Annotated in this window: 114 protein-coding genes and 1 pseudogene (2 of these 115 only partly in view); 72 read left to right on the top strand and 43 right to left on the bottom strand. The window is 62.9% G+C overall.

Annotation, left to right across the window (positions count from 1 at the left end; all coding sequences use genetic code 11):
* The 4 genes from aceK to ACPWR9_RS02940 form a co-directional block, all read right to left on the bottom strand.
* Positions 1–185, bottom strand: the start of a protein-coding gene (aceK, locus tag ACPWR9_RS02955) for a bifunctional isocitrate dehydrogenase kinase/phosphatase (protein ID WP_426296543.1). It extends 1,633 nt beyond the left edge of the window; only the first 185 of its 1,818 coding nucleotides appear in the window; the start codon lies at positions 183–185; the stop codon falls past the left edge of the window.
* 26 nt (positions 186–211) lie between these two features.
* Positions 212–1,393, bottom strand: coding sequence for an isovaleryl-CoA dehydrogenase (locus ACPWR9_RS02950; RefSeq protein ID WP_426296544.1), 1,182 nt, complete (start codon positions 1,391–1,393; stop codon positions 212–214).
* Positions 1,394–1,508: 115 nt separating this feature from the next.
* Positions 1,509–1,964 (bottom strand): PaaI family thioesterase, encoded by a 456-nt coding sequence (locus tag ACPWR9_RS02945; RefSeq protein ID WP_426296545.1) that lies wholly within the window; start codon positions 1,962–1,964, stop codon positions 1,509–1,511.
* A gap of 133 nt (positions 1,965–2,097) precedes the next feature.
* The gene (locus tag ACPWR9_RS02940) at positions 2,098–2,550 is read right to left on the bottom strand and encodes a MerR family transcriptional regulator (RefSeq protein ID WP_370865868.1); all 453 of its coding nucleotides are present in this window, start codon (positions 2,548–2,550) and stop codon (positions 2,098–2,100) included.
* Between the two features lie 161 nt (positions 2,551–2,711).
* Here ACPWR9_RS02940 and ACPWR9_RS02935 point away from each other — a divergent pair, with 161 nt between their 5' ends.
* Complete coding sequence (locus ACPWR9_RS02935) at positions 2,712–3,794, top strand: MBL fold metallo-hydrolase (protein WP_426296546.1); 1,083 nt, start codon at positions 2,712–2,714, stop codon at positions 3,792–3,794.
* A gap of 55 nt (positions 3,795–3,849) precedes the next feature.
* Here the strand turns inward: ACPWR9_RS02935 and ACPWR9_RS02930 are convergent, their stop codons facing one another.
* The 6 genes from ACPWR9_RS02930 to argS form a co-directional block, all read right to left on the bottom strand.
* On the bottom strand, positions 3,850–4,686 hold the full coding sequence (locus ACPWR9_RS02930) for a hypothetical protein (protein ID WP_426296547.1): 837 nt from the start codon (positions 4,684–4,686) through the stop codon (positions 3,850–3,852).
* Between the two features lie 17 nt (positions 4,687–4,703).
* Entirely contained in the window at positions 4,704–6,023 is a 1,320-nt protein-coding gene (locus ACPWR9_RS02925) for an MFS transporter (RefSeq protein ID WP_426296548.1), read from the bottom strand.
* A gap of 266 nt (positions 6,024–6,289) precedes the next feature.
* Entirely contained in the window at positions 6,290–7,108 is an 819-nt protein-coding gene (locus tag ACPWR9_RS02920; protein ID WP_426296549.1) for an SDR family oxidoreductase, read from the bottom strand.
* A 45-nt stretch (positions 7,109–7,153) separates the two neighbouring features.
* Positions 7,154–7,834: a thiol:disulfide interchange protein DsbA/DsbL gene (locus tag ACPWR9_RS02915; RefSeq protein WP_426296550.1), complete on the bottom strand. Its 681-nt coding sequence runs from the start codon at positions 7,832–7,834 to the stop codon at positions 7,154–7,156.
* Positions 7,835–8,076: 242 nt separating this feature from the next.
* Complete coding sequence (locus tag ACPWR9_RS02910; RefSeq protein WP_426296551.1) at positions 8,077–8,769, bottom strand: SPOR domain-containing protein; 693 nt, start codon at positions 8,767–8,769, stop codon at positions 8,077–8,079.
* Positions 8,770–8,832: 63 nt separating this feature from the next.
* On the bottom strand, positions 8,833–10,596 hold the full coding sequence (argS, locus tag ACPWR9_RS02905) for an arginine--tRNA ligase (RefSeq protein WP_426296552.1): 1,764 nt from the start codon (positions 10,594–10,596) through the stop codon (positions 8,833–8,835).
* Between the two features lie 163 nt (positions 10,597–10,759).
* Between argS and ACPWR9_RS02900 the strand changes: the two genes are divergently transcribed.
* The gene (locus ACPWR9_RS02900) at positions 10,760–11,086 is read left to right on the top strand and encodes a DUF1840 domain-containing protein (protein ID WP_426296553.1); all 327 of its coding nucleotides are present in this window, start codon (positions 10,760–10,762) and stop codon (positions 11,084–11,086) included.
* Positions 11,087–11,244: 158 nt separating this feature from the next.
* Here the strand turns inward: ACPWR9_RS02900 and ACPWR9_RS02895 are convergent, their stop codons facing one another.
* From ACPWR9_RS02895 to ACPWR9_RS02880, 4 genes are all read right to left on the bottom strand, one after another.
* Positions 11,245–11,568 (bottom strand): hypothetical protein, encoded by a 324-nt coding sequence (locus ACPWR9_RS02895; protein ID WP_426296554.1) that lies wholly within the window; start codon positions 11,566–11,568, stop codon positions 11,245–11,247.
* 193 nt (positions 11,569–11,761) lie between these two features.
* Positions 11,762–12,472, bottom strand: coding sequence for an MgtC/SapB family protein (locus tag ACPWR9_RS02890; RefSeq protein WP_150680399.1), 711 nt, complete (start codon positions 12,470–12,472; stop codon positions 11,762–11,764).
* 232 nt (positions 12,473–12,704) lie between these two features.
* Positions 12,705–15,410: a methionine synthase gene (gene metH, locus ACPWR9_RS02885; RefSeq protein ID WP_426296642.1), complete on the bottom strand. Its 2,706-nt coding sequence runs from the start codon at positions 15,408–15,410 to the stop codon at positions 12,705–12,707.
* A gap of 23 nt (positions 15,411–15,433) precedes the next feature.
* On the bottom strand, positions 15,434–16,540 hold the full coding sequence (locus tag ACPWR9_RS02880) for a homocysteine S-methyltransferase family protein (RefSeq protein ID WP_426296555.1): 1,107 nt from the start codon (positions 16,538–16,540) through the stop codon (positions 15,434–15,436).
* A 172-nt stretch (positions 16,541–16,712) separates the two neighbouring features.
* Here ACPWR9_RS02880 and ACPWR9_RS02875 point away from each other — a divergent pair, with 172 nt between their 5' ends.
* Positions 16,713–17,105, top strand: coding sequence for a rhodanese-like domain-containing protein (locus ACPWR9_RS02875; protein ID WP_426296556.1), 393 nt, complete (start codon positions 16,713–16,715; stop codon positions 17,103–17,105).
* A gap of 127 nt (positions 17,106–17,232) precedes the next feature.
* Here ACPWR9_RS02875 and ACPWR9_RS02870 read toward each other — a convergent pair whose 3' ends face one another.
* From ACPWR9_RS02870 to ACPWR9_RS02855, 4 genes are all read right to left on the bottom strand, one after another.
* The gene (locus tag ACPWR9_RS02870) at positions 17,233–17,490 is read right to left on the bottom strand and encodes a BTH_I0359 family protein (protein WP_150679837.1); all 258 of its coding nucleotides are present in this window, start codon (positions 17,488–17,490) and stop codon (positions 17,233–17,235) included.
* Positions 17,491–17,669: 179 nt separating this feature from the next.
* A complete protein-coding gene (gene pcaD, locus ACPWR9_RS02865; RefSeq protein ID WP_426296557.1) occupies positions 17,670–18,464 on the bottom strand; it encodes a 3-oxoadipate enol-lactonase in 795 nt (264 codons plus the stop codon).
* Positions 18,465–18,660: 196 nt separating this feature from the next.
* Positions 18,661–19,692 (bottom strand): DUF3108 domain-containing protein, encoded by a 1,032-nt coding sequence (locus ACPWR9_RS02860; protein ID WP_426296558.1) that lies wholly within the window; start codon positions 19,690–19,692, stop codon positions 18,661–18,663.
* A 206-nt stretch (positions 19,693–19,898) separates the two neighbouring features.
* A complete protein-coding gene (locus ACPWR9_RS02855) occupies positions 19,899–20,849 on the bottom strand; it encodes an IclR family transcriptional regulator (protein WP_426296559.1) in 951 nt (316 codons plus the stop codon).
* Between the two features lie 162 nt (positions 20,850–21,011).
* Between ACPWR9_RS02855 and ACPWR9_RS02850 the strand changes: the two genes are divergently transcribed.
* The 6 genes from ACPWR9_RS02850 (at position 21,012) to ACPWR9_RS02825 (ending at position 27,809) form a co-directional block, all read left to right on the top strand.
* Complete coding sequence (locus ACPWR9_RS02850) at positions 21,012–21,998, top strand: fumarylacetoacetate hydrolase family protein (protein WP_426296560.1); 987 nt, start codon at positions 21,012–21,014, stop codon at positions 21,996–21,998.
* Between the two features lie 230 nt (positions 21,999–22,228).
* A complete protein-coding gene (locus tag ACPWR9_RS02845) occupies positions 22,229–23,380 on the top strand; it encodes an ABC transporter substrate-binding protein (protein ID WP_426296561.1) in 1,152 nt (383 codons plus the stop codon).
* 122 nt (positions 23,381–23,502) lie between these two features.
* Complete coding sequence (locus ACPWR9_RS02840) at positions 23,503–24,324, top strand: enoyl-CoA hydratase/isomerase family protein (RefSeq protein WP_426296562.1); 822 nt, start codon at positions 23,503–23,505, stop codon at positions 24,322–24,324.
* 92 nt (positions 24,325–24,416) lie between these two features.
* Entirely contained in the window at positions 24,417–25,529 is a 1,113-nt protein-coding gene (locus ACPWR9_RS02835; protein ID WP_426296563.1) for a PhaM family polyhydroxyalkanoate granule multifunctional regulatory protein, read from the top strand.
* 110 nt (positions 25,530–25,639) lie between these two features.
* The gene (locus ACPWR9_RS02830; RefSeq protein WP_426296564.1) at positions 25,640–26,932 is read left to right on the top strand and encodes a patatin-like phospholipase family protein; all 1,293 of its coding nucleotides are present in this window, start codon (positions 25,640–25,642) and stop codon (positions 26,930–26,932) included.
* Positions 26,933–26,957: 25 nt separating this feature from the next.
* Positions 26,958–27,809, top strand: a complete 852-nt coding sequence (locus ACPWR9_RS02825) for an AraC family transcriptional regulator (RefSeq protein WP_426296565.1) — start codon at positions 26,958–26,960, stop codon at positions 27,807–27,809.
* An 89-nt stretch (positions 27,810–27,898) separates the two neighbouring features.
* Here the strand turns inward: ACPWR9_RS02825 and ACPWR9_RS02820 are convergent, their stop codons facing one another.
* From ACPWR9_RS02820 to ACPWR9_RS02810, 3 genes are all read right to left on the bottom strand, one after another.
* Positions 27,899–28,483, bottom strand: a complete 585-nt coding sequence (locus ACPWR9_RS02820) for a LysE family translocator (RefSeq protein WP_426296566.1) — start codon at positions 28,481–28,483, stop codon at positions 27,899–27,901.
* Positions 28,484–28,647: 164 nt separating this feature from the next.
* A complete protein-coding gene (locus ACPWR9_RS02815) occupies positions 28,648–29,085 on the bottom strand; it encodes a nuclear transport factor 2 family protein (RefSeq protein ID WP_426296567.1) in 438 nt (145 codons plus the stop codon).
* Between the two features lie 222 nt (positions 29,086–29,307).
* Complete coding sequence (locus ACPWR9_RS02810; RefSeq protein WP_426296568.1) at positions 29,308–29,880, bottom strand: chalcone isomerase family protein; 573 nt, start codon at positions 29,878–29,880, stop codon at positions 29,308–29,310.
* A gap of 711 nt (positions 29,881–30,591) precedes the next feature.
* Between ACPWR9_RS02810 and ACPWR9_RS02805 the strand changes: the two genes are divergently transcribed.
* From ACPWR9_RS02805 to ACPWR9_RS02795, 3 genes are all read left to right on the top strand, one after another.
* Entirely contained in the window at positions 30,592–31,467 is an 876-nt protein-coding gene (locus ACPWR9_RS02805; protein ID WP_426296643.1) for a ferritin-like domain-containing protein, read from the top strand.
* 158 nt (positions 31,468–31,625) lie between these two features.
* Positions 31,626–32,120 carry a D-glycero-beta-D-manno-heptose 1-phosphate adenylyltransferase gene (gene rfaE2, locus ACPWR9_RS02800; protein ID WP_426296569.1) on the top strand — a complete coding sequence of 165 codons (495 nt, stop codon included), beginning with the start codon at positions 31,626–31,628 and terminating at the stop codon, positions 32,118–32,120.
* The gene (locus tag ACPWR9_RS02795) at positions 32,117–33,124 is read left to right on the top strand and encodes an asparaginase (RefSeq protein ID WP_426296570.1); all 1,008 of its coding nucleotides are present in this window, start codon (positions 32,117–32,119) and stop codon (positions 33,122–33,124) included. The genes rfaE2 and ACPWR9_RS02795 overlap by 4 nt, the downstream gene beginning before the upstream one ends.
* Positions 33,125–33,257: 133 nt before the next feature.
* On the opposite strand, the gene ACPWR9_RS02790 is transcribed toward ACPWR9_RS02795, so the two are convergent.
* Genes ACPWR9_RS02790 through ACPWR9_RS02780 form a run of 3 tightly spaced genes read right to left on the bottom strand, consistent with a single transcriptional unit; the run spans position 33,258 to position 36,284 of the window.
* Entirely contained in the window at positions 33,258–34,211 is a 954-nt protein-coding gene (locus ACPWR9_RS02790; RefSeq protein ID WP_426296571.1) for an SPOR domain-containing protein, read from the bottom strand.
* A 1-nt stretch (position 34,212) separates the two neighbouring features.
* Positions 34,213–35,301 carry a type III pantothenate kinase gene (locus ACPWR9_RS02785; RefSeq protein WP_426296572.1) on the bottom strand — a complete coding sequence of 363 codons (1,089 nt, stop codon included), beginning with the start codon at positions 35,299–35,301 and terminating at the stop codon, positions 34,213–34,215.
* On the bottom strand, positions 35,298–36,284 hold the full coding sequence (locus ACPWR9_RS02780) for a biotin--[acetyl-CoA-carboxylase] ligase (protein ID WP_426296573.1): 987 nt from the start codon (positions 36,282–36,284) through the stop codon (positions 35,298–35,300). The genes ACPWR9_RS02785 and ACPWR9_RS02780 overlap by 4 nt, the downstream gene beginning before the upstream one ends.
* Before the next feature lie 206 nt (positions 36,285–36,490).
* Between ACPWR9_RS02780 and ACPWR9_RS02775 the strand changes: the two genes are divergently transcribed.
* From ACPWR9_RS02775 to ACPWR9_RS02730, 10 genes are all read left to right on the top strand, one after another.
* Entirely contained in the window at positions 36,491–37,612 is a 1,122-nt protein-coding gene (locus ACPWR9_RS02775) for an MlaE family ABC transporter permease (protein WP_426296574.1), read from the top strand.
* A complete protein-coding gene (locus ACPWR9_RS02770) occupies positions 37,612–38,502 on the top strand; it encodes an ABC transporter ATP-binding protein (RefSeq protein ID WP_426296575.1) in 891 nt (296 codons plus the stop codon). The genes ACPWR9_RS02775 and ACPWR9_RS02770 overlap by 1 nt, the downstream gene beginning before the upstream one ends.
* Complete coding sequence (locus tag ACPWR9_RS02765) at positions 38,492–39,451, top strand: MlaD family protein (RefSeq protein ID WP_426296576.1); 960 nt, start codon at positions 38,492–38,494, stop codon at positions 39,449–39,451. Before ACPWR9_RS02770 ends, ACPWR9_RS02765 begins: the two co-directional genes overlap by 11 nt.
* A 32-nt stretch (positions 39,452–39,483) precedes the next feature.
* Complete coding sequence (locus tag ACPWR9_RS02760; RefSeq protein ID WP_426296577.1) at positions 39,484–40,146, top strand: ABC-type transport auxiliary lipoprotein family protein; 663 nt, start codon at positions 39,484–39,486, stop codon at positions 40,144–40,146.
* A gap of 13 nt (positions 40,147–40,159) precedes the next feature.
* A complete protein-coding gene (locus tag ACPWR9_RS02755) occupies positions 40,160–41,332 on the top strand; it encodes a VanZ family protein (RefSeq protein WP_426296578.1) in 1,173 nt (390 codons plus the stop codon).
* 42 nt (positions 41,333–41,374) lie between these two features.
* On the top strand, positions 41,375–41,704 hold the full coding sequence (locus tag ACPWR9_RS02750; RefSeq protein WP_426296579.1) for a (2Fe-2S) ferredoxin domain-containing protein: 330 nt from the start codon (positions 41,375–41,377) through the stop codon (positions 41,702–41,704).
* 82 nt (positions 41,705–41,786) lie between these two features.
* Positions 41,787–42,416, top strand: a complete 630-nt coding sequence (locus tag ACPWR9_RS02745; protein ID WP_426296580.1) for an alpha/beta hydrolase — start codon at positions 41,787–41,789, stop codon at positions 42,414–42,416.
* Positions 42,417–42,629: 213 nt separating this feature from the next.
* Positions 42,630–43,853, top strand: a complete 1,224-nt coding sequence (locus tag ACPWR9_RS02740; RefSeq protein WP_426296581.1) for a D-alanyl-D-alanine carboxypeptidase family protein — start codon at positions 42,630–42,632, stop codon at positions 43,851–43,853.
* Between the two features lie 164 nt (positions 43,854–44,017).
* On the top strand, positions 44,018–44,866 hold the full coding sequence (locus ACPWR9_RS02735; RefSeq protein WP_426296582.1) for a D-amino acid aminotransferase: 849 nt from the start codon (positions 44,018–44,020) through the stop codon (positions 44,864–44,866).
* Positions 44,863–45,135, top strand: a complete 273-nt coding sequence (locus ACPWR9_RS02730; protein ID WP_426296583.1) for a DUF493 family protein — start codon at positions 44,863–44,865, stop codon at positions 45,133–45,135. The genes ACPWR9_RS02735 and ACPWR9_RS02730 overlap by 4 nt, the downstream gene beginning before the upstream one ends.
* 8 nt (positions 45,136–45,143) lie before the next feature.
* On the opposite strand, the gene ACPWR9_RS02725 is transcribed toward ACPWR9_RS02730, so the two are convergent.
* The gene (locus ACPWR9_RS02725) at positions 45,144–46,184 is read right to left on the bottom strand and encodes a transcriptional regulator GcvA (protein ID WP_426296584.1); all 1,041 of its coding nucleotides are present in this window, start codon (positions 46,182–46,184) and stop codon (positions 45,144–45,146) included.
* Between the two features lie 121 nt (positions 46,185–46,305).
* Here ACPWR9_RS02725 and ACPWR9_RS02720 point away from each other — a divergent pair, with 121 nt between their 5' ends.
* The 12 genes from ACPWR9_RS02720 (at position 46,306) to ACPWR9_RS02665 (ending at position 59,595) form a co-directional block, all read left to right on the top strand.
* Positions 46,306–46,617 (top strand): DUF2917 domain-containing protein, encoded by a 312-nt coding sequence (locus ACPWR9_RS02720; protein ID WP_426296644.1) that lies wholly within the window; start codon positions 46,306–46,308, stop codon positions 46,615–46,617.
* 210 nt (positions 46,618–46,827) lie between these two features.
* Complete coding sequence (locus tag ACPWR9_RS02715) at positions 46,828–47,808, top strand: DMT family transporter (RefSeq protein WP_426296585.1); 981 nt, start codon at positions 46,828–46,830, stop codon at positions 47,806–47,808.
* A 90-nt stretch (positions 47,809–47,898) separates the two neighbouring features.
* Positions 47,899–48,624: a lipoyl(octanoyl) transferase LipB gene (lipB, locus tag ACPWR9_RS02710; RefSeq protein WP_426296586.1), complete on the top strand. Its 726-nt coding sequence runs from the start codon at positions 47,899–47,901 to the stop codon at positions 48,622–48,624.
* Positions 48,625–48,647: 23 nt separating this feature from the next.
* Positions 48,648–49,652: a lipoyl synthase gene (gene lipA, locus ACPWR9_RS02705; RefSeq protein WP_150679868.1), complete on the top strand. Its 1,005-nt coding sequence runs from the start codon at positions 48,648–48,650 to the stop codon at positions 49,650–49,652.
* A 398-nt stretch (positions 49,653–50,050) separates the two neighbouring features.
* Complete coding sequence (locus ACPWR9_RS02700; RefSeq protein WP_426296587.1) at positions 50,051–50,935, top strand: N-formylglutamate amidohydrolase; 885 nt, start codon at positions 50,051–50,053, stop codon at positions 50,933–50,935.
* Entirely contained in the window at positions 50,935–51,714 is a 780-nt protein-coding gene (locus tag ACPWR9_RS02695; RefSeq protein WP_150679870.1) for an IclR family transcriptional regulator, read from the top strand. Before ACPWR9_RS02700 ends, ACPWR9_RS02695 begins: the two co-directional genes overlap by 1 nt.
* A gap of 380 nt (positions 51,715–52,094) precedes the next feature.
* Positions 52,095–53,066 carry an ABC transporter substrate-binding protein gene (locus ACPWR9_RS02690; RefSeq protein ID WP_058377055.1) on the top strand — a complete coding sequence of 324 codons (972 nt, stop codon included), beginning with the start codon at positions 52,095–52,097 and terminating at the stop codon, positions 53,064–53,066.
* Positions 53,067–53,079: 13 nt separating this feature from the next.
* On the top strand, positions 53,080–53,913 hold the full coding sequence (locus ACPWR9_RS02685) for an ABC transporter permease (RefSeq protein WP_426296588.1): 834 nt from the start codon (positions 53,080–53,082) through the stop codon (positions 53,911–53,913).
* A gap of 10 nt (positions 53,914–53,923) precedes the next feature.
* Positions 53,924–54,718 carry an ABC transporter ATP-binding protein gene (locus ACPWR9_RS02680; RefSeq protein WP_150679873.1) on the top strand — a complete coding sequence of 265 codons (795 nt, stop codon included), beginning with the start codon at positions 53,924–53,926 and terminating at the stop codon, positions 54,716–54,718.
* Between the two features lie 44 nt (positions 54,719–54,762).
* A complete protein-coding gene (locus ACPWR9_RS02675) occupies positions 54,763–56,049 on the top strand; it encodes a dicarboxylate/amino acid:cation symporter (protein WP_150679874.1) in 1,287 nt (428 codons plus the stop codon).
* 208 nt (positions 56,050–56,257) lie between these two features.
* Positions 56,258–58,252, top strand: coding sequence for a sensor histidine kinase (locus ACPWR9_RS02670; RefSeq protein ID WP_426296589.1), 1,995 nt, complete (start codon positions 56,258–56,260; stop codon positions 58,250–58,252).
* Positions 58,252–59,595, top strand: coding sequence for a sigma-54-dependent transcriptional regulator (locus ACPWR9_RS02665; RefSeq protein WP_426296645.1), 1,344 nt, complete (start codon positions 58,252–58,254; stop codon positions 59,593–59,595). The genes ACPWR9_RS02670 and ACPWR9_RS02665 overlap by 1 nt, the downstream gene beginning before the upstream one ends.
* Positions 59,596–59,677: 82 nt before the next feature.
* On the opposite strand, the gene ACPWR9_RS02660 is transcribed toward ACPWR9_RS02665, so the two are convergent.
* Both ACPWR9_RS02660 and ACPWR9_RS02655 read right to left on the bottom strand, forming a co-directional pair.
* Positions 59,678–60,202 (bottom strand): TlpA disulfide reductase family protein, encoded by a 525-nt coding sequence (locus ACPWR9_RS02660; RefSeq protein WP_426296590.1) that lies wholly within the window; start codon positions 60,200–60,202, stop codon positions 59,678–59,680.
* Between the two features lie 85 nt (positions 60,203–60,287).
* Positions 60,288–60,926, bottom strand: coding sequence for a thioredoxin (locus tag ACPWR9_RS02655; RefSeq protein WP_426296591.1), 639 nt, complete (start codon positions 60,924–60,926; stop codon positions 60,288–60,290).
* Positions 60,927–61,020: 94 nt separating this feature from the next.
* Here ACPWR9_RS02655 and ACPWR9_RS02650 point away from each other — a divergent pair, with 94 nt between their 5' ends.
* Positions 61,021–61,560: a hypothetical protein gene (locus ACPWR9_RS02650; protein ID WP_426296592.1), complete on the top strand. Its 540-nt coding sequence runs from the start codon at positions 61,021–61,023 to the stop codon at positions 61,558–61,560.
* A gap of 21 nt (positions 61,561–61,581) precedes the next feature.
* On the opposite strand, the gene ACPWR9_RS02645 is transcribed toward ACPWR9_RS02650, so the two are convergent.
* Entirely contained in the window at positions 61,582–63,114 is a 1,533-nt protein-coding gene (locus ACPWR9_RS02645; protein WP_426296593.1) for a YifB family Mg chelatase-like AAA ATPase, read from the bottom strand.
* A 218-nt stretch (positions 63,115–63,332) separates the two neighbouring features.
* The gene (locus ACPWR9_RS02640; protein WP_150679879.1) at positions 63,333–63,581 is read right to left on the bottom strand and encodes an accessory factor UbiK family protein; all 249 of its coding nucleotides are present in this window, start codon (positions 63,579–63,581) and stop codon (positions 63,333–63,335) included.
* Between the two features lie 385 nt (positions 63,582–63,966).
* Between ACPWR9_RS02640 and ACPWR9_RS02635 the strand changes: the two genes are divergently transcribed.
* The 9 genes from ACPWR9_RS02635 to ptsP all read left to right on the top strand — a co-directional run bounded on the left by ACPWR9_RS02635 (position 63,967) and on the right by ptsP (position 73,714).
* Positions 63,967–64,809, top strand: coding sequence for a TorF family putative porin (locus tag ACPWR9_RS02635; protein WP_426296594.1), 843 nt, complete (start codon positions 63,967–63,969; stop codon positions 64,807–64,809).
* A 13-nt stretch (positions 64,810–64,822) separates the two neighbouring features.
* A complete protein-coding gene (locus ACPWR9_RS02630) occupies positions 64,823–65,161 on the top strand; it encodes a P-II family nitrogen regulator (protein ID WP_150679881.1) in 339 nt (112 codons plus the stop codon).
* Positions 65,162–65,185: 24 nt separating this feature from the next.
* A complete protein-coding gene (gene amt / locus ACPWR9_RS02625; protein WP_426296595.1) occupies positions 65,186–66,730 on the top strand; it encodes an ammonium transporter in 1,545 nt (514 codons plus the stop codon).
* A gap of 242 nt (positions 66,731–66,972) precedes the next feature.
* On the top strand, positions 66,973–68,262 hold the full coding sequence (gene gshA, locus ACPWR9_RS02620) for a glutamate--cysteine ligase (RefSeq protein ID WP_426296596.1): 1,290 nt from the start codon (positions 66,973–66,975) through the stop codon (positions 68,260–68,262).
* A 414-nt stretch (positions 68,263–68,676) separates the two neighbouring features.
* A complete protein-coding gene (locus ACPWR9_RS02615; RefSeq protein WP_426296597.1) occupies positions 68,677–69,891 on the top strand; it encodes a helix-turn-helix transcriptional regulator in 1,215 nt (404 codons plus the stop codon).
* Positions 69,827–70,963: a glutathione synthase gene (gene gshB, locus ACPWR9_RS02610; protein ID WP_426330714.1), complete on the top strand. Its 1,137-nt coding sequence runs from the start codon at positions 69,827–69,829 to the stop codon at positions 70,961–70,963. Before ACPWR9_RS02615 ends, gshB begins: the two co-directional genes overlap by 65 nt.
* 181 nt (positions 70,964–71,144) lie before the next feature.
* Positions 71,145–71,558 (top strand): PTS sugar transporter subunit IIA, encoded by a 414-nt coding sequence (locus ACPWR9_RS02605; protein ID WP_150679886.1) that lies wholly within the window; start codon positions 71,145–71,147, stop codon positions 71,556–71,558.
* Positions 71,559–71,561: 3 nt separating this feature from the next.
* Positions 71,562–71,831 carry an HPr family phosphocarrier protein gene (locus tag ACPWR9_RS02600; protein ID WP_150679887.1) on the top strand — a complete coding sequence of 90 codons (270 nt, stop codon included), beginning with the start codon at positions 71,562–71,564 and terminating at the stop codon, positions 71,829–71,831.
* A gap of 146 nt (positions 71,832–71,977) precedes the next feature.
* The gene (ptsP, locus tag ACPWR9_RS02595; RefSeq protein ID WP_426296599.1) at positions 71,978–73,714 is read left to right on the top strand and encodes a phosphoenolpyruvate--protein phosphotransferase; all 1,737 of its coding nucleotides are present in this window, start codon (positions 71,978–71,980) and stop codon (positions 73,712–73,714) included.
* Between the two features lie 167 nt (positions 73,715–73,881).
* Here the strand turns inward: ptsP and ACPWR9_RS02590 are convergent, their stop codons facing one another.
* The 3 genes from ACPWR9_RS02590 to gpmA all read right to left on the bottom strand — a co-directional run bounded on the left by ACPWR9_RS02590 (position 73,882) and on the right by gpmA (position 77,526).
* Positions 73,882–74,634 carry a HesA/MoeB/ThiF family protein gene (locus ACPWR9_RS02590; protein WP_426296600.1) on the bottom strand — a complete coding sequence of 251 codons (753 nt, stop codon included), beginning with the start codon at positions 74,632–74,634 and terminating at the stop codon, positions 73,882–73,884.
* Between the two features lie 140 nt (positions 74,635–74,774).
* A complete protein-coding gene (locus ACPWR9_RS02585) occupies positions 74,775–76,343 on the bottom strand; it encodes a S41 family peptidase (RefSeq protein ID WP_426296601.1) in 1,569 nt (522 codons plus the stop codon).
* A 436-nt stretch (positions 76,344–76,779) separates the two neighbouring features.
* Positions 76,780–77,526: a 2,3-diphosphoglycerate-dependent phosphoglycerate mutase gene (gpmA, locus tag ACPWR9_RS02580; protein ID WP_058377095.1), complete on the bottom strand. Its 747-nt coding sequence runs from the start codon at positions 77,524–77,526 to the stop codon at positions 76,780–76,782.
* Between the two features lie 233 nt (positions 77,527–77,759).
* Here gpmA and ACPWR9_RS02575 point away from each other — a divergent pair, with 233 nt between their 5' ends.
* The 5 genes from ACPWR9_RS02575 to ACPWR9_RS02555 all read left to right on the top strand — a co-directional run bounded on the left by ACPWR9_RS02575 (position 77,760) and on the right by ACPWR9_RS02555 (position 80,724).
* Positions 77,760–78,167 carry a rhodanese-like domain-containing protein gene (locus ACPWR9_RS02575; protein ID WP_426312842.1) on the top strand — a complete coding sequence of 136 codons (408 nt, stop codon included), beginning with the start codon at positions 77,760–77,762 and terminating at the stop codon, positions 78,165–78,167.
* A gap of 16 nt (positions 78,168–78,183) precedes the next feature.
* Positions 78,184–78,444 carry a glutaredoxin 3 gene (gene grxC, locus ACPWR9_RS02570; protein ID WP_150679893.1) on the top strand — a complete coding sequence of 87 codons (261 nt, stop codon included), beginning with the start codon at positions 78,184–78,186 and terminating at the stop codon, positions 78,442–78,444.
* 65 nt (positions 78,445–78,509) lie between these two features.
* Positions 78,510–79,016, top strand: a complete 507-nt coding sequence (gene secB / locus ACPWR9_RS02565; RefSeq protein ID WP_150679894.1) for a protein-export chaperone SecB — start codon at positions 78,510–78,512, stop codon at positions 79,014–79,016.
* An 80-nt stretch (positions 79,017–79,096) separates the two neighbouring features.
* Positions 79,097–80,107: an NAD(P)H-dependent glycerol-3-phosphate dehydrogenase gene (locus ACPWR9_RS02560; protein WP_426312840.1), complete on the top strand. Its 1,011-nt coding sequence runs from the start codon at positions 79,097–79,099 to the stop codon at positions 80,105–80,107.
* Between the two features lie 77 nt (positions 80,108–80,184).
* Positions 80,185–80,724: an O-acetyl-ADP-ribose deacetylase gene (locus ACPWR9_RS02555; RefSeq protein ID WP_426312837.1), complete on the top strand. Its 540-nt coding sequence runs from the start codon at positions 80,185–80,187 to the stop codon at positions 80,722–80,724.
* On the opposite strand, the gene trmL is transcribed toward ACPWR9_RS02555, so the two are convergent.
* Positions 80,706–81,176 carry a tRNA (uridine(34)/cytosine(34)/5-carboxymethylaminomethyluridine(34)-2'-O)-methyltransferase TrmL gene (gene trmL / locus ACPWR9_RS02550; protein ID WP_426312835.1) on the bottom strand — a complete coding sequence of 157 codons (471 nt, stop codon included), beginning with the start codon at positions 81,174–81,176 and terminating at the stop codon, positions 80,706–80,708. The genes ACPWR9_RS02555 and trmL overlap by 19 nt on opposite strands.
* Positions 81,177–81,202: 26 nt before the next feature.
* Positions 81,203–81,694 (bottom strand): ComF family protein, encoded by a 492-nt coding sequence (locus ACPWR9_RS02545; RefSeq protein WP_426312833.1) that lies wholly within the window; start codon positions 81,692–81,694, stop codon positions 81,203–81,205.
* Positions 81,695–82,129: 435 nt separating this feature from the next.
* Between ACPWR9_RS02545 and ACPWR9_RS02540 the strand changes: the two genes are divergently transcribed.
* From ACPWR9_RS02540 to ACPWR9_RS02495, 10 genes are all read left to right on the top strand, one after another.
* On the top strand, positions 82,130–83,041 hold the full coding sequence (locus tag ACPWR9_RS02540; protein ID WP_426312832.1) for a methyltransferase domain-containing protein: 912 nt from the start codon (positions 82,130–82,132) through the stop codon (positions 83,039–83,041).
* A gap of 257 nt (positions 83,042–83,298) precedes the next feature.
* Complete coding sequence (gene sbnA, locus ACPWR9_RS02535; RefSeq protein WP_426312829.1) at positions 83,299–84,288, top strand: 2,3-diaminopropionate biosynthesis protein SbnA; 990 nt, start codon at positions 83,299–83,301, stop codon at positions 84,286–84,288.
* Positions 84,285–85,319 (top strand): 2,3-diaminopropionate biosynthesis protein SbnB, encoded by a 1,035-nt coding sequence (gene sbnB / locus ACPWR9_RS02530; protein ID WP_426312827.1) that lies wholly within the window; start codon positions 84,285–84,287, stop codon positions 85,317–85,319. Before sbnA ends, sbnB begins: the two co-directional genes overlap by 4 nt.
* Positions 85,316–86,800 (top strand): adenylosuccinate synthetase, encoded by a 1,485-nt coding sequence (locus ACPWR9_RS02525; protein WP_426312826.1) that lies wholly within the window; start codon positions 85,316–85,318, stop codon positions 86,798–86,800. Before sbnB ends, ACPWR9_RS02525 begins: the two co-directional genes overlap by 4 nt.
* Positions 86,793–87,689, top strand: a complete 897-nt coding sequence (locus tag ACPWR9_RS02520; protein WP_426312823.1) for a diiron oxygenase — start codon at positions 86,793–86,795, stop codon at positions 87,687–87,689. Before ACPWR9_RS02525 ends, ACPWR9_RS02520 begins: the two co-directional genes overlap by 8 nt.
* 76 nt (positions 87,690–87,765) lie before the next feature.
* A complete protein-coding gene (locus ACPWR9_RS02515) occupies positions 87,766–88,812 on the top strand; it encodes an ornithine carbamoyltransferase (protein ID WP_426312821.1) in 1,047 nt (348 codons plus the stop codon).
* 173 nt (positions 88,813–88,985) lie between these two features.
* On the top strand, positions 88,986–90,083 hold the full coding sequence (locus tag ACPWR9_RS02510) for a threonine synthase (RefSeq protein WP_426312819.1): 1,098 nt from the start codon (positions 88,986–88,988) through the stop codon (positions 90,081–90,083).
* Positions 90,080–91,033, top strand: coding sequence for an FAD-dependent oxidoreductase (locus ACPWR9_RS02505; RefSeq protein ID WP_426312817.1), 954 nt, complete (start codon positions 90,080–90,082; stop codon positions 91,031–91,033). Before ACPWR9_RS02510 ends, ACPWR9_RS02505 begins: the two co-directional genes overlap by 4 nt.
* A gap of 55 nt (positions 91,034–91,088) precedes the next feature.
* Positions 91,089–91,769: a flavin reductase family protein gene (locus ACPWR9_RS02500; RefSeq protein ID WP_426312815.1), complete on the top strand. Its 681-nt coding sequence runs from the start codon at positions 91,089–91,091 to the stop codon at positions 91,767–91,769.
* Positions 91,766–92,617 (top strand): peptidylglycine monooxygenase, encoded by an 852-nt coding sequence (locus tag ACPWR9_RS02495; RefSeq protein ID WP_426312813.1) that lies wholly within the window; start codon positions 91,766–91,768, stop codon positions 92,615–92,617. Before ACPWR9_RS02500 ends, ACPWR9_RS02495 begins: the two co-directional genes overlap by 4 nt.
* On the opposite strand, the gene ACPWR9_RS02490 is transcribed toward ACPWR9_RS02495, so the two are convergent.
* Positions 92,592–93,362 carry an autoinducer binding domain-containing protein gene (locus ACPWR9_RS02490; RefSeq protein ID WP_426312812.1) on the bottom strand — a complete coding sequence of 257 codons (771 nt, stop codon included), beginning with the start codon at positions 93,360–93,362 and terminating at the stop codon, positions 92,592–92,594. The two genes, ACPWR9_RS02495 and ACPWR9_RS02490, sit on opposite strands and share 26 nt — an antisense overlap.
* A 588-nt stretch (positions 93,363–93,950) precedes the next feature.
* Between ACPWR9_RS02490 and ACPWR9_RS02485 the strand changes: the two genes are divergently transcribed.
* From ACPWR9_RS02485 to ACPWR9_RS02455, 7 genes and pseudogenes are all read left to right on the top strand, one after another.
* Positions 93,951–94,424: a DUF2244 domain-containing protein gene (locus ACPWR9_RS02485; protein WP_150679909.1), complete on the top strand. Its 474-nt coding sequence runs from the start codon at positions 93,951–93,953 to the stop codon at positions 94,422–94,424.
* 43 nt (positions 94,425–94,467) lie between these two features.
* Positions 94,468–95,703 (top strand): annotated as a pseudogene (gene coxB / locus ACPWR9_RS02480) (cytochrome c oxidase subunit II); the annotation flags it as partial.
* 38 nt (positions 95,704–95,741) lie between these two features.
* Entirely contained in the window at positions 95,742–97,334 is a 1,593-nt protein-coding gene (gene ctaD, locus ACPWR9_RS02475) for a cytochrome c oxidase subunit I (RefSeq protein WP_426312810.1), read from the top strand.
* A gap of 2 nt (positions 97,335–97,336) precedes the next feature.
* On the top strand, positions 97,337–97,456 hold the full coding sequence (locus ACPWR9_RS02470; protein ID WP_426312807.1) for a cytochrome oxidase small assembly protein: 120 nt from the start codon (positions 97,337–97,339) through the stop codon (positions 97,454–97,456).
* A gap of 85 nt (positions 97,457–97,541) precedes the next feature.
* A complete protein-coding gene (locus ACPWR9_RS02465; protein ID WP_426312806.1) occupies positions 97,542–98,159 on the top strand; it encodes a cytochrome c oxidase assembly protein in 618 nt (205 codons plus the stop codon).
* On the top strand, positions 98,152–98,373 hold the full coding sequence (locus ACPWR9_RS02460) for a DUF2970 domain-containing protein (RefSeq protein WP_150679912.1): 222 nt from the start codon (positions 98,152–98,154) through the stop codon (positions 98,371–98,373). The genes ACPWR9_RS02465 and ACPWR9_RS02460 overlap by 8 nt, the downstream gene beginning before the upstream one ends.
* 35 nt (positions 98,374–98,408) lie before the next feature.
* Positions 98,409–99,269 (top strand): cytochrome c oxidase subunit 3, encoded by an 861-nt coding sequence (locus tag ACPWR9_RS02455; protein ID WP_426312802.1) that lies wholly within the window; start codon positions 98,409–98,411, stop codon positions 99,267–99,269.
* Positions 99,270–99,531: 262 nt separating this feature from the next.
* Here the strand turns inward: ACPWR9_RS02455 and ACPWR9_RS02450 are convergent, their stop codons facing one another.
* Positions 99,532–99,735: a twin transmembrane helix small protein gene (locus ACPWR9_RS02450; protein WP_058377116.1), complete on the bottom strand. Its 204-nt coding sequence runs from the start codon at positions 99,733–99,735 to the stop codon at positions 99,532–99,534.
* Positions 99,736–99,876: 141 nt separating this feature from the next.
* Between ACPWR9_RS02450 and ACPWR9_RS02445 the strand changes: the two genes are divergently transcribed.
* The 5 genes from ACPWR9_RS02445 (at position 99,877) to ACPWR9_RS02425 (ending at position 104,228) form a co-directional block, all read left to right on the top strand.
* Positions 99,877–100,614, top strand: coding sequence for an SURF1 family protein (locus tag ACPWR9_RS02445; RefSeq protein WP_426312881.1), 738 nt, complete (start codon positions 99,877–99,879; stop codon positions 100,612–100,614).
* Complete coding sequence (locus ACPWR9_RS02440; protein ID WP_426312800.1) at positions 100,611–101,255, top strand: SCO family protein; 645 nt, start codon at positions 100,611–100,613, stop codon at positions 101,253–101,255. The genes ACPWR9_RS02445 and ACPWR9_RS02440 overlap by 4 nt, the downstream gene beginning before the upstream one ends.
* Positions 101,256–101,330: 75 nt before the next feature.
* A complete protein-coding gene (locus ACPWR9_RS02435) occupies positions 101,331–102,578 on the top strand; it encodes a COX15/CtaA family protein (protein ID WP_426312798.1) in 1,248 nt (415 codons plus the stop codon).
* Positions 102,579–102,596: 18 nt separating this feature from the next.
* A complete protein-coding gene (gene cyoE / locus ACPWR9_RS02430; protein ID WP_426312796.1) occupies positions 102,597–103,502 on the top strand; it encodes a heme o synthase in 906 nt (301 codons plus the stop codon).
* Positions 103,503–103,625: 123 nt separating this feature from the next.
* Entirely contained in the window at positions 103,626–104,228 is a 603-nt protein-coding gene (locus tag ACPWR9_RS02425; protein ID WP_426312793.1) for an SCO family protein, read from the top strand.
* On the opposite strand, the gene ACPWR9_RS02420 is transcribed toward ACPWR9_RS02425, so the two are convergent.
* From ACPWR9_RS02420 to rpoH, 7 genes are all read right to left on the bottom strand, one after another.
* Positions 104,225–105,067: a hypothetical protein gene (locus tag ACPWR9_RS02420; protein ID WP_426312792.1), complete on the bottom strand. Its 843-nt coding sequence runs from the start codon at positions 105,065–105,067 to the stop codon at positions 104,225–104,227. The genes ACPWR9_RS02425 and ACPWR9_RS02420 overlap by 4 nt on opposite strands.
* A gap of 48 nt (positions 105,068–105,115) precedes the next feature.
* Positions 105,116–105,949 carry a hypothetical protein gene (locus ACPWR9_RS02415; RefSeq protein WP_426312789.1) on the bottom strand — a complete coding sequence of 278 codons (834 nt, stop codon included), beginning with the start codon at positions 105,947–105,949 and terminating at the stop codon, positions 105,116–105,118.
* Positions 105,950–106,112: 163 nt separating this feature from the next.
* Positions 106,113–106,229, bottom strand: a complete 117-nt coding sequence (gene cydX, locus ACPWR9_RS02410) for a cytochrome bd-I oxidase subunit CydX (RefSeq protein WP_064675025.1) — start codon at positions 106,227–106,229, stop codon at positions 106,113–106,115.
* A 15-nt stretch (positions 106,230–106,244) separates the two neighbouring features.
* Entirely contained in the window at positions 106,245–107,381 is a 1,137-nt protein-coding gene (gene cydB, locus ACPWR9_RS02405; RefSeq protein WP_150680407.1) for a cytochrome d ubiquinol oxidase subunit II, read from the bottom strand.
* A 27-nt stretch (positions 107,382–107,408) separates the two neighbouring features.
* Complete coding sequence (locus ACPWR9_RS02400) at positions 107,409–109,010, bottom strand: cytochrome ubiquinol oxidase subunit I (RefSeq protein ID WP_426312787.1); 1,602 nt, start codon at positions 109,008–109,010, stop codon at positions 107,409–107,411.
* The gene (gene cydP, locus ACPWR9_RS02395) at positions 109,000–109,191 is read right to left on the bottom strand and encodes a cytochrome oxidase putative small subunit CydP (RefSeq protein WP_426312879.1); all 192 of its coding nucleotides are present in this window, start codon (positions 109,189–109,191) and stop codon (positions 109,000–109,002) included. Before cydP ends, ACPWR9_RS02400 begins: the two co-directional genes overlap by 11 nt.
* Positions 109,192–109,611: 420 nt before the next feature.
* The gene (rpoH, locus tag ACPWR9_RS02390; RefSeq protein ID WP_426312785.1) at positions 109,612–110,550 is read right to left on the bottom strand and encodes an RNA polymerase sigma factor RpoH; all 939 of its coding nucleotides are present in this window, start codon (positions 110,548–110,550) and stop codon (positions 109,612–109,614) included.
* Positions 110,551–110,772: 222 nt separating this feature from the next.
* On the opposite strand from rpoH, the gene ACPWR9_RS02385 reads away from it, so the two are divergent.
* Positions 110,773–110,808, top strand: the start of a protein-coding gene (locus ACPWR9_RS02385) for a nuclear transport factor 2 family protein (protein WP_426312783.1). 348 nt of this gene lie beyond the right edge of the window; only the first 36 of its 384 coding nucleotides appear in the window; its start codon is at positions 110,773–110,775; its stop codon lies off the right edge, out of view.

Here is a 110,808-nt window from a genome sequence, read left to right as displayed (position 1 = left end):
TCGTAATACGCGATGCGGTCGCGCTGGAGCTTCTGGATGCCCATGAAATCACCGGCTTCGAAACACGCCTGCGCCGCTACGCACACCTCGCGAAAGATGCGGTAGTGCTTATCGAAGCCGTCCAGCATTGTGCGGGCGACATCGTAAGCAATCTGCGACGACAGGAGTTTCGGAAAGTGATTCATACCGGTCGGGACGGGCGCAGAGGCGATTACATCGTTTCTGCGAACAACTCGCGGCCGATCAGCATGCGGCGGATTTCCGACGTGCCGGCGCCAATCTCGTAGAGCTTGGCGTCGCGCCACAGGCGGCCGACCGGATATTCATTGATGTAGCCGTTGCCACCGAGAATCTGGATGGCTTCACCGGCCATCCACGTGGCCTTTTCCGCGGTGTAGAGAATCACGCCCGCGCAGTCTTTACGGACTTGGCGCACGTGATCGCTGCCCAGCGAGTCGAGCTGGCGGCCCACCGCGTACAGATACGCGCGGCTGGCTTGCAGAATCGTGTACATGTCGGCGACTTTGCCCTGAATGAGCTGGAATTCACCGATCGACTGGCCGAATTGCTTGCGGTCGTGGATGTAGGGCACCACCACGTCCATGGCGGCTTGCATGATGCCCAGCGGGCCACCGGCGAGCACGGCGCGCTCGTAGTCCAGACCGCTCATAAGCACCTTCACGCCGCCGCCAACCTGGCCCAGCACGTTCTCTTCCGGCACTTCCACGTTCTCGAAGACCAGTTCACCCGTGTGCGAGCCGCGCATGCCGAGCTTGTCGAGCTTTTGCGCGACCGAGAAGCCCTTCATGCCCTTCTCCACGATGAACGCGGTCATGCCGCGCGCACCGGCTTCCGGATCGGTCTTGCCGTACACCACCAGCGTGTCGCAGTCCGGGCCGTTGGTGATCCACATTTTCGTGCCGTTGAGCACGTAGCGGTCGCCGCGTTTTTCAGCGCGCAGCTTCATGCTCACGACATCCGAACCGGCGTTCGGCTCGCTCATGGCCAGCGCGCCCACGTGTTCGCCCGAGACCAGCTTCGGCAGGTATTTCGCCTTCTGGGCGGCTGTGCCGTTGCGGTGGATCTGGTTGACGCAGAGATTCGAGTGCGCGCCGTACGACAGGCCGACCGAGGCCGAGGCGCGCGAGATTTCTTCCATCGCGATCATGTGCGCGACGTAGCCCATGTTGGCGCCGCCGTACTCTTCCGAGACCGTCATGCCGAGCACGCCCAGATTGCCCATCTTTCGCCAGAGATCCATCGGGAATTGGTCGGTGCGGTCGACTTCGGCGGCACGCGGGGCGATTTCCTTCGCCGCGAAGTTCGCGACCGAATCGCGCAGCATGTCCAGGTCTTCGCCGAGCATGAAGTTGAGGCCGGGCAGCGTAGTCATGAGGCAGTCTCCAGAAGATGGCGCGTGGCTTATGGCCCGCGCGTATGTTCGATGGTGTTGTGTGCGTTCGAATGCGGAGTGCGGCGAATATGGCGAGGCGGCAGCGTCGTGCGGATCAACGCGAGGGCGGGAGCACGAACAGCGTTTGCTGCATGAGTGCGCACAGCGTCCATTTGCCGTCGTCGATGATGAAAAGTTCGGCGGTGGTGACGATGAGCGAGCGTCCGGCTTTGACGACCTGACCGCGTCCGACCAGTGTATCGCCCTTGCCCGGCGCCAGAATGTTCAGTTTGTATTCGGCTGTGACCAGCTCGTGCTCGGGCGAAATGCGCGTGTAGCCCGCGTAGCCACCGGCAGAGTCGGCAATGGCACCGATGACGCCGCCGTGGAAGAAGCCGTGCTGCTGGTTGACCTTGTCCGAGAAGGGCAGTGTGATCTCGCAATGACCGTCGGCCAGATGCGTGATGTGCGCGCCCCAGTGCGTCATGACGCCTTGGGCGTCGAAGCTGGCGCGAATTTTCGCGGCGATGGCGTCGTCGAGCGGCGCGGCTTGAGAGACGGAAACGTTCATGGCAATGGGCGGCGTTGAGACCACAAGTGCGGAAATACTACTTTACGTTTACGTAAACGTAAAGTAGGGACTTTCCAGAAATAGCATGTGGTTCGCAGGCCCCGGACAGTGCCGGGCATCGCTCAATGCAGCGTCAGTGCGACGGCGCGGGCACCTTTGCTCGGCGCGACAACGCGGGCGGCGCCGATTCCCCGGCCGCTTCGAGCAGGGCCAGGCATTGCGCTTCGTGCTGCGACACCTCGTCGAGCGTGGCGTGAAGGTCTTCGAGCTGTTGTTCGAGAACTTGGCGGTGCTGCGAAAGCGTTTCCAGAAACACCTTGAGCTGCGGCACGGTGTCTTTGGGCGATTCGTAGAGATCGAGAATCGTCTTGATTTCGGAGAGCGTCAGCCCGAGGCGCTTGCCGCGCAGGGTGAGTTTCAGGCGTGTGCGGTCTTGGCCGGTGTAGACGCGATGACGTCCGCCCGGGCCTTCGCGCGCGGGCGTGAGCAGCCCTTGGTCTTCGTAGAAGCGGATCGCGCGGGGCGTAATGTCGAATTCGCGCGCGAGATCGGTAATCGTGTAAGTCAGCATCGTGTTGGCAGGCATGGTGGGCGCGTGGCTGAGGTATGCCCCGGTCACGTTTAAGCGGGCGCTTACCATTGCAGATAGAATTGCCGTTTACGTTAGCGTCAAGTCGCACCGTATGCAATCGGTGCCAGCGTCAACCCACAGAACAACAGAACAAGCCCATCTGGAGCGTGGCCCCCGTGAATGCCCTCGAACAACAACTGAACTACCCCTTTGGCGATCTCCTGCCCGACGGCGGCTCCGTGCACGAAGTCGTGCCGGGCGTCTTCTGGGTGCGCATGCCCCTGCCGTTCGTGCTCGATCACATCAACCTATGGCTGCTGCGCGACGAAATCGACGGCGTCAAAGGCTGGACGGTGGTGGATTGCGGCATCACGCATCCGCAAATCAAAGCGTATTGGGAACAGGTGTTCGAGACGGCGCTCGGCGGCGATCCGGTGCTGCGCGTGGTTGTCACGCATTGCCATCCCGATCACCTCGGGCTTGCGCACTGGATCTGCAAGGGCGGCGACAAGCCACGCTGGGATGCGCGTTTGGCGATGTCGCTGGGCGACTACGCCTGGGGCCGGTTGATGTCGTCGGGCGATAACAACAACAGCTCGAACGCCGGTGGCGAATTTGCCGTCGCGCACTTCATCGCGCATGGCTTGACCGACGAAGCGATGATCGACCAGATTCGCCATCGCAAGACCTATTTCAGCGATCTCGTGCCGGAAGTGCCGTCACGCTTTTATCGCCTGCGCGATGGCGAGACGTTGCGCATCGGTGGCAGCGACTGGCGCCTGATCGCAGGCTATGGTCACTCGCCCGAACATATGGCGTTGTACAGCGAGCAGCACAATTTGCTTATCTCGGGCGACATGGTGCTGCCGCGCATTTCCACGAACGTCAGCGTGTTCGATATCGAGCCAGAAGCGAACTCGCTGCAACTGTTCCTCGACTCGCTCGGCGTTTATCTCGAATTGCCTGCCGACTGCCTCGTGCTGCCCTCGCACGGTCGGCCATTCACCGGCTTGCACACGCGTATTCGACAACTGCGCGATCACCATGCCGCGCGCTTGCAGGAAGTGCGCGAGGCATGCGCCCGTTCGCCGCAAAGCGCCGGCGATATCGTGCCGATCATGTTCCACCGCAAGCTCGACGCGCACCAGACGACGTTCGCCATGGGCGAAGCACTGGCGCATTTGCACATGCTGTGGCGTGCGGGGGAACTCAAGCGTGCGCGCGATGAGAAGGGTGTGTGGCGGTTTTCGCCGGTTTGATGAGGAAATCGCGCAGTCGCTGCATGGCGGCGTGATGGTGCGCTGTCGCTCGGTATCAATCTCGCGGCAGCACCCCGAAGCGCTTGCCCACGGTATCGACGACCACGATGCGATCGAAGAACGGCGCGTTGCCGATCGTCGGGGCCATGCGGTCGTCGTCGCGCAAGGTGTAGGCCAATGTCACTCGCATTGGCTGTCCACCGACCTTCAATGCGAGGTCCGTGCGCTTGGGCAACATCACCAACGGGTTGCCCCAGGCGGGGACCGTAATCGGCGCAGGACGGTCTTCAGCCGTCGCCGTGTCGGGAATCAATGCCCATTGATCGGGCGGCACCACCAACTCGAACATGCTGCTGCCGGTGTCGAAGATCGCCAGCCCGCTGAACGCCGGGGCGCTGTAATCCACCAAAATCTTGTCGCGTAAGTTGCCCGCACTTTCCCGGTATCGAGAAAAGTGCGTTGGCCAGCGTGCACTCAACGCATCCGTCTGATCCGCATTCAGCCAGTAGATGCGCTGCTCGCGGTAGTCGATAGCGATGGCCATGCCGCGTGTGAAGGCGTAGCCGAGCGTGCCGATGAGGGGGATCTCGTCAGGCGAGCGCGGTGCGCTTCCCAGCGCGGCGCGTGTTTCGAAGCCTACCTGCATGCGCAAGCCGCTATCGAAAACGAGGCTCATCTCCGTGGGCAGTGCGTCGTCGTTCACCCCTAACGCCGGCGCGGCGGCACGTCCGTAAAGCAGATTCGACGGTGCCCCCGTATCCCACTGGAAACAGACGCGTTGACCGGTCGTGGCCAATGTTGCGTCGACAAAGATCGCCGTACGCTCGTACAGCTTGCCCTCCAGACGTGCCGAGGCAAATCTGAAGGGCAGCCAATCCCGATACGCAAACATGCGGGGCGGCGCTGATGTCAGGCGTGCTGCGCCGCCGACGGAAGATGACGACCGTCACGGCCGAGCAGGCCGTACGTCACGAGACTGATCGCAACGGTCAGCAGGATGTAATACGCCGGGGCCAGTTCGTTTTGCGTCACCTTGATCAGGTACGTGATCCAGAACGGCGCGAGGCCGCCAAAGAGCATCACCGACACGTTGTACAGAATCGACACGCCCGTCGAGCGCACGCCCACCGGGAACACTTCCGTCACAGCCGTCGGGAACGCACCCCACACGAAGCCCATGCAAATCGCCGGGAGAATTTGGGCGAGCAGCAAGTTGGCCATCGACGGTGTGCCATGCAGACGCGTGAACATCCAGAACGACACCAGACCGTAGAGCAGCACGAACAGCAGAATCAGCGGCTTGCGGCCGACACGGTCGGAAATCCAGCCCGTGAGCGGGCACAGCACGGCGATCAGCATGGCCGCGACAAACGTCGACAGACTCGCCGCACCTTGCGTCAGACCCAGTTGCTTGACCGCGTAAATGGGCGTGTAAATCAGCGTGACATAGAACGACGTGGTCGCCGCTACCGTCAGGCCAAAACCGGCGATGAGCGAGCGATAGTGATTCGCGAACACTTCCGCGAGCGGCGTGCGGCGCGTCGGTTCGCGCACGGCAGCATAGGCCAGAAATTCCGGTGATTCCGTCATGCGGCGGCGAATGTAGAAACCCACCGGGCCGATCAAAATCCCGAACAGGAACGGCAGACGCCAGCCCCACGATTCAAGCGCTTCTTTCGACAGACCTGTGGTGAGCAAATAGGCGCACAGCCCGGCCAGTGCCACGGCCAGCGCCTGCGAGCACATCTGGAAACTGCCGTAGAAACCGCGCAGGTGTGGCGGCGAAAACTCGATAAGCATGGCCGTCGAGCCACCGAATTCACCACCGGCGGAGAAGCCCTGAATCACGCGCGCCAGCAGAATCAGCAGCGGCGCGGCGAAACCGATGGTTGCGTAGGTCGGGGCGATACCGATCAAGCCGGTGCCCAACGCCATGAGCAACACCATGACCGAGAGGGCCGACTTGCGGCCCGCGCGATCCGCGTACAGACCGAACGCCAGCCCGCCGATCGGTCGGAAGAAGAACGCGACGCCGAGCGACGCCACACTCGCGAGCATCGAGTTGGTGTCGTCTACGGCGGGGAAGAACAGCTTGGCGATGACCACGGCAAAAAGGCCGTAGACGGTGAAATCGAACCACTCGAATGCGTTGCCCAGCGTAGACCCGATCACAGCCTTGCGTCGCAGCGCCGGATCGATGACCGGCGTGCCGGTGGGGGTTGCCTGCATGTGCCTCTCCTGCTCTTGGTTGGGAGCGCCGCACTCGGAAGCCTCACGCCGCTGTACTCCACTCGGCATGGGTCTTCTCTCTGGTGGCGGCAAAACCGGTCGAATGACGTGTGTGCGTCGTGTGTGTGACCTCTACTCGAGTTACTTATCCACTCTAGCGCAGGTACGCAATGCACCACAACGGGTCAATATTCCGCTGGCGGTGGATTGTTTCAGGGGTGGGACGGGGGAAGGAGAGGCAAGGGGCCGGTCGGCCCCTTCGAGACTTACGACGGATCGGTGGGCGGTGTCGAATTCTGCCGATCCGCTATACGCGGTTTGCGTGGTGCCTTGGCAAAAGCCATGTCATATAGCCAGCGCGGCAGGCGTCGCAGCAGGCAAGCGACTACGCCCATCTGCCACGGCAGCACCACGAAGCGTTTGCGTCGGGCGATCGCCCTCGCGGCTTTGCGCGCGAACTTGTCCGCATCCATCAGGAACGGCATGGGGAACGGATTGCCGTGCGTCATCGGCGTGCGGATATAGCCCGGCGCAATCGTGACAACGGCGACTTTGTCGGCGCGCAGTTCCACCCGCAGGCTTTCGAGATACGTCATTGCTGCCGCTTTCGACGCGCTGTATGCGCCGTGCCCGGGCAAACCACGCACGCCTGCCACGCTGCCGATACCGACGAGCGTGCCGCGTTTGCGTGCGCGCATGGGGCCGACGAACGGGCTGAAGGTCGCGACCATGGCCATCCAGTTGGTATCCATGACGGACGCGAAATGCGGCAGATCGGCCGCGTCTTCGGTGTTTACGCCGTGGCTGATACCCGCGTTGGCGATGACGATGTCCGGCGTGCCGTGGCGCGCGATGAAGTCTTCGGCGGCAGCACGCAACGCGATGCTGTCGCGTACGTCGAGCGCATAGCAATGCACCGCGTGCGGATGCGGCAGCGTGGCGGCCAGATCGGCGAGCTTGTCACCGCGTCGGCCGACCAAGCCGAGAATGGCGCCCTCGGCGGCGTAATGCCGTGTGAGCGCCTCGCCCAGCCCGCTGGAGGCGCCCGTGATGAAGACCTTCGGTGATGCAGTATGTGTCGCCATGAACGCAAAAGCCCGGCCGGAGCCGGGCTTTGAGAGGCGCGAAGCTTAGAGCTTCTTCGCGCGGATCTGATTGATGATCGAATCGGCCGTCTTGAGCGCCGCGTCGAACGTCTGCTGCTCGGTCGTGGCCGGTTTGCCAGCCTTTTGCAGCGCGTCGCCCGAGGTGGCCGGCGAGACGAGGTACTTGCCCTGGATCGCGATCGTCGGCACGCCGTCGATCTTGTAGTCCTGCCACGTCTTGTTGGCCGTCTTCACGTTGGCTTGCGTCGAGAAGCCGTTATACGCGTCGAGGTACTTCTGCTTGTCGATGCCGAACTGCGCAAGGAAGTCCGCTTGCGTCTGGGCCGTCAGCAGGTAGTTGTGCTTCACGTGAATTTCGTTGAACACCTTCGGCGTGAGTTCGCCTTCTTTGCCCAGCGCGGTCAGCGCGTAGAACATGCGCGTGTGCGGCTCGAAACGGTCTTGGAAAGCGACCGGCACGCGCTTGAACACCACGTCCTTACCCTGTGCCTTCACCCACTTCTCGAGCGACGGCTCGAGCGCGTTGCAGTGCGGGCAGCCATACCAGAAGAATTCAGTGACTTCGATCTTGCCAGCGCCCGCCGAGAGGGGCTGCTGCGAAATCGTCAGATAGTCGGTCCCCGCGACCGGGGCTTCCGGCGAGGCAACCGCCGCACCCGAGAGGAACCCGAAAGAAATCAGAACGGCACCAAGAAGTTTTTTCATGATCGTTGTTTAGGAGTGAAGCAGACGCGCGAGCGCTAGTGTTGCCGCGCCTCTGCGAAACCATATCCCGGAATAAGGCACATTCGCCAGTGCGTATGACCGGGCAGCGTTCGCCGGGTTCAACGTACCGTCAGTGCCGATACTGCCGATTGCCCCCGCATGATGGGGCATTTCCCGAACGCTTGCCTTGCTGCCACAAGCGCGAGCCAAAGGCGTTGCACCAGGTGCAACGCCTTTTACGTTCACTGCTTGGTGAAACGGATCACTGCCGTGTCGTATCCGCCGTCTTGCAGGCGTTGACGCACGTGGTTCATTTCGTCGAGCTTGCCGTACGGGCCAAGACGCACGCGGAACAGCGTGAGTCCGTTCGCGTCGCGCTGCGTCACCTTCGCCTCGAAGCCCGAGAGGGCCAGCTTGGCGCGCAGTTGCTCGGCGTCGTTTTGGGACTTGAACGCGCCCACTTGCAGGTAATAACCCGTGCTGGCGTTATCTGTCGCGCTCGCCGGAGGCGTGGTCGGCGGGGCCACCGGCACCGTCGACTTGCCGTTCAGAATGTCCGAAGGCGAGGGCTTGGCCGGCGGGGTCGTCGGCGGGGTTGCAGGCGGCGTGGCCGGGGCCGTCGCTTCCGGCGTGACGGGCGTGCCCGGCACCAACGGCGACGTGACGGCCGGTTGCGACGCGGTGTCCGGCGTGACTGCCCCCGGGACAGCGCCCGGCAGCGGCGTGCGCGGCTGGAGCGACTTGTTCGGATCGGGCGGCTGGGCGGCCGGCGAGTTATCGGCGGGGCGCGGCGGCGTCTTTTCGACGAACGGGGTCGGCGTCTTCGTGATGTAGAGCGCGACGACGACAGCAACGGCCAGCCCAACGATCAGGCCGAGCACGATGCCCAGAAATGTGCCGCCCCGCTGGCGGGGCTGCCGACGTTTGTTTGCCATCGAGTCGATTCCGTCCTTACAGAGTTCCGTTACGTATTACGGTTCGGAAAGTGGGTGGAAGAGTTACATCTTGGCCGGTGCAGACACACCCAGCACAGCCAGACCGTTGCGCAGCACCTGACGCGTGGCCGCGAGCAACGCGAGACGCGCATGCTTGACGGTCTCGTCGTCGACCAGCACGCGATCGGCGTTGTAGAACGAGTGGAAGGCACCCGCGAGGTCGCGCAGATAGAACGCCACCGCGTGCGGTGCCAGTTCCTCGGCGGCACGCGTGAGCATGTCCGGATACTCGGCGAGCAATTGCAGCAGCGCGAGGGCCCGTTCGCTGTCCAGCGGCGAGAGGTCCACGTTCGCGAGTTGTGCTTCGTCACCGCCCCATTGCGTGAGGATCGAGCAGATACGTGCATGCGCGTACTGCACGTAGTACACCGGGTTCTCGTCGTTTTGCTTGAGGGCGAGATCGACGTCGAACACGAATTCGGTGTCGGCCTTGCGCGAGATCAGGAAGAAACGCACGGCGTCGCGGCCACGGCGCAGGGCGTCTTCACGCGCGGCGGGGTCGGTGACCGGCGTCTCGGCCGTGATGCCGCCCGACCATTCGATCAGGTCGCGCACGGTCACGTAGCTGCCTGCACGCTTGGAGATCTTCACCTCTTCGCCGTTGCGCATGACGGTGACCATCTTGTGCAGCACGTAGTCGGGGTAACCCTTCGGAATGCCGATACCCAGCGCTTGCAGACCGGCACGCACGCGAGCGATGGTGCCGTGGTGGTCCGAGCCCTGCACGTTGATGACCTGATGGAAGCCGCGATCCCACTTGCGCGTGTGATAGGCCACGTCCGGCACGAAGTACGTGAACGTGCCGTCGGACTTGCGCATCACGCGGTCCTTGTCGTCGCCGTAGTCGGTCGTGCGCAGCCAGAGCGCGCCGTCCTGTTCGTACGTCACACCGGCGTCGATGAGCGCCTGCACGGTGCGCACGACGCTGCCGTCGGCATACAGCGACGATTCGAGATAGTACTGATCGAAGATCACGCCGAACGTTTGCAGGTCGATGTCCTGCTCGCGGCGCAGATACGCCACGGCAAATGCGCGAATCGAGTCGATGTCTTCGACGTCGCCGCTGCCGGTCACCGGCTCGCCGTCTGAGGCTTGCACGGTCTTCTTGGCGAGGAAGTCTTGCGCGATATCGCCGATGTAGTCGCCGTTGTAGGCCGACTCGGGCCACTCGGCGTCACCCGGCTTGAAGCCGCGAGCACGCGCTTGCACCGACGTCGCCAGCGTTTGGATCTGCACGCCCGCGTCGTTGTAGTAGAACTCGCGGTGCACCGGGCGGCCTTGCGTGCCCAGCAGTGCCGAGATCGTGTCGCCCAGCGCAGCCTGACGGCCGTGGCCGACGTGCAGCGGGCCAGTCGGGTTGGCCGAGACGAACTCGACGAGCACCGGGGCCGCCTCGTTGCTGGCGGCGCGGCGGCCGAAAGCGGCGCCTTCGGTCAGGATGGCGGCGGCGACCGACTGCTTGGTGGCGTTGGCCAATCGCAAGTTGATGAAGCCCGGCCCGGCGATTTCCACGGCGTCGACCAGACCCTTGGCGCGGGCGTCGGCGAGGATCGCATCGGCGATCTTCTGCGCCAGCTCGCGCGGGTTGGCGCGCAGCGGCTTGGCGAGTTGCATCGCCACGTTACAGGCCAGATCGCCGTGAGCGGCGACTTTCGGGCGTTCGAGCAGGATCGTCGGCGCGGCCGGTGCGGTGCCGTCCGTCGGCATCAAGCCGGTGACGACGTCGCCGATCAGCGCGACGAGAGCATTCTTTTGTGCGGGTAGCATGGCGGGTGTTTCAGGTGCGTCCGGACGGCGTCCAGACAGGCAGTTGAATCGTTAGCAACGGATTTTAACAGGTGTATGATGATCTCACGGTGCCCGCGGCACCCCTCATTGCGTGACATGGTGGGGTAGCGGCGGTGGGGATAAGTCGAATAAGGAGGCAACCATGCTGGTAACGTTCAAGTCGAAAGCGTCACCCGATATCACCATGCTGGAAAATCTCGCGCAGTATTTGCTCGGCATCGTCGGTAAGAAAGTCGGCGAGCGCGGTGCGATCGGCGACGACGAAACGGGGGCGGCGATCGCCAAGTTGGAAGCGGCCATCGCAGAAGACAACGAATCTGCCAAGAAAGAGAGCGAAGGCAAGAAGTCCGACGAGCGGGACGACGACAATCGTCTGCGGCTCGCACAACGCGCCTACCCGCTGCTCGACATGCTGCGCGAATCGAACAAGCTCAATGTCGCGGTGATGTGGGACGTGTCGACACGCTGAGACATCTGGCTGCCCGATGAGGGCAGTCGAAAAAAAGCAGGCCACGAATCGTGAGCCTGCTTTTTTTATGCCCGGCGGTAAGGCGTCGCCCCCGGGCGAGGGGCAACGTGTTGCAGTGGCGACGCCTAACGGCCGGTCATCCGGGGCACCGCGAGCGCTTACTGGGCCTTGCCCGGTGCGTTATCCGGTGCGTTGGTGGCACCGTTGCCGGTGTTGCCGTTGTTCGGCGTCTTCTTGGTGCTATGACGCGGCTGCTGCGCATGCGAGTTCGGATGCGGGTTCGACGGCGTCATGGTTTGAGCACCCGGCGTCGGAGCCGCCGGCGAAGTCGGGTCCGCCTGGGTCGGCATCGGTGTCGTCGGTGCGGTCGTGCTGCCGCCACCCGGGCCCGCTGCGCCGCCGCCAGCGGCACCTTGGGCAAAGCTCAGTGCCGAAGCGCCGGCGAGGGTCAGGGCAGCAACCGAAATGATCAGCTTCTTCATCAGATGGACTCCTTTGCATTGCACTGCACCTCAAAGGAAAAACTGGTGCAGGCCTCACTTGCGTTAGTGAGATTCCAGTCTAAGAGTCCGCAAACTACGGTGCTGTAAGGCTTTGTAATCGATTGTAATTCGGCTTTTTCCCACGTGGAAACTGCGGCACGTGGGTGTCGCGTACGCGTGTGATGCTAAATCGTCAGTCGTCCGAACGACTCGACCAGAAGACTTGATTGACGCCCGGCAGTGTTTCGAGATGATCGGTCAGCGCATCGAGCTCACCGGCCTTCACCGCCGTGGGCAGCAGCAACGCTTCGATTTCGACTTCCGCTTCGCCGAACGGGTGGATGTCGAGCGCGCGCACCGGATAGTTCGACGCTTCGAGCCACGCTTCGACCTTATCGAGCACTTCACGCTGCGTCGTGCGCGCGCAGATGACGGACAGCGCGTAGGTCGCTTCGGACGTCGCCTCATTGATAGGCGCACGGTTGATGCGGTTCACGACAGGGCGCAGCAGCGTGTTGGCCGCCAGCACGAACGCGGCCACGATGACGGCTTCGAACAACATGCTCGCGCCTGCTGCCGCACCGACCGCAGCCGACCCCCAGAGCGTGGCAGCAGTGTTCAGGCCGCGCACGGAGGCACCGTCTTTCATGATCGCGCCCGCGCCGAGGAAGCCCACGCCCGACACGACGTACGAAATCACCCGCGTATCGCCCGGCATCAATCGCATCGATAAGTCGACGAAAGCGGCGGCACCCACGGCCACGAGCACGTTGGTGCGCAGGCCTGCCGTACGTTGGCGGACTTGCCGTTCCACACCGATGATGCAGCCGAGTACGAACGCCACGGCGAGCGAGAGCAGCGTGTTGAGCAGCGGGTAGAGCTGGAAATTCTGAATGTTTTGCAGTGCGTGCATGGGACGTCTCGAATTGACGGTCACGGTGCAAGCCCGGCGCCGCGCGAGGCGGGCGGGCCGTTGGGCGGCAACCTGATCGGGCGGGACACTACGCTCAAGTTGCGACAACGGCGTGACACGCAGGTCGAAGACCCGGGTCACGCCGCCGCGATTATGTCATGTGAATGCGACACGGCATAACGTTGCGCTATGCCGTGTCGCATCACGTCATGCCGACATGGCGTTAAGACAGTTGCGGTGCCAGCAGACGTCGCGCCGTCGCCTCGTCCACGCCCATGCGTTCCATGAAGTCTTCGACCTGATCGGGGCCGATCTTGCCCACGCTGAAGTACGTGCTGTCCGGATGCGACAGGTAGAAGCCCGACACGCTCGCTGCGGGCAACATGGCGAGCGACTCGGTCACGCTCATGTTGATTTCATGCGCTTGCAGGTAGTGGAACATCGGCCCCTTGACCGAGTGCTCCGGGCACGCCGGGTAGCCCGGCGCCGGGCGAATGCCCACGTACTCTTCCTTGATGAGCGCATCGTTGTCGAGCGTCTCGGCGCTGGCGTAGCCCCAGAAATCACGGCGCACGCGCGCGTGCATGCATTCGGCGAAGGCTTCCGCGAGGCGGTCGGCCAGTGCCTTGAGCATGATCGCGCTGTAGTCGTCGTGATCGGCGAGGAAGGTGGCTTCCTTGGCATCCACACCCAGCCCGGCCGTCACGGCGAATACGCCGATGTAATCGGCCACGCCGCTCGACTTCGGGGCGACGAAGTCGGCCAGCGAGCGGTTCGGGCGGCGCACGCCGTCCACCACCGGACGCTCGCTTTGCTGGCGCAAGTTGTGCCACGTGAAAGCGACTTCGGTGCGCGACTCGTCGGTGTAGATTTCGATGTCGTCGTCGTTCACCACGTTGGCGGGCAGCATCGCAATCACGCCGTTCGCGGTGATCCAGCGGCCCAGAATCAGGCGGTTGAGCATCGCCTTGCCGTCGGAGAACACGCGTCGTGCCGATTCTCCGACGATCTCGTCGTTGAGAATGGCCGGGTACGGGCCCGCGAGATCCCACGTTTGGAAGAACGGACCCCAGTCGATGTATTGCGCCAACTCGGCCAGATCGTAATTCTTGAATACGCGGCGGCCGATGAACTTCGGCTTGGGCGGCACATAGGTCGACCAATCGACCTTGTACTTGTTTTCGCGCGCGGTCGAGAGCGACACCATCGGCGTGGCCTTACGGCTGGCGTGCTGGGCGCGCACGCGCTCGTAGTCGGCCTTCACGTCTGCGAGGTACTTGGTCGCGGCGTCGTCCGAGAGCAGGTTCGACGCGACCGAGACCGAACGTGACGCGTCCGGCACATAGATCACCGGGCCGTCGTAGTGCGGCGCGATCTTCACCGCCGTGTGCACGCGCGAGGTCGTCGCGCCGCCGATGAGCAGCGGGATGTTGCGCAGGCGGAAGTACTCGTCGCGCTGCATTTCCGAGGCGACGTAAGCCATCTCTTCAAGGCTCGGCGTGATAAGGCCCGACAATCCGATGATGTCCGCGCCTTCTTCCTTCGCCTTGGCGAGGATTTCGGCGCACGGCACCATCACGCCCATATTCACGACTTCGAAGTTATTGCACTGGAGCACCACGGTCACGATGTTCTTGCCGATGTCGTGCACGTCGCCCTTGACCGTGGCGATCACGATCTTGCCCTTCGAGCGCACGTCTTCACCGGCGGCGGCCATGCGGGCCTTTTCCTCTTCGATGAACGGCACCAGATGCGCCACGGCCTGCTTCATCACGCGCGCGCTCTTGACCACCTGCGGCAGGAACATCTTGCCTGCGCCGAACAGGTCGCCGACGACGTTCATGCCGTCCATGAGCGGGCCTTCGATCACTTGAATCGGGCGCCCGCCTGCGGTTTCGATCTTCTGGCGAACTTCTTCGGTGTCTTCGACGATGAAGGTCGTGATGCCGTGCACCAACGCATGCGCGAGACGCGCTTCCACGGGCTGATTACGCCACTCGAGGTTTTCTTCGCGCTTTGCCGCGCCGCCCTTGAAGCGGTCGGCAATTTCCAGCAGACGCTCGGTGCTGTCGTCGCGGCGGTTGAGCACCACGTCTTCGACGCGCTCGCGCAATTCGGGATCGAGGTTTTCGTACACGCCGAGCTGACCGGCATTGACGATGCCCATGTCCATTCCGGCCTGAATCGCGTGATACAGGAACACGGTGTGGATCGCTTCGCGCACGAGGTCGTTACCGCGGAACGAGAACGACACGTTCGACACGCCGCCGCTGATCTTCGCGCCCGGCAGGTGTTCCTTGATCCAGCGCGTGGCGTTGATGAAGTCGACCGCGTAGTTGTTGTGCTCTTCGATGCCGGTGGCGACCGCGAAGATGTTCGGGTCGAAGATGATGTCTTCCGGCGGGAAGCCCACTTCATCGACCAGCACACGGTAGCTGCGCTCGCAGATTTCGGTCTTGCGTTTGTAGGTGTCGGCCTGGCCTTGCTCGTCGAAGGCCATCACGACAGCGGCCGCACCGTAACGGCGAATGCGCTTGGCGTGGTGCACGAAGGCTTCGTGGCCTTCCTTGAGCGAGATCGAGTTGACGATCGCCTTGCCCTGCACGCACTTCAGACCCGCTTCGATGACTTCCCACTTCGACGAGTCGATCATGATCGGCACGCGCGCGATATCCGGCTCGGACGCGATCAGATTCATGAAGCGCACCATGGCGGCCTTCGAATCGAGCATGGCTTCGTCCATGTTGATGTCGATGACCTGCGCGCCGTTCTCGACCTGCTGACGCGCGACTGCGAGCGCCTCGTCGAACTGGCCGTTCAGGATCATGCGTGCGAACGCTTTGGAGCCGGTCACGTTGGTCCGCTCGCCGACGTTCACGAAGAGCGTGCCTTCGCCGATGTTGAAGGGCTCGAGGCCGGACAGGCGCATCGGTGGCACGTTGTGCGTTTGGCTCATGCTGCTTGATCCTCATCATTACGGTACTGCGACGGCCAGCGGCGCGGCTTCACGTCGGCGAGCACCTTGGCAATCTCGGCGATGTGATCGGGCGTGGTGCCGCAGCAGCCACCGGCCAGATTCACGAGGCCGGCTTGTGCGAATTCTTTGAGCAGGCCCGAGGTCACGTCAGGCGTCTCGTCGAAGCCGGTATCGCTCATCGGGTTGGGCAGACCGGCATTCGGATACACCGACACGTAGGTGTTGCACAGCTTGGCCAGCTCGGCGATGTACGGGCGCATCAGCGTGGCACCCAGCGCGCAGTTCAGGCCGAACGTGAGCGGGCGGGCGTGGCGCAGCGAGTTCCAGAACGCTTCGACCGTCTGGCCCGACAGGATGCGGCCCGAGGCGTCGGTCACGGTGCCCGAAATCATGATCGGCAGCACTTCGCCGGTATCTTCGAACAACTCGTCGATGGCGAAGAGCGCGGCTTTGGCGTTGAGCGTGTCGAAGATCGTCTCGACCAGGAACAGGTCGACGCCGCCTTCCATCAGCGATTTGGCTTGCGCGTAGTACGCCTCGCGCAATTGGTCGAAGTCGACGTTGCGTGCGCCCGGATCGTTCACGTCAGGGCTGATGCTTGCCGTCTTGGGCGTCGGGCCGATCGCGCCTGCGGCAAAGCGCGGCTTGTCCTGCGTGCTGAAGGCGGCGCAAGCTTCCTTGGCCAGACGTGCCGACTCGCGGTTCATCTCGTCGGCCAGGGCTTCCATGTGATAGTCGCCCTGCGCGATGGTCGTCGCCCCGAACGTGTTCGTCTCGAGGATGTCGGCGCCAGCGGCCAGGTACTTGCGGTGAATCTCGCTGATGACTTCGGGGCGCGTGAGCGAGAGCAACTCGTTGTTGCCCTTCACGTCGTGCGCGAAGTCGGCAAATCGCTCGCCGCGATATTGCGCTTCGTCCAGTTTGTACTGCTGGATCATCGTCCCCATCGCGCCGTCGAGAATCAGAATGCGTGATTCGAGCAGCGCCGGCAGGGCCTGCCCACGGGTGTAGCGCGGCTGCGCGGGCCGGGTCGGCGCGGTGCCAACGCCCGCGGTGGCGGTGGTGGGGGAAGCGGTGGTCATGACGAGCGTCGCCTTGGAGTGGCCGGAAAACCTATAATTGTAATGGTTTTGGCGCGCCCCGCTCGGCCGGCGGCCGCGCCGGGCGGGCGCCGGATACCCCGCACCTACCCTTGCGGCGAATGACATCTCGTTAGCAAGACACGTTCAAAGATCGACCACTGACACCCAAGACATGGAATTCCTGCTCCCGAGTGCTGCCAACAAGTTTCTACAAGCCAACGCCAACGCGTTGTTCGTCGACTGCCGCAGCGAGATGGAATACCTGTTCGTCGGGCACCCGGCGGGGGCCATTCACGTGGCTTGGAACGACGGCCCGGACTGGGAGGTCAACCCGCACTTCGTGCAGAGCGTGCGCAAGCTGGCGGGCGCGGGCGGTGACCGGCCGGTGGTGCTGATCTGCCGCAGCGGCAACCGGAGCTCGGCCGCGGGTGAAGCGCTCGAAGCGGCAGGCTTCCTGAACGTCTATGGGGTGCTGCACGGCTTCGAGGGCGATTTGAATGCCACCCATCACCGCAACGCCGTGAACGGCTGGCGCTTCGATGGGCTGCCTTGGGAGCAGTGCTGAAGCGAGGCGGAATCTCCGGGAATCTTCGAAGGGGTAAGCCTGACACACTGGCAAGCTTTGCAGCCATGAAAAAACCCTCGCCGTGGCGAGGGTTTTTCGTGTGGCGGCACCGCGTACGGTGTTTGCGTCAGTGGAGCACAACCGGGTTCGTCATGAAGGTGTCGAACTGACCGAGGAATTCATCGACTTCGTCCTCGGACGGCTCGCTGGCAATCAACTTCTGCACTTCTTCACGGAATTGCCGGGCAAGCGAGCCGTCGAGAAAAATCTCACGGCCAGCGGTTTTGTCCACGATTTCATAGCCACCCGCAGACAGCGAGTGATTGCCGTTATCCGCGGCAAACTCGACGACACAGTAATTCGGGCTGTTGTAAATCATGAGCATGGCAACTCTCCTGGTGTTCCTGCATGGTCCTTGGTAACCCACATAGGGGCGACGCGGCGCGATTTCAAGAGGCATGACCCCATGATTCGCTTATCGGCACACCGGCTGACGAATTCAATGGTTTGGGTCCTCCTTATCGACAAGTTCCAGCAATTCAGGAAGGCCTGCTTTGTGCAGGTTCAAACGTTAGATGCGGCTCCCTGCAAAAACGTTGCAAGCGCATTAGTTACTAACTGTTTCTGCTCGACGATCGATAGGTGGGCCGCGTCGGGCACGATCTCCAGCCGCGCACCGGCAATGCCCTCGGCAATGCGGCGGGCGACGGCAGGCGGCGTACTCGGGTCGTTTTCGCCCACCAGCACCAGCGTCGGCAGCTCGATTTCCGAGAGGCGCGAGCGCACGTCGAAGGCGGCCAGCGCCTCGCACGACGCCGCAAAGCCTTCCGGATCGGTGTGAGCGACCCGGTGGCGAATGCGCTCGGTGAGCTCCGGCTCGTGCTTGCGGAATCGCTTGCCGAGCCAGCGCTCCATGGTGCCGTCGGCCAGCGCCTTCATGCCGCCGTGGCGGGCTTTGGCCGCACGTTCCCGGAAAGTTGCTGCGTCGGCGGCGTCGTAGCCGGACGTCGTATCGATCAACGTGAGGCTTTCGATGCGTTCGGGCGCGTCGAGCGCAAGCTGTTGCGCCACGGCACCCCCCATCGAAATGCCTACGAAGTGCGTACTTGGAATTTCCAGCGAGTTGAGCAGCGCGGCTGCGTCGGCGGCCAGTTGCCCGATGGTGTACGGGCCGTGCGGTACATCGCTTTGCCCGTGGCCACGGCTGTCGTAGCGCAGTATCCGGAAGTGAGCGGCCAAGGCCGGCACCAGGTCGTCCCAGACGGTGAGGTCTGCACCCAACGGATGCGCTAGCGTCAGCCACGGTCCGTGGCCGTCCACCGCGTAATGAATCGATACGCCGTTAGCACTTACTTTCATCGTGTTCGGCCCTTTATCGTCAATCCCGTGGGATGTTTCTGATTATGTCAGGAACAATGAACTTCTGCTCATCGAATCGTCGCAGTGGGGCAACAGCTTCCCTGCGAAGCCGCATCAATCCTAGATCACTCACTGATCTAAGCAATGTTGAGTCGCTAGTTTGGGACGATCCGTCCTGATTGGTGCGGGGGGAAGCCTAGGGCTGGGCCTTCTGCGTGAAGATCAATTCGAACTCGTTGCCTGACGGCTCGATTTGCTTCACCCGCACCGGCAGCCAGTCGAGCGACGGGGCGAGCCAGATGTCGACGCGCCGCTCGTCGCCGTTACGGCGCGGCAGTCGCGTGAAGTGGCGCGTTTCGAGATACCCCTGCGGCGTTTGCAGCGTTTCGCTACCGACGTATTGCACCGGCCAGACTTCGCTGCTGTCGGTATCCACTACGGTGAATTCGTGGGTGACGCCGACCTGCGTGTAGCGCTCGGGGTTGCCGCGTGCGTAGCCAGCGAGTTGCATCATCACGCTGAACCGATCCTGCGCCCCGGGCGCCAGCGGCACCGTTTGGCCCGAGCGCGAGAACGACAGCGTGGGCGTTGCGCCGTCGCGATGGAAGTCGGTGGTGTATTCGGCGCGGCGGCCGCGCTTTTCCACGTAGCGGGCCGGGGCGATGCCGTTGGCGTCGTAGCCGCCCTCGCTGATGAATTCGAATGTGCCGAAGAAGATGATCGGCACCGCCACCCGCAACTGATAGTGGCCGTTCTGATTGACCCATTGCAGTTCGCCGGTCTGATTGCGCACGCCGTTCATCAGCGCGTCGTAGGTGAGCGTGACCGAGGGGGGCGGGTCGAACTTGTCGCCGTTGGCGGCCGCCGCCGTCAGCGCCGGGCCGGGCGGCAGGGCTGCGGTGGCGCCGCTGGCCGGGGCACCCGGGGTGTCGCCTTCGCCTGCCGCGGTGGCCGAGGCTGCCAGCGGACCGGGTTCGTCGGTTGTCTGGGGGGCGGCGAGGGTGTCGGGGCTGGCGGGTGGCGCAATGGGCTTCGGACGTGGCTTGGCCACCGGCTTCGGCGCCGGTGGCGCAGGCGGCGCCGGCGGCACGACGGGCTTGAGCGGAATCAGCGTGATGGGGATGTCGTGAACTGGCGGCGTGTCATCGAGCGTCGTGCGGTGCACGGCCACCCACAGGGCGATGAGCACGTGTACGAGGAACACCGCCAGCACCACGCCTGCCCACATGAGCCAGCGCCGTCCGGACCGTGCGGGCGGCGTCGGACCGGCGGGCGCCCGGAAGGCGGGGTCGGCGGGTGCATCGGGCGCAGCTTGGCGAGGCGGGCGGTTGGCAGGCAATGGCACGTATCAGTGGGCCGGAACGTCAGGACGTCAGCATCTCATATTGCGTTGAATCTGGTTCGACCTGCGCATTCCCGCCCAGTTCGGGACGTTTACCGCGCGTTAGTGACTGGCGCGGCCGGGTGCCTCGGTGCCTGCGCCTGTCCAAGATCGGCCGACAATTGTTGCGCGAGCGTGCGCAGCGCGGTGTCGATCGGGCCGCCCCAACTGGCGTCGAAGCGGCTTTCGGGGCCCAGCGCCATCAAGCCCATCACCAGTTGTCCGGTCGCATCGAACACGGGCATGCAGAAGGCATTGACCGACGGCAGCACCGTGCCTTCGACGCGCGCGGCCCGGTGCTCGCGCACGTCGTCGAGCACGGCATCGTACTGCGCGCGTGTGGCAGGCAGATGATGGCGCGACGCGTGTTGCAGGGTGGCCAGTGCGGCGTCGATGAGCGGCGCGGTTTGGCGCGTCGGCAGATACGCTGCAAACAGACGTCCGGCAGCCGATTCGAGCATCGGCATGACGTCGCCCAGACGCAACGGCACGCGCATCGGGAACGTCGAGTCGAGCCAGTGCACGACGGTCGGGCCCGAATTGCCCCAGACGGCGATGCCCACGGTCTGGTCGATGGCATCGCGCAATTCACCGAGCGCAAAGCGGGCGGCCTTGAACGCGTCGATGCGTGCCAGATGGGCGAGCCCCATGCGCAGCGTGAACGGCCCAAGGTCGTAGCGGCCACTCACGGGGTCTTGCACGATGAGCCCAAGCCGCTGGAAGCTTACGAGATAGCGGTGCGCTTTCGCGGGGTTCATATCGGCGGCGTGAGCGAGATCGCGCAGCATCATCGCGTTCGATGCCTCGGTCAGTACCTCGATGAGCCGGAAGCCCACTTCGATCGACTGAATGCCTGAGCGAAGCTTCTCCTCTTCGGGGGCGGCGCTGGCGCTCGACTCGGTGTCGTCGGCGTCGACGATATCGAGCGCATCCTCGGCGCGCTCAGCGCTTGCCTTGCGAGTTGTGCGTTGATGGCTACGTGTGCCCGCAGTCTTACTTGTCATGTGTCTCTCGTCCTCGTCGCGGTGGCCGACCCTTGAAACAAGCGCGGCCACCGGTGCTGCCCGCGCTTTATTCGAAGGGCTGCGCGGGCGTTGCCCTCGGGTAGAATCGTTGGCTTCACGCGTCATTCTATCGGGCCTGAGACCGCCCGCAGACTCCATCACATGAAACTTGCTACCCGTAAGGACGGCACGCGCGACGGTCAACTGATCGTCGTGTCGCGCGATTTGACGAGCGCCTGCATTGCCGACGCCATCGCCCCCACGCTCCAACGTGTGCTCGACGACTGGACCTTCTACGCGCCGCAACTGCAAACGCTGTACACCGAGCTCAATCATCAACGCGCGCGCAACACCTTCAAGTTCGACCCCGAAGAGTGCATGGCACCGCTGCCGCGCGCGTACCAGTGGGCCGACGGCTCCGCGTACGTGAACCATGTGGAACTGGTGCGCAAGGCCCGTGGCGCGGAAATGCCCCCCGAGTTCTGGACCGACCCGCTCATGTATCAAGGCGGCAGCGACGACTTCATCGGACCGACCGACGACATCGTCTGCGCTTCCGAAGACTTCGGCATCGACTTCGAAGCGGAAGTCGCCGTGGTGACCACCGACGTGCTCATGGGCGCGAGCCCGGCCCGCGCTCTCGAAGGCGTGCGCCTGCTGATGCTGGTCAACGATGTGAGCCTGCGCAACCTGATTCCGGCGGAATTGGCGAAGGGGTTCGGCTTCTTCCAGAGCAAACCGGCGACGGCGTTCTCGCCAGTGGCGGTCACGCCCGACGAACTGGGCGACGCGTGGCGCGATGGCCGTGTGCATCGGCCTTTGACGGTGAAGTGGAACGACAAGAAATACGGCGCGCCCGAGTGCGGCGAAGACATGGTGTTCGACTTCGGCCAACTGGTGGCGCATGTGTGCAAGACGCGTAATGCACGCGCAGGCACCATCGTCGGTTCGGGCACGATCTCGAACAAGGATCGCAGCCGTGGCAGCGCCTGCATTGCCGAGAAGCGCATGCTCGAGACCATCGAAAAGGGTTCGCCCGAGACGCAATTCATGCGCTACGGCGACCGGGTGCGCATCGAGATGTTCGACGCGCAGGGCAAGTCGATTTTCGGGGCAATCGATCAGGCGGTTTCGCCGTTGGACGAGTAAATCCGGCCATGTGCCGCACGGCGAAAGTTACCGGCATAGGGTGAACCCGGATATGGCGGGCAATTCTGGCTCCGCTATTCTTTGTCTCCTTGAGTCGGTTCGTACCCCTACCGGGATCGCGGGCCGTCCCGAACTTTCGCCGGCGCGGCGCGAGGTGTCCGTCCCGGGCCTTCGCGCACGAAAAGAACCAGCGCGGGCCAGACCAGATCAGGATTGGACAGGAGACTTTCATGCGAAACCCCGTGCGCACCGCACTGCTGGGCGCGATGTTGCTGGCGTTGGCCGGTGGTGCCGCCGCTCAGGTGAAGATCGGCGTGAGCATTTCGCTCACCGGCCCGGCCGCCTCGTTGGGCATTCCCGCGCGCAACACCATCACCATGCTGCCGACCGAGATCGGCGGTCAGAAGGTCGACTACATCATTCTGGACGACGCCTCGGACACCACGACCGCCGTTCAGAACACCAAGAAGCTCATCTCCGAGAACCACGTCGACGCCATCATCGGCTCGTCGATCACGCCGAACACGCTGGCCATGCTCGACGTGATCGCCAGCGGCACCACGCCGACGATCTCGCTCGCCTCCTCCGCACGCATCATCGAGCCGGTCGACGCCAAGCGTTACTGGATGTTCAAGACGCCGCAAACCGACGCGCAAATGGCCTCGGCGATTGCCGAGCATGCGAGCCGTCATGGCGTGAAGACGATGGCGTTCATCGGTCAGGGCGACGCGCTGGGCGAAGCGTTTTATGACGAAGTGGCCAAGTTCGCGGCGCTGCAAAAGATCAAGATGGTCGCCAACGAGCGCTTTGCGCGCACCGACCCGAGCGTGACCGGCCAGATTCTGAAGATCATGGCGACCAACCCGGATGCGGTGGTCGTGGGCGCAGCAGGCACGCCGGCGGCGCTCCCGCCGAAGGCACTGGCCGAGCGCGGCTATAAGGGCCTCGTGTATCACAACCACGGCGTGGGCAATAACGACTTCCTGCGCGTGTGCGGCAAGGACTGCAACAACACGTACCTGCCGGCAAGCCCCGTGCTGGTCGCTTCGCAACTTCCGGCCGATCATCCGGCCAAGGCGGTCGCGCTCGACTACATCAAGAAGTACGAGGCGAAGTACGGTGCGGGCACTGTCGCAGCGTTCGGTTCCTACGCATGGGACGCCGGCATCCTGCTGCAACGTGCGATTCCGATCGCCGCGCAGAAGGCCAAGCCGGGTACGCCTGAATTCCGCAAGGCACTGCGCGATGCGCTCGAACAGAGCAAGGAAGTGCACGTGACGAACGGCGTGATCAACATGAGCACGACCGATCACCTGGGGCTCGATCAGCGCGCCCGCGTGATGGTCAAGATCGAAAACGGCAAGTGGCTGTTGGCACAGTAAGCCGCGGCCCGGCGTGAGCCGGGATGAATGAATTGATGACCGTCGGCGGTGCCGGGTTCGCCCGATGCCGTCGTTTTTCCAATCCCCGCATCTGCGGGGATGTTTTTTTGGAGCGGTAGACCATGTCGCAAGATCCGTATCAACACTACACGTCGCTTCAGTTCAAGCGGCATCCGAATGGCGTGCTCGAAGTCATCATGGGCGCGGGGGCGAACAAGAGCGGCTTGTCGACGGCCGACCATCACATGCACCGTGAATTGGCCGACGTGTGGCGCGATATCGACCGCGACCCCGAGACGCGCGCGGTAGTAATTCGCGGCGAAGGCAAGGGCTTTTCCGGCGGTGGCGATTTGTCGCTCGTCGAAGACATGGCCGATAACTTCGACGTGCGTGCGCGTGTGTGGCGCGAAGCGCGCGACCTTGTCTACAACGTGATCAATTGCAGCAAGCCGATCGTCTCGGCGATGCACGGCCCGGCAGTGGGCGCGGGGTTGGTTGCAGGGCTGCTGGCCGACATTTCGATTGCTGCGAAGAACGCGCGCATTATCGACGGCCATACGCGTTTGGGCGTGGCGGCGGGCGACCACGCGGCGATCGTCTGGCCGTTGCTGTGTGGCATGGCGAAGGCGAAGTATTACTTGCTGCTGTGCGAGCCGGTGTCGGGCGAAGAGGCCGAGCGTATCGGTCTCGTGTCATTGACGGTGGACGAAGCCGACTTGCTGCCGAAGGCGTTCGAAGTGGCCGACAAACTCGCGCGGGGATCGACGACGGCGATTCGCTGGACCAAGTACGCGCTCAATAACTGGCTGCGCAGCGCGGGGCCGTCGTTCGATGCGTCGCTGGCGCTGGAATTCATGGGATTTGCCGGGCCTGACGTGCGCGAAGGTATCGCCTCGCTGCGTGAGCGTCGCGCGCCCGATTACAGCGGCGATGCGCCGTTCTGAAGGCGATGCGTGGGCCGAGCTGGCCTGACACACGATTCACGTAGGCTCGGCGTATGATCCATAAACAACGCCGACCGTGACCGGAGACCAAGATGAGCGATTCGACGAGTGCCATGCCCAACGGCTTCGACATTCTCAAGAAGATGTGGGAGGCGTTCAGCCCGCCCGCGACCTTTACGTCTCCGCTGACGCAGCTGATGCAGAGCGCCGCGCCGCTGCTCGATCCGAACGAGATCGAGAACCGGATTGCCGAGATGCGCGCGGTCGAGCAATGGCTGACGCTCAACCTGAATGTGCTGCGCTCGACGATTCAGGCCTTTGAAGTGCAGCGCGCCACGTACGCCACGCTGCGCGCGTTTGGCAGCGGTGGTTTTGGTGCTGCCGCGTCGGGTGAGCCGGCCGGGTTCGGGCAGGCCGCGGCGGGGGCAGATCCGTCCGCGTCGCCGTTCTCTCCGCAGTTCGCGCAATTCGCTCAGGCGGGTAGCAACTTCTGGCGTTCCCCGTTTGCTGCATCGGAACCGGCGCAAGACGTCGAGTCGCAGGCGCGTGCGCCGGAACCTGAGCCGGAACCGGAACCTGAACCGCAAGCGAGCGACGCGCCGGACGCTGCGTCGGGCGAGCAAACCGCAGCCGGTACCGAATCGCCTTTCGCACAAGCGAGCAATGCCTACGGCGCGCTCGATCCGTCGATGTGGTTCAACGCCATGCGCGCGCAATTCGATCAAATTGCGGCGGCAGCACAAGCCGCAGGCGTGTCGGCAACGCACATGACCGAAGCCGCCGCGGCGCAGATGTCGGAAGCGGCAGCGAGCGCCACGAAGGCGACGCAAGCTGCCACCGAAGCGGCGATGGCGGCGGCGGGCAAGCGTGGAGCGACGGCAGCGAAGTCGACCGGCAAGACGGCGGCGAGCAAGACGGCTGCTGGAAAGTCCGCCGCAAGCAAGACAGCAACGGGCAAGGCGTCGAAGTCGACGGCTTCGTCGAGCAGCAAGACAACGGCCGCTAAGTCACCGGCGAAGGGGCCCGCGAAAGCCCCGGCGAAATCGGCGGCAGTATCGCAGAAGTCGGCCAAGTCGGCGAAAGCCAGCGCGACACCGGGCAAGGCTCCCCCGGCGGTGAAGTCCGCCGACGCGACGACTTCCGCCAATAGCGCGGTCAAGGCACCGGCCAAGCGCGGCGGCAAGACGACGCCGTGGGCTTGGTAAGGATCGAGTAGGGGCAGCGTAGGACGCAACAGCATCGCGCAGCGGCCGTTCGTCTCGTAGCGTCACAGAGGCAACGGCCGCGCGGGATAACAACAACAGGGAGGCACCCCATGATTTCAGGCGAACGTACCGGACTCGTCTTGATGGGGGGCGGCGCGCGTGCCGCCTACCAAGTGGGTGTCCTCGCGGCGATTGCCGCCATTCAGCGCGAAGTGTTGCCCTCACGGCGCGCGATTCCATTTCCGATCGTCTGCGGCACTTCGGCAGGTGCGATCAATGCGGCGGCGCTCGCCTCGCATGCCGACGATTTCCAGCACGGCGTGATGAAGCTCGATGCCGTTTGGCGTCAATTCCATGCCGGGCAGGTTTTCCGTGCGGATTCGCTGGGCATGGCGGGCACGGGGGCGCGCTGGCTGGCCGCCATCTCGCTCGGCTGGGCACTGCGTCGCTCGCCGCGCTCGCTGTTCGACTGGTCGCCGCTCGCGGAGATGTTGCGCAACGCCATTCGGCTTGAGCGCTTGCCGGAGGTGTTTGCCTCGGGCGCGTTGTCGGCCTTGTCGGTGACGGCGCTGTCGTATTCCTCGGGCAAACACGTCACGTTCTACCAAAGCGGCGAGCCGATCCAGCCGTGGAAGCGCTCGCTGCGGCTCGCCCGCGCCGTGCCGCTCACCGTCGAACATCTGCTGGCATCGAGCGCGATTCCGTTTCTCTTTCCCGCCATCGAACTCGATCTCGACGGTCAGCCCGAGTATTTCGGGGATGGTTCGATGCGTCAGATCGCACCGCTTAGCCCGCCGATTCATCTCGGGGCGACGCGTATCTTGATCATCGGGGCGGCGCACGGCCAGTATGGGCTGGATAGCAGCGGCGAGCGCATCGCCGGGTATCCGAGTCTCGCGCAGATTGGCGGTCAGGCGCTCGCCAGCGTGTTCATCGACGGGTTGTCGGCCGACCTTGAGCGTCTGCAACACATCAACAACGTGCTGCGGCACGTGCCCGCCGCGCAGCGTGAATCGAGTGGATGGCGGCCGATTGAGACGCTGGTAATTTCACCGAGTCAGCGCCTTGAGCCGATTGCCGCGCGGCATCTGCAACAATTGCCGCGTGCGGTGCGCACGATGCTGGGGGCGATCGGCGCGGACGAGGCGCGTGGTGCCGCGTTCGCGAGTTACCTTTTGTTCGAGTCGTCGTACACGCAGGAGCTGATCGCGTTGGGCGAAGCGGATGCGTATGCGCAACGCGACGCCATCGCGGCGTGGCTGGTGGCCGAAGCCGATGGCACGAGCTCGCTCGACAGCGTGGAGGCGGGGGCTGTGGGCAGTGTCGATATGCCTGCCAACTCGCCGATGTCGTCGACCCCGGCCGACGCCGATGAATCTGCCGTTGGCGGCGACGCTGCGTGAATGTCTGACTGACTCTATCGTTGCCATGTCCCGAACTCACGTTCCTTGCCCTTATCCCTCGACGTTCTGGCGCGACCCGGCGTTGCCGTTTCTCGAAGCCCGCGAAGTGCTCGATGGGCGGCAGGTCTGCTATGCGTTGCACAGCCACGAGACGTTTTCGATTGGTGTGGTGACGGGTGGGCGCAGCACTTATCTGAACGGGCACGCCCGGGAAACGGTGGGCAAGGGCAGTGTCGTTGTCATGAACCCCGATGCAGTGCACGCGTGCAATCCGATTGGCGATGACGCATGGGCGTATCGCATGTTGTTCGTCGATGTCGCGTGGCTCGGCGCTTTGCAGCGCGAGTTGGGCTTTGGCGACGGACAGGATTTGCATCTGTTCGATGCGCCGTCGTCGACGGACGCCACGTTGTACGACGGCCTGAATCGGCTATACGACGTGTGTACCGATCCGGCCGGCGATCAGCTTGAGCGAGAGAGCGTGGTGCAGCAGTTTTTCGTCGACGTGCATGAGCGGTTGAATCCGGCACCGCGCGCGATGCGTGACGATCCGCGCAAGTTACGCGAGGCGGCGGACTTCATCCGGGCGCATTGTCGCGAGGCGCTGACGTTGGCGCAGATTTGCGCGGCAGCGGGGTTGTCGGCGTCATATCTGACGCGCGCGTTTCGGGCGCAGTACGGGCTGACGCCGCATGCGTTTGTGATGAATCAACGCATTCAGTACGCTCGCGCTCGGTTGCGTCGTGGGCATGCGATTGCGGAGGTCGCGCTCGACGCCGGGTTTGCGGATCAGGCGCATTTCCAGCGGACGTTCAAACAGTTGCTCGCGGCAACGCCCGGGCACTATCGGGCGTCGGATACGCGACGCGCGGCTTGAGTGTCGCTTTGGCGGCTTGGCGCTGTACCGCCCGGCGCATTCGGTTTTAACGCATGCCACAGCGCAGAGCGATGGGTATGCCGCACCTATTACCCTGCGACCAAATACACCGCGCTCAACGCCAGTAGCGCGGCCATGACGCGATTGAGGCGTCGCACACGCTGCGCATTGCGCATGTGTTGCCGAAGCATCGCGCCGGCGACGACCCAGCATCCGACAGATATCCAGCACACGACGAAATAGATCGCAGCGAATTGCCAGATTCGCGCGGGGTCGCCTGCGGTGTAGGCACCTGTGCCGGCCAACGCGGCGAGCCACGCTTTCGGATTCAGCCATTGCATGACGGCGCCGTGCAGCATCGTCGGGCCGCGTTGCGGGTTGGCGTCCCCCAGTTCCCCGTTATCGACGGCGAGCTTATAGGCCATGTAGAGCAGAAACCCGACGCCAAACCACTGGATGGCGTGCATCAACGCGGGCACGCGTTGGAGGAGTTCGTACACGCCAAAACCCACGCCTACGAGAAGTACGACAAAGCCTACGGTTGCACCGGTGACGTGGCGCAGGCCGGGCCAAAGCCCATAGCGCGCACCCGAGCCGAGTGCCACGACGTTGACGGGGCCGGGAGTGATCGAGGCGGCCAGCGCGAAGGCGGCCATGGAGTAGAAGAGCGTCATCGGGAACCCTTGTGCGGAGAGTGCAGGGTTCCGAATTTAGATGGGTTGTCGCGGGGCGTATTGAAGAAAACTGCCTAAGCAGGCAAAAGCGCGGGCAAAGGCGCAGGCAAAAGCGCGGGCGAAAGCGGCGAACGGCGGAAGGGCTTTGCCGCTGGTTTTCGGCGTCAAGGCAGCAGACGCTGTCGTAGCCAACCGAGCATGCGGCCCAGGATGGGCAGCTTTGCGTAGATGTCTTCGGTGGCATCCCAGTAGTCGCGTTGGTAAGCAATGCGACCGTCCACGGCTAAACGCAGATGCGATGCGCCGTGAATCACTTGTTCGTCGTCGAGCCAGCGTTTGGCGTGGAAATGAAAATTCCAGACGAGCAGCGCTTGATTGTGTTGCAACAGGGCGGCGGTGATCTCGAAGCGAGGGACGTCGACACGTTCGAACAAACGGTCGAGTAGCGCGGCGAGCTCGGCGGCGCTGCGCACTTCGTGCAACGGGCTTCTGAAGTAGACGGTCGGCGCATAGAACTCGCCGAGATTGGCGACGCTTTGCCGCGTGAGGGTTTCGACGTAGCGCGTCAGACGGGTGAGCGCGGCAGCATGATCGATGTCCATGGCACGGTCTCGCATGGGGCGCGCAGGCGGCGCGCGTGGCGCAGGGGAACCTTGCCGTAACTTACCAGCCGACGCTCGGGCGCGCACCGCGTCGGTGCATTTGGCGTGGCGCGGATGAGACAGCGCGCCGCGGTGCGCGTTGGGCATCCGTGGCGACCCGGGCTAACCGATACCGACCGACGGTGTCCGACGCCGACCAGCGCCAACCAACGCCGACGTGACTCAGCGCACGTCGCTGATCAGTTCCGCCCGTAGATCCGGTGCGCTCGTGCGAGGGTCGAGCCAGATGGCGAAGAAGGCGCGACCGAAGGCGTCGCCAGCGATCTGCCCAATCAATTTGCCGTCCGAGAAGAACCGCGTGCCGTCGCCCGGGCGGTACACGCCGGTCAGGTGTTGTCCTTCCGAGACATCCGGCAAGATGCGGGCAAGCTCGTCCGCCCAGCGCAAGCGCTCGGCATCGGTCGCCACTTGCAGCTTCGTCATTTCGATGAGACTACGCTGCACGAGCGTGCGCGACTTGAAGCTGCGGGCGTAACGCAGGTCGAGGACGAGAGGGTGCGAGCCCCAATTGGCACTGAGGCGATCGACGACCGAGAAGAGTTCGGCGTCGTAGAGATGAAACCCCATGCGGGTGAACGAGCCGTGACCGACGAGATGCGCCGCCGGCACTTCCTGCGAGGCCAGTTGCACGGCATCGAACGCGTTCGCGCTCGGGGCTGCCGTTGCCGCCGCGCTCACGGTGGCACAGACACAGGCGGCGCGCAGCCACGCTGCCAAAGCAAGACGAGTTGCCATGCTCGGCTCCTTTCCGGTCCAAGGATCCAGTCGAGTAAGGGGGCCCGTCGGCAGCGCGCGAGTCGTTCGGTCGGCGCGCTGGCCGGTACAGCTTGTTGCGTGGATGCGACTGAGTGTCTTTTCGACGATCGGGCACGGCGAGTTCGGCGGCCGCGATCACCGCGAACCGAACCGGATCACAAGCACGGAACGACTGCTTTTAGCCTAGACCATGCAAGGTGGGTTGCTGAGCCCCGTCGCACAAGGACAAACCCTGACGCATCGCGGTGGGCATCGACCTCTTTTGCCCACCGTCGGGCGGCATCTGCGCGGCGTTGCCGATGGGGTGGCAATCGCTGGCGCCGGATCTCCGCTGCCCCTTGATCTTAGGAGCTTTGCGTGACATTTTGACCGTCGTCAAAATTACGCCGCATTACTGTCACGTGAGGCCTGGCGCGTAGGGTTTTGAAAGGCTTTTATGTTATGATTCAAGAGTTTGCCCATATTTTAGTAGGGTCGCTCTAGCCATATCGCCAGGACGCGGCCAAGTTACAGGCGCTTCATCGCCGTCCTTCAGCGACGGCAGGGGTTCAAGACGTGAAGCCGGACGGCGGGGGCCGTTCGTATCGCGGTCACCGTTTTGTCTGTCGAAATTCGGCGTAAACTTTCACAATACTATCTTGAGTCCTGGTGTAAGGTCTCGCGACCTTGGGGGTAATTGAAATGACCGAAATGCTGTATCCCGAACTGTACAAGTCGCTGGAGGCAGTGCGTTGGAACATGGAGAAGGACATTCCGTGGGACAAGTTCGACGCGAGCCAACTCACCGACGATCAGGCGCGCACCATCAAGATGAATGCCATCACCGAGTGGGCGGCGCTGCCGGCCACCGAGATGTTCCTGCGCGACAATCGTGACGACAGCGACTTCTCCGCTTTCATGAGCGTGTGGTTCTTCGAAGAGCAGAAGCACTCGCTGGTGCTCATGGAATATCTGCGCCGTTTCCGCCCGGACCTCGTGCCGAGCGAAGCCGAACTCCACGCTGTGCGCTTCCCGTTCGACCCGGCGCCGCCGCTCGAAACGCTGATGCTGCACTTCTGCGGCGAAATCCGCCTGAACCACTGGTATCGCCGCGCTGCCGAATGGCACACCGAGCCGGTGATCAAGGCCATCTACGAAATCATTTCGCGTGACGAAGCCCGCCATGGTGGCGCGTACCTGCGCTACATGAAGAAGGCATTGACGAGCTTCGGCGATAACGCGCGTGCCGCGTTCGCGAAGATCGGCGTACTGATGGCGTCGGCGCGTCGCACCGAAAAGCCGCTGCACCCGACCAACCTGCACGTGAACAAGGACCTGTTCCCGAACGACACGGTGCAATCGCGCCTGCCGGAACCGGAGTGGCTCGAGCACTGGCTCGACGAGCAGATCAAGTTCGACGACAGCTGGGAAAAGAAGGTCGTCGAGCGCATTCTGCACAACATGTCGCTGCTGTTCGAGCGCACGTTTGCGACCGCGACCGACCTGAACCGCTATCGCAAGGAAATTACCGCGCGTCTGGCGGCAGTGGCTACGCCGGCAGCACCGGCCGTCGCGACACCGTCGTAATTGACGGATATCGCCGTCGACCCCGGTCGACGCGCGATGACAAGCAATTTGCGGTAGCCGTTGTACCGGCGGTATCGCGCAACAAAGGGGCTTCGGCCCCTTTTTTGTTGCCTGCGCGCTGCCGTGGGACAATACCGCGTTCCCTTCGACAGACCGTCATGCAACTCGCCCAAGCTCCCGATTTCGAGGCCAAAGTCCTCACGCGCGACGCCCTTGTGGCCCTCGCCCCGCAACTGCCGCGCCCGCTGGTATTCACCAACGGCGTGTTCGATATCCTGCATCGCGGTCACGTGACCTATCTTGCGCAAGCTCGCGCGCTCGGTGCCTGTCTGATCGTTGCCGTGAATACCGACGCGTCGGTGCGCACGCTGGGTAAAGGCGACGATCGCCCGATCAACAACGAGAACGATCGTGCGGCGCTGCTCGCCGCGTTGCAGAGCGTCGACTACGTGGTGACGTTTGGCGAATCGACGCCTGAAGCGCTGATCGCTGCCGTGCGTCCGGACATCCTCGTCAAGGGCGGCGACTACGACATGGACAAGCTGCCGGAATCGGCGCTGGTGCGCGGCTGGGGCGGAAAAGCTGTGGCGATTCCGTTCGAACATCAACGCTCGACAACGTCGTTGCTCAAGAAGGTGCGGGCGCAATCATGAATCTGGCACCGCTGGTAGAACTCACGCGCGGCGCGAATGGCGTCGATACGGTGGAATGCGTTCACTACGGCGCGGTCGCCGTGGTCGATGCAACGGGCCGTCTGCGCTATGCGGCGGGCGATCCGTCGTTTCTCACCTTTTCCCGCTCGACACTCAAGCCCTTTCAGGCGCTGCCGTTCGTGGAGGGTGACGGCGTTGCGCATTTCGGGCTGACTCAGGCCGAACTGGCGCTGCTTTGCGCAAGCCATTCGGGCGAGGCGTTTCACGTCGAAGGCGTCAAAAGTCTGCTGAGCAAGGCCGGTTGCGATGAGCATCATCTGCAATGCGGCTGCCATACGCCGACGTTTTATTCGGCGACGGGCAAGCGTGCGCCCGCCGACCTCAAGCCGACGGCCCTGCATCACAACTGCTCGGGCAAGCACGCCGGGTTCCTGGCCTATTGCGCGCAGCACGAGTTGCCGTTGGAGACGTATCTCGATCCCGCACACCCGTTGCAGCAGGCGATTCGCGCCCGCGTGGGCGATGTCGTGGGTGTTTCGGGCGACGCGCTGCCGTTGGGCATCGATGGCTGTTCCGCGCCGAACTACGCGTTGCCGCTCGAGAAGCTGGCCGCGGCTTACGCGAAGTTGTCTGCAAGCGACGATGCTGCGCTGTCGACGTTGTTCGCGGCGATGACGCAGCAACCGGAGATGGTGTCCGGCACGGCACGCAACGATCTGGCGTTCATGCGCATGGCCCCGGGTGACTGGGTTGCGAAGATCGGTGCCGACGGTGTGCAGACCATTGGTGTGCGCTCTGCCGGATTGGGCATCGCGATCAAAGTCGTCGACGGCAATATGCGGGCGCTTTATGCCGCTGCGGTTGCCGTGCTGAAAGCCCTTGGATTGGTCGATGCACCGGAGACCACCGGTCTCGCACCGTGGGTCGAACCGACCATCAAGAATGCACGTGGTATCCGCACGGGCGTTGTGCGTCCGGTGGTGGAACTCAAGCGCGTGGGGTGAAGGCGCGGTCGGCAGCGAAACAACTAAGTGCGCGCTGCACCGTGGCTCGCGGCCCGGCCGGTTATCCGCTTAGCGAGTCGGCGTCCCCGCCCGCAACAATGCCGGTGAGGCTCAGACGAAGGCGTTGCCAGCGTCAGTGAACGACCACCGGCGGGCTGCCCGCCGGTGCCGGACATGCCTTCACCAACTGTGCGGACCACTGTTGCGTCACCACACCGCGAAGTTGGGACGCGGCATTCGCGTTGATGCCGGCAATGCGATAAACAATGCGGCTCTTTGCATTCGGCCGCTCGCTCAACTGCGGCGTAATGCCTTTCTTCTGCGCGGTCGCCATCAATCGAACCGCTCGCTCACGGTCGTTGAACAAGCCAAGCGAGACCACGAGATTGGATCCGTCGCCATTGAGCACAAAGTATTCGGTGACCCCCGCTGAGCGAAGCAACGCGATTTGCTTGTCCGCTGCGGCCTTGTTCGGCACCGGATCGAGGTGTACCCAGTAGCGTTTGTCGATGGCAAGTGACTGCATATCTCCTTGACCCGAGGGCATAGCGGCCAGCAACAAGCCACGTGCCTGCTGCGCGTCGTTCGCAGCGAACGGGCCGACATCCAGACACGTCGACGCTGCTGCGGCCTGCGCGGCGGCCGTCGCTGCCGAAGCCGTAGCTGCGTCGCTCGACACGGCGGCGGGTGCGGTGGCAGCCAGTGCCTGACTTGCCGTCGCTTCGGCTGCCGACGCTGGCGCCGCGCCGCTGGAGCCTAGTCCCGAGTCGCCTACGCCATCGCTAGCCTTGCTGGTGCCGTTTGCCCCGTCTGCCCCATTGGCTCCATTTGCACCGTTCGCCCCATCCGTGGTTGAAGCATCCGGACCGCCAGCGTTACGCCCCGGTTTTGCCGCCGCAACGACAGTCTCTCCGCTGATCTGCGCGCCATCGAGGCGGATGCGTCCCGGTTCCAGTTGTTGACTGACGCGCGTAGGTTCACGACCCGTCGTTGGCAGAATGTCGCGCCACTTCAGCCAGCCGAATTGCACGGCCGCCAATGCCGCGTTCGCGGCCAGAAAGAGGATCAACAACAAGGCACGCAACATGTCAGACACCCCTTGGCGCGCGTCGGGCATTACGCGGCGCTTGTGTTGCCGTATTGGCCTGTGCGGAAGGCGCATCGCCTTCACCGAATTCCGCGTCAGCCACCGAACTCAGTGCCACTTCGTATAAGCCTGCGGGCACGAGCTGGTCGTGTTCGGTGAAGGGCAGTGTGAGCGTTTGCGCCAACGCTTGACGTGCGCCACCCGACAATACGCACCGTACCGGTGCCCCAAGCCGCGTTTGAAGTTGTGCGTGATTGCGCTCGACGAGCCCCGCTTGTGCGGCGAGGCATCCGCGCAAAATGGCGTCGGTCGTATTGCGGGCAAAGTCTTGTCCGCCACTGGGCATCGTCGCGTCGAGCGTGGGCAATTGCGCGGTGCCTTGCGCAAGCGAGCGGAGCATTAGCGCGGGGCCCGGCGCAATCAGCCCGCCGAGGTATTGACCGTCGGCGCGCAAGGCTTCAACGGTCGTCGCTGTTCCGAGTGTGACGATCAGGAGATGTTCGCCGGGCCAAGCGGCGTGGGCGCCGATCAGGCTGGCCCAGCGGTCGCTGCCCAACTGCGACGGCACGTCGTAACTGTTGCGCACGCCGGCGCGCATGTCGCTCGCCCGCAAGACTTGCAGCCAATCTGCCGATGCCATGCCCCACAGCGTTTGCAGGGTCATGCGCACGGCTTGTTCGGCGGCGTCGCCTGCAACGTTGGTTAGCCAAACCCCCGCGGGCTCGGGGCAGATGAAACCATCGTCCTGCCCGCCCTGACCGATGGCGAGCGGCGCGGTGTTGGGCGCGAAGTGCGAGTCGCCGGTGGCGCCGTTCGTCATCGCCGACCAGCCTGCGCGAATCTGCGTGGCAAGCGTGCGCCATTCGGTGTGATCGACAGCCCCGCTGGCCAGAAACGCGGGTTCGGCGGCACGCCAATTGGCCGGACGTTTCGCAGGGGCGAGGGCCCACTTAATTCTGCTGTTGCCGGCATCGACGAGCAGCCACGGCGCGTTCGCTGCTTTCGTCGTCGTCGCTGTCGTCGCTGTCGTCGCAATCTCATCGGCAGCCACAGCCTTCGATGCCGTATTCGCCGTCTTCGATGCACTCATCGGCGAGTTCCTTGGGAGGCTAAGGGGGCATCCGTGTCCACGAGCCGCACCGAGACTTCGCCGCTCGCGATGGCGCGCTCCCCGCCATCGGTCGCGACGCGCAGGCACCCTTGCGAATCGACACCCAATGCGACACCGTGCAACACATCGCGGCCATGTTCGATCATACGAATCGACGCGCCGCGATAGGCGTGCATGGCTTCCCAATCTTCGCGAAACGCGTCGAACCCGCGCTCCCCGAAGCGGGCCAGCATCTCTGCCAGCCGTCGAATCAGCGAAGCGAGCACCGATGTCATATCCGGTTCGGGAAGGATCGATTCGAGTGCGGCGGGCGGCGTGGCACTGATGACCGCGGGTGCGGCGGGCGCCGTCGCGCTGTCGATGCGCGCGGCGACATCACCTGCCTGACGCAGATTGACGCCAATGCCGATGACGACACCGATACGGCCGGGGCCAGCGGGGACCGTTTCAATCAAAATGCCAGCAAGCTTGCCGCCGCGAAGCAGCACGTCGTTGGGCCACTTCAGTCCCAACGCTTGGGGGGCCGACAGCGGTAAGTCCGACAACCCTTCGACCACAGCGACACCCGTCGCCAGCGACAAGCCGGCCAATTCGGCGGGACCGCCCGGCAACACATACGCCAAGGAAAACGTCAGGCTGTCGCCCGGCAGACTTTGCCACGCGCGTCCGCGCTGGCCACGCCCAGCGGTCTGGGTCATGGCGGCGCGCACGACCGGTGCACATGTGGCGTCTTCGCGCAGACGGGCGAGCAGGTCGATGTTCGTGGAGCCGGTGGTGTCGACGATTTCGATTTGCCAGTCGCGGCAGGCGGCGCCAAGACGTGCCCGCACGCCGTCCCGATCGAGACGGCGGCCGGGGGCGCCGGGGGACGCGTCGAGCGCCATGCCGGACGCGCCGGAAGGCGAGGCGAGAGGTGAGGTGTTGGGCGTCACGATGGGCGACGCATCGGCGGCTTTATTCATGGCTGCTATTGTAACGGCGGGGCCTGCGCTGCGCCGCAGTGCGCTGCAACCACGGGCATCTTTCGGCATCATCCGAGTCAAAACCCGGCCGATTCCGGCACGTTTTCGGCCGGCGTCGGGTTGCCATCGCCTGGTAGCACCTGTACCGTACAATGACCGCGTTTCGCCGGATTCCGCCCCGTGCTGCGCTCTGGAGACCCCCTGTTTTGAACCTCGATGCCGTGCCCACCCTGGAGCTGACTACCTCGCCGCAAGGCCCGGTAGTGATGCTGCGCGGCCTGTGGACAGCGCTTGCGCTCTCGCAGCGTAAGAAGATGCTGCTGCAACTCGTGCATGCGCTGCCCAGCGGCGAACTCGCGTGGGATCTTTCGTGCGTCGAGCGTCTCGATCACGTCGGTGCGCAGGCGCTCTGGCGGTATTGGAACCGTCGCTTCCCCAAGCAAATTTCGCTCACGCCCACACAGCGGGCGCTCTTCGAACACCTTGCTGAATTCGATCGCACACGACAAAGCCCGGTGCCGACGCGCCGTGTCGATCCTGTCAGCCGGCTGGGCTATTCGCTGTTTTCTCTCGCCGATCATTTGCGCGGCGGCATTTCGATGTTTGGCCGATTCGTGATCGATCTCGGCCGCGTCGTGCGCCACCCCGTGCGGGCGCCGTGGCTCGAAATGTCCGCCAATATTTACAGTGCTGGGGCCAAGGCGCTGGGCATCACAGCACTCGTGGCGTTTCTGATCGGCATCGTGCTGTCGTATCTGTCGGCGCAGCAACTCAAGCTATATGGTGCGAGCACGTTCATCGTGAACATCCTCGGCCTGTCGGTGATTCGCGAGTTAGGCCCGGTGCTATCCGCCATTCTGGTGGCGGGGCGCTCGGGTTCCGCCATCACGGCGCAACTCGGCGTGATGCGCGTGACCGAGGAGCTCGATGCCATGCGCGTGATGGATATCTCGCACAGCTTGCGCCTCATTCTGCCCAAGGTCATTGCGTTGGCCATCGCGATGCCGCTGCTCGTCATGTGGACGAACATCGTCGCCCTGCTGGGCGGCGCGCTGGCGGCGAAGTACGAGCTTGGAATTGGCTTGCATTACTTCTTCACAACCCTGCCTAACGCGGTGCGCATCGCCAACCTTTGGATCGGCTTGGGCAAGGGCGTGGTCTTCGGCATGCTGATCGCACTGGTCGCTTGCCACTTCGGCATGCGGGTCAAACCGAACACCCAGAGTCTGGGCGAGGGCACGACGCAGTCGGTGGTGACATCGATCACGGTGGTGATTCTCGCGGATGCTGTTTTCGCGATTCTCTTCCGCAACGTGGGGATTGGCTGATGAACGAGTCCACGCTCCAGGAAATCGCTCGTCCCGGCACGGCGGGTTGCCCGCCGGTCGCCGCGACGTTGCCCGGTGATGCGGAACCCGTCATCGAAGTGCGCGACCTTACCAAGCGCTACGGCACACACACGATTCACGAGCACCTCGATCTGACGGTGCGTCAGAGCGAGATCATTGCCCTCGTAGGTGGCTCGGGGTCGGGCAAAACGACGTTGATTCGACAGGTCATTGGTCTGGAAGCGCCGACGAGTGGCCATATCAGTATCTTCGGGCACGACATCACAATGATCGACCGACGCACGGCGCATCTGTTGCGCCGTCGCTCGGGCATGTTGTTCCAGCGCGGCGCGCTGTTCTCGGCGATGACGGTGTTCGACAACATTGCACAACCATTGCGCGAGCTTCACACACTTTCCGAAGATCTGATTCGCGACGTGGTGATGTACAAGCTCGAGATGGTCGGCTTGTCAGGACGCATGGCGAACCGGATGCCGTCGGAAATATCCGGCGGGATGATCAAGCGAGTCGGCATCGCACGCGCCATTGCGCTCGAACCCGAGTTGCTGTTTCTCGACGAGCCGACGGCGGGGCTCGATCCGCAAGCGTCCGACGAATTCGTGGACATGATTCGCGGCCTGCATCGCTCGCTTGGCCTGACCGTGGTGATGGTCACGCACGATCTCGATACGGTGATGATGCTCGCGACACGCGTGGCGGTGCTGGCTGATCGCAAGGTGCTCGTGAACGCGCCCGTCGAAGACGTCGTGCGTGTCGATCATCCGTTCATCCACAGCTTCTTCCTTGGTGAGCGCGGTAGACGCGCGTTGCTGGCCTTGCCTGCGGCGCGCCGCCAAAAGATTTCGGAGTTACTCGACGATGGAAAATAAATCGCACGCTTTCATGGCGGGCTTGTTCACGCTGGTGCTTCTCGCGACAGTCGCCGCTGCGGTGTACTTTTTCAACCGCGACAATCGGGTGCGCGTGCCATACGATCTGGTCTCGCGCACGAACGTGAATGGCCTGAATCCCGAATCGGCGGTGCGCTATCGCGGTCTTGCCGTGGGCAAAGTCGATTCGATCAAGTTCGATCCGCGCACCCCGGGCCAGATCCTCATCCGCATCCTCGTCAACGAGGGCACACCGATGACCAAGTCGACGTACGCCACCCTGAGTTATCAAGGTGTGACCGGGCTGGCCTTCGTGCAACTCGACGACGATGGTCGTGACCGGACGCTGCTGCCGTCGTCGGAAACGCATGTCGCGCAGTTACGTCTGCGCCCGAGCTTCCTCGACGAGTTGCAGAATCGCGGCAACACGCTTGTGCGTCAGCTTGAGCAGGCGAGCTCGTCCGTCAATCAACTGCTGTCTGCCGACAACCGCCAGGCCGTGATCGATTCGGTCAATAGCGTGAAGATGGCTGCGCAGAGCGTGAACCGTGTGGCACAACAGCTGGAACCGGTGACCAAACAATTGCCGGAGACAGTGCGTGAGCTCAACGGCACGCTCGCAGGCGCGAACCAACTGACCCATCAATTGACCGATCCGCAGGGCCCGCTGGTGCGAAATCTCGACAGTGTGGGGCGTGCGGCCGATCAGGCGGCATCGAGTCTTGCGGCGTTCCAGGCGACGACGCAAACCTTCGAGGGTTCGCTGCAACAAGAGGCGTTGCCACGGCTCAATACGCTGTCCGATGATCTGCGCACGACGACGCAGGCCGTCGGTCAGGCGGCAGAGACGATCAATCGCAATCCGCGGGCGCTGCTGTTCGGCACGTCGCCGCCACCGCCCGGACCGGGTGAATCGGGCTTTGCATGGCCCGGCGGAGCAGGACGATGAGCAGCCAGACCGAATTGCCAAAGGACACCGATATGCTGGATTCCCTTCGCGGCGCGTTGCGCACGCTACTGCTCGCGGCAGGTGCTGCGGCACTTGTGGCCGGATGCGCGACGAGTTCGCCCTCTGCGTCGCTGACGCGTTTCGATCTCGGCCCGCCGACGATGCCAGCCGCGTCGGATGCGTCGCGTCCGACGCAGTTGTCGCCGCTCAAGGTCGTAGTCAACGCACCGAACTGGCTAGACTCCGACTTGATTTACTACCGCTTGCCGGCAAGCGACGGCGATCAGGCGCGCGTCTATGCGAACAGCCGCTGGCTCGCGTCGCCGGCGCGATTGTTCGGCGACCGGCTGCGCGTGGCGCTCGCTGTCGATCGGCCTGTGCTGGCCGCAGGCGACCCGACGGCGGCGCCTGCACTGCGTGTCGAACTCGACGAATTCGCGCAGTACTTCGACAGCGCGACGACGAGTCGCGGTGTCGTGCAAATTCGAGCAACGCTGTTCGATGGCCCCAAGCTACTCGCGCAAACGACGCTGCGTGCGCAAGCTCCCGCGGCGACGGCGGATGCCGCAGGCGGGGCCCGCGCACTTGCCGTAGCGAGCGATGCCGTCCAGACACAATTGGTTCAGTGGCTCGCCGGGCGCGTGCCGACGCCCTCGGCAACGACGCGTTCAGCACCGTCGACACCCGCGCGCTAACGCAGCAGCGTCAATGCCCGAGTCAGACGTCAAACCATGGCAACGACGCGCCTCGCCGCTCACGCGTCAGGCGTTGCTTTGCCTGATCCTGCTCATTGCGTACGCGAGCCTGTACCCGTTCGAATTTCAGCGAGCGGCCGTCGGCCCGTTCGACTATCTCTTTGCCCCGCTACCGCGTTGGATGACGATGTTCGATGTCGTCACCAATGTGCTCGGCTACATGCCGCTCGGCATGCTGACCGTGCTCGCATTGCACCCGGCGTGGCGTGGCACGCGCGCGGTGCTCGCGGCGTTTGTGCTCGGCGCGTTGCTGTCGTGCGGCATGGAGGCTTTGCAAACGTATCTGCCCACACGGGTGGCGTCGAACGTCGATCTCGCGACGAATGCACTGGGTGCGCTAATCGGTGGTGCGATGGCGGTGCCGCTCACGAGCGCCTTGCTCGATCGCGGGTGGCTGCGGCATCTGCGCTTCGCGTGGTTCGAGCGGCACGCGAGCGTGTTGCTCGTGTTGCTGGCGCTGTGGCCATGGGCGCAGGCGTATCCGCAGCAGTTTCTCTTCGGCGACGGCGATCTCGTGCGCCAGATTTGGCTCTGGCAAGACCCGGACATCACCGATCTTGTGCTCGACTGGGTGCCGCGTTTGGGGCAGTTGCAGGACTACCTGTCGGCGCTCGACGCCGTCGCGAGTCATGCGCTGTGGGAAACCGTGGTGACTGCCAGCGGCACCATTCTTGCCGGGATGCTCGCCACACTGGCCATGCGCCGGGGCGCCCCGCGTGTGCCGCTGTTGTGCGCCATGTTTGTCAGCGCCTTCGCGATCAAGGCGGGCGCGTCGGCATGGCAATTTTCTCCGGCGCAGGCATTCGACTGGGTGACGACAGGCGCGATCTACGGACTGGTGGTCGGCGCGCTCGTACTGACGGTGGCCGCTCGCGGCCCGCGTGCGCTACGTGGCGCAGTGGCGCTGGCGGCGCTGATCGTGCTGCTGGTCTTCGTGAATCTGCTGCCCGCCAACCCGTATTACGAGGCGGCGTTACAGTCGTGGCGGCAGGGGCGCTATGTGCACTTCAACGTGCTCGCGCGCTGGCTCGCGTGGACATGGCCATATCTGGTGCTGATTTACTTGCTCGCGATGTTCGATCCGAGCCATCGCGGGCCGGCGCGCACCACTGGGCATGTCGGTTAGAATGGCCCGCAATAACGTGCCAACCCCCACAGAGCGACCGATATGGCCACCGAGGCGCAGTTTTACAAGCATCACGTTTTTTTCTGTTTGAATCAGCGCGAACCCGGCGCAGACCGTCCCTCGTGCGCGAACTGCAACGCGCAGGCGATGCAGGAATACGCCAAGAAGAAGGTCAAGCAACTGGGTCTGGCCGGTCCCGGCAAGGTGCGCGTGAACAAGGCCGGTTGCCTTGATCGCTGCGAACTGGGCCCGGTTGTGGTGATTTACCCCGAAGGCACCTGGTACACGTATATCGATGAGACCGATATCGACGAGATCGTCGAGAAGCATCTGGCGCAGGGCGAGATCGTCGAGCGTCTGCTGATCGACTGACACCGCGTACGCGTCTTATCAGGTAATACGAGCAACACCGGGGCCTAACTCCTTTCATCAGGCTTCACGTCAAGCATCACGCATGAACGCTCAAACCGAACGCTTTACCATCGACGGCCCGGTCGGGGCCATTGAGATCGCCATCGACCGCCCGGCGGGCGAGCTGCGCGGCATCACGCTCGTGGCGCACCCGCATCCGCTCTTCGGCGGCACGCTCGACAACAAGGTGGCGCAGACCCTCGCACGCGCTTTCGTGCAACTCGGCTACGCCGTCGTACGCCCGAATTTCCGCGGCGTGGGCAAGTCAGAAGGCGAACACGACAAGGGCATTGGCGAGCGCGACGATCTGCTCGCCGTCATTGACTGGATGCGCCAGCAACCTGGCTGGGAAACGCCTCCGTTGGCACTGGCCGGTTTCTCCTTCGGCACGTTTGTCCTCTCGCATGTGGCGAAAACGCTGGCCGAAGCCGGTACGCCCGCGCAGCGCCTCGTTTTCGTCGGCACGGCGGCAAGCAACTGGGATGTCGCATCCGTGCCCGCCGATACGCTCGTCATTCACGGCGAAGTGGACGACACGGTGCCGCTCCAGTCGGTACTCGACTGGGCGCGTCCGCAGACGCTGCCGGTGGTGGTCATTCCAGGCGGTGAGCACTTCTTCCACGGCCTGCTGCCGCTACTCAAGCAGATCGTGGTCGATGCGTGGCGCTATTGACACACATCGGGCCGATTTCGGGGGGTAACCCTCCCGACACTGGGGTACGCAAATCACGGCGGGTATAATTCGTCCCTGAACCTGTCAGGCGATGCCGGGTCTATTCCTCCCGACATGCCTGGCACCGGCGCTTCGGTGCCGCTGTCCTCTTCACCGTGCCGCTTTCGTGTCTTTCATGTTGCGATCGTGCGCGCGGTGCTCAATCCAGTGCAGATGCCTTTGAGTCTCACACCGTTTCTCTCTTCGCCAATGAAATTCAACGCTTCGCTGTCCCGTGCCGCCGCTGCCGCGGCGCTCGTCGCTTGCGGCTCGCTTGCTGCACTCCCGGCCCGTGCTCAACAGATTCCGCCGCCGCCGATGTCGGCCAAGGCGTGGACGATCGTCGACGTCACCAGTGGTCAGGTGCTCGCGGCCGGCGATCCGGAAGCGCGTGTGGAGCCGGCTTCGCTCACGAAGATCATGACGTCGTATCTGGTCTTCGAAGCCCTGCGCGACAAGCGCATTTCGATGGATCAAACCGTCATTCCGGGCGAGTCGGTGCGCAAGGTGGGCCGCGACGAGTCGCGTACGTTCATCGAAGCGGGCAAGCCGGTCAGCGTGCACGATCTGGTCTACGGCATGATCATTCAGTCGGGTAACGACGCCTCGATCGCGCTGGCCGAACTCATCGGCGGCTCGCAGCCGGGCTTCGTCGAGCTGATGAACCGTGCTGCGCAGCGCCTTGGCCTGAAGAATACGCATTACACGAACGTCGACGGTCTGACCGATCCGCAGCACTACACGACGGTTGCCGACATCGCCACGTTGTCGACGCACATGATTCAAGACTTCCCCGAGTACTACAAGATCTACTCGGAGAAGAGCTTCACGTACAACAACATTCGCCAACCGAACCGCAACCGCCTGCTCTCGCTCGACCCGACCGTGGACGGCCTGAAGACCGGTCACACCAAGGAAGCGGGGTACTGCCTCGTGTCGACGGCATCGCGTCCGTTGCCGGGTGCCCCGGGTGCCAATCGCCGCGTGCTGTCGGTGGTGGTGGGCGAGCCGACCGAGCGCGCGCGCGTGCAGGACAGCCTTTCGGCGCTGAACTACGCGTATCAGAACTTCGACACGCTGCGCGTGTACGCCGCGAACCAGGTCGTGGCCACGCCCAAGGTGTGGAAGGGCAAGGATAGCGAGCTGAAGATCGGCGTGAAGAAAGACACCTTCATCACCGTGCCGAAGGGCGTGGCCGACAAGATCAAGCCGCAACTCGAGCTGCGCGAGCCGCTGATTGCGCCGATCGCCAACGGCGCGCAGGTCGGCACCGTGAAGGTCATGGCCGATGGCAAGCAACTGGCCGAATTCCCGGTCGTGGCGCTCGCCGACGTCGCACAGGCCAGCTTCATCGGCCGCGCCTGGGATGCGCTGCGTTTGATGTTCATGAAGAAGTAAGGACGTTTCCACGCGCCGGTGAACCATCGTCGGCGTGTGGGGAGTATGGCGGGTTCGCGGTGCGGACCTGCGCCTCGCCGGTCAGGTCAGGCCGGCAAACGCGAGGCGCGCCCCAGGGGCGCGTTTTGCAATTTAGCCGTGCGCGATACGCGCCCCCCGCAAATATGGACAACCCCACCGTCTGGCTCAATGGCGAACTGATTCCGCTCAGTGACGCGAAGATTTCCGTTCTCGATCGCGGTTTCCTGTTCGGCGACGGCATTTACGAAGTCGTGCCGGTCTACCACGGCAAGCCGTTCCGGCTGACGCAACATCTGGATCGCCTCGAGCGCAGTCTGGCCGAGATTCGTATCGTGAATCCGTACACACGCGCCGAATGGGAAGCGCTGTTTGCGCGCCTGTCGGCCACTTGTGCCGCCGACCCGCACAGTGTGTACGTGCAGGTCACGCGTGGCGTGGCACCGCGTCAGCACACGTTCCCGAAGGACATCACGCCGACGGTGTTCGGCATCGCCACGCCGCTCACGCTGCCGTCGCGCGAGAAGGTCGAGCATGGCGTGGGTGCCGTGACGCACGAAGACCGCCGGTGGCTCAACTGCCACATCAAGTCGACGTCGCTGCTGGGCAACGTGCTGATGGCGCAATATGCGGCCGATCACGATGTGCAGGAGACAGTGCAGTTCCGCGAGGGCTTCCTGACCGAGGCGTCGTCGAGCAACGTGTGGGTCATCAAGGGCGGTGAAATGTTTGCGCCGCCGCGTGATAATCGCATTCTGGAAGGCATTCGCTACGGTGCGCTCGAAGGGTTTGCCAAGGAGTGCGGTATCGCATTCCACGAGCGTCCGGTCAGCGAGGAAGAAGTGCGTAGCGCCGACGAGTTGCTGATCACGTCGGCGACCAAGGAAGTGCTGGCCGTTGTGCGTTTGGACGACGAGCCGGTGGGCGACGGCAAGCCCGGCCCTGTCTTCCGCGCACTGTACGCGGCTTATCAGCGAGCCAAGGAGGCGCTATGACGCCGGAGAACAAAGAAAGTCTGTTGGAGTTTCCGTGCGACTTTCCCATCAAGGTGATGGGAAAGATGCAGCCGGATTTCGCCGATACCATCGTGGCGTTGTTGCGTGAGCTCGATTCCGAGTTCGATGCGGCCACCGTCGAAATGCGTCCGTCGAGCTCGGGCAACTACCTTGGCCTGACCGTCACGGTGCGTGCCAACTCTCGTGCTCACCTCGACGACATTTACCGCGCGCTGCATGGCCATCCGATGGTCAAGGTTGTGCTGTAACGCCGCACTTACGCATGCGTCGGCGCACCGTCATCCGGCGGTAGCGCCGGTGCGAGCCCCAGTTGGGCGTCTGTGGTCAGCGTGCCTGCTGTAGAGGCCATACCGGCGGCGAGCGCTTCGGGGCTCGCCTGCGCCGGACGGCGCTGCATGTTCATGACCGCCTCGAACGCCCCCATCTCCTCGAGAAACCACGTGCGAAACGCCTGCACTCGTTGGGTTTCGAACACCCCCGGCGGACACACGAAGTAGTAGTCCCATTCGCACGGCGTATCGACGTCCGAGAGGCGCACCAACCGCCCAGCCATGATGTCGCCCACGGCCAGCGAGCGCCGCACGAGCGCCACGCCCTGGCCGACGATGGCCGCTTGCGACAGCATCCCCGAATCCTGATACATCATGCCCTGCGCCGGCTCGGGCAGATCGAACCCGGCTGCCGCAAACCACGGTGCCCATGGCTCGCCTTCGGAGCGCAGCAGCGTGCTTTGGCGCAACGCCTCAGCGGTCTGAGGCAGGTGTCCGTCGTTGTAGGTCGGCGCACATGCCGGGAAGAACACGTCTTCGAGCACTTTTTCGATATGCAGGCCAGGCCAGTTTCCCTTGCCCATGCGCAGCGCGATATCTACGTCGTCGCGTTCGAAATCGATCAGCTCCGCGCTGCAACGCAGTTCTACCTCCAGCTCGGGATGACGGTCGATGAAGCGCCCGATCCGCGGCGTCAGCCATCGACTGGCAAAGGACGGCATCGTGGTGAGCACCAAGCGCCGTTCGCTGCGCGTACCGGCCTGCAACTTGCGCGTGGCCTGTGCGATATCGCCGAGCGCGGCCCGGATCGACACGGCGTATTGCCGCCCTGCGGCGGTCAGGCTGATGCGCTTGCCGTTGCGGGCGAAGAGCTGGGTGCCCAGCTCCTGCTCCAGCGCGCGGATCTGATGGCTGATGGCGCCGTGCGTGACGAACAATTCCTCGGCGGCGCGGGAAAAGCTCTCCAGACGCGCAGCCGCTTCGAACGCGCGCAGAGCACTCAGGTTGGGAAGTCTCCGAAGATCCATGTGAGCTTTATTCGCAAGGCCGTGAAAATATGTCGTTTGGTGTAGCGCTTGGCAGTCCCTATGATTCAGTCATTGTCTCGCACTGAGTGGGGGTCGTAAAATGCAAAACAATTTGACAAAGGTGCAATATTTTTACGGCATCCGGCCGGGCGAAGTCGTGAGTCTCGACTTGCACCACGAGCATACGCTTGTCGCACGCGGCGCGGCAGTCTGGGTGACACGGGCGGGCGACCCCCGCGACTACTGGCTGATGCCGGGGCAGCGTCTGGCGGTAGAGCCGGGACGCCGCTACTGGGTCTCGTCGGACGACGGCGCAGAAGCGGAGCTCGAACGCGAAGTGGCGCATCGTTTCCCGCTGGTACGTGAGCTTCGCCGCTGGTTGGCCGGGCGTCGGGCCGCACGTGAAGCGAATTCCTGCGCATCGGCCGCTTGAGGTGTCGTGAGGGCAGGCGCGTCGCGATTGCAGTGAGTTCGCCCGACGCCTTCGATGCGGCTCAACCATCAAATTTCACGCGCTCGCGTGGCAGTCCTTGCCACCGAGCGCGTGAGTCGTTTCAGACATTGACTTGATGTCAATTGAATTCACATCAAAGCGCGCAACAATCGAACGAAAATGCGCCGCTTCATGGGGAGATTTCGCGCAATGACGCAAGGTTCTAGCCCGGCTCGTGCAACGCCGGTCGCTTCTACGCCCGCTTCCACGTCCACAGACGCGGGGCACGGGCCGTCGAATCCGCAAGCCGACGAGCGTTTGGGCCGGTGGTTGATGGTCGCCGCGATGGTGATTTCCGGCACCATCGGGTACTTCGTGCTGATGTCCGGGCAGCCTGCGCTCAATGTGGTGTTCTTCCGATGCCTGATCGGTGCGGCTAGTTTGTGTGCCTGGTGTGCCTACCGCGGCTATTGGCGCGGTTTGCGTCTGGCGCGCTGGCAAATCGTGAACGTGGCGTTGGGCGCGATTACCCTCGTGTCGAACTGGTATTTCCTGTTCAGCGCGTACAAGCTCACTTCAGTGGGTATCACGACGGTCGTCTATAACGTGCAGCCGTTCTTGCTCGTGATGGCGAGCGCCATCATCACGCGCGAGCGCCCGTCTGCCGCAACGCTTGGGTTCCTCGGACTGGCGTTCGCCGGGTTGGTGATTCTCGCTGAGCCGGGTGGCGTGCACGGTGAGGGCTATCTGCTCGGCGTGGCGAGTGCGCTGGCGGCCGCGTCGCTTTACGCGGCAACCACGTTGTTCACCAAGAAGCTGGCGGGCACGCTCCGGCCCGAGATCATTGCTGCACTGCATATGGTGATCGGCGCCGTGGTGTTCGTGTGGATGGCCGACTTCGGTCACTTGCCCGGCGGCCCGCGTCAGATCGGGGCCATCGTCACGTTGGGCTTGTTCCACACCACTTTCATGTACCTGCTGTTGTACGGCGCGTTTCAGAAGGCGTCGACGTCGAGCCTTGCGGTGTTCGGCTTCGTGTATCCGGTGGTGGCTGTGGCGGTCGACTTTCTCGCATTCGGTATCGTGCTGCACCCGACGCAGTGGCTGGGCGGCGTGATGATTCTGATCGCGGCCGGTTGCTACGCGCGGGGCATTGGCGCGGCACCGGCGAAGAAGGCGGGGGCGGCCTGATCGTCGGCAGCGTCCACAGCGACCCCATGAACGTGAACTCCGCCGCAGCGCTCCGAGCAAGACGCGGCGGGTTTCGTTAAAATCGCGGTCATGACCTCCCCGATCGAAGTGTGCTGGCGCGGCACCGAAGACTACGCCACATCGTTCGACGCCATGCGCGCGTACACCGACGCGCGTGGCGCGCACGGCCCGGATCAACTCTGGATCGTCCAGCATCCCCCCGTCTACACGCTGGGACTCGCGGGCGACCCTGCTCACCTGCTCATCGCCGATAGCGGCATCCCCCTCGTCAAAGTCGACCGGGGCGGGCAGATCACGTATCACGGCCCCGGCCAGGTGGTGATCTACCTGCTCGTCGACCTGCGCCGGCGCAAGCTTGGCGTGCGCGAACTGGTGCGGCTGATCGAGCAGGCGGTGATTGATACCCTTGGAGCGTATAATCTCGCTGTTGAGCGCCGGGCTGGCGCGCCGGGCATCTATGTGAGCCCGGGCGACGGCACCGTAGCGCATGCTGGCGCGAAAATCGCAGCACTCGGGTTGAAAATCCGCAACGGATGCAGTTATCACGGCGTGTCATTGAACGTCGGGATGGATTTGCGGCCGTTCGACTGGATCAATCCGTGCGGTTACGCCGGCTTGCAAACCGTAGACATGGCCACGCTCGGCGTGGCCGCCCGCTGGGACGAAGTGGCCGCGCGACTGGCGCAGCAACTCGGCCATCACCTCGAACAGCACCCCGCGACGGCTGACGCCGCGCCGCCTGCCGATTCTGCGCCCAGCGCCGATGCGGCCGCCAGCGCGAACACCGCCGCCTGAATGGACGCCTGGAAAGCCCCATCATGACCACCACTGTGAACGACACCGCGAGCAAGGAAGTTCGCACGATCGATGGCGATTACGACGCCACCGCCAAGCAGAAGTCACAAGCCAAGACGGCGCGCATTCCGATCAAGATCGTGCCGATCGAGCGGCTGAAGAAGCCGGACTGGATTCGTGTGAAGGCGGCTACGCATACGTCGCGTTTCTACGAGATCAAGCAGATTTTGCGCGAGCACAACCTGCACACCGTGTGTGAAGAGGCGAGCTGCCCGAATATCGGCGAGTGCTTCGGCAAGGGCACGGCCACGTTCATGATCATGGGCGACAAGTGCACGCGCCGTTGCCCGTTCTGCGACGTGGGTCACGGCCGCCCGGACCCGCTCGACGCAGACGAACCGCTGAACCTCGCCAAGACCATTGCGGCAATGCGCCTCAAGTACGTGGTGATCACCAGCGTCGACCGTGACGACCTGCGCGATGGCGGTGCCCAGCACTTCGTCGATTGCATTCGCCACGTGCGCGAGTTGTCGCCGCAAACCCGCATCGAAATCCTGACGCCGGACTTCCGTGCCCGTCTGGACCGTGCGCTGGGCATCCTGAACGCCGCACCGCCCGACGTGATGAACCACAACCTCGAAACGGTGCCGCGTCTGTACAAGGAAGCGCGCCCGGGCTCGGACTACCAGCATTCGCTCACGCTGCTCAAAGAGTTCAAGGCGAAGCATCCGGACGTGGCAACGAAGTCGGGCCTGATGGTCGGCTTGGGCGAGACGGACGAGGAAATTCTGGAAGTCATGCGCGATTTGCGTGCCCACAACGTCGACATGCTGACGATCGGCCAGTACCTCCAGCCGTCGGAGCACCACTTGGCCGTGCGCCGTTATGTGACGCCGGACACCTTCAAGATGTTCGAAGAAGAAGCCTACAAGATGGGCTTCACGCACGCCGCCGTCGGGGCGATGGTGCGTTCGAGCTATCACGCCGACGTGCAGGCCCACGAAGCCGGCGTGGCCGACGCCATCTAAGGCGAGAAATGAAGCGAACCCCGGGCGGCCAAATCCCGGGGTACCCAAGAGCGGACTGTGCCTCACAGTCCGCTTTTTTATTGGGCGAGTCGAAAAAGTCATTACGAGCCATCACACGCGTCGCCCGGTTCGATACGCAATACGCTCGCAATAGGTTCGTAAAACGCCTACGACCGCAGGGAAAACGTACCGAACCGTCATCGTTCTGCCATTAACGTCGCGCATTCGCCGCGACGACAAGCGCGTCTCTCCCTATCGCGCGCCGAAATATGTTGTAACAACCATCACCTTGTCGCCCCTCCGGCGTTGTTTCAGAATATTGAAACCTTGTTTTGCTGGTCAAAACGAAGGGTTCGCGATTCGCGAGCGAGTGTTCCGAACGTACGTGAGGAGACGGCATGTCCCGTCAGGTGACCGAGGGTCGATATTTTGTGGAGGCGCCGCAAGCCGGGCGAGGTGGGCAATTGCTCCGCCACCCGCTGGTATTCGACGCGCCACACAGCGGCCACGTGTTCCCGCCCGACTTCGATACCATCGCCCCGACGGCGGCCATTCACGCTTGTGGCGACGCTTACGTCGACGAACTGTGGTCCATCGTCACGCAACACGGTGCGACGCTCGTCGCCGCGCTCTTCCCGCGCGCTTATATCGATCCGAATCGCGCCGTCCACGATATCGACCCCGAGTTACTGGCCAGCCTGTGGCCGCACGACGCGCGCCCCGAGGCGTATAGCGAGCGAGGCGTCGGCCTGCTGCATCGCTTTGCCGCGCCGAACCAGCCGCTGTACGACCGGCGGCTGAGCGTGGCCGAGGTGGAGCGCCGGATCAACGATTACTACCTGCCGTACCGACAGGCGTTGCGCGATGCGCTCGACGCCGCCTGGAACGAATACGGCGTGGTCTGGCATCTCGATTGCCACTCGATGAGCTCGCGCGGCGGTGCGCTCGACCCCGATGCCGGGATGTCGCGCGCCGACGTGATCGTGAGCGACTACGACGGCACGACGGCCGACCCGGCGTTCTCGCGCTGGTTGATCGCCGAGTTCACGCGGCTGGGCTTTCGCGTGGCGTACAACACGCCCTATCGCGGCGGCGACATCGTGCGTCACTTCGGACGGCCTGCCGAGCGCCGACACAGCGTGCAAATCGAGCTGAACCGGGCGCTTTACATGAATGAATCACGCGGCGAGAAACATGACGGTTTCGCGTCGCTGCAATCGCAACTAGGGCAATTTGCGGCGGCGCTCGCCGCGTATGCCGAACAACATAGCGAGGAAGCTTGATGGACTACACAGTCGCTTCGGTCGACACGGCGCTTTCGCTGCTGTCGCTGGTCGGGGAGTGCCCCGGTCTGGGTGTGACGGAACTGGCGCAACGCGCTGGCCTGAACAAGTCACGTGCGTTTCGCCTGCTGGCGACGCTCGAACAGCACCGCTGGGTCGTGCGAGAGGGCAGCCCCGTGACCTACGTGCTCGGCGCGCAAGCGCTGGTGCTTGGTGTGGCGGGCCACGAGCAGGTGAATCTGGTGAAGGTGGCGCATCGCCACATCCAGTCGCTCAACCGTGCGCTCAACGAGAACATTCAACTGCGCGTGCGCGACGGCCTCGAGTCGCTGTGCGTGGCGCGCGTGGAATCGACCCACGAACTGCGCGTGCATGGCGTGGTCGGTAATCGCCGCCCGCTGTACGTCGGTGCATCGGGCCGTGTGCTGCTGGCGTTTGCGTCGGACGACGTGCGCGCCCAAGTGCTGGGCCGTCCGCGCAAGCGCTTCACCGCAGGCACGCTGATCGAGCGTGATGAACTTGCCGCTGAGTTGCTTAACGTGCGTACGCAAGACTGCGCGGTGAGCTTTGGTGAACTGGCCCCGGAAGCGGTGTCGGTTGCCGTGCCGGTGCGCGATGCTTCGGGCGAAGTGATTGCGTCGCTGTCGGCATCGGGCCCGTCCTCGCGGATGACCCGCGCGTTGCTGCCGGATATCTCATCGCGCTTGTCGGCCTGCGCCGCGGAAATTTCCGCCGAGCTGGGCTATCAGGTGCAAGTGCCGGAAGTGCTGTCGGCCTGACGTTCGCGACAGCAGCACATCGACCGGCCGGTGCTTTCAATGCTTCGGCCGGCGGTGGCGTCGCCAACGCGTTACCCGCCCGCAACGTGCCCAAATCGCCGCGGATTTTTCAACGTTCCGTTGTGCGTTAGCCGTCTCGGGGTTTGCCCCCATCCGCGTCGCGAGATTTCCCCATTTCGCTCAAAATTCCGGAAATCCAGAAACAATATTCTGAGTTTTTCTGGATTTCCGTATACCCGACCATCGGGTTTTCCACACTTTCTCCCAAATAAATCAAAGACATAGTTTGCTGGCATGACTATTGCTCTCTTACGAGCGTGCTGCTGCGTTGTCTGGATTCCCGACAACGCGCAAGCCGATCTAATAAGAGAGGAGACCTTATGTTCAAGCAATGTCTTGCCGCCGCGGCCTTGTGCGCGGTTTCGCTGCACGCTTTCGCCGACGATCTGGTGCGTCTGGGCAACCTGAAGTTCGCCCACTACGGCGCCGTGTCGTACATGAAAGTGATCGGCCCGAAGTACGGCCTGAAGATCGAAGAACGTATGTTCGCCAAGGGTGTGGACATCATGCCGGCGATCGTTGCCGGTCAGATCGACGTGTCGGCAAGCGCGCTTGATGCCGCCATCGCAGGTCGTGCGCAGGGGGCGCCGATTTACGCTGTGGCCGGTTTCGCCAAGGGCGGCGTGCGCCTCGTGTCGAAGAAAGGCATTGCTGTCACGAAGGTGGCTGATCTCAAGGGTAAGAAGGTGGGTGTCGCCCGTGGCGGCGCACAGGAACTCATCCTCTACGCAGAACTGGCAAAGGCCGGTCTGACGTGGTCGGATCAGCCGGGTGCCAAGGACGTGCAGATTCTGTTCATGGCCTACGCCGATCTGAACCAAGCCCTCGCCGCCGGTAGCATCGATGCCATGTGCCAGTCGGAGCCGCAAGCTTCGCAAGCCATCAACAAGGGCTTCGGCGTCGAAATGCTCAAGCCGTACGACACGCCGATCGGCGAGCCGGTGCGCGCCCTCGTCATTACGGAAAAGCTCTACAAGGAAAAGCCGGACGTGGCCCAACGTCTGATGTACGCCTTCGTGGAAGCAACCGACTACTTCATCAAGAACCCGCAAGCGGCCGAGAAGTACGTGCGTGAAGACATGTTCAAGAACCAGATCACGCAGCAAGACTTCACCGATGCCATCGGCAACTCGCCGTACAGCTACGATCTGAGCACGTCGCACGTGCAGCTCACCACCGACCTGATGAAGCAGTACGGCGTGGGCAAGCTGCAAGATCCGGTGCCGAAGGCTAACGACTGGGTCAAGCTCGACCTGCTCGCCAATGCCAAGACCAAGCTGAACATCAAGTAAGGCGAGGTCACTAGTGGCAGCTGTTCTTGCTTCCTCCGGCTCGCGCTCGTCGCGCGCGCTACGCGGCGTGTTGATTCCGCTCGCGGTCGTGGTGATCTGGCAGATCATCACCGGCCTCGAGTGGATCAACCCGATCATTCTCCCGTCGCCGGTCGCGGTCGTGACCAAGTGGTGGCAGTACCTCAAGCCGACCGTGACGATGGCCGAGGGCTTCGGCGCGTGGCTGCATTCGAGCGAACTGCTCACCGATGCGGCCAATAGTCTCTATCGCGTGATCATGGGCTTTCTGGTCGGCACGGTGATCGCCTTGCCGCTCGGGCTGCTCATGGGCACGAGCACCCGCATCTACGGCTTGTTCAATCCGCTGGTGCAAGTGGTGCGTCCGATCCCCCCGATTGCCTACATTCCGCTGGCCATTCTGTGGTTCGGTCTGGGTAACCCGCCCGCGTTCTTCCTCATCGCACTCGGGGCGTTCTTCCCTGTGCTGATGAATACGATCGCTGGCGTGCGCCATGTCGACGGGATCTATCTGCGCGCGGCACGCAACCTCGGTGCGGGCCAGTTCACGATCTTCCGCCGCGTGATCATGCCGGCAGCGACGCCGTACATCCTGTCGGGCATTCGCATCGGTATCGGTACCGCTTTCATCGTGGTGATCGTGGCCGAGATGATTGCCGTGAACAACGGGCTGGGCTACCGCATTCTGGAAGCGCGCGAGTACATGTGGTCCGACAAGATCATCGCCGGCATGCTGACCATCGGCCTGCTCGGTCTGGTGATCGATCTGGGCATGGATCGTCTCAATAACCACCTGCTCAAGTGGCATCGTGGTCTGGAAACCAAGTGAGGCGAACGACATGCTGATCGAAATCGAACACGTCAACAAACAGTTCGCCGTTCCGGGCGGCACCGTCGATGCGCTCAAGAACATCGACCTGAATATCGGCACGGGCGAGTTCGTCTGTCTGCTGGGGCCTTCGGGCTGCGGCAAGTCGACGCTGCTCAACGCGCTGGCTGGCTTTGTGCAACCCACGTCGGGTGCGATTCGCATCGACGGCCGCGCGGACGCGGCTGCCGAGCCGGGCCCGGATCGCGGCATGGTGTTTCAGGAATACGCACTGTTTCCGTGGATGACGGTGGCGCAGAACATCGCGTTCGGACTGGAAATCAAGGGCATGAAGCGCGCCGAGATCAACGAGCGCGTGGACTTGCTGCTGGGCAAACTCAATTTGCGCGAGTTCCGCGAGCGGTTTCCGCGCGATCTGTCGGGTGGCATGCGTCAGCGTGTGGCAATTGCCCGCGTGCTGGCGCTCGACAGCCCGATCATGCTCATGGACGAGCCGTTCGGCGCGCTCGACGCCCTCACGCGTCGTACGTTGCAAGACGAGCTGCTGCGCATTTGGGAGGAATTCAAGAAGACGATCATTTTCGTCACACACAGCATCGAGGAGTCGATCTATCTGGCCGACCGGGTCGTCGTCATGACGTACCGGCCGGGCACGGTCAAGCGGGACATGGCAATCGAATTGCCGCGCCCACGCGACACGGCAGGCAGCGAATTCAATGAATTGAAGAAGGAGCTGGCCCAGATGGTGATGGAGGAGCAAATGCGCTTCGCGCAAAGCGAGATCCGCGGGGTCACCGCAGATTAATAACAAGGGTGGTGGCTTGCCCCGCCGCCTGAAGAGGAAACAACATGCAAACGAAGACCAAGAAACCCTTTTACCGCATCCTGTACGTGCAGGTGCTGATCGCCATCGTGATCGGCGTGCTGCTCGGCCATTTCAAGCCCGATCTGGCCGTGCAGATGAAGCCGCTCGGCGATGCGTTCATTAAGCTGATCAAGATGATCATCGGCCCGGTGATCTTCTGTACCGTCGTGACCGGTATTGCCGGCATGGAAGACATGAAGAAGGTCGGCCGCGTCGGTGGTAAGGCGCTGATCTACTTCGAAGTCGTCTCGACGCTCGCGCTGGTGATCGGTCTGATGGCGACGCACATCCTGAAGCCGGGTGCCGGCTTTAACGTCGATATCAGCACGCTCGATCCGAAGGCGATCGCGGGTTACGCCGAGAAGGCTGCCCACGGCGATACGTTCGTCGACTTCCTGCTGCACCTGATCCCGAACACCATCACCGATGCGTTCGCCAAGGGTGAGATTCTCCAGATCCTCGTGATCGCTATTCTGTTCGGTGCCGCGTTGGGCATGATCGGTGAGCGTGGTCGCGTGGTGACGGGCTGGATCGACAGCGTCTCCGGCGTGCTGTTCCGCGTTGTGCACATCATCACCAAGGTTGCCCCGCTGGGTGCTTTCGGTGCAATGGCCTTCACGATCGGTAAGTACGGTATCGCCTCGCTGGTGCCGCTCGCGAAGCTGATGGGTACGTTCTACCTGACGTCGTTCCTGTTCGTGATCGTCGTGCTGGGTCTGATCGCCAAGTTCACGGGCTTCTCGATCTTCCGCTTCCTTGCATACATCAAGGAAGAGCTGCTGATCGTGCTGGGTACGAGCTCGTCGGAAGCTGCGCTGCCGCACCTGATGGAAAAGATGGAGAAGGCCGGTTGCTCGAAGTCGGTGGTGGGTCTGGTGATCCCGACCGGTTACTCGTTCAACCTGGACGGCACGAACATCTACATGACGATGGCCGTGCTCTTCATTGCGCAAGCGACCAACATCGATCTGACCTGGGGCCAACAGCTCACGCTGCTCGCCGTGGCGATGCTGACCTCGAAGGGCGCTTCGGGCGTGACCGGCGCGGGCTTCATCACGCTCGCCGCAACGCTGGCCGTGATTCCGACGATTCCGGTCGCCGGGATGGTGCTGATTCTCGGTATCGACCGCTTCATGAGCGAGTGCCGTGCCCTGACCAACATCTGCGGTAACGGCGTTGCCACGATCGTTGTGTCGGCCTGGGAAAAGGAACTGGATCGTAAGAAGCTCGCCGAAGCGATGTCGGGCAAGAAGGGTCCGGAACTGGCCTGAAGTTAGGGCGCAGGCGGGGAGCGGTTTTCCCCGCCGGGTGGAACATTCGCCACCGGGCGGTGCGGCACAGGCACAATAGCGCCTGAGCTTCGCCGCCCGGTGGTCCTTTGGTTCCGCGATTGCGGCAGGCAGTGCGACCGCACGCTGCCTGCCGCAATCGCCTGAACCGGCAATGCTAAAGGCATGCAATTGCTGTAACACCGCCAACATGGCCACCCTGCAAGACAATTCGATCCGCGCACGTCAGAGCGAGCGCCCCTCGGGGACTGCCGCACCGCACGTGAATTCAGCGGAGCGCCGGCGCGACGAAGTCCCGATCGAACTCGAAAGGACTGTGCCGATGCGCCGTTGGTTGTGGATCGCCGCCATGCTCGTGGTGAGCGCCCTGTTTTGCTGGTTGACGTACGCGCTGAGCTGGCAGCGCGGCGTGGCCGACCTGCGCGTGAACGCCGGTGCGCGTGTGGAGCGCTACGCCGGGAGTCTGCGCAGCACCGTCGACCGCTACGAATTCCTGCCCTACCTGCTCTCGCTGCACCCGTACGTGCACGATCTGCTGCTGCATCCCGAAGACCGTGCGGTCGTGCAGCGTGCCAACGATTATTTGTTCGATGTGAATCAGCGCGCGAAAGCGTCGGCGGCTTATGTCATCAATGCCAATGGGTTAGCGCTGGCGGCGAGCAACTGGCGCGAGAAGGCGACGTTCGTGGGGCAGGAGTATCGCTTCCGCCCGTATTTCATCGACGCCATCGGCGGTGCGCTTGGCCGGTTTTACGGCGTGGGGACCACCTCGGGCGAGCCGGGCTACTTCGTCTCGCAGCCGATTCTGGTGGATGGAAAGATTCAGGGCGTGGTTGTCGTCAAACTGAATCTGGAATGGTTTCAGCGGGCGGGGGCCGATGCGTCCGAGCCGGTGGTGGTGGCCGACGATCACGGCGTGGTGTTTCTCTCGTCGGAGCCGCGTTGGCAATATCGGGCGCTCGCGCCATTGGCGCCCGACGTGACGGCGGCGCTGGCGAGCACCCGGCAGTATTACAACCAGCACATCACGCCGCTGAACTGGAGTGCCGACGAGCGGCTCGATGCGGACGGCGAAGTGGTGACCGTGCGCGATGGACGCGGCGCCGGTAAGACGCGGCGCTTTCTCGCTGTGCAGCGTAAATTGGGCGAGCCCGACTGGACGCTGATGTATTTCGCGCCGCTCGATCAGGTCATTGCCAATGCGCGCATCGCGGCGGTGGCGGCGGCGTGTTTGGCAGCGTTCACTTGCTTGCTCGGCGTGGCGTGGAATCAGCGGCGACAACGCGTGCGCGATATGTTGAAGAGCCGCGAGCTATTGCAGTCGGCTTACGCCGAGTTGGGCGAGCGCGTGGCCGAGCGCACGGCAGATCTGCAATCGGCCAACGAGCGGTTGCAAACGGAAGTGCAGGAGCGCTCACGCACCGAGCACGAGTTGCGTGAAGCGCAAAGCGAGTTGGTGCAGGCATCGAAGTTGGTCGCTTTGGGGCAGATGGCGGCGGGTATTACGCACGAGTTGAATCAACCGCTCTCGGCGCTGCGCAGTTTCTCGGATAACACGCGCGTGCTGCTCGACCGGGAAGAGTACGGTGCGGCGCGTGAGAATCTGGAGGCCATTGCGTCGCTGACTGATCGCATGGGGCGCATCACGGGCCAGTTGCGTCTGTTCGCGGGACGTGCGCGTCGTGGCGACAGCGAGGCGTCGGTGCGCCGGGCGCTCGACAACACGACGATGCTGTTGCGCGGTCGCATGGCGGGCATTCAGTTGACGGTGACGTTCTCCAACGGGCTCGACGACGTGCAGGTCGCGTGTGAGAGCTTGCGGCTCGAGCAGGTGCTGATCAATGTGGTCGGCAATGCCATCGATGCCGTGGTGAGCGTGCAGCCGCCGTTGCAGCAACCACCGCAGCCGTCGATCTGGATCGATGTCGATGCCGACGAGCAGTGGGCGCGCATTTATGTGCGCGACAACGGACCCGGTATCGCACAGGCGCATATGTCGCGACTGTTCGAACCGTTTTTCAGTACCAAGGAGGGTGGTCAGGGTATGGGACTCGGACTCGCCATCTCGTCGTCCATCGCTCAGGAGAACGGCGGCCAACTGGTCGCACGTAATGTGCCGGGCGGTGGTGCGGAATTTCTCGTGACGCTGCGCCGCGTGCATCGCGCCGGCGCGACAATCGCATGATGTACAAGAACCTGCAAATCCTCTTCGTCGAAGACGACGAACTCGTGCGGCGTGCCACGCTGCAAAGCTTGCAACTCGCAGGTCTGGACGCCTTCGGACTCGCGTCTGCCGAAGCCGCGCGTGAGCGCATTACGCCGGACTTCGCTGGCATCGTGGTCTCCGACATTCGCCTGATCGGTATGAGCGGGCTGGAATTGCTCGCGCATCTGCGTCAACACGCGCCGGAAGTGCCGGTGATTCTCGTGACCGGGCACGGCGATATTTCGATGGCCGTGCAGGCGATTCGCGATGGGGCTTACGACTTCATCGAAAAACCGTTCGCACCGGATCGTCTGATCGAATCGGCGAAACGCGCGCTCGAGACACGCAAGCTCATGCTGGAGAACCAGGCGTTGCGCCGGGAACTGGCGGAGCAGGGCGGGCGGGCGTCGCGCATCATCGGTCGTAGCCCATCGATGGAGACGCTACGCACGCTGATCGCGAACGTCGCGATGACCGATGCGCCGGTGCTGATCAACGGCGATACCGGGACCGGCAAGGAGTTGGTCGCGCGCAGTTTGCATGAGTTGTCGCGCCGCCGCGATGCGCCGTTCGTTGCGCTGAACTGCGGTGCGTTGCCCGAGGCGATTTTCGAGAGCGAGATGTTCGGGCACGAAGTCGGCGCGTTCACGGGCGCGGCCAAGCGACGTATCGGTAAGTTGGAACACGCATCGGGCGGCACGCTCTTCCTCGACGAAATCGAGAGCATGCCTGCGGCGTTGCAGGTGAAGCTGCTGCGCGTGTTGCAGGACGGCGTGCTGGAGCGCCTTGGGTCGAATCAGTTGATTCGTGTCGATTGCCGCGTGGTGGCTGCTGCGAAGGGCGATATGGAGCAATTAGTGCGCGAGGGCACGTTCCGCCGCGACTTGTTCTATCGACTTAACGTGGTTACGTTGGCGCTGCCGCCGTTGCGTGAGCGACACGAAGATATCGTGCCGCTGTTCGAACACTTTCTGCTCGACGCGGCGGTGCGTTACGGGCGTCCCGCGCCGTTGGTGACGGAGCGTATGCGTCAGGAGTTGATGCAGTCGGACTGGCCGGGCAACGTGCGCGAATTGCGCAATGCGGCTGACCGTCTGGTGCTGGGTGTGGCGAGCGTGCCGCAAGACGATTCGCATGCGCCGTTGCCGCTCAAAGAGCAGGTGGAGCGCTTCGAGCGTGCGGTGTTGCAAGAGGCGCTGGATCACAGCAAAGGTAACGTCGCGGCGACAGCCGAAGCGCTGCATGTGCCGAAGGCCACGTTGTATGAAAAGCTCAAGCGCTATGGCTTGCAGACGAAGGGGCAGGGTGAAGGGGAGCGGTAAGTCGGCTGCTGGATTGCCTGCCAATCGATGAACAACAAAAAAGCGCCCTCGGGCGCTTTTTTTGTGACCGTCGTTTGCGGCTTTAGGCTTGCTTGGCCAGTGCCTTTTCGATCAGCTTGTCGAGTTCTGCGTATTCCGGCTCGCCGACGTACTGTTTGAGCACGTGGCCGTCGCGATCGACCACGAAGGTCGTCGGCGTGAGTTGCACGTTGCCGTACTGTTTGGCGACGCTGCCATCGGAATCCATCGCGACCTTAAACGGCAACTGACGCGACTGCGCGTAGTTCATGACGTACATCGGCGGGTCGTAGCTCATCGCCACTGCGACGAATTCCAGCCCTTGGCCTTTGTACTTCTCGTACGTCTGCACCATCGTCGGCATTTCCTTCATGCACGTCACGCAGCTCGTCGCCCAGAAGTTCACCAGATAGACCTTGCCCTTGAGTTGCTCGGGGCTCAGCTTTTGGCCGGAGAGCAACGTGAAGGTCGCCTGCGGCGCACGCTTCGGACCCGCGAACGTGAAGTACGCCGCAGCGGCCACGACAACGATGATCGCGACGGCGAGAATCTTGCCCAGAGGGGACTTGCGAGAGGTCGATGCGCTCATGAAACAGCCAATGTTGGTTGCGTGGGCGGGGTAGGAGCAAACATGCCCAGGGCCCCGTTCAGTGACGACGATTCTACTCTGAATCTCAGCGCGTCGTGGTGGCGCTGGCCGCGTGCAAACGCGCGCGGGCATTGGCGATGGCGTCGTCGAGATACGCGCCGTAGAAGTCCGGCAGGCCTGCGCCGATCAGTGGGTCGGCAATAGCGCGTCCGTTCGTATCGAGGAACAAAACCGTCGGCGAAACCTTGACGCCATGGGCACGTGCCCACGCTTTGCCGGTGGTCGTGCTGCCGTCGAAATCGCGCACTGGGGCCGTGCTGTCCATGCCGATTTCGCGCACCTCGTACTTGCCGCTGCGAACCAGTGGCGCGAGTTCGCGCTGGCGGATCGGGCCGCAGTAGGCACAGTCGCGCAGCGAGACGAGCACGATCAACGGCGCGTCGAGCGCGACAGCACGACGCGCGTGGGCGGCGAAGTCGGTGGCGGCGGGGAGGGTGGCATTAACTGTTGAGGCTGTTGAGGCCGTTGCGGCCGTTGATGGCGCTGCACTGGTGAATGTCGGCGTAACGCTGAAAACTGTGCAGAACACCGCGCCGAGTACCGCCGCCGCGCTTAGTCCACCCACGCCGACAAGATGGCGGAGGGTTCGGGCGAGGGCGCGCAGCATGGTCGCGACGGGGGCGGAACGGCGTGTCATGGCGCCGATGATACCGGGTTCCGGCATGGCGCGTTCCTTGTGGCGCAACCCACCGTGACGCAACCCCCGCGCCGGATGACGGATAATGGCCGACTTCCTTCACCGATTCCCGCCATTCGCTATGAACCGCGTTGTCCGTGTCTTTGCCGCTCTCGGTACTTTGGCCGCGCTTGTCGCCTGTACGCCTCGCTACGATTGGCGTGAAGTTCACGACAAGGACGGTGCTTACGCGGTGACGTACCCGGCCAAACCGACGCAGGATGCTCGCGAAGTGAAGTTCGCCTCCGGCGCGTTGCCGATGCGCATGCAGGCGGCACGCGTCGATGCGGCGCTGTTCGCCGTCGGCGTTGTGACTTTGCCGAGCGATGACGCGACCCTGCGCCAGACGGTACTCACCGAGCTGCAACACGGGCTGCTGGCTAACGTGAGCGATGTCGCCGCAACACCGACGCAGGTGATGGTGCGTCAGGCGGGCGATGCGCCATCGGTGCCGGGGCTCGGTGTAGCTGCTCAAGGCATGGCGAGCGACAAGACTGAGCGCTACGTCGCCGCACGCTTTGTCGGACGTGGCAATCATGTCTATCAGGTAGTCGTGCTTGCCACGAAAGCGCCTGCCAAGGATCAGGTCGATCAATTCCTCGATTCGTTCACGCTGGAGTGATGGTGAGCGCGGGGCGGGGCGTCACGTGGCCGTCGCCTCCCGATACTGCACTGCCTCAGCGATGTGATCCACATTGATGTCTTCGCACGCGGCGATATCGGCGACCGTGCGCGCAACACGCAACACCCGGTGATAGGTGCGGGCCGACCAGTGATGCCGCTCGACGGCACGGTGTAGTACCTCGCGCGCGTTGTCGCGTAATGTGCAGTGCGTTTCCAATGAGCGGCCGGATAGGTGGCAATTCAATTGGCCTTGCCGCGCGTGCTGTCGCTCGCGTGCCTGCTGAACGCGTAACGCCACGACAGCGCTGCGTTCTCCTTGCGCCGGACCGGCTAAGGTCTCTGCACTCAAGGCCGGGACACCGACATGCAGATCGATACGATCGAGCAACGGCCCGGATAAACGATTCCGATAACGCGTGACCGCTTCGCTGCTACAGCGACATGCGCGCGACGGATGCCCGAGGTCGCCGCACGGGCATGGATTCATCGCAGCGATCAATTGAAAGACCGCGGGGAATGCTGCGCGCGCCGATGCACGCGAGATCGTGACGTGTCCAAGTTCGAGCGGTTCTCGTAGGACTTCAAGCACGCGCCTCTGAAACTCGGGCAATTCGTCGAGGAACAAAATGCCGCGGTGCGCGAGACTAATTTCGCCGGGGCGAGGGATGCTGCCGCCACCCACGAGCGCTCCCGCCGAAGCCGTGTGATGCGGTGCGCGAAATGGCCGTTTGCCCCAACAACTTTTGATATCGAGTCCTGTAGCACTCAGACTAGCAAGCGTGGCGACTTCCACCGCTTCAGCGGTACTTAAGGGTGGCAGCAATGTGATGAGCCGCATTGCCAACATCGATTTGCCAGTCCCCGGTGGGCCATGCAGCAACACGTGATGCCCGCCAGCGGCGGCTACTTCAAGTGCCCGCTTGGCATGATCCTGGCCTTTGATATCGGCGAGATCTGGCTGGTCGCCGGCGGTATCCTCGTTGTCTGGATTGCGGCGACCCATTACGCATGCACGCGACAGTCGCATCGCCGCGTCTCCCTCGGCGAGATGCGCACACACATCGAGCAGCGTGCGTGCGCCATAAATCGTCGCGGTTTCCACCAGCGCGGCTTCTTGCGCGTTGGCCATGGGCAGTACCAACGCGCGGTCTCCGGGAGATGCCGCAACGGCGCTCGCCATTGCCAATCCGCCGCGGATGGGCCGCAACTCACCCGAGAGCGATAACTCCCCCGCAAACTCGTGCGTACGCAATCCTGATTCCGGTAATTGCCCGCTCGCCGCGAGAATACCCAGCGCAATCGGTAGATCGAAACACCCGGATGCCTTCGGCAAGTCGGCTGGAGCGAGATTGATGGTGATCCTTCGCGCCGGAAATTCGAATCGACTGTTCTGGAGCGCGCATCGCACGCGCTCGCGGCTTTCCTTCACTTCCGTGTCGGGGAGTCCGACAAGCGACAACCCGGGCAATCCGTTCGCCAGATGCACTTCGACCCGCACCGGCCTCGCGGCCATCCCGGTCAGCGCCCGACTGCTGACAACGGCCAATGACATGACGTCCCCTCTCGTATTCGATGACGATCGATAGTCGCCGACAGCATTGGCGTGTCGCAACGCCCTATCGCATCGTTAGGGGATTTTTCGGAATTGCAGCGGGAGATTTACGGCAGAAGCTGCCGATCGGTCGGAGCCGTCCGAGGGCAGAGGCGGACATGAGCGCATGGCCCATCCCCAGAAACAACAAAGGGCGCCGAAGCGCCCCGTTTTAAGCCTTAGTCCTGCGCTTCATTACGCAGGCTTTCCAGCGCCGCGACGCGCTGCTCGAGGGCTTCGAGCTTCTCGCGGGTGCGCGCCAGCACTTGGGCCTGCACATCGAATTCTTCGCGCGTGACCAGATCGAGGCGCGTGAACCCCTGGTTCAACAGGCTTTTGACATTGCGCTCGATATCCTTGGCGGGCGATTGCTTGAGCATCTCGCTCACCTTGGCTTGCATGTCTTGCAGGATCTCGTTCGGTTTCATAAGCCTTCCTCTCATCATTTCTGCGCACCAATGTGGTGCTTGCACCGTCCGTGTGCTTCGCGCCAGCCGTCCGGCCGTCCGTCCGTTGCAACGTGGTGCACGCGCACAGGGGCCGTCAACGTTGGCGCAACTCTATCACCGTTTTCTGCGTCCAGCCAGCGCTCAGGCCCGCCCAGCCGCCCCCTGCCCGTGACAGGCCAAGCCCGTCCCGTGTCTCAGGCGTCCTCACGTTCCCCGCAATTTTGCCAATTTTTTATCTCGGAATCCGTATCTTGCGCGTCGCAGCGTGGGTGATGGCAAGACCTGGCACGGGAGTTGCTCTACCTGTTCCCGGAACCTGCCGCACGCTGTACCAAGACGAATGATTTCAACTTAGGGGAAAGTGATGAATAAAGTGTCAACTGCGATGGCTGGCTGTGTGTTCTTCGGTGCAATGGCATTGTCGGCTGGCGCATACGCGCAAGCGGCCGCCGATGGCAGCGCACCCGCGGCAGCGCCGGCTGCTGCACCGGCCGCCGCCGATGCGGCCGCCGAACCGCTGACGGTGACCGCGAACATCGGTCTGTTCTCGGACTACCGGTTCCGCGGCATTTCGCAAACGGGTAAGCGTCCGGCAGTGCAGGGCGGCTTCGATCTGGCGCACGAATCCGGGCTGTACGCCGGGGTGTGGGCGTCGAATATCAGCTGGATCTCGGATGGCAACTCGGCGGTCAGCGCACCGATCGAGATGGACTTCTACGGCGGCTGGAAGAAGGAAATCATTCCCGACTGGACCATCGACTTCGGTGGCCTCCAGTACTACTACCCGGGCAGCTATCCGTCCGGTGCTTACTACCCGCGTCCGCACACGTTCGAGCTGTACGCGGCCGTGGGCTGGAAAACCATCACGCTGAAGTACTCGCACGCGCTCACGCGCCTGTTCGGTCTCGTGGGCCCCAACGGTGAAGACACCTCCGGCAGCGGCTATCTCGACCTGACCGGCACGTACGACACCGGCTTCTGGGGCATTTCGGCCGTCGGTCACGTGGGCCATCAGTGGGTGCACAACTTCAGCGCCGCAAGCTACACCGACTGGAAGATCAGCCTGTCGAAAGACCTCGGCAAGAACTTCTCCGTGTCGGTCGCCTACGTCGACACCAACGCCAAGGAGCAGTACTACACCGCCGCAAATTCGGGCAAAGTGCTTTCCAAGGCCACCGTCGTCGTAAGCGTGTCGAAGACATTCTAAGGAGCGACTCATCATGAAGCTGATTACCGCAATTGTGAAACCCTTCAAGCTCGACGAGGTGCGCGAAGCCCTCTCGAACATTGGCGTGGCGGGTATCACGGTCACCGAAGTTAAAGGCTTCGGCCGCCAAAAAGGCCACACCGAGCTGTACCGTGGCGCAGAGTACGTCGTCGATTTTCTTCCGAAGGTGAAGATCGAGGCGGTAATCAGCGATGCCCTGCTCGATCAGGCCATCGATGCTATCGAACAGGCTGCCCGAACCGGCAAGATCGGTGACGGCAAGATCTTCGTGTCCAACGTCGAGCACGTGGTCCGCATCCGTACGGGAGAGACCGGCGAAGACGCGCTGTAAGGTCCTACAAAAGAGACAACAATCATGAAAAAACTGCTTGCCAAACTCTTGCTCGCCGGCGCCTTTATGGGTGTCGTCGGTGCCGCCGGCCTCGGTTCGTCCGTGGCCCTCGCCCAGGACGCTTCGGCCCCTGCCGCCGCTTCGCAAACGGCTTCACCCGCACCGGCTGCCGCGGCAGCTACCCCTGCAACCCCTGCCGCAGCACCGGCCCCGGCAGCCGCCGCGGCCCCCGCACCCGCGGCCGAACCCACGCCCGTGCCCCCGAACAAGGGCGACACGGCATGGCTGCTCACCTGCACGGCGTTCGTGATTCTCATGACGCTGCCCGGCCTCGGCCTGTTCTACGGCGGGCTGGTCCGCTCGAAGAACATGCTCTCGGTGCTGATGCAGTGTTTCATCATCTTTTCGCTGGTGGTGGTGCTCTGGTCGATTTACGGCTACAGCATCGCGTTCACCGAAGGCGGGCCATTCTTCGGCGGCTTTGACCGGCTGTTCCTGAAGGGCATGACGCCAGATTCGGTCGCTGCCACCTTCACAAAGGGCGTGAACGTGCCCGAGTACGCCTACATGGCCTTCCAGGCAGCGTTTGCAGCCATTACCTGCGCGCTGATCGTGGGTGCGTTTGCTGAGCGTGCCAAGTTCTCGGCCGTGCTGCTCTTCACCGTGATCTGGTTCACGTTCTCGTACCTGCCGATGGCCCACATGGTGTGGTTCTGGCCGGGTCCGGACGCCTTCACCGATCAGGCTGCCGCCGACGCCGCTACGGCACACGCAGGCTGGCTGTTCCAGAAGGGCGCGCTCGACTACGCAGGCGGCACGGTGGTGCACATCAATGCCGCTATTGCCGGGCTGGTCGGTTCGTACATGGTTGGCAAGCGCGTTGGGTTCGGCAAGGAAGCCTTCAAGCCGCACTCGCTCACCATGACGATGATCGGTGCCTCGCTGCTGTGGTTTGGCTGGTTCGGCTTTAACGCCGGTTCGGGTCTGGAAGCCAACGGCGGCGCTGCGCTGGCTTTCGTGAACACGCTGCTGGCCACCGCCGCTGCCACGCTGTCGTGGACGGCCGGTGAATGGATCGGCAAGGGCAAGCCGTCGATGCTCGGCGGTGCTTCGGGTGCTGTGGCCGGTCTGGTGGCGGTGACGCCGGCGGCTGGTTTCGTCGGCCCGATGGGCTCGATCGTGCTGGGCCTGATCGCCGGTCTGGTGTGCCTGTGGGGTGTGAACGGTCTGAAGCGCCTGCTCAAGGCCGACGATGCACTCGACGTGTTCGGCGTGCACGGCGTGGGCGGGATGCTCGGCGCCATTCTCACGGGCGTGTTTGCGGCGCCGTCGCTGGGCGGTACGGGCATCTACGACTACGTGGCCAACAAGGTGGCCCCGGATTACTCGATTGCCGGTCAGGTCTGGATTCAGTTCCAAGGCGTGCTGACCACGTTGGTGTGGTCGGGTGTGGTGGCGTTCATCGCCTTCAAGATTGCCGATATCGTCCTGGGCCTGCGGGTGCCGGAAGACGAAGAGCGCGAGGGGCTGGACATCACCTCGCACGGCGAATCGGCCTATCACAACTGATATTCGAGCGAGAGGAGTTACCGGCGCCGGTCGGACAGCCGGCCCGGTATTGCGCGGGCACCCGTTGGGTGCCCGTTTTTTTATGCCGGCTTGCGTTTGCCGGTTCTGCCCCCATCTTTTCTCATCGCGGCATCGCCCATCGCGCCCGCCAAAAACCGGTGCCCCTTCGCGGGGCATGGCGAACGGCAGGATCGCCGGGCGTTTGCTCTACAATCGATATTCCATCTGGATATGAGAGAAGCATGGTTCCGCATCTCGTCACGGCCCTGAAAGGCCCCCTGCTCGACCTGGAAAAGAAGATCCTCGATGCGACGCCCGCCATCGAGCGCTGGTTCCGGCTCGAGTGGCAGGAGCACACGCCGCCGTTCTACTGTTCGGTCGACTTGCGCAATGCCGGCTTCAAGCTCGCTCCCGTCGACACCAATCTCTTCCCGGGCGGCTTCAACAATCTCGCCCCCGAAGTGCTGCCGCTCGCGGTGCAGGCCGCCATGGCCGCGATCGAGAAGATCTGCCCCGACGCCAAGAATCTGCTGCTGATTCCCGAGCGCCACACGCGCAACTCGTTCTATCTCCAGAACATTGCCCGCTTGTCGACGATCATGCGTCACGCAGGCCTGCATGTGCGCCTCGGCAGCCTCTCGGACGACATTACCGAGCCGACCACCATCGAGCTGCCCGACGGGCAGCATGTCGTGATCGAGCCGCTGGAGCGTTCGCAGCGCCGGCTGGGTCTCAAGAATTTCGACCCGTGTTCGATCTTGCTCAACAACGACTTGTCGGCCGGTATCCCGCCGATTCTCGAAGGGCTGCACGAGCAATATCTGCTGCCGCCGCTGCACGCGGGTTGGGCGGTGCGCCGTAAGAGCCAGCACTTCTCGGCGTACGACGATGTGGTCAAGAAGTTCGCCAAGATGATCGACGTCGATCAATGGATGCTCAATCCGTATTTCGCCAAGTGCGAAGGCATCGACTTCGACGAGCGCGTGGGCGAAGAGAAGCTGGCCGACACGGTCGACGCGGTGCTCAAGAAGATCAACAAGAAGTATCGCGAGTACGGCATTAGCGAGAAGCCGTTCGTCGTGATCAAGGCCGATGCCGGGACGTACGGCATGGGCGTGATGATGGTGCACGACGCCGCCGAGATCAAAAACCTGAACCGGCGCGAACGCACCAAGATGAGCGTGGTGAAGGAAGGCCTCGAAGTGCACGACGTCATCGTGCAAGAAGGCGTCTACACGTTCGAGCGCATCAACGAGGCGGTGGCCGAGCCGGTGGTCTACATGATCGACCGCTACGTCGTGGGCGGTTTCTACCGCGTGCATACGGGCCGTGGCACCGACGAGAACCTGAACGCTCCGGGCATGCATTTCGTGCCGCTCGCGTTCGAACACACTGCGTTGCCGGACGTCCACGCCAAGCCGGGCGCCGCACCGCCGAATCGCTTCTATATGTATGGTGTGGTGGCGCGCCTTGCGTTGCTCGCGTCCTCGATCGAACTCGAACGCACGGACCCGGATCCGGAAACTTACTGAGCGATTTGAGGATGGAATGATTGAACGCAGCAGGTCACCGCGCGTGGCGTTCGATTGAGTCGTTTCTGAAAGCGGAAATAAAAAGACGCCCGGCTGGCCCCCCGACTAGCCGGGCGTCACATTTGCCGGCAGCCTCATGCAGCGGCCGGAAATCGGGGCTTCCCTGGGCGGGCCCCCCCGCAAAGTTGTTGCACTACTAGTACTTCTCTTACTTCGTTCCCTTCCGGCAACACCCAAATCCGAGCGATTCGATGTATCGTCGCCGCCGATCTATTGCCCGACACCCTGATTGGCGTTGGGCAATGGCGTGATGATGCGTGCGATCGACGCGACAAACATCCCCCGAATGGGGGATATGTTTGCGAATTCGAACCGAATAGGAAATTTCCTCGGAGTGTTTCCGAAGAGGGGCGCATGGCGATACAAGGCGAATTGCGAGCGCGTTTGCGGCAATTGCATCAGTTGCCGGTGTCGACGCTGGATTACCTGCCCGTGTGGCTGGAGACGATGCGCACATTGCTGGCGGCGGACGCTGTCGCGGCGCTGTGGCACGACAGCCAAAGTGGGTTTTCGACCGGCGGCCATTGGCTTGCACCGCAGGCGTCGGTGGCGGCATGTGAGCGGTTTGCCGCGAGCGACGCCACGATGCCGTTAGCGAGCGACGGCTGGGAGCGGATGTCGCGCGGCGAGTTGATTCGCGGTCACGCCCGACGGGTGCGCCGGGGCAACGCAACGCCGCCGCCGGGGCACACGCTCACCCGTTCGGCGGAACTGGACGCGTGTCTCGGCGGGGGCGACGTGCTCGACATTCGTCTGATGCCCGTATTGCGGCGTCGGCCGGACGCGGGGGAGGCGACGCCCCGTTCGGGGCCACTACGCTTGTTCGTGTCTCGCGCCCCATCCCGTCCGCGCTTCAGCGCGCGTGACATGCAGGTCTTCGAACAGGCAGCGGCGGAATTTGCTTTTCCTTCTACGCGCCCGAGACTGCCGCCCCCCGGTCTGTGGAGCCGGATCATCGAGCCATCTGCTCATTGCCTTAAAGACAACCTCACCACTGACATTTGCCACGACGTCAGCGGCACACTCATTTGGCACGACGAGCGTCCCGAGTGGGCGGATCCCGCAGCGCTCTCGCTGATGCAACGGGTCTGGCGTGGGGCTTCGGGGGAGGTCTGGCCGGACGCGTGTCTCGTCGTACAGGAATGCGGTGCCTTGGCCGCGGAATTGACCTCGCAGCCCGACGACGCCTCGTCGCCCGGTCGTCACGCCAGCCGCCGGATGGCGATGCCCGGCGGCACGCTGCATCTGCACGCGACGCGACTACGCAACATGAGTGCACGGCCGACAGAGCGGGTGCGTATCGCGCTGCACCTCGCCGTACCATCGGCGCTACGGTTGATGACTCGGCTGTGGGCGACCCCGCTCACGCCCATGCAGCGCGAAATTGCCATGCGTCTGCTCGCGGGCGAGTCTCGGGCGCAGGCCCGCGAAGCGTGCGGCATCGGTGTTCAGACGCTGAAAACGCATTTGTCCTCGATGCGTGCTCGGCTCGATCCGGTGCGCGATGCAGCATTGCTGCGGGGCTTGGGCGGCCTGGCAGGCCAGCGAACCGGCAGCGAGACGCCGTAGGGCGAGACAGGGCCATCCCCAGTCGTCCGGCCATGCCGGTCCGCAGCGGCAAAACGGCGCCTCGGCTAGAATAGACGCCTGTCGCCGCAGCTTGCGGTGTGTGCATTCGAACCTCCAAGACCCCCGCCGATCGATGCAGATTCTCTTTATCGCCGACCCGCTCGACCACTTCAAAATCTACAAGGACACCACGTTCTCGATGATGCGCGAAGCCGCGCGTCGCGGGCACCGCATCTTCGCTTGCGAGCCGCACGAAATGGCATGGCAGGGCGCCAGTGTCGATGCGCGCGTGCAGGAGATCCGGCTGACGGGGGACGAAACGACCTGGTACGAGACCATCGACACGCGTGTCGCTGCACTCACGGCATTCGACGCCGTGATCATGCGCAAAGACCCGCCGTTCGACATGGAGTACATCAACTCCACTTGGCTGCTTGAAATCGCCGAGCGCGCCGGCGCCCGCGTGTTCAACAAGCCCAGCGCCATTCGCGATCACTCCGAGAAGCTCGCGATTGCCGAGTTCGGCGAGTTCGTCACGCCGACGCTGGTGACGCGCGATGCCGCCCGACTGCGTGCATTCCACGCTGAACATAACGACGTCATCTACAAGCCGCTCGACGGCATGGGCGGGACGGGCGTCTTCCGCATCGGCGCGGATGGCCGCAACCTGGGGGCCGTCATCGAAATGCTGGGCGAGAACGGTGCCCGCTCGGTGATGGCACAGCGGTTCATTCCCGACATCGTGCAGGGCGATAAGCGCATTCTGATCATCGGCGGCAAAGTGGTGCCGCACTCGCTTGCACGAATTCCGCAAGGTAACGAGGTCCGCGGCAATCTGGCGGCAGGTGGTCTGGGGGAAGCGCGCGATCTTTCCGCACGTGACCGTCAAATTGCCGAAGCACTGGCGCCGACACTCTGGCAACGTGGCCTGCTGCTCGTGGGCCTCGACGTGATCGGGGATTACCTCACGGAAGTGAACGTCACGAGCCCGACGTGCTTCCAGGAAATCACGCAGCAGACCGGTTTCGACGTGCCGAAGATGTTCATCGACGCGCTGGAACTGGCGGTTTGAGCGCTGGCGGGCCTTCGCCGAGGGTGTCAAGGCTTTTACGACACCCCGGAGAAGACCCTAACGTGATGAAAATTCGGGGATTTTGCGCGCCTGCTAAAATAAGAATCCCAAAATCGACAGGCTTGCGTTCGTCGTTGTGTTCGTACCCCGGACAACTGCGGCGCTCGGCGTGCCTAGCATCATGGCTGGAATTCTAATCATTGCCCACGCACCGCTCGCGACTGCACTTCGCGAGTGTGTTTCGCATATTTACGGCGGCTGTCCGGCGCGCATCGGCGCGATCGACGTAGCCCCCGACCAGGACACGGCGGCGCTGCTCGGCACCGCGCGCGAAAAGCTCGCCCAACTGCAAGAAGAGAACGGCGTGCTGGTGCTCACCGACCTGTTCGGCGCCACACCGTCGAACATTGCGGCGCAGCTTGTCGGGCCGAAAGTGCGGGTGCTCGCGGGGGTCAATCTGTCGATGCTCATCAAGTCGGTTTGCTACCGCTCGGTGCCGCTCGATACGCTGGCGGAAAAGGTGCTTGCAGGCGGATCTAAAGGTATTCTGGAAGTCGGCGCAGGTGCGCCGGCCACACACTCTACGTCACACTGAAACATGCTTCGACAAGAAACGACGATCGTAAATAAATTGGGCTTGCATGCCCGGGCATCCGCAAAGCTGACGCAACTGGCGGCGAAATTTCAGAGTGAGGTCTGGCTGACCCGGAACGGTCGGCGTATCAACGCGAAGAGCATCATGGGCGTCATGATGCTGGCGGCCGGTATCGGCTCGAAGGTCGAAGTCGAGACCGAAGGCTCGGACGAGCAACAAGCCATGGACGAGATCCTGGCCCTCATCGCCAACAAGTTCGGCGAAGGGGAATAAACGCGTTGTCGTGGCCCATGGCGAATCGGGCGGCGCTTTGCAGGTGCGTCGCTACATCGCCGTCGAAACGGTCACGCAAACGCTGGCATCGGGCCTGCGCTGGCCCGGAGGATCGAATCATCCGCCTTTGAACTGGGGAGACTTCCTTGTCTTTCACCCTGCACGGCATTCCCGTCTCGCGTGGCATCGCGATCGGCCGCGCCTATCTCCTGGCGCCCGCGACGCTCGATGTGCCGCACTATCTGCTCGATCCTTCTCAGATCGACGACGAAATCGCGCGCTTTCGCAATGCGCAGGCGAGCGTCCAACAAGAACTCGATACCCTCAAAGCCGAACTTCCCGACGACGCGCCGGGCGAGATGGGGGCATTTCTCGACGTCCACTCGCTGATTCTTAACGACACGCTGCTCGTTGACGCGGTCGTGAAGCTCGTTCGCGAGCGCCGCTACAACGCCGAGTGGGCGCTGACTACCCAGCTTGAAGTCCTCGTTGCGCGCTTCGAAGACATCGAAGACGAATATCTTCGCGAGCGACGTGCCGATATCGAACAGGTGACCGAGCGTGTCCTCAAGGCGCTCGCCGGTGCCCCCGGTATTCGCCATGTGGTGGCCGAGACGCCGCGCGACGACATGATCGTCGTGGCGCGCGACATCGCCCCCGCCGACATGCTTCAGTTCAAGTCGCAGACATTCAAGGGCTTCGTCACCGACCTCGGCGGCAAGACATCGCACACGGCGATCGTCGCGCGCAGTCTGGGCATTCCGGCGGCTGTGGGCGTGGCGCAGGCCAGTCTGCTGGTCAAGCAGGACGACGTCATCATCATCGACGGCGATCACGGCATCGTTATCGTCGATCCGGCGCCGATCGTGCTCGAAGAGTACAGCTACCGGCAAAGCGAGCGCGCGCTCGAAGATCGTCGGTTGCAGCGGCTCAAGCACTCGCCCGCGCAGACCATCGACGGCACGCCGATCGATTTGTTCGCCAACATCGAACTGCCCGAAGACGCCAAGACGGCGGTCGCCGCGGGCGCCGTCGGCGTGGGTCTTTTCCGTACGGAATTCCTTTTCATGAACATGGAAGAGGCGCCGGAGGAAGAGGAGCAGTTCGAGGCGTACAAACGCGCAGTGGAATCGATGAAGGGGCTGCCGCTTACGATTCGCACGATCGACGTGGGTGCAGACAAACCGCTCGACAGTCACGAGTCGTACGAGACGGCGGCGAACCCGGCACTTGGCTTACGTGCGATTCGCTGGAGCCTCTCCGAGCCGCGCATGTTCCTCACGCAGTTGCGCGCAATTCTGCGCGCGTCGGCGTTTGGTCAGGTGCGAATTCTCTTCCCGATGCTCGCGCATGCGCAGGAGATCGACCAGACGCTCGAACTCGTGCGCGAAGCCAAGGCACAGCTCGACGCGGCCGGTCTGCTCTACGACCCGGGGGTGAAGCTTGGCGCGATGATCGAGGTGCCTGCGGCCGCGCTAACGGTGCCGATGTTCCTCAAACGGCTCGACTTCCTGTCGATCGGCACGAACGACCTGATTCAGTACACGCTGGCCATCGACCGGGCTGACAATGCCGTCGCGCATCTCTACGATCCGTTGCATCCGGCCGTCTTGCGCTTGATCGCCATGACGATTCGCGAGGCGCATGCGTTTGGTGTGCCGGTAGCGGTTTGCGGCGAGATGGCGGGCGACCCCACGGCAACGCGATTGTTGCTCGGCATGGGGTTGCGCGAGTTCTCGATGCATCCGAGCCAGTTGCTTCAGGTGAAGCAGGAGATTCTGCGCGCCCATCTGCCCGATCTCGAACGACCGGTGCAGGAACTGCTGGCGGCGACGGAACCCGAAGAAATGCAGGCTGCGCTGGCGCGACTGTCGGTCGCGTAGTCGACACCACGGCCAGTGAGTGGGGCAATTCGCTGGCGCACGTCACTCAGACTTTTGCGCGCCAAAAGCAAAGGCGGGCACCTCGATCACGGGGTGCCCGCCTTTTTATATGCGTGCTCAGCTTTGTGCGTGCACTCTCGGAATCGGCACAAGTCACGCCAAAAGAATTAGTGCCGCTGTCCGCAGACCTTACATTCGGGATTACGGGCACAGTGCATCGTGTGCCAACTCATCTTGCGGCTGTCGAGCATCAGCAAACGGCCCACCAAGGGCACCCCAACCCCCGTCACGACCTTGATCGCCTCGGCGGCCTGCATGCTACCGATGATGCCCACGAGCGGCGCCAGCACGCCCATGGTGGCGCAGGCTTGCTCGGGGAACGGCTCGTCGGCGGGGAAGATGCACTCATAGCAGGGCGAGGCGTCGTTGCGCACATCGAACACGCTGATCTGACCGTCGAAGCGCAGCGCGGCACCCGAGACCAGTGGCACGCGAGCGGCCACGCAAGCGCGATTGACAGCGTGGCGCGTGGCGAAGTTATCCGAGCCGTCGAGCACCACCGTCGCTGTCTTGGCAAGCGCGGTCAGGCGGGTTTCGTCCACACGCTCGTTGACGACGTCGACCACCACGCCCGGGTTGATCTGCGCGATGCGGTTGCGGCCCGAGATCACCTTGGGGTGACCCACGCTGTGGGTGTCGTGCAGGATCTGGCGTTGCAGATTGGTGAGATCGACATCGTCGTCGTCAATCAGGGTAATGCGCCCGATGCCTGAGGCCGCCAGATAGAGCGCGGCGGGTGAGCCTAGACCACCGGCACCCACGATCACCGCGTGGGCGGCCAGCAGACGCTCCTGACCTTCGATACCGATTTCATCGAGCAGGATATGGCGGGAGTAACGCAACAGCTGATCGTCGTTCATCGCAAAACGGAGAGACTTCGTGGCCACAACGGGGGGCGGACTGCGGCCGTCGGTGGACGGAGCGGCGGGATGACGCCCGCGCGGCAATAAAAAAACCGTGCCGGCTTTCGCGGGCACGGTTCGTAGTGTAAGGCGGATGCTTACTTCTTGTCCGTCGGCTTGGCGGGCACGACCGTATCCGTCTTCGGATCGGTCTTGGCACCGGCTGCCGGCGTAGCGGCCGGGGCGGCCTTGCCAGCGGCGTCCTTCGGCAGCGGGCCGGCATTGGCTTCCAGACGCGACTTGGTGCGCTGGACCGGCTCGCCCTTCAGTTGATGCACGGCCTGCTGGAGCATGAAGTCTTCAGGGCTGCCCAGATCCGGCAGGCGTTCCTGGCTTTCCTTCTTGCGCTCCTCCGGTGTCTTCTTCGCGTTCTCTTCCTCGAGGCGGCGGAGTTCTTCCAGGCGGCGGGCTTCGCGAGCGTCGATTTCCTTCTGTTCGTCCGGCGTCTGCGTGTTGTGCAGATGGTTCTGGTAATCGATCTCGCGCGTTACCAGCACGTCATCCGGGTCACCCTTCGGATTCTGATCGACCGGCACGTCCGGCTTGATACCGATCGACTGGATCGAGCGGCCGCTCGGCGTGTAGTAGTACGCCGTGGTCAGACGCAGCGCCGTATCCGGCGAGAGTTGACGCACCGTTTGCACCGAACCCTTGCCGAACGTGGTCTTGCCCATGATCAGCGCGCGCTTCGAATCTTGCAGCGCACCGGCCACAATTTCCGAGGCCGAAGCCGAGTAGGCGTTCACGAGCACCACCATCGGCACCGTCTTCCAGATCGGGGCTTCGCCCTTGAGCGGATCTTCCGGGCTGGCCGACAGGCGGTAGTTGTCGAACGTGGCGGTGTACTTCTGCTTCGCGTCTTCGATCTGACCGTTGGTCGTCACGACGGTCGCGCCGTCCTTCAGGAACGCTGCGGAAACGCCAACTGCGGACTGGAGGATACCGCCGCCGTTGTTACGCAGATCGAGAATCAGACCCTTGACCGGTTGATCCTTCGACAGTTCTTGCAGCTTCTTGGCCAGGTCCGGCACCGTGCGTTCCTGGAAGCTCGTGATACGCACGTAGGCGATACCCGGCTCCAGCAGCTTGCCCTTGACGCTCTGCACGCGAATTTCGGCGCGCACGATCGACACCGGGAAGGTGCGTTCGTCGGACTTGCGGTAAATGGTCAACGTGACCTTGCTGCCCGGCGCGCCGCGCATGCGCTTGACGGCCTGATCGAGCGTCATGCCGCGTACCGGCTTGTCGTCGATGCGGGTGATGAGGTCGCCAGGCTTGAGGCCAGCCTTGAACGCGGGGCTGTCTTCGATCGGCGTGATGACCTTCACGAGGCCGTCTTCCTGCGAGATCTCGATGCCCAGACCGGCGAAGCGGCCGCGCGTCTGCTCTTGCAGTTCTTTGTATTCTTCCTTGTCGAGATACGACGAGTGCGGATCGAGGCTCGACACCATGCCCTTGATCGCCGCGGTCAGCAGCTTCTTATCGTCGACCGGCTGGACGTATTCACGCTTGATCTGACCGAACACTTCGGCCAGCAGACGGAGCTGCTCGAGCGGCAGCGGCGTGGTAGCGCTCTGTGCGGAAGCCTGCGAAAACGCGAGGGTGGCAGCCGCACCGGTCGCGAGGCCCAGCACGATCAGGCCGATGTGTTTGAGGGTTTGGCGCATATAGGCGTGGAAATTCCGGATTTTTCGGGGCGAGCGCCAATGGGCGCGCGCACTTTGGCGAAGTATAACCGTTTGCCAACGGGGCGGACATTGCCCATTCGACAGGGAGTTTTCCGGAGTGGTTCTCCGAAAAGTTCCATCCGATGCGGCCTTTGCGTGAATTTTCCGTGAAGCGTGGCCCGATATCGCGTGGGATTGGCAGGTTAGATGCGCCTGACGAGCCGGGTGGCGTGGGTTTCAAACCACGGCAATCGCTGCGCAAACCGTCATATCGACGTGTTACACCGTATTACCTATGCGGGTTTGCACGCAGTGCCAATGGCGTGAGGATGGCGGTGTGATGGCGTGGATGTGACGGGGATACCTAGCAAACGGGCGGTCGCGACACTTGGGTGTCGCGACCGCCCGTCAGACTTCAAACGTCCTTTGCGGGGACTTACTTCGACTTGCCTTGTGCAGCGACGGCGGCCAGTGCACCGGCGATTTTGTCTTGATCGCCGAGATAGTAGTGGCGAATCGGCTTGAGATCGGCGTCCAGTTCATACACGAGCGGCGTGCCGTTCGGGATGTTCAGGCCGGCGATATCGTCGTCCGAAATATTGTCCAGGTGCTTGATAAGGGCGCGCAGCGAATTGCCGTGTGCGGCGACGAGCACTTGCTTGCCAGCACGCACGGCCGGGGCGATCGATTCGTTCCACAGCGGGAGCACGCGAGCGACGGTGTCTTTCAGGCACTCGGTGAGCGGAATCTCTTCGCGCTTGAGCTTGGCGTAACGCGGATCGTTGTACGAGCTACGGTCGTCGTCTGCGGCGAGCGGGGGCGGCGGCGTGTCGTAGCTGCGGCGCCAGACGTGCACCTGATCGTCACCGTATTTGGCGGCGGTCTCGGCCTTGTTCAGGCCGGCGAGCGCACCGTAGTGACGCTCGTTCAGGCGCCACGTGTGGACCACGGGAATCCACATCTGGTCCATGGCGTCCTGCACGTGCCAAAGCGTGCGGATCGCGCGCTTGAGCACCGAGGTGTACGCCAGATCGAACGCGAAACCGGCTTCGGCGAGCAGTTTGCCGGCCTGGCTGGCTTCGGCGACGCCCTTTTCGGTCAGGTCGACATCGACCCAGCCGGTGAAGCGATTTTCTTTGTTCCACGTCGATTCGCCGTGGCGGATAAGAACGAGCTTGTACATGAGCAGCTTCAGTCAGAGTAGGAAAGCGGGGGCAGCCAGCGGGGTCGGAGGCGGCTCGCAGCACCCCGCGCAGCACCGCCCAGTAAGGGCGTAGCGGCAGCGGCCGAGGGGCGAAGGGGGCGGCAAACAAGCCGCCGCGGACGTCCGGCGCAACGATTGGCAACGTGACCCGTCGGCGCAATCTCGGATTATTTTATAATGATCGGATTCTTTTGATATTTTTCAGGTGGCTTGTGAAGTTCTTTGCCGATTACACCAACCTCGCGCTGATCGCCATTGCCCTCGTTTCGGGTGGCATGCTGGCATGGCCGGTTTTCAAGCGCAGCGGTCGTGGTTTGTCCACGATGGAAGCGACGCAGCTCATTAACCGCAAAGGCGCCGTGGTTCTCGACGTGCGCTCGACAGAGGAATTCGCAGGCGGCCACTTGCCGTCCGCACGCAACGTGCCGCTCGACGACGTGGAACAAAAAGTCGGGCAGGTCATCAAGAATAAGGCAGCACCGGTACTCATCGTGTGCAAGAGCGGTCAACGCTCGGCGCGCGCCCAGACGTTGCTGCGCAATCTCGGCTATGCCGAGTCGTTCAGCCTCCAGGGCGGTCTTGCCGCTTGGCAGGAAGCCGGCTTGCCGGTCGTGAAGTAACCGAGGAGTTGTCGTTATGCCGAAGATCGTGATGTACAGCACGCAAGTGTGCCCATATTGCCAAATGGCCGAACGCCTGCTGCGCCAGCGCGGCGTTCAGGAAATCGAGAAGATTTTGATCGACAAGGATCCCGCGCGTCGTGAAGAAATGATGACCCGTACGGGCCGTCGCACGGTGCCGCAGATCTACATCGACGAGCGCCATGTCGGGGGTTACGACGATCTGTCGGCACTCGATCGCGCCGGTGGCCTCGTGCCGCTCTTGCAAGCCGCCTGAAACCGCCTGCAAAATAGTCCGCCCAGCCGCGCCCTTGCGCGGCTGTTTTATCCCAAGGAAAAGAAATGTCCGACCAGAATCAGCCGTTTTTCAGCATCCAGCGTTCCTACCTGAAAGATCTGTCGCTTGAGCAGCCGAATTCGCCCGCGATCTTCCTTGAACAGGAAATGCCGACGGTCGAAGTGCAAGTCGACGTTGCCGCCGAGCGTCTGGCCGACGAAATCTTCGAAGTGGCCGTGATCGCCACCGTGACGGCAAAGATCAAGGACAAGGTCGCGTTCCTGGTCGAAGGCAAGCAAGCCGGTATTTTCGAAATCCGCAACGTGCCGGTCGAACAACTCGATCCGCTCATCGGCATCGCCTGCCCGACGATCGTCTACCCGTACCTGCGCGCGAACGTGGCCGACGCCATCAGCCGTGCCGGTTTCCAGCCGATCCATCTGGCCGAAATCAATTTCCAGGCGCTCTACGAGCAACGTCTGGCACAACTGGCCGAGCAACAAGCGGCCAATGGCGAGACGCCGGCACCGGGCATCGTGATGCCCGACGGCTCGTCCGCCAAGACTCACTAAGCGCTCCCGCGCTTGATCGACGCGATGGCCAGCGGGGCGCTTAGCTGCGTGAGCTACGCCATTGCGTCGAGGTCGCCTTCATGAAAATTGCCGTCTTCGGTGCCGGTGCCTGGGGTACCGCAATGGCCAGTCACATGGCCACCCGCCATGATGTTGTCCTCTGGGCGCGCGATGCTGCGCTCGTGAAGCAACTAAGCGACTCCCACGAAAATTCCACTTATCTCCCCGGTGCCACGTTATCGCCGCGTTTGCGTTTCGACGCCGACTTTGCGAGCGTTCTCGCGCACGGCACGGGCGAGCGAGCATTGTGTGTTGCCGCTGTCCCCGTCGCGGGATTGCGGGCGTTGGCCGGGCATCTGGCGAGCGCTGCACAACCGCCGCAACATCTTATCTGGCTGTGCAAAGGCTTCGAGTCCGATACGGGGCTGTTGCCGCATCAAATCGTCTCCGAAGTATTCCCCGGCGTGGCCGGTGGCTCGCTGTCGGGCCCGAGCTTTGCGCGGGAAGTGGCGCAGGGGTTGCCTGCCGCGCTGACTGTCGCGAGTGCTTCGCCGTCGTTGTGTGAGCTGACCATCGACGCCTGTCATTTCGGTGCCCTACGCATTTATTCGAGCGACGACGTGGTTGGCGTCGAAGTCGGCGGGGCGGTGAAAAACGTGCTCGCCATTGCGACGGGCGTGGGCGATGGCTTGGGGCTCGGCCTTAACGCGCGTGCCGCGCTCGTGACACGCGGTCTTGCCGAGATGACCCGGCTAGGCGTGGCGTTGGGCGGCAAACCCGAGACGTTCATGGGGCTGGCCGGTGTCGGCGATCTGATTTTGACGGCGACCGGCGACTTGTCGCGTAACCGTACGGTCGGACTGCAACTCGCCACGGGCAAATCGCTCGACGACGTGCTCGCCTCGCTGGGGCATGTGGCTGAAGGGGTACGTTGTGCGCGGGCTGTGCGAGATCTCGCTCACGCGCATGGCGTGAGCATGCCGATTACCGATGCCGTATGCGCGATGCTGTTCGACGGCTTGCCTGCGCGGGCGGCAGTAGAAGCCCTGTTGCGCCGCGACGCACGCGCCGAGCGGGAAGACGACGCTTAAGTCTGTCTCCGCGGCAAATCTCTGATGGCCTGCGGCGGCCATCGACACTCGCCACTCGCTACAAGGGAGCGCTGCCCATGTCGCCAGTTGTCCGTCTCGACGCCATTCAAGGCGATATCACGCAATGTTCGGTCGACGCCATCGTCAACGCTGCCAACGAGTCACTACTCGGCGGCGGTGGCGTTGATGGCGCCATTCATCGGGCGGCAGGGCCGGAACTCCTTGCTGCCTGCCGCGCGCTCGGCGGATGCGCGACAGGTCAAGCCAAGCTCACCCCCGGATTCCGCCTGCCGGCAAAGTTTGTCATTCACACGGTCGGGCCGATTTGGCACGGTGGCGCCCACGACGAGCCTGCCTTGCTCGCGAGTTGTTACCGCGAGAGTTTGCGGTTGGCCGAAGAGAATGACTGCACGAGCGTGGCATTTCCTGCGATCAGTTGTGGGGTCTACGGCTACCCGGCGGAATTGGCCGTGCCGCTGGCGGTCTTCACGATGCGCGACGCGCTACCGCATTTCCCGACGATTGAGCGTGTGACGTTCGTTTGCTTCGATACCGCGATGCTGCAACGGTATCGCGATGCATTGCGCCCTCAAACCTCTCAGGCCCCACCTGCATAACCCTGTTGTCGCCACGCTTCGAAGACCACTACGGCCACCGTGTTCGACAGGTTCAGGCTGCGGTTGCCCGGGCGCATCGGCAGACGCACGCGCTGCGTGGTCGCAAAGGTGTCGAGCAACTCCGGCGCGAGGCCGCGCGTCTCTGAGCCGAAGATGAACCAGTCGCCCGGTGCGAACGACAGTTCACCGAAGGGGCGCGACCCGCGGGTGGTGAGCGCAAACATTCGCGTCGGGTCCGGGGTCTCGGTACTCAGAAAATTTTCCCAGTTGCTGTGCACTTTCATGTCGGCGTACTCGTGATAGTCGAGGCCAGCGCGGCGCATGCGTGCGTCGTCGAGCGGGAAGCCGAGCGGCTCGATCAGATGCAGACGCGCACCGGTGTTGGCGCAAAGACGAATCACGTTGCCGGTATTCGGCGGGATTTCCGGTGAGACGAGAACGACATTGAACATGGTCGAAGAGCAGTCAGGGGGCAAGGTTATTCGGAATAGGGCGTGCGTAACGCGACAGCGGCGAGCACATACGTGGCGCCTGCGCGCTTGAGGGCCTGTGCCGCAGCATGGCACGTCGCACCGGTGGTCATCACGTCATCGATCAACACGACACGTCGCCCTCGGACTTGGTCGCTGGCGACAAAAGCATCGCGCAGATTACGTTGTCGGACATCCCGGGTGAGCCCTCGCTGCGAAGCCGTCGCACGTTCGCGACGCAGCCAACGCGCGCTTGCCGGGCGTTGCACACGCCGAGCCGCAATGCGCGTGAGCTCCCACGCCTGATTAAAGCCACGCGCGGCGAGTCGCGAGGGGGCTAGCGGTATGGGAACAAGTAACGTTTCACTATCTCCAGCGTCGCTGCCGTCGCTGCCGTCGCGGACATGGTCGCGACCGCAATGCGGCAGTAGCGCATCGCCGAGGCGTTCGCCGAATTCGCGCGCCAGTGGCAGCGCGCCATGGTATTTCAGACGAATCATGAGGGCATCGAGTGGCGCTACGTAATCTGCTAGGGCAATCGCGGCGTCAAAAGCGGGTGGGTGCCGCAAGCAGGCCCCGCACACAACGGGGGTGGTGCGACAAATTGTCGCACTTTCTCTACGAGTCACATCGCCGAGATACCCCTGGTAGGGCATCGCAATCGCGCACCTAACGCACCGTGTTGTTGGTTGCGCACGCGCCTCATCGAACGCCAGCGAACAACGTGCACAAAGCTGACGCGACGCACGCGCCTCGCAGATCGCGCAGTGATCGGGCAGGGCGATACCCAACAGCGCCTGTGCGAAGCGGCCAAGCAGCGGGAGAGTGGTGCGGAGGATAGACAAGGCGATATCAGGGGGTGGCAGGGCGCGGCGCTGCCCGGATGCGGTCGGGCAGCTGCGAGTATACTGCCGACTCGCCTTTTCGCCCGTCCCATGAAGCCTGCCGCCGCCCCCCTGTCCCCGTTTCCCGCCCGCTTTTTGCGCACCGCGTTCGACCGCCGCGCAACGCAATGGGCCGAGGCCGATTTCCTGATGAGAGAAGTCGCGTCGCGCCTTGCGAGTCGGCTCGACTACATCAAATTGAAGCCCAAGCGAGTGCTGGACATTGGTTGTGGCACGGGCGGCGATCTGCTGGCCTTCGGCGAGCGCTATCCCGATGCTTACCGCGTCGGCCTCGACGCGTCGTACGGCATGGCTAGTGCAGCGGCGGCTGCGGGCGCTGCCACTGGCTGGCGCCGCCTGTTGCGCAGCACCCCGCCGTATGGCGTCGTGCAGGCCGATTTTTCTGCACTGCCCTTTGCACCGCGTGCGTTCGATCTCGTCTGGTCCAATCTCGCACTGCATTGGTATCGCGAGCCGCATCGCGTGATTCCCGAATGGCATCGCGTGTTGAGCACCGATGGTCTGCTGATGTTCTCGGCCTACGGTCCTGACACGCTGCGCGAACTGCGGGCGGCATGGGCAGAAGTCGATGACGTGCCACACGGGCTCGAGCCGACCGATATGCACGATCTGGGCGACATGATGGTGGCGAGCGGATTCGATACGCCAGTGACGGACATGGAGCGACTCACGCTCACGTTCGAGACACCGGACACGCTGTTGCGAGATGTGCGCCTGCTGGGCGTGAATCCGCTGCCGGAGCGCCGTAGCGGGTTGACCGGGCGCGATCGTCTGGCGGCGCTGCGCGCGGCGCTGGAGCGTCAACGCGGCAGCGACGGCACGATTTCGCTGACGTTCGAGCTCGTGTATGGGCACGCCTGGAAGGTGCCCGAAAAGACCGACGCGGCGGGCAATGCCGTCGTTCGTATTCAAGACATCGGCCGCGGTGGCCGTCCGCGCTAAGTCGCACCATCTTTCTTCCCTTCTATACGCCGCACCCTGCGTCCTACATGAGCATGCAGGTGTTCGGCGCGGATGCCATTCGCTTAAATGACGCTTCACGGCGTGCATGAGCGAACAGTTTCGATCAGCCACGCCATTCCGTTGCCTTCGGGCAAGACTTCAGGAGAGGCATGGTGGGGCATCCGCACGAAACCCTGTCGAGGGTAGCCGTACCAGCGATACCCGCGGCGTGCACCGATTCCGAGCCGCCGCTGTGCGTGTCCGATTCCTTTCTGCAACCGTCGGCCCCGCTATTCACCGGCATTGACGGTTTGTGCGCCGCAACGGTTCATCTCAAGTTGGAAGGTTTGAACGCTGCGGGCTCCATCAAGCTCAAGCCGGCTCTCCAACTCATCGAAGATCTCGAGGCCAAGGGGCGAATTCGCGAAGGCACGCGGCTCATTGAATCGTCGTCGGGCAACCTCGGCGTGGCGTTGGCAATGGTCTGCGCGAACCGTGGTTATGGCTTCACTTGTGTGACCGACCCCAACACATCGCAGCACGCCGTACACACGATGCAGGCGCTTGGTGCGCGTGTCGTACGCGTTGATCGACGTGATGCCCAAGGCGGGTTCCTTGCAACGCGCATCGCTTGGATTCAAGAACAGTTGGCAAGCGACGACGACTGGCTCTGGATCAACCAATACGCGAATCCGAGCAACTGGCGAGCCCATTACCGCTGGACCGCGCCGGAGATCTTCGCCGCATACCCGACGGTCGATCACCTCTTCGTCGGCGCGGGGACGACGGGGACATTGATGGGGTGTCTGCGCTACGTGCGCGCCAACCATCCTCAGACACGCGTGATTGCTGTCGATACCGTGGGCTCTGTCACGTTCGGTGGCGCGCCGGGACGGCGTCACATTCCGGGGTTGGGTACGAGCCGGCGCCCTGAGTTGTGCGATCCATCATTGCCGGACGCCATCGTGCATGTCCCCGAGATCGATGCCGTCAGGATGTGTCACGCGCTGGCAAGGCGCGGCTACTTCGCCGGTGGCTCGACAGGCAGTGTGCTGTGCGCGGTGCAACGTGAAGCGGCGCGTATCGACGCAAACGCCACCGTGGTCGCCATCGCCCCTGATATGGGCGACAAATATCTGGATGGCGTCTACGACGCGAACTGGGTAAAGCGATGCTTCCCACAAATGTCAGACGCGGGCATGCCCGAGTCCCACGTCATCGAAACGGTTTGCCCGTCTTTGTCATGAACGCGATACCGCTGCCGCAATTCCGTGTGTTCACCGGAGAGCAAATTCATACCGTGGTGCGCGAGGGCCGACGCGCGGTGCTCGATACCGTCGAAGCCGCTTATCGGGCGCATCACGCTGGCCGTACCGTCAATCCAGAGAGTCAGTTTCTGCGCTTTCCCGACGGGCGCTCGAATCGCATCATCGCGTTACCTGCTCACATCGATGCGGGCGATGGCGATGGGGTCACCGGCATCAAGTGGATATCGAGCTTCCCGGAAAACATTACGCACGGCATGCCACGCGCGTCCGCGGTGCTGATACTGAACGATGTCGTGACGGGCTATCCGATGGCCTGCATGGAGGCCAGCATTATTAGCGCCGCACGCACGGCGGCGAGCGCAATCAGCGCGCTGCGGTGTCTCGTCAAACGTGGATTGGCAGCGCCAAGTTCGGTGCGCGTCGCGTTTGTCGGTACGGGACTGATCGCACGACACGTTGCCGAATGTCTGCCACTCGCGAATGTCCCGATCGAACGCATCGTTCTGCACGATCTGAACGAGGGATACGCTGCATTGCTTGCGGGGCGCATTCAGACACATCTCGGATACGAAGTCACTACCGAGTCTTCGCTCGAATCCACCATTCGGCAGGCCGATGTCGTGATCTTTACGACGACAGCGTCGGTTCCCTATGTCGACAACCCGGACTGGTTCTCCCACTGCCCTGTGGTGCTACACCTGTCGCTGCGCGATCTCGCCCCTGCGGTAGTGCTCGAGGCCTACAACGTCGTCGACGATATCGAACACTGCATGCGAGCGATGACATCGCTGCATCGCGCGGAAGTGGCGACGGGGCATCGACGCTTTGTGACGACATCACTTCCCCATCTGCTGAGCGGTGGCGAAATTCCGGCACGAAATCGTCCAATCGTGTTTTCGCCGTTCGGTATGGGCATTCTCGACATTGCGGTCGGCCGTTGGGTCTACGAAAGACTCGCGGCGCAGCAGGCCCCGATTCCCCGTTTTTTCTACGATATGCAACGCGCATGACTTCCGCTCCCCGTTCTACAACCCCCACTACCGCCTCCCTCCCGCCAGACGACACCGTCGGATATGCCGACGTCCTTGTCGGTTTGCAATACGGCGACGAAGGCAAGGCGAAGATCATCGACGTACTGGCGACCGAGTACGACGTGATCGCACGCTTCAACGGCGGTGCCAATGCCGGACACACCATCGACACGCCGCTGGGGCGTATCGCACTCAAGCAACTGCCTTCTGGGGTCTTTCATCCGCACGCGGCCCTCTACATCGGATCGGGGTGCGCGCTGAATCCGTGGAAGCTCGCTGACGAAATCACGCAATTGCGCGAGATGGGGGTGGAGCTAGAGGGCCGTCTGCATATCAGCGCCCGCGCCGCACTCGTGCAGCCTCACCATATCGCGCTCGACAGACGTGGCAGCGCGGCCATCGGCACCACAGGCAACGGCATCGGACCTTGCTACGCTGACCGGGCGCTGCGTGTACGCCATGAAGCGCGAGTCAATTTCATGCTCGGCGATCTGCTCGATAACGAGGCGGAAACGGTGGCGGCCATGCGTCAGGTACTCACCACCATGATCAATGCCGATGGTGGCACATCGCCTTGGGTCGCCGAGATGTCGGAACTGCTGCTGCGCCTGCCCGAAGCGATGACGCTTCTGCGCCCGCACGTCGAAGTCGACCGCAGTTGGCTCACGAAGCGTGTCACGCAGGGGGCGCGAGTGCTGTTCGAAGGCGCGCAATCCGTCTTGCTCGATGTTGTTGATGGGAGTCAGCCGTATGTGACGTCGAGTCACACCGTGCCCGCCTACGCCTACGTGGGCGGCGATCTATCGCCGAAGTACCACCGCCGGACGATCGGTGTGGCGAAGGCGATCATGTCTCGCGTTGGACGCGGCCCATTTCCGTCTGAATTGGGTGGTGAACGTTCTGCGAAATACTGTCGAGAGGCCGCGGAAAAACACATCGGCGTCGAGCATGAACACGAGCGTTTTTGCGCCGATACGCTATTGCGATCCAACGACGCGTTCGAGGTGGGTGCAGCACTGCGCATGCTGACTGGCGAGTACGGTACAGGTACGGGCAGACCACGTCGAATTGGCATGCTCGATCTTGCGCAACTGCGCGAGGTCATCAAAGCGCATGGCGTAGACCGCCTGTATCTAAATAAGGTGGACTGTTTGGCCCACTATCTCCAGTCGTCGTATCAGGGCGTGCCGATGCGCGTGCACCGCGACGTGCTGCCGAGCGAACGTATTCCCGATGTTCTGATTTACCCCGGACTCACCGAACGTTCGCTGGCGCATGGACGAGAAGGGCATCTGGATGCAGCGCTCGGCGGATTCATCGATTTTGTCGAGCGCCACATCGGCACTTCCCTCGCGGGTATTGGGCTCGGGCCGGAGCGAGCGAGCATGTTGCTACTCGACGGGGTGAAGCCCAGGGTGCCGTCCTGCGCGGTCGTACCTCGGGCGGCGACCCGTGGTTGAGCCATGGCATGAAGCGGCTGCGGTGCGTCGTCGCCAAGGCGACACGCCGTTTCCGCCGCTATTGCCCGATCACCTTTTCTTCAACCTGTCGTTGATGCCGTATGCGGTGCACCCATGTGTTTGCGCCCTGGGACAGTCGGCACGCCAGCAATTGAGTGCATTGCGTCTGGCCGATTATCTGAACAAGACGGAGCGCGTCGAGTTGTTCATCGTCAATCGCGCTGTAGAGCACATGCTCGATGTTCCAGGTGTCGCTTCCGTGCATCGGGACGATTTGTTGGCCATCTACACCGACGAGGGGTTCCACACTTGGATGATGGAACGTTTTCGCGGCGATCTTCACCGGCAGACAGGCTACACGTTGCCACAACAGCCATCGCTCAGCGTCATTCGGGTGCTGGCGTTGTGTGAGGCGGTGCCTCACGCATACCGGGGGCTCGCGATCATGGCGGCCGCGACGGTGACGGAGACCTTGATTACCGGCACGCTGCGACGCGCGGGGGCATCGGATGACGTTTATGCGCCGGTGGGTGTTTTGCTAGCCGATCACGCGTGCGACGAAATGCGGCATCAAGCCGCATTCGTGCGATTTGTCGGAGAGTGGTTGCCGACGCTGTCCCGCACCGAGCGGGAGTTTCTGAATGCCCTGATCCCCGACTTGATGATGGCCTTTCTCGCGCCGGAGTTGCCGACGTGGCGAGCGCATCTATGTGCCGTCGGACTCGAGGAGGATGTGGCCGACAGTGTGATTCGCGAGAGCGTCGATCCACTGGAAGTCGGCGTGCAGATGATGGAGGCCGCGCTCGTGCCTCGTCGGCTTTTCGAGCGATTGGGCATGTCATGCGCGCACACGTTTTCGCAGCAAGCCGGTCGCTGGCGTCCACCTTGATCGTCCCGGTATCGATCCAATTGCAGCGCCGCGTGGAACGAGCGGTGAGCATCGACGCATCGATAAGGAGATTCGCATGACTGCTGGCTGGCTTGCCCCCGACCTGACGATGAATGCCGCTGACTACCGTGAACTGGTCGGCGCGGCGCTCGCGTTCAAGCAACGTTACCCACAGCACACGGAATGTGTGCTGCGTGGCAAAGCGATCTACTTCCTCTTCTACAACCCGTCCCTGCGCACGCGCAGCAGCTTCCAGACGGGGCTTTCCCGCATGGGCGGTCACCCGATCACGCTCGATCCGCAGAACGGCATCTACACCCCTGCCTTGCCCGAAGCGGAGATTCCTTATTCGACGGAACGCGTGGCAGACGTGGCGCGTGTGCTGTCTGCCTACGGCGACGCCATTGCAATTCGCATGTACGGGGCGCCTGCCGGTTGGGTCTATGGGGGCGCGCATCGGCATCTCGAGGCCTTCGCGAAATGGGCGAGCGTGCCGGTGATCAACATGGAGTGTGATCGCTTCCACCCGTGTCAGGCACTCGCAGATGTCATGACATTGCGTGAACGGCTTGGCGGCTTAACGGGGCGCCGGCTATGCATCAGTTGGGCGTATTCCGGAAGTTGGCACAAGCCCGTCGCCGTGCCGCAAAGCCTCCTGCTCGCCGCGGTGAAGTCGGGCATGGACGTGACGCTGGCGCATCCGCCTGCGTTTGCGTTGGACCCTGCGGTCATGAACGCTGCCGAAAAGTTTGCGGATCAAACAGGCGCTAGGGTGCGCGTCACTCACGACTTTCGTGATGGGATGAGTGATGCGCACGCCGTCTATGCAAAGTCATGGTGCAGCCTTACGCATCTCCCTGCGCACGCTGGCGAACCCGTCGATGAGACAGCGATGCGCGCCGCGTTCGAGCCGCATCGTCACTGGTGCGTCGATCAAGCGGTCATGGGGCACGCTGCACCGAACGCCGGTTACTTGCATTGCTTGCCTGCCGATCGGGGCCAGGAAGTCGCCGACGATGTCATCGACGGACCGCAATCGTGGGTGTTCCAACAGGCGGCCAATCGTTTGCATGCGCAGAACGCCATCATGGCCCATCTGCTCAATCCGGGGTGCCTGGCATGACCTTCGCGTATCAGTACGTGTGCGTCAACTGTGCCGCGTCGCAAGCATGGGGTGCACTTTGTTATCAATGCCCGTTGTGCGGCCGCAACCTGCGTATCGAAAGAATGCGAGCGGGAACCCGTGGCGAGCGTCCACCGGGGGCTGACATCGTCGCGGCCTTTCGTGGCGTCGGTATGTGGCGTTATGCACCGCTGTTGCCGGTGTCTGCGTGCTGGGCGAGCCGTCTCGCGGTCGGCAATACCCCGTTGCTCGCGTTGGGGGAGGAAGACGGCGTACACCTCTGGGTCAAGGACGACAGCCGTAATCCGAGTGGCTCGCTCAAGGACCGCGCGACGGAGTTGGTGCTGGCCGCCGCGAAGTGGCTGGGGTGCACGCGTGTGGTGGCAGCGTCGACCGGCAATGCAGGCGCGTCACTGGCTTGCATCGCCGCGTCGCAGCAGTTGCCTGCGACCGTCGTGGTGCCAAGGCAGACGCCCTACGTCAAGCTCGCGCAAATCCGCGCCTACGGTGCGCAGCTACATGTGATCGATGGCACCTACGACGACGCCTTCGACCTTGCCACCGGTATGGCCGATGCGCCGGAAGTTTGCTGTCGCAACACAGGGTTCAATCCGTTCACGCGCGAAGGCAAGAAGACTTGCGCGTTCGAAATCGCCGAAGCATTCGAATGGGACGTGCCCGATTGGGTGGTGGTGCCGACAGGCGACGGCAACATTCTCTCAGGTGTCGCTGCGGGCTTCCTCGAACTTCATGCATTAGGAATTACGAAGCGAGTGCCACGATTGCTCGCCGCGCAGGCCAGCAGCTCGCACAGCATCGCGCACGACTGGCTGACTAACGAGTCGTCCGCGCAATGGCCGACGTCGCCGACGACCGTCGTACCTAACACCGTCGCCGACAGTCTGTCAGTCTCGCGTCCGCGTGACCACATTGCGGCGTTGCAAGCGCTGCGGGCCACGCACGGGGCGTGCGTCATCGTGACCGATGCGCAGATCATGGCGTCGTCGCAAATGCTCTCGCAACGTCACGGGCTGTGGTTCGAACCGTCCGCCGCCGCCGGACATGCCGCACTCAAAGAGTGCATCGTCAGCGCAGGAGTCACACCGGGCGAGCGCGTCGTACTGCTAGGCACCGGGAGCGGCTTGAAGGACCCATATGCCTTTGAAAGTGTCGCGTGCGACACGCCAGAGATCGCACAAGCATGCGACGCTGTGCCGCCCGCTATCTTTCCCACCACCACGCCTGATGCGCGTATGCGAGGCCGATCGTGACGCGCCATGGTGTCATCGTCGTCGGCGCAGGCGTGAGCGGACTGACTACGGCGGTCACGCTTGCGATGGCGGGCTGCGATGTAGCCATTCACGCGGCAGAAGCGCCGGCGCAGACGACTTCAGCCTTAGCGGCTGCGATCTGGCATCCGTTCTATCAGGCACCGGATCTTGTTTATCTCGATAACGCGCGGCAGACATACGCGGCAATGTCGCGGTTGTCTGAAGACAACGAATCCGGTGTCGTCATGCGCCCGCTTACCGAATACTTCGCGCGTGACGCGGGCACCCCTTGGTGGGCGGAATGCGTGCCGAAGGTCGCGCGACTGGCTAACGACGTGCCGTCGCACTACGCCTGTGCTTATCGAATGGACGTGCCGGTGGCGGACGCGGCAACGTATCTCGGCTATCTCATGCATATGTTTCTCGATCTCGGTGGGCAGTTCGTGCTGACACGCATCGAAGATCCGGCAACGCTGCTCGGAAAAGCCGATTACGTCGTGAATTGCTGCGGCTACGGTGGCGCAGCGTTCGGTGACGGTGCCATGTCGCTTTCGCGTGCAGTGGTCTTGCGAGCGGAGCGCCCTGAGGCGGTCAGCGGATGTTTTGTCGACGATTCGGACGCGCTGCGTCCCACCTACGTCGTTAAGCGCATGCATGACGTCATCCTCGGCGGCACGGCAGATCCCGATATGACATCCACCGTGATTGGCGAGCGACAGGTGGGCGACATCGTTCGTAGGTGCGCGCGCCTTTGCGAAGGGGTGATGTCGCTCGCCATTGTCGACGCGCGCGTCGGGTTCCGGCCGATGCGGCGCACAGCACGGGTCGAGCGAGACACGACGCATGCGGGTTTGCTCCATAACTATGGTCACGGCGGAGGTGGCTTCACGCTGTCCTGGGGATGCGCCAATCAGGTGCTTCGGCTCTTGGAAGCACCGGCACCGAACTGACCGTTCACAGACGTCACTTCGCACGAGGCACGACACACATCCACCGAGAGGCCACATGCTGATAGACCCCACGACGCTAGACGAAGCGCACATCTACAACTTCATGATGAGCACTATCCTGCCGCGGCCCATCGCGTGGGTGAGTACGATCGACGTGCTCGGGCGGCCGAACCTTGCCCCGTATGCCTACTTCATGGGCGTGTGTTGCGTACCGATGACGGTGTTGTTCTGTCCCGTAGTGCCGCCGCCGCCGATGCAAAAGAAGGACACGCTGCGCAACATCGAAGCCGTCCCGGAGTTCGTCGTGAATGTGGCGAGTGCTTCGTGTATCGAGGCCGTGAATCTCTCTGCGGCGCCGCTGCCTCCGGGAGAGTCGGAGTTCGATCTCGCTGGGGTGACACCGGTCGCATCGTCGCGTGTGCGTCCGCCTCGCGTTCAGGAGGCAGGTGTGGCTTTCGAGTGCGCAGTGCGCGACATTATCGAAATCAGCGCTGCACCCGGTGGCGGATGGGTCGTTCTCGGTACGGTACTAGCGGCTCACGTGGACGATGCGCTACTCGACCCCGCGACCCATCAGGTGAATCTTCGTGCACTCGAACCCATCGGTAGACTCGGCGGCGGCGAGTTCGTGAACGCCGCGAGCGACACCTTCACGCTGACGCGCTACAAAACGCTCGCCGATCTTGCCCGTCGCCAGTCGGCGCACGGCGGTGTGGTCAAAGGTGTCGACGTATGACGGCGGCCCCCGCTTGTAGCGAACCCCGCGTCGTGGCACTTGGGGCGCGTCGCTATCACGTCGACGTGTCGCCGTTCTCAGACGATTTGGGCGGCAAGTTTGTCTCGGATGTCGCGGTCGATAGGACGCATGGCGTCGCGTTGATCATGCGAGGTTCCCCGGTCATCCGGTGGTTCGACGAAAACGGCGAAGCGAAGGGCACGTGGCATTCAGAAGCGGTGACCCATGGCCACAGTGCTTGCTTCGATGCACAGGGCCGTCTCCTCCTTGTCGACTCCGATCGACATTGCGTGCACCGCTTCGACGCCGATGGGCAGATCGATATCACGCTCGGCATTGCAGACGAACCCCGATGGCGCGAGCCGTTCAACCATCCGACCGGTGTTGCGGTCGCACCGAGCGGGGTGATCGTCGTCTCGGACGGTTACGGCAATTCACATGTCCATCGATTTACGGCAGAAGGTCGCCACATGGCGAGTTGGGGTGGTCCAGGCGAGGCAGTGGGACGGTTCAGCAACCCGCATGCGATTGCCGTCGATGCCGATGATCGGGTGTGGGTGGTGGATCGCGAGAATCATCGCGTGCAGCGTTTTTCTGCCGACGGGCAGTTTGAGGAGGAGATTCGAGGGCTGCACTTGCCGACGGCGATCGCCATCGGCCGCGACGGCATCGTCTACGTCACCGATCAGACGCCACGTCTTTGTGCCTATACGCCGAGCGGGCAATTGATCGGGCGGTGCCGCACTTTCGGTGCCATCGGACATGGGATCGCCGTCGATGCACGGGGCGACATTTACATCGCGAACATGATGCCGAATTGCGTCACAAGGTTGCGGCGCTTTGCGTGACGGCCATGCGGCTGTCTTCATCGAGCAAACCATAATCGCTCGCCAGCTTCGCTGCGCGGTGACGGGTAGATACGTCGAACTTACGCATGACGCTGCGCAGATGGAATACGACGCCGTGTTCGGAGATGGTCAGGATGCGGCCGATTTCCCATGACGTCTTGCCACGTGCCACCCATCGCAGGCATTCACGCTCGCGCGGTGTCAATGCCGGTGGCGATGCGCGTGATGCGTCTCGTTGCACAATGCGCCACGCCGTGTCATGCACATGCATCGCCAATGTCGCGCCGAGGTGTTGTGTCCATGCGCGCAACCGAGGGCGGGGACGAGCATCGGCGGCGAGACTCAATATCCCGGGTGCCCCGGACGGAGCGAACACCGGATATGTCACACCCACACGCAACCCAGCCGCCGCTTGCTCGCTTCGCAACCGCGCGGCGTCGGGCGTGTTGAACAAGTCCGGCGTCCATTCGACCGGCGTGAGCTGTGTGCTTGCCTTAGCGAGGACCGGATCGAGCGCGGCATAGCCGCGTTCGTCGTAGCGGCGAAGCCAGGCTTCGGGATAGTTGGAGACTTCGGGCTGCACAGTATCGCCACGCGGCAGCGTGAACTGCCCTTGATAGCGAAAGTAGCGATGTCTCAGGAGCCCGCACAGCGTTTGCAGTCTCGCATGCAGGGTATTGAAGTCGGAGGCCGTCTGAAGCGTTTGCAGGCCATCGGCAAAGGCATGAAGGATCGCGCAACGCATGGCATCGGTTCGCCGGCATCGGCGTTCATGTAGGGAACATGCATCGCTTGTAGCACGCGATATCGCCTGCGACGCGCGCAGTCATCGACGCGTCATCGGAGTGTTGTCACGAGACCACCCCGAAGGTGGGCGCGACATAACGTCGCACGCGAAATTCGGTGCAACGTCTACTGTTGATGGATATCGGACGAATCCCGCATCGCAACGTGCGCGCGTTGTGGGTCGGTGAGTGTGAACGCGTCGTGACCAAGCCAATGAACAACACGGCACGACAACTTCGGCGCGACCTGCGATCGGCTATTCAGGACACCGCAATGACTCGTGTCGTGTTGCAACGTGTCAAACGCGCAAAGCATAGGGAGTATCCCGTAGACGCTTTCGCGCGCGCTTCGCGAGCTAAGGGAATAACCGGATTTCCCTTTTGCATCAATGAGTTCAGGAGGAAGCTATGGCGCGCCAAATACTCGGTATCAATGTTGTCGCTTCGAGAAGGCGCGTTCTATAATGCGGCAGTTTGTCGCGGCCCGGACGTAACTAGTTCCCGGCCGTCGGACATGAAAGACCCAAAATGCCCCACGGGTGACGGCGATGCTCGCAGCCTCTTCTTCCGAAGCCGGATCGGTGACGAAGGAATGGAAGCACAAGCGCAACTGCGCGATATCGCCGCGCCAGTTTGTCCTGTTCTACCTGTCGTTGGCCGCCGTGTCGCTGGGTGTTGCCTTGATTGCGGCGTGGCGCGGTGGGTGGTTGGTCTTGCCGTTCACAGGCCTGGACTTGCTCGTGGTGGGCGTTGCGTTCGTCATTCATGCCCGGCATGCCACAGATTACGAGGTCATTCGGTTGTCGCCCGTGAGCCTTGTGGTCGAGCAACGTTCAGCACAGAGGTTGACGCAATACGAGTTCAATCCCCGCTGGGTGCGCATCGACATCGAGAAGCCGCCGCGTTTGCGCATCATCTTGCGCTCGGGTGGCCGCTCGGTCACTGTCGGTGCCTATCTTGCGCCGCATCGCCGCGAACACTTTGCGCGCGAGCTGCGCCGTTGTCTTGCCCAAGAGGCCTGAGAGAGATGGAGACGATCTCGGGCGACCGCCAGGGAGGATTTGGATGGTAATTTTGGGTAAGGAAGCTATGAAAAAAACGAAACACGCCTTGGCGGCTTTCCTTGCGGGCGCCTCACTGCTCGCCGGCGCTCCGGCACTGGCAGTGGCGGCGGTCACCGATATGCCGGGGGGACCGGCCGTCAACGAGCTCAACTTCCAGCCGCCGGTCACCAAACTTGCGGAAGAGCTGCACAGCCTGCACAACATGATGCTGATCATCTGCTTGGTGATCTTCATCGGCGTGTTCGGCGTGATGTTCTATTCGATTTTCAAACACCGCAAATCCAAGGGCCATCAGCCCGCGAATTTCCATGAAAGCACCACGGTCGAGGTGATCTGGACGGTCGTGCCGTTCATCATCGTGATTTTGATGGCGCTGCCCGCCACGAAGACCGTGGTGGCCATGAAGGACACCACCAACGCCGATCTGACCATCAAGGTCACCGGCTATCAGTGGAAGTGGGGCTACGACTATCTCAAGGGCGACGGCGAGGGCATCAAGTTCTTGTCCACCCTGAGCACGCCGCGCAGCCAGATCGACGGGCAGGAAGCGAAGAGCAACACGTACCTGCAAGAAGTCGATAACCCGATGGTCGTGCCGGTCAACAAGAAGGTGCGTCTGATCACGACGGCCAACGACGTGATTCACTCGTTCTACGTGCCCGCCTTCGGTATCAAGCAGGATGCGATTCCGGGCTTCGTGCGCGACACGTGGTTCAAGGCCGAGAAGGTCGGCGAGTATCGCGGCTTCTGTACCGAGTTGTGCGGTAAGGAACACGCGTACATGCCGGTCGTGGTGAAGGTCGTCTCGGAAGAGGACTACACCAAGTGGGTCGATGCGCAGAAGAAGCTGATGGCTGCTTCGGCCGACGATCCCAACAAGACCTACACCGTGCAGGAACTGATGGAGCGCGGCCAGAAGGTCTATGCCTCGAATTGCGCGGTCTGCCATCAGCCGAACGGCAAGGGCGGCGGTGCGTTCCCGGCACTCGATGGCGGGAAGATCGTGACGGGCCCCGTGGCCGATCACATCAGTATCGTGCTGCATGGCAAGAATGCGATGCCGAATTGGTCGCACCTGAACGACGTAGAGTTGGCCGCTGTGATTACGTTCGAGCGCAACTCGTGGAGCAATAAGACCGGCGACGTCGTTCAGCCGGCGCAGGTGCGCGAGGCGCGCGGTAACAAGTCGGCCAATGCCGGCGATGCCGCCACCGCCGTTAGCGCAGCGAAGAATAGTTAAGTGCCGTTCGACCAAGTCGAGGAAGGAGATTGGGTATGAGTTCCATCGCTCACGATCACGTGGCGGGTCACGACGATCACGCGCACGACCATCCGCATGGGTGGCGTCGCTGGCTGTTCGCGACGAATCACAAGGACATCGGCACGATGTACATGATCTTCTCGTTCGTCATGCTGCTCTCGGGCGGCGTGATGGCGTTGATGATCCGTGCGGAATTGTTTGAACCGGGCCTGCAATTCATTCGTCCGGAGTTTTTCAACCAGCTCACCACGATGCACGGGCTGGTGATGATTTTCGGCGCGATCATGCCGGCGTTCGTGGGGTTCGCGAACTGGATGATCCCGCTGCAAATCGGCGCGTCGGATATGGCCTTCGCGCGGATGAACAACTTCAGCTTCTGGCTGCTGCCGGTGGGCGGTCTGCTGCTCATCTCGTCGTTCCTCGTGCCGGGCGGTGCCACGGCAGCCGGCTGGACGATGTATGCGCCGCTGTCGGTGCAGATGGGCCCGGGCCAGGATCTGGCGATCTTCGGTGCACACATTCTGGGTGCCTCGTCGATCATGGGCGCGATCAACATCATCGTGACCATTCTGAACATGCGCGCGCCGGGCATGACGCTCATGAAGATGCCGATGTTCGTGTGGACGTGGCTCATTACCGCGTACCTGCTCATCGCCGTGATGCCGGTGCTCGCCGGCGCGATCACGATGCTGCTCACGGACCGTCACTTCGGGACGTCGTTCTTCAACGCAGCGGGCGGCGGCGATCCGGTGATGTACCAGCACATCTTCTGGTTCTTCGGTCACCCCGAGGTCTACATCATGATCTTGCCGGCGTTCGGGATCGTCTCGCAGGTGATTCCGGCGTTCTCGCGCAAGCCGCTGTTCGGCTATAGCTCGATGGTCTACGCGACGGCGTCGATCGCCATTCTCTCGTTCATGGTGTGGGCGCACCACATGTTCGTGACCGGTATGCCGGTGACGGGCCAGCTCTTCTTCATGTACGCGACGATGCTGATCTCGGTGCCGACCGGCGTGAAGGTGTTCAACTGGGTCGCCACGATGTGGAAGGGCGCGCTCTCGTTCGAGACGCCGATGCTCTTCGCCGTGGGCTTCCTGTTCGTGTTCACGATGGGCGGCTTTACCGGCCTGATTCTCTCGCTGGCCCCGCTCGATATTCAGATGCACGGCACTTACTACGTGGTGGCGCACTTCCACTACGTGCTAGTGGCCGGTTCACTCTTCGCACTATTCTCAGGGTTCTATTACTGGGTGCCGAAGTGGACGGGTCACATGTACAGCGAGTGGCGCGGCAAGTTCCACTTCTGGGGCTCGCTCATCACGTTTAACGTGACGTTCTTCCCGATGCACTTCCTGGGGCTGGCCGGCATGCCGCGTCGCTATGCCGACTACCCGGCGCAGTTCACGGACTTCAACCAAATCGCGACGATCGGCGCGTTCGGTTTCGGCCTGATGCAGGTGTACTTCCTGTTCTTCGTGGCGATCCCGGCATGGCGCGGCGGCCCGGCTGCCGAAGCCAAGCCTTGGGACGGTGCAGAAGGTCTGGAGTGGACCGTGCCGAGCCCGGCACCGTTCCACACGTTCGAGACGCCGCCGAAGGTGCATTGAACATGTCAGTCGGTCGTGAACAGCGCGCAAAAAATCTGCGCACGGGATTGATTCTCGCGTCGGTGGTGGCGATCTTCTTCTTCGGCGTGATGATCAAGGCCAAGCTGTTGGGCGGGATCTGAAGTCGAGCGCGACCCACAAGGTCGCGCGACAGCGCAGAGAACGCTCGCTTGGTAAGTGGCAAGCGGCAGGACGGAAAGGACGAATATGGGCGGTTTGCGGCGGATCAATGTGCGTACCTTCAGCAAGTTGCTGCTGCTGGTCGCGGTGATGTTCGGTTTCGGCTACGCCATGGTGCCGTTTTACCGCGCGTTCTGCGATCTCGTGGGCATCAACCAGTTGGGCGATCGCACGAACGAGATCACCGCCCGTAACTCGCAAGTCGACGAGAGCCGCACGATCACTGTCGAGTTCGATGCGAATGCGCAGGGGCCGTTGCGGTTCAAGCCGGCGAAGAGCAGTCTGAGCGTTCACCCGGGCCAGATCGCGACGATCGAGTACGAAGTGGCGAACCAGCAGCCGCACGAGGTGCGTGCGCAAGCGATTCCGAGTTACGCACCGGCGCAGGCGGCGAGCTACTTCAAGAAGATCGAGTGTTTTTGCTTCACGCAGCAAACGCTCAAGGCCGGTGAGGCCAAAGAGTTTCCGGTGGTGTTCGTGGTTGACACGAAGCTGCCAAAAGATGTGACGACGATCACGCTGTCCTACACGTTTTTCGATCTCGGCAAAGCCGACGCCAACCAGCGTGCGGACGTGCCGAACCCCCCGGCTACCGTGCCGGGTGCGATAGCCGGTGAAAGCGGAGGCAAGGGCAGCAATGGATGACCTCAAGGAGGCGACCCGTCGCAAGCTGTCGTTCGTACAGACCATCAAAGCGGTGTTCTGGTCGTTCTTCGGCGTGCGTAAGGGGCGTGATCACGACCGCGATATGGCACAGCTCAACCCTGTGCATTTGATTCTCGCGGGACTGATCGGGGGCATCTTGTTCGTGGTGGCGTTGGTGATGCTGGCGAAGCTCGCCATCCGCCTCGCGACGTAAATCAGATACAAAGAACCAAGCCTGGAGAGATAAGAATGAGTGGTCAACACCAAACGGCGCCTTATTACTTCGTGCCGGCGCCATCGCGCCATCCGGTGAGTTGCAGCGTCGGCCTGCTCGTGGTGCTCGGCTCGGCGGCGGCGTGGGTCAACGGACAATCATGGGCCCCGTGGACGGCACTTGCCGGTCTGCTGTGGGTGCTGTGGGTTCTGCGTTCGTGGTTCGGCGATTCGATTGCCGAGTCGGAAGGCGGGCTCTATAGCAAGCGCATCGACGTCTCGTATCGCTGGGGGATGAGCTGGTTCATCTTCTCGGAAGTGATGTTCTTCGCGGCGTTCTTCGGCGCACTGTTCTACGCACGTACGCTTGCCATGCCGTGGCTTGGCGATCTCGATAACAAGCTGCTGTGGCCCGATTTCACTGCTGTGTGGCCGAACGTCGGTCCGGCGGGCGTGATCGACGCTTTCGAGACGATGGGCCCGTGGCCGATCCCCACGCTCAACACGGCATTGCTGCTGACCTCGGGTGTCACGCTCACGATCTCGCACCACGCACTGCGTGCGAACCATCGTGGCAGCGCGATCTTCTGGCTGTTCGCCACGGTCGTACTGGGCTTCGTGTTCCTGGGCTTCCAAGCGTATGAGTATCACCACGCTTACACCGAACTGAACCTGAAGCTGACCTCGGGCGTGTATGGCTCGACGTTCTTCCTGCTCACGGGCTTCCACGGCTTCCACGTGATGCTGGGCGCGATCATGCTCTCCGTGATGCTGGTGCGCTTGATGAAGGGGCACTTCACGCCGGAGCATCACTTCGGCTTCGAAGGCGCCGCTTGGTACTGGCACTTTGTGGACGTGGTCTGGCTGGGTCTGTACGTCGTGGTGTACTGGCTCTGACGCGCTGCGCTAGCTAGCTTCCATCGGTGTCACACGCCGCCGGATTCCGGCGGCGTTTCTGTTTGTAGCGTCAGTGAACGTGGGAAATGACCGCGAGCGCGTTAAGAATGCGGCCATATGTCGCAGCGGCATTCGGGCGATAAAGTGCGATGCCAATGCGCGCCACGGCATAAATCCGGGAACGCTTTCGCACGCAGGGTGCGGATCGGATGGCTGGCAGAAGATGGGTGCGGCGATTTGCCGCAGGGGGCACGCGCGGGACTCAGTATCGTATGCCCGTGCTGTGAATCCAGCCCATCCAGTTGGCAAACAGGATGAGCAGAAACAGCGTCACCGACAGGCCGACACGCACCATGAGCGAATGCACGGTGCGGTTCGATCGGCCCTTGTCCCGCATCATGAAAAACAATGCGGACGCCAGACTGCCGAGAATCAGGATGAAGGCGATGGCAACGAGAATGCGCATAATCGGCTGAATGACGGGAATGCGTCATTATCGGGCAACGGGCATCGGCTGGCACGCTGCAATGCAGTGTGCGCGAGTGCCTCAATGTCCCAATGCGCTGCCAGACAAGGAACGTAAGTGTTGAAAACCCTTTTTCGCGGGATGCGTCCGGTACCGGCGCTGCTGATCGTGCTGGGCGTGGCGCTGACCGCTTCGCTGGGCGTGTGGCAGTACGGCCGAGCCCATATGCGGCTGGCACGTCAGGCCCTGATCGAACAGGCCGAGCGTGCACCGGTGATCGAATTCGCGCGCGGCCCGAATGCGAAGACCTACACGCTGGACGATGTCGCTAACCGGCGCGTTCGCGTGACGGGGCATTTTCTCCAGAACCGCGTGGTGTATCTGGATAACCGACCGCGTAACGAGCTGCCCGGGTTTTACGTGGTGATGGCGTTGCAGGTCACGCCGGATCGCGTCGTACTGGTGAATCGCGGCTGGTTGCCGCGAGATTTGCGTGATCGCGCCGCCATCATGCCGTACCCGACGCCTGCGGGCGACGTCACGATCGAGGGCATTGCCCAGCCCGATCCGTCGCGCGCGTTCGAACTGGGGCATGGCGGGTCGGCGGCGGGGATGATGATCCGGCAGAATCTCGACGTGAACGACTATGCACACGAGACCGGGTTGCCGCTGCAACCGTTTGTGATCATGCAGAGCAACGACACGGGCGATCACTTACTGCGCGATTGGCCAGCACCGGCAAGCGGCGCAGATCGCAACTATGGTTATATGGCGCAGTGGTTCGGCATGTCGCTGATCCTCGCGTTGTTGGGGCTGCGTTTGGCATACAAGCGTGGCCGTCGGCTGGAGAACCCAGCGCAGAACATGAGGCAGATATGAGTGCAGAGGTGACCAGCGGGCAGGCCAAATCCGCACAAAGCACACCCCCGATCGATCCGGTGCAGCGTCGCCGGGCGCGACGCATGCTGGTGCTGCTGTTCGTCGTGTGTGCTGCGCCGGCCGTAGCGGCGTACTTGATGTATTTCGTGTTCAAGCCGCAGGGCGGCACGTCGTCGTACGGCAAATTGATCGAACCGCAACGCCCGCTGCCCGCGCTGGTCGTGCGCGACGACGAGACCGGTGAAACGCTGCCGCTCACCGCGCTCAAAGGCAAATGGCTGATGATCAGCGCCGACACGGCCGCGTGCGACGAAAGCTGCGTAAGCAAGCTCTTTTACATGCGGCAGATCCGTGTGTTGCAGGGCAACGAGCGTACGCGAGTGGAAACGATCTGGCTGGTGACGGACGATAACGCGGTGTCGGACAAGCTCGACACCGCTTACGAAGACACGCGCCGGTTGCGCGCCGATCCGGTGGCGCTGGCCAACTGGCTGCCGACGCAAGAGGGCACTGGCCTGCGTGACCACATTTATCTGGTCGATCCGCTAGGTAACCTGATGATGGCGTTTCCGAAGAACCCGGATCCGGGCCGCATCAAGAGCGACCTGACACGGCTGCTGAAATGGTCGGGTACGGGCTGATCGACGCGGTAACGGATGTACGGAACACCGGGCGCGAGCATGCGCCGGACATGACGAAGGATTGACGTAAAACCGATGCTTTACCTTTTGGAACTGGGCTTCATCGGCCTGTGTATCGCGGTGCTGCCGCTGGGCTGGGTGCTGTTGCGCCGCGACCCCGACAAATACCGCAAGCTGGCTTGGGTGACGACCTTTCTCACGCTGGACCTGATCATGTTCGGCGGCTTTACGCGCCTGACGGATTCGGGACTGGGTTGCCCCGACTGGCCGGGCTGCTACGGCACGTCGTCGCCGTTCGCCGCGCATGCCGATATCCACGCCGCGCAGTTGCTGCTGCCGACCGGCCCGGTGACGTTCGTCAAAGCGTGGATCGAGATGATCCACCGGTATTTCGCCATGGCCGTGGGCGTCCTCATCATCGTGCTGATGGTGATGGCATGGCGGAAGTGGTTGAAAGCCCGCGCGTCCCGTCAGTCGGTGACGGGGCAAACCGGGCAAACGGGGCAGCCGGCAGCGGTGCAATCGCCGTGGCTCGCCACGTGGTTGTTCATTCTTGTTTGCGTGCAGGGCGCGTTCGGCGCCTGGACCGTCACCATGAAACTCCAGCCGGTGATCGTCACGACGCACCTGATGCTGGCGCTCACTTTACTAGGGTCGTTGGCGTGGCTGGCGTCGAGTCAGGTGCCGGCGTCGAGCGTCGCTGCCGATCCGAGCGCGCTACGCTGGCGCTGGGCGGCGTTGGTCGGGCTGGCCTTGCTGGTGTTCCAGATCGCGCTGGGCGGCTGGGTGAGCACTAACTACGCGGTGCTTGCCTGTACTGACTTCCCAACGTGTCAAGGTCAGTGGGTGCCGTCGATGGACTTCCACAATGGCTTCAAGCTCTGGCGCGAGCTGGGCAAGACGGCCGGCGGGGAGGTGATTCCGATGGAGGCGCTCGTCGCGATTCACTGGGGGCACCGTACGTTTGCGGTCGTCGTGGTGCTTTATCTGGGGTGGCTGGCCACGCGCCTGCGACGACATGCCGCGCTACGGCGGCCCGCAACTCTGGTATTTATCCTTGTCCTCGTGCAATTTGCGACGGGGCTGTCGAACATCGTTTTTCAATGGCCGTTGCTTAACGCCATTGCCCACAACGGTGGGGCGGCCGTCCTGCTGCTATTGCTTGTTATGTTAAACTACCGCATTCGCGCCGCCCGGGCGGCATCTGTTTCGACGGGTCTGAATCCCTTGGATCAGTCCGGCGACCCCGCCCGCCAGAAGCCCCTCCCCGCAGCGGAGCCGGCTGCCGCACCACTCGCTGGCGCCCCGACTGGCTCGGCGTAGCGCATTGCCTCTGAGTGTATGAAAAGCACGACCCTTCCCCATCCGCCGACTAGCCGTATCGCACAATACTGGGCGCTGACCAAGCCCCGTGTGACGCAGCTCGCCGTGTTCTGCGCCGTCATCGGCATGTTCCTGTCCACGCGCGGTATGGTGCCGTGGCAGGTGCTGATTGGCGGCACCATCGGTATCTGGCTGCTCGCCGGTTCCGCTTTCGCTGTGAACTGCCTGATCGAGCAACGCGTCGACGCGCTGATGCGCCGTACGGCGTGGCGTCCGTCCGCACGCGGCGAAATCGCGCCGTGGCAGATCATCGTCTTCTCGACGATTCTGGGCGCGGCCGGCATGGTCGTGCTCTACACGTTCACCAACGCGCTCACGATGTGGCTCACGCTGGGCACATTCGTCGGTTACGCGCTCATCTACACCATCATCCTCAAGCCCTCGACGCCGCAGAACATCGTGATCGGCGGCGCTGCGGGTGCGATGCCGCCCGCGCTCGGTTGGGCGGCGGTGACCGGCGCCGTGCCGGCCGATGCGTGGATTCTGGTGCTCATCATCTTCGTCTGGACGCCGCCGCACTTCTGGGCGCTCGCGCTCTACCGCCGCCAGGACTATGTGAATTCCGGCCTGCCGATGCTGCCGATCACGCACGGTGAGAAGTACACGCGCCTGCAAATCTTGCTCTATAGCGTGGTGCTGTTTGCCGTGTCGCTGCTGCCGTTTGCCCATCGCATGAGCGGCTATCTGTACCTGGCGTCGGCGGTGGTGCTCTCGGGCATCTTCCTCGGCTACGCGGTCAAGCTGTGGCGCAATTATTCCGATGCGCTCTCGCGCTCGATGTTCCGCTATTCGATCGTCTATCTCTCGCTGCTCTTCGCGGCGTTGCTGATCGATCACTACGTGCAGATCTATTTGCTCGGATAAGTGTCTGAGCGGTATCCGGCCACGGCCGGACGCAGACGGCGACAGGCGCGTACGGTTTTCTCTGCCGACGCGCCTGTTGTCTTTTCAGGCCATCTATTCCATACGTTTCGGGGTCATTTGTTCATGAAGCTTGCTGTCATCTGGTTGCGCCGCGCGATGTTTCTGATGGGACTCACCGTTTTGCTCGCCGCGTGCGGCAAGGAAGGCCCGACGTTCCAGAGTCTCGATATCACCGGCAACAAGGAGTTTGCTCAGGACTTCGCGTTGCAAGATCCGCAGGGCAAGACGCGCACGCTCGCCGACTACAAGGGCAAAGCGGTGGTGATGTTCTTCGGCTACACGCATTGCCCGGATGTTTGTCCGACCACGATGGCCGAACTCAATCAAGTGATGCAAAAGCTCGGCCCGGACGCGCAGAACGTGCAAGTGCTGTTCGTGACGGTAGACCCGCAACGCGATACGGCGGAACTGATGGGGCAGTACGTCCCGGCGTTCAACCCGGCATTCGTGGGCCTGCGCCCGGCCGACGATGCCGCATTGAAGCAAGTGACCAAGTCGTTCCGCGTGGTGGTCAACAAGGTCGAAGGCTCGACGCCGACGAACTACACCATCGACCACACCGCCGGTATCTATGTCTTCGACCCGAAGGGGCAACTGCGTTTGTTCATGCGTCCGGATGAGCCGGTCGACGCGATGGCGCAAGATCTGAAGACGTTGTTGAGCTAATCGCGACGCTGCGTCAGGTCTGCCAGTCCCTTCCGATACAAGTAATCCTGACTGTGCGACACCGCGCTCTCCGCCCGCACTTCGAGCCATGATTCGAACTCGGGCGTGAGGCGCGTCGATAGCGTACGCACGTCGTCATTGCCATGCCGCCACTGATCCCAGCGACGTTGCCAACGCGGCCAGCGTTGGCGGCAGCCGTCAATGTCGTTGGCGCTCGTGAGTAACATCAGCGCGTTGCGGCTGGCGCGGTGGAGGGCATCGCCTGGGTTGCGCCCGTCTGCGGCGTCATTCAAGAGCATCCGTAAGCGATGATCCGGTCTCAGGGCCGCACCTCTTTCGTCACCTTCAGTCGGCGCCGCAGGCGTATTTCCAGGCACGTAGTGAAAAACGACACGCCGATGCTCGGGATCGAAAATCACCGGCACGCTCGTGGTGTGGCCGAAAAGTTGCAACACGCGCAGCGATAGCATCAGCGATTGATTGTGCGATTCGCTAGGTATCTGCCACGTCGCATCGAACGCCCAGTCGTGCAGTGTCGGTGTGGCCATGATGCGTCGGAATATCTCGCTGTCTCGGCAACCTCTCAGGCGCGTGTGCAGGTCGGCAGCGCCTTCGGCTTGCATACCGGTATCGAGAATGGCGTTGAGTGTGAGCGCCGCATGCGGCGTGCCGACGACCTCCATGAGACAGCCCAGCTGTTGCTCGTCACGACATTCGATTGGCGCACCTGCCTCGCGGCGGGCGACGTAGTCGAGCTTGTCGAATTTTGCAGACTCGTGCCCCAGTTGGCGTGCCCCGTGGCAAGCCGCGTGCGCAATTCGATGAGATATCGGAAACATTAACGACCTCGTAGACGACGGTTGGGAAGTGGGTGTTAGCGCATTGCGTCACGTATGCAGCGACTCGTTGCGGCGGCGGGCGTTAGCGGCAATCAACTCGCGATGCACATGAAAGAAGCTGTGCGAAATCGCGCTATCGCGCCGCGCCTCGAGCCACGTTTCGAATTCCGGGGTGAGTTGTGCACTGACGGTGCGTACCACATCGTCGTAACGCCACCAGGCATCGGAGTCGCACTGCCAGAACGGAGAGCGTTGACGGCGGCCGTCGATGTCGTTGGTCCGCACGAGCAGGTCGAGCGCATGGAGCGCCGTCTGACCCGCCGCGCTATTGGCCGCGCCGGGCGCGGCCGCCTCGCGCAGCATGTGCGGGATGACGCCATCGGCGGGGGTGGCGTCTTCATGAGGTGCGCGCCCGGGCGCATAGCTGAAAACGACAGTTCGACGAATAGGGTCGAAGACGATTGGCACGCTAGTCGTATGAGCGAAGCACTGGAGTACCCGCAGCGACAGGATCAATGCATCGTCGTTCACGCCGTCCGGGGGCGGGAGGGCGGTCAAGTCGAACCAGTCACGCAGCGTTGGTGTGGCTTGAATTCGTCGCTGCAACTCGCCGTCAGGCGTTTCGCGTAAGCGCGCGAGCAAATCGTCGGCAACGTCTTGCGGCAAGCCGGTGTCGATCAACATCGCGACGCTCAGCGCGTTGTGCGGTGTCGCAAGGACGGCCTTCAGGCATTTCAATTGATCGTCGGTCCGATAGGCGATCGCCGCGCCGCGATGACTGCGCGCCACATGGTCGAGATAATCGAAGGCGGGCGCCCCTTCGGTGGATTGCCGCACCGGGCATGGCGCGGCCGATGTCACGGCGTCGGGTATGGAAAGCATGGCAAACCTCGCGGGCTGGAGATGAGAGGCGCCACGGTACTGCGTGTGTCTCGCGCTGGCTTAGCCGTCGAACCGACGATTTTGTGCTTTGTGCTGCACCCAACAAAAACGCGCCCGGAGGGGCGCGTTCGAACAACGAAAGCGGGTCAGTCGATGTCAGCGATCAGCTACCTTCCTGACTGCGCCGCTCGAGGTCGTCGTGTGCTTCGAACCACATCACGTTGATGATGCCGAACGCGAGCGCGAGGCCAAGGCCGAGAACCCAAGAGAAATACCACATGTCGGAACTCCTTGATCAGTACATCGTGTGCGGGTTTTCGTTGACCTCTTCGAGCGTCACTCGGCCGCGAATTACGCGGTACACCCAGCCGGTGTAAGCGAGCACGATCGGCAAGAAGACAACGACGGCGATCAGCATGATTTGCAGCGTCAACTGGCTCGAACTGGCGTCCCACAGCGTAAGGCTGCTGCCCGGTGCCGTGGCCGACGGCATCACGAACGGGAACATCGAGAAGCCCGCCGTGAGGATGATGCCGGCCATCATCAGCCCGGTAATCACGAACGTCCAGGCATAGGCCCGGCTCGTCGCGAGCAACGCGGCCAGCAATGCGCACAGACACGCGACAACAGGCGCCGCGATCATCCACGGGTACGTGTGATAGTTCGTGAGCCACAGCCCCGGACCGGTAGTGACCTGCTTCATCAGCGGGTTGGCCGGCGAGTCGGTCGGGCCCATCTGCGTGATGGCGAACCCGTCGACGTGCGTGGCCACGAGCACACCTGCAACGAGGAACAGCAGCAGCGTACCGAGTGCCGTCATCCGCATGATGCGTCCTGCGCGCTCGGCCACCAGCGGGTCGGCCTTCATACGCAAATGCGCCGCACCGTGCGTCACCAGCATCAGCACGCTCACCAGACCGCACAGCAGCGCGAACGGGTTGAGCAGCGCCCAGAACGAGCCGGTGTAGGTCGAGCGCAGCGTGTTGTCGTACGAGAACGGCAGGCCGAGCAGCAAGTTGCCGAAGGCCACACCGAACACCAGCGACGGCACGACGCTGCCGACGAACAGCGCCCAGTCCCACGACGTGCGCCAGCGCGGGCTCGGCAGCTTATTGCGATAGTCGAAGCCGACCGGTCGCAAGAACAACGCGAACAGCACCAGCAGCAGCGCCCAGTAGAGCCCCGAGAACGCGGCGGCATACACGAGCGGCCACGCGGCAAACATCGCACCACCTGCCGTCACGAACCAGACCTGATTGCCTTCCCACGTCGGCGCAACGGTGTTGATGATGACGCGTCGCTCCGCGTCGGTCTTGCCGAGGAAGGGCAGCAGCGTGCCGGTGCCCATGTCGAAGCCGTCGAAGAAGGCGAAGCCGATCAGCAGCACGCCGATGAGCACCCACCAGATCAGCTTGAGTACGGTGTAATCGATCATCATGATGTGGTTTCTCCCTGACGATCAGACCGAGGCCGGGCGGTCGTGGCCAATGGCCCCGTTCGCACCGTCTTCCGTCTCGAAGTGGTAGCGGCCGGTGTGCAGCGACGACGGGCCGAGCTTGACGTACTTGACCATCAGGAACATCTCGATGATCAGCAACGCGGTGTAGAAGATGATGAAACCCGCGAGGCTCAGATACAGGTCGCCCGCCGAGAGCGACGACGTCGAGAGATGGGTCGGCAAGATCCCTGCAATGGTCCACGGTTGACGGCCCATTTCGGCAACGATCCAGCCGAATTCGGCAGCCAGCCAAGGCAGCGGAATGGCCCACACCGTCCAGCGCAGGAACCACGCCGAGCGCGGCTTGAGCAGGCGGCGGCGCGCGCACAGCCAGAAGGCCCAGAGGAACGTGAAGAGGAACAGGAAGCCCAGGCCGACCATGATGCGGAACGACCAGAACACGGGCGCGACCGGCGGAATGGTGTCGTTTGCCGCCATGTGGATCTGTTCCGGCGTGGCATCGACGACGTTCGGCGTGTACTTCTTAAGCAGCAGGCCGTAGCCCAGATCGTCCTTGTACTTGTCGAACTCGGCACGCACGGCAGGCGAGGTGTCGCCGTTGCGCAGCTTTTCGAGCGCAGCGAAGGCGATCATGCCGCGCTTGATGTTGTCCTTGTGTTCGTCACGTAGTTGCGTAAGACCGATCACGGGCGTGTCGACCGAGCGTGTGGCAATCAGGCCCATCGCCCAAGGAATCTTCACGGCGAAGTCGGTGCGCTCTTCCTTCTGGTTAGGGAAACCGAACAGCGTGAACGATGCGGGCGGCTTGGCCGTTTCCCACTCGGCTTCGATGGCGGCGAGCTTGACCTTTTGCACTTCACCCGTGGTGTAGCCCGACTCGTCGCCGAGCACGATCACCGAGAGGGTCGACGCGAGACCGAAACCCGCGGCCACTGCGAACGAGCGCAGCGCGAACGGCACGTCGCGGCGCTTGAGCAGATACCACGCCGAGATGCCGAGCACGAACATGGCGGCGGTCACATAACCGGCCGAGAGCGTGTGCACGAACTTCACCTGCGCGACCGGGTTGAAGATCACGTCCCAGATGCTGTTCAGCTCCATGCGCATGGTCTCAAAATTGAAGTGCGCGCCGACCGGATTGTTCATCCAGCCGTTGGCCACGAGAATCCACAACGCCGAGAGGTTCGAGCCGAGTGCTACCGCGAAGGTGGTGGCCAAGTGGCCGATGCGCGAGAGCTTGTTCCAGCCGAAGAAGAACAGGCCGACGAACGTGGCTTCGAGGAAGAACGCCATCAGGCCTTCAATGGCGAGTGGCACCCCGAAGATGTCGCCGACGTAGTGCGAGTAGTACGCCCAATTGGTGCCGAACTGGAATTCGAGCGTGAGACCGGTGGTCACGCCCATGGCGAAGTTGATCAGGAAGAGCTTGCCCCAGAACTGGGTCATGTCTTTGTAGATCTGCTTGCCGGTCATCACATAGACCGATTCCATGATGACAAGCAGCCACGACAGGCCCAACGTTAGCGGGACGAACAGAAAGTGATACAGCGCCGTTATGGCGAACTGCAAGCGCGAGAGGTCGACGACTTCGCTACTGATCATGGCGGACACCTTGACTGGGGGTGGGGGATGGCGTTTTGTCGGCTTGCGGCCCGATCAGGGCGCGAGCCACCACGTCTGGCGGCAAGTACATGTGCTTGGCCATCGGGGCGTCGAAGAACGCGTTCTTAAGTATGAAAAGGAGTACTACCTTGATCGCGAGGACGATCAGGATTTCGAGCATGAAACGGGAAGGGCGGGTACGCCATCGCCGGATCAACCACGCGACGAGGGCGGAATGCGCCACCGGCGGAGATGTCGCCGCGGCGGGAGGCTTCGGACTGCTAGGAGAGTGGGTGTCCATCCGTGACGGCTCCTGGCGTCGAGAGTCGTGTGTCGGAAACAGCGTCGACTCTCGCGGCATTGTGCCTTATCGCTTAAAAATGTCAAACCGCGGCGCACTGGGGGCCGTCCTTCGCACGTAGCATGGCCACGTACGCACCGATTCTATCGACCGGTCAGCCGGTAGACCTTGCGATGCGTCAAGTCCTAAGCAAATGACGGGTGAACTTGGGCGGACGCCAGAAAGCAAAAAGCCCCGCGACGGATCGCGGGGCTTTTGCGGGGGGAGCTGACTGCGGGTTAAGCGTGGCTGAAACGCGGGTTAAGCGAACGCTTGCAGTGCACCCTTCATCTTCTTCATTGCGGCGGTTTCGATCTGGCGAATGCGCTCGGCGGAAACGCCGAATTCGTCAGCCAGCTCGTGCAGCGTGGCGCCGCCGCTGCCGTCGTCTTCAACTGACAGCCAGCGCGCTTCGATGATGCGGCGGCTGCGCGGGTCAAGGCGGGCGAGGGCGGTTTGCAGGCCGTCGCTTTGCAGATGGTCGCGCTCGCGTGCGGCGATCACCGCCGTCGGCTCTTGATGGGAGTCGGCGAGGTAGGCGATCGGGGCGAAGCTCGCGCTGTCGCCGTCGTCGCTATGGCCTTCGAGGGCGATATCGCCGCCGGACATGCGCGTTTCCATCTCGATGACGTCTTCGCGCTTCACGTTCAGATCGCGGGCGACCTGATCGATTTCTTCTGGCGTGAACGCCTGCAAGCCTTGCTTCTGGCTGCGCAGGTTAAAGAACAGCTTGCGCTGGGCCTTGGTCGTCGCGACCTTCACGGTGCGCCAGTTCTTCAGCACGTACTCGTGAATTTCGGCCTTGATCCAGTGCATGGCATACGACACGAGTCGCACGCCCTGCGTGGGGTCGAAGCGCTTGACGGCCTTCATCAGGCCGATATTGCCTTCCTGAATCAGGTCGGCATGCGGCAGCCCGTAGCCGAGGTAGTTACGCGCGATCGAGACCACCAGACGCAAGTGCGAGAGCACGAGCTGGCGGGCGGCTTCGAGATCGTCGTTCTCGCGCAGACGCTTGGCGAGCGACTGCTCTTCCTCGGCGGTGAGCAGCGGAATACGGTGAACAGCCTGAATATAGCTGTCGATGTTGCCCAGACTGCCCGGCAGCATCAATGCCGACGGGGCGATAGCAAGGGCACGAGAATTCGGCGCCGTGCCGGTGGCCGGCGTCGTCGGATGCAAAGTGGCGGCAGTACTCAAGTGGTGGACTCCTGGTTAGCCTCTGGGAAAGCATTTTAGCACTCTCTCCAGACGAGTGCTAAAGACGTTAGAACCCTTACTGGGCGGGAAGTTTCCGAGGTCTCGGGGTTTTCCAGCAGCCCGGGGGTTCCGGGAAAAGTCACTGGCGCAAACGTGACCCGGATGGTGTAAATTGCAACCCAAGTCGCGTGTGTTCAGGTGTCGGCGAGACGGGAGGTCAGCATGGCTGGGAAGCATATCGACGCGGTACGAGAGCTC

The organism is Pandoraea pneumonica (assembly GCF_049918595.1).
Taxonomy (GTDB): Bacteria; Pseudomonadota; Gammaproteobacteria; order Burkholderiales; family Burkholderiaceae; genus Pandoraea; species Pandoraea pneumonica_A.
This window is presented reverse-complemented; position numbering and strand designations above follow the sequence as displayed.

Excerpts from the sequence above, each read along its gene's own strand:
- ACPWR9_RS02950 (WP_426296544.1), bottom strand. The coding sequence starts at position 1,393 with ATGACTACGCTGCCCGGCCTCAACTTCATGCTCGGCGAAGACCTGGAC.
- ACPWR9_RS02945 (WP_426296545.1), bottom strand. The coding sequence starts at position 1,964 with ATGAACGTTTCCGTCTCTCAAGCCGCGCCGCTCGACGACGCCATCGCC.
- ACPWR9_RS02940 (WP_370865868.1), bottom strand. The coding sequence starts at position 2,550 with ATGCCTGCCAACACGATGCTGACTTACACGATTACCGATCTCGCGCGC.
- ACPWR9_RS02930 (WP_426296547.1), bottom strand. The coding sequence starts at position 4,686 with ATGTTTGCGTATCGGGATTGGCTGCCCTTCAGATTTGCCTCGGCACGT.
- ACPWR9_RS02925 (WP_426296548.1), bottom strand. The coding sequence starts at position 6,023 with ATGCAGGCAACCCCCACCGGCACGCCGGTCATCGATCCGGCGCTGCGA.
- ACPWR9_RS02920 (WP_426296549.1), bottom strand. The coding sequence starts at position 7,108 with ATGGCGACACATACTGCATCACCGAAGGTCTTCATCACGGGCGCCTCC.
- ACPWR9_RS02915 (WP_426296550.1), bottom strand. The coding sequence starts at position 7,834 with ATGAAAAAACTTCTTGGTGCCGTTCTGATTTCTTTCGGGTTCCTCTCG.
- ACPWR9_RS02910 (WP_426296551.1), bottom strand. The coding sequence starts at position 8,769 with ATGGCAAACAAACGTCGGCAGCCCCGCCAGCGGGGCGGCACATTTCTG.
- argS (WP_426296552.1), bottom strand. The coding sequence starts at position 10,596 with ATGCTACCCGCACAAAAGAATGCTCTCGTCGCGCTGATCGGCGACGTC.
- ACPWR9_RS02900 (WP_426296553.1), top strand. The coding sequence starts at position 10,760 with ATGCTGGTAACGTTCAAGTCGAAAGCGTCACCCGATATCACCATGCTG.
- ACPWR9_RS02895 (WP_426296554.1), bottom strand. The coding sequence starts at position 11,568 with ATGAAGAAGCTGATCATTTCGGTTGCTGCCCTGACCCTCGCCGGCGCT.
- metH (WP_426296642.1), bottom strand. The coding sequence starts at position 15,410 with ATGCGCCTGTCCGGCCTCGAGCCCTTCAACATCGGCGAAGGCACGCTC.
- ACPWR9_RS02880 (WP_426296555.1), bottom strand. The coding sequence starts at position 16,540 with ATGACCACCGCTTCCCCCACCACCGCCACCGCGGGCGTTGGCACCGCG.
- ACPWR9_RS02875 (WP_426296556.1), top strand. The coding sequence starts at position 16,713 with ATGGAATTCCTGCTCCCGAGTGCTGCCAACAAGTTTCTACAAGCCAAC.
- ACPWR9_RS02870 (WP_150679837.1), bottom strand. The coding sequence starts at position 17,490 with ATGCTCATGATTTACAACAGCCCGAATTACTGTGTCGTCGAGTTTGCC.
- pcaD (WP_426296557.1), bottom strand. The coding sequence starts at position 18,464 with ATGAAAGTAAGTGCTAACGGCGTATCGATTCATTACGCGGTGGACGGC.
- ACPWR9_RS02860 (WP_426296558.1), bottom strand. The coding sequence starts at position 19,692 with ATGTGGGCAGGCGTGGTGCTGGCGGTGTTCCTCGTACACGTGCTCATC.
- ACPWR9_RS02855 (WP_426296559.1), bottom strand. The coding sequence starts at position 20,849 with ATGACAAGTAAGACTGCGGGCACACGTAGCCATCAACGCACAACTCGC.
- ACPWR9_RS02850 (WP_426296560.1), top strand. The coding sequence starts at position 21,012 with ATGAAACTTGCTACCCGTAAGGACGGCACGCGCGACGGTCAACTGATC.
- ACPWR9_RS02845 (WP_426296561.1), top strand. The coding sequence starts at position 22,229 with ATGCGAAACCCCGTGCGCACCGCACTGCTGGGCGCGATGTTGCTGGCG.
- ACPWR9_RS02840 (WP_426296562.1), top strand. The coding sequence starts at position 23,503 with ATGTCGCAAGATCCGTATCAACACTACACGTCGCTTCAGTTCAAGCGG.
- ACPWR9_RS02835 (WP_426296563.1), top strand. The coding sequence starts at position 24,417 with ATGAGCGATTCGACGAGTGCCATGCCCAACGGCTTCGACATTCTCAAG.
- ACPWR9_RS02830 (WP_426296564.1), top strand. The coding sequence starts at position 25,640 with ATGATTTCAGGCGAACGTACCGGACTCGTCTTGATGGGGGGCGGCGCG.
- ACPWR9_RS02825 (WP_426296565.1), top strand. The coding sequence starts at position 26,958 with ATGTCCCGAACTCACGTTCCTTGCCCTTATCCCTCGACGTTCTGGCGC.
- ACPWR9_RS02820 (WP_426296566.1), bottom strand. The coding sequence starts at position 28,483 with ATGACGCTCTTCTACTCCATGGCCGCCTTCGCGCTGGCCGCCTCGATC.
- ACPWR9_RS02815 (WP_426296567.1), bottom strand. The coding sequence starts at position 29,085 with ATGGACATCGATCATGCTGCCGCGCTCACCCGTCTGACGCGCTACGTC.
- ACPWR9_RS02810 (WP_426296568.1), bottom strand. The coding sequence starts at position 29,880 with ATGGCAACTCGTCTTGCTTTGGCAGCGTGGCTGCGCGCCGCCTGTGTC.
- ACPWR9_RS02805 (WP_426296643.1), top strand. The coding sequence starts at position 30,592 with ATGCTGTATCCCGAACTGTACAAGTCGCTGGAGGCAGTGCGTTGGAAC.
- rfaE2 (WP_426296569.1), top strand. The coding sequence starts at position 31,626 with ATGCAACTCGCCCAAGCTCCCGATTTCGAGGCCAAAGTCCTCACGCGC.
- ACPWR9_RS02795 (WP_426296570.1), top strand. The coding sequence starts at position 32,117 with ATGAATCTGGCACCGCTGGTAGAACTCACGCGCGGCGCGAATGGCGTC.
- ACPWR9_RS02790 (WP_426296571.1), bottom strand. The coding sequence starts at position 34,211 with ATGTTGCGTGCCTTGTTGTTGATCCTCTTTCTGGCCGCGAACGCGGCA.
- ACPWR9_RS02785 (WP_426296572.1), bottom strand. The coding sequence starts at position 35,301 with ATGAGTGCATCGAAGACGGCGAATACGGCATCGAAGGCTGTGGCTGCC.
- ACPWR9_RS02780 (WP_426296573.1), bottom strand. The coding sequence starts at position 36,284 with ATGAATAAAGCCGCCGATGCGTCGCCCATCGTGACGCCCAACACCTCA.
- ACPWR9_RS02770 (WP_426296575.1), top strand. The coding sequence starts at position 37,612 with ATGAACGAGTCCACGCTCCAGGAAATCGCTCGTCCCGGCACGGCGGGT.
- ACPWR9_RS02765 (WP_426296576.1), top strand. The coding sequence starts at position 38,492 with ATGGAAAATAAATCGCACGCTTTCATGGCGGGCTTGTTCACGCTGGTG.
- ACPWR9_RS02760 (WP_426296577.1), top strand. The coding sequence starts at position 39,484 with ATGCTGGATTCCCTTCGCGGCGCGTTGCGCACGCTACTGCTCGCGGCA.
- ACPWR9_RS02755 (WP_426296578.1), top strand. The coding sequence starts at position 40,160 with ATGCCCGAGTCAGACGTCAAACCATGGCAACGACGCGCCTCGCCGCTC.
- ACPWR9_RS02750 (WP_426296579.1), top strand. The coding sequence starts at position 41,375 with ATGGCCACCGAGGCGCAGTTTTACAAGCATCACGTTTTTTTCTGTTTG.
- ACPWR9_RS02745 (WP_426296580.1), top strand. The coding sequence starts at position 41,787 with ATGAACGCTCAAACCGAACGCTTTACCATCGACGGCCCGGTCGGGGCC.
- ACPWR9_RS02740 (WP_426296581.1), top strand. The coding sequence starts at position 42,630 with ATGCCTTTGAGTCTCACACCGTTTCTCTCTTCGCCAATGAAATTCAAC.
- ACPWR9_RS02735 (WP_426296582.1), top strand. The coding sequence starts at position 44,018 with ATGGACAACCCCACCGTCTGGCTCAATGGCGAACTGATTCCGCTCAGT.
- ACPWR9_RS02730 (WP_426296583.1), top strand. The coding sequence starts at position 44,863 with ATGACGCCGGAGAACAAAGAAAGTCTGTTGGAGTTTCCGTGCGACTTT.
- ACPWR9_RS02725 (WP_426296584.1), bottom strand. The coding sequence starts at position 46,184 with ATGGATCTTCGGAGACTTCCCAACCTGAGTGCTCTGCGCGCGTTCGAA.
- ACPWR9_RS02715 (WP_426296585.1), top strand. The coding sequence starts at position 46,828 with ATGACGCAAGGTTCTAGCCCGGCTCGTGCAACGCCGGTCGCTTCTACG.
- lipB (WP_426296586.1), top strand. The coding sequence starts at position 47,899 with ATGACCTCCCCGATCGAAGTGTGCTGGCGCGGCACCGAAGACTACGCC.
- lipA (WP_150679868.1), top strand. The coding sequence starts at position 48,648 with ATGACCACCACTGTGAACGACACCGCGAGCAAGGAAGTTCGCACGATC.
- ACPWR9_RS02700 (WP_426296587.1), top strand. The coding sequence starts at position 50,051 with ATGTCCCGTCAGGTGACCGAGGGTCGATATTTTGTGGAGGCGCCGCAA.
- ACPWR9_RS02695 (WP_150679870.1), top strand. The coding sequence starts at position 50,935 with ATGGACTACACAGTCGCTTCGGTCGACACGGCGCTTTCGCTGCTGTCG.
- ACPWR9_RS02690 (WP_058377055.1), top strand. The coding sequence starts at position 52,095 with ATGTTCAAGCAATGTCTTGCCGCCGCGGCCTTGTGCGCGGTTTCGCTG.
- ACPWR9_RS02680 (WP_150679873.1), top strand. The coding sequence starts at position 53,924 with ATGCTGATCGAAATCGAACACGTCAACAAACAGTTCGCCGTTCCGGGC.
- ACPWR9_RS02675 (WP_150679874.1), top strand. The coding sequence starts at position 54,763 with ATGCAAACGAAGACCAAGAAACCCTTTTACCGCATCCTGTACGTGCAG.
- ACPWR9_RS02670 (WP_426296589.1), top strand. The coding sequence starts at position 56,258 with ATGGCCACCCTGCAAGACAATTCGATCCGCGCACGTCAGAGCGAGCGC.
- ACPWR9_RS02665 (WP_426296645.1), top strand. The coding sequence starts at position 58,252 with ATGTACAAGAACCTGCAAATCCTCTTCGTCGAAGACGACGAACTCGTG.
- ACPWR9_RS02660 (WP_426296590.1), bottom strand. The coding sequence starts at position 60,202 with ATGAGCGCATCGACCTCTCGCAAGTCCCCTCTGGGCAAGATTCTCGCC.
- ACPWR9_RS02655 (WP_426296591.1), bottom strand. The coding sequence starts at position 60,926 with ATGCCGGAACCCGGTATCATCGGCGCCATGACACGCCGTTCCGCCCCC.
- ACPWR9_RS02650 (WP_426296592.1), top strand. The coding sequence starts at position 61,021 with ATGAACCGCGTTGTCCGTGTCTTTGCCGCTCTCGGTACTTTGGCCGCG.
- ACPWR9_RS02645 (WP_426296593.1), bottom strand. The coding sequence starts at position 63,114 with ATGTCATTGGCCGTTGTCAGCAGTCGGGCGCTGACCGGGATGGCCGCG.
- ACPWR9_RS02640 (WP_150679879.1), bottom strand. The coding sequence starts at position 63,581 with ATGAAACCGAACGAGATCCTGCAAGACATGCAAGCCAAGGTGAGCGAG.
- ACPWR9_RS02635 (WP_426296594.1), top strand. The coding sequence starts at position 63,967 with ATGAATAAAGTGTCAACTGCGATGGCTGGCTGTGTGTTCTTCGGTGCA.
- ACPWR9_RS02630 (WP_150679881.1), top strand. The coding sequence starts at position 64,823 with ATGAAGCTGATTACCGCAATTGTGAAACCCTTCAAGCTCGACGAGGTG.
- amt (WP_426296595.1), top strand. The coding sequence starts at position 65,186 with ATGAAAAAACTGCTTGCCAAACTCTTGCTCGCCGGCGCCTTTATGGGT.
- gshA (WP_426296596.1), top strand. The coding sequence starts at position 66,973 with ATGGTTCCGCATCTCGTCACGGCCCTGAAAGGCCCCCTGCTCGACCTG.
- ACPWR9_RS02615 (WP_426296597.1), top strand. The coding sequence starts at position 68,677 with ATGGCGATACAAGGCGAATTGCGAGCGCGTTTGCGGCAATTGCATCAG.
- gshB (WP_426330714.1), top strand. The coding sequence starts at position 69,827 with ATGCAGCATTGCTGCGGGGCTTGGGCGGCCTGGCAGGCCAGCGAACCG.
- ACPWR9_RS02605 (WP_150679886.1), top strand. The coding sequence starts at position 71,145 with ATGGCTGGAATTCTAATCATTGCCCACGCACCGCTCGCGACTGCACTT.
- ACPWR9_RS02600 (WP_150679887.1), top strand. The coding sequence starts at position 71,562 with ATGCTTCGACAAGAAACGACGATCGTAAATAAATTGGGCTTGCATGCC.
- ACPWR9_RS02590 (WP_426296600.1), bottom strand. The coding sequence starts at position 74,634 with ATGAACGACGATCAGCTGTTGCGTTACTCCCGCCATATCCTGCTCGAT.
- ACPWR9_RS02585 (WP_426296601.1), bottom strand. The coding sequence starts at position 76,343 with ATGCGCCAAACCCTCAAACACATCGGCCTGATCGTGCTGGGCCTCGCG.
- gpmA (WP_058377095.1), bottom strand. The coding sequence starts at position 77,526 with ATGTACAAGCTCGTTCTTATCCGCCACGGCGAATCGACGTGGAACAAA.
- grxC (WP_150679893.1), top strand. The coding sequence starts at position 78,184 with ATGCCGAAGATCGTGATGTACAGCACGCAAGTGTGCCCATATTGCCAA.
- secB (WP_150679894.1), top strand. The coding sequence starts at position 78,510 with ATGTCCGACCAGAATCAGCCGTTTTTCAGCATCCAGCGTTCCTACCTG.
- ACPWR9_RS02560 (WP_426312840.1), top strand. The coding sequence starts at position 79,097 with ATGAAAATTGCCGTCTTCGGTGCCGGTGCCTGGGGTACCGCAATGGCC.
- ACPWR9_RS02555 (WP_426312837.1), top strand. The coding sequence starts at position 80,185 with ATGTCGCCAGTTGTCCGTCTCGACGCCATTCAAGGCGATATCACGCAA.
- trmL (WP_426312835.1), bottom strand. The coding sequence starts at position 81,176 with ATGTTCAATGTCGTTCTCGTCTCACCGGAAATCCCGCCGAATACCGGC.
- ACPWR9_RS02545 (WP_426312833.1), bottom strand. The coding sequence starts at position 81,694 with ATGATTCGTCTGAAATACCATGGCGCGCTGCCACTGGCGCGCGAATTC.
- ACPWR9_RS02540 (WP_426312832.1), top strand. The coding sequence starts at position 82,130 with ATGAAGCCTGCCGCCGCCCCCCTGTCCCCGTTTCCCGCCCGCTTTTTG.
- sbnB (WP_426312827.1), top strand. The coding sequence starts at position 84,285 with ATGAACGCGATACCGCTGCCGCAATTCCGTGTGTTCACCGGAGAGCAA.
- ACPWR9_RS02525 (WP_426312826.1), top strand. The coding sequence starts at position 85,316 with ATGACTTCCGCTCCCCGTTCTACAACCCCCACTACCGCCTCCCTCCCG.
- ACPWR9_RS02515 (WP_426312821.1), top strand. The coding sequence starts at position 87,766 with ATGACTGCTGGCTGGCTTGCCCCCGACCTGACGATGAATGCCGCTGAC.
- ACPWR9_RS02510 (WP_426312819.1), top strand. The coding sequence starts at position 88,986 with ATGTGGCGTTATGCACCGCTGTTGCCGGTGTCTGCGTGCTGGGCGAGC.
- ACPWR9_RS02500 (WP_426312815.1), top strand. The coding sequence starts at position 91,089 with ATGCTGATAGACCCCACGACGCTAGACGAAGCGCACATCTACAACTTC.
- ACPWR9_RS02495 (WP_426312813.1), top strand. The coding sequence starts at position 91,766 with ATGACGGCGGCCCCCGCTTGTAGCGAACCCCGCGTCGTGGCACTTGGG.
- ACPWR9_RS02490 (WP_426312812.1), bottom strand. The coding sequence starts at position 93,362 with ATGCGTTGCGCGATCCTTCATGCCTTTGCCGATGGCCTGCAAACGCTT.
- ACPWR9_RS02485 (WP_150679909.1), top strand. The coding sequence starts at position 93,951 with ATGCTCGCAGCCTCTTCTTCCGAAGCCGGATCGGTGACGAAGGAATGG.
- ctaD (WP_426312810.1), top strand. The coding sequence starts at position 95,742 with ATGAGTTCCATCGCTCACGATCACGTGGCGGGTCACGACGATCACGCG.
- ACPWR9_RS02470 (WP_426312807.1), top strand. The coding sequence starts at position 97,337 with ATGTCAGTCGGTCGTGAACAGCGCGCAAAAAATCTGCGCACGGGATTG.
- ACPWR9_RS02465 (WP_426312806.1), top strand. The coding sequence starts at position 97,542 with ATGGGCGGTTTGCGGCGGATCAATGTGCGTACCTTCAGCAAGTTGCTG.
- ACPWR9_RS02460 (WP_150679912.1), top strand. The coding sequence starts at position 98,152 with ATGGATGACCTCAAGGAGGCGACCCGTCGCAAGCTGTCGTTCGTACAG.
- ACPWR9_RS02455 (WP_426312802.1), top strand. The coding sequence starts at position 98,409 with ATGAGTGGTCAACACCAAACGGCGCCTTATTACTTCGTGCCGGCGCCA.
- ACPWR9_RS02450 (WP_058377116.1), bottom strand. The coding sequence starts at position 99,735 with ATGCGCATTCTCGTTGCCATCGCCTTCATCCTGATTCTCGGCAGTCTG.
- ACPWR9_RS02445 (WP_426312881.1), top strand. The coding sequence starts at position 99,877 with ATGCGTCCGGTACCGGCGCTGCTGATCGTGCTGGGCGTGGCGCTGACC.
- ACPWR9_RS02440 (WP_426312800.1), top strand. The coding sequence starts at position 100,611 with ATGAGTGCAGAGGTGACCAGCGGGCAGGCCAAATCCGCACAAAGCACA.
- ACPWR9_RS02435 (WP_426312798.1), top strand. The coding sequence starts at position 101,331 with ATGCTTTACCTTTTGGAACTGGGCTTCATCGGCCTGTGTATCGCGGTG.
- cyoE (WP_426312796.1), top strand. The coding sequence starts at position 102,597 with ATGAAAAGCACGACCCTTCCCCATCCGCCGACTAGCCGTATCGCACAA.
- ACPWR9_RS02425 (WP_426312793.1), top strand. The coding sequence starts at position 103,626 with ATGAAGCTTGCTGTCATCTGGTTGCGCCGCGCGATGTTTCTGATGGGA.
- ACPWR9_RS02420 (WP_426312792.1), bottom strand. The coding sequence starts at position 105,067 with ATGTTTCCGATATCTCATCGAATTGCGCACGCGGCTTGCCACGGGGCA.
- ACPWR9_RS02415 (WP_426312789.1), bottom strand. The coding sequence starts at position 105,949 with ATGCTTTCCATACCCGACGCCGTGACATCGGCCGCGCCATGCCCGGTG.
- cydX (WP_064675025.1), bottom strand. The coding sequence starts at position 106,229 with ATGTGGTATTTCTCTTGGGTTCTCGGCCTTGGCCTCGCGCTCGCGTTC.
- ACPWR9_RS02400 (WP_426312787.1), bottom strand. The coding sequence starts at position 109,010 with ATGATCAGTAGCGAAGTCGTCGACCTCTCGCGCTTGCAGTTCGCCATA.
- cydP (WP_426312879.1), bottom strand. The coding sequence starts at position 109,191 with ATGCTCGAAATCCTGATCGTCCTCGCGATCAAGGTAGTACTCCTTTTC.